Here is a 92,866-nt window from a genome sequence, read left to right as displayed (position 1 = left end):
TATGGTCAATTTGTAGTGGATCCACTCAGTTGCATATCAGTTAGAGGCTAAACTTTGATTTAGTTTATTAACTAAATTGTGCATACTTAAACAATCAAAAATGTACATTCTATCGTTGACATTTACATATAGAAAGGATAGTGACGGACAGGACGACTATACAAGCGGTTTAAGGGCAATGTTTGAGGAACATTTAAAAGATGAATAAAGGGTATTTGTGCGTACGAGAAAAACCGACTGTTTTAGCAATTTTGCACAGGGAAAACCGACCCTTTTAAACTAAGTAAAATTACCTGTAAGACTTAGAGCCACAAAGGGTTCTAGGTTTTCCCTTTTTACATAGACTCTTTATTCTTAGATAATAAAGGTATAGGTAAAATTTTGTGTATATCCCCTCCGCTTTGCTACGTGGATACACACCTATAATTAACAGGGTCGCTCCGCTCCCCCGATTTTTTCTCCTAAAATTCTCAGAAATAAAAAAGGGCACGAGAGTAGCGAGTGCGTGCACCTTGACCGTAGCGGAGCGGAGGGCAAGTGCACCTATTATAAATTATGCTTGAATATTTTCATGTTTAGGTTTTCTAATTATACCCATCAATCCTGCTGGAACTAGTAATATTGAAGGTAATACACCAAAAAGGCTGATAGAGAATAAAATTCCAATTCCGCTAACTAACAACAACCATCCGCCTAATTTCGCCTTAAACTTTACAACTATAGCACCTACGATAGCTAAAATAGAAAATAAAAATGCCACACTACCTAAAGTTGAAATTTCTTCTGACCAAACACCAACAAACAGGGCAAATAATGACCCACCAAATCCAAAAATACCTCCTAGCAACCCTAATACAAACTCTGTCGTTCTGTTCATTTTATCCACCTCGTATAAAAAGGCACTCCTTTAAAAGAAGTGCCTTAATGATTATTTAAGGTTAATAACCTCGTATTTTCCACCGCTCCAACCAAATCCACTTGATACTTGTAATTGTAAGTCCGTAGCGTCAGCAGGTACTTCAAATGCTACTTTACCTGTCATATCCATTTTAGGGTTAATTTCTTGCATGAAGAAACCTAAATCGCCATTGTTAATATACATATCCGCTTCTGTATTTGAACTGAACTCCGTTCCGTCAGCGTCTACTAATCTAAACATCTCACTATCAATAAATCTCGCTTCTTTGTCATTGTTCTTAATAGTGAGGTCAATAATTAAGAATTTACCACTTGTAGTGATATTATCCATATATTCTCTTTTAATCTCTGTTTGTTCTTCAACACCATTTACAATATAAGTTAGGTTTTCAACCGCAACTTCTTGACCAAGACCAAATGCTTTCTTTTCTTCTTCCTTAGGTTCTTCCTTTGGCTCTTCCTTGTTATCCTCTTTTGCGGTGTCATTGGAACTAGTCTCAGTGTTTGCAGGTTCTGTACTAGCTGGTTCTGCGGTATCTTCACCGCCACCACCTGCTATTGCTGCTACTATAATGATTGCTAGTACCCAAACCCACCATTTTTTATAAAATGGCTTTTTTACTTTCACCTTTTCTCCCATACTCTTTTTCCCCCTTTAATTTATCCAATACAAAAATACTAAAATTTCTTATAAACTATATCATACTATTAGGAAGTTTGCACCATTTCAAACCCCAACTTTTGGTAATTTTTTTATTAACTCTATTATCCTTTCAACTTTAACTTTTCAAGAAGAAGATTGCAACTATTCCCCCACATAGAGCGATTGCTAAGGTTGAAAGGGGAGATAACAATGAATATACAAAGGGTATTTACAGGAACACAGGACTTTAGGTCGTTAATCATACATCAATTAGAAAAAGAAATTGAAAAGATTGTATCTGCCGCTTACAATAATAGACAAGTAGATATAGTCGCTACCCATAACGGAGGGCGACAAAAATGAAAGTAGCAGGATATGTACGAGTTTCAACCAATAACGCAGGGCAAAAAGAGTCACCTGAAAATCAAAAGCATATGATTTTAGATTACATCAATGAAAATGACTGTGACCTTTATGACTTCTATACGGATGTTCAAACAGGTACTACAGACAATCGTGAGGGGTTAAAGAAACTTATTCATGACGCTGAAAACAAAGAGTTTGATGTAATTGTAGCTAAGGAATTAAGCAGATTGGGGCGGAATGTTGAATTGCTTTATCAGCTTAAGCGAGTAGCTGAAACAAAAGGTGTTCGCTTAATTACTTTAGATGGTAAAGTTGATACACAAGACTTTTCAAAACAAGCTATGTTTGGTTTATATGCTTGGATTTATGAAAGTGAAAGCCAACGCATTAGTGACCGTATTAAATCTGTTTATCACATGAAGTACAAAAGCGGTAAATTTATGGGTAGTATTCCCCCCTATGGTTATAGCCTTCAAAATGGGAAATTATTTGTTAGGAATGACTATACTATTGAAATTGTACGTGACATCTTTGACAAGTATTTAGAAGGTTGGGGGCATGACAAAATAGCAAGGTATCTCACTAACAAAGATATTCCCACCCCCTCACAGGTTGTGGGGAAATCAAATGCAGGCTTATATTGGCAAGGTTCTACTGTTAAGAAGATTTTACAGAACCCCCATTATGCAGGAGACCTTGTACAGGGTAGGGAGACTACTACAAACGTTACAAACAAAACACGGAAGGTAAACAATCAAAAGGACTGGATTACCATTTCTGACGCTCACGAGCCTATCATTTCAAGAGATGTGTTTGAACAAGTACAGAAATTACTTGAACAAAAGGCTAAAAGAGGTAGGGGCGGAACTAGAAAGAAAAAGCACCTTTTTACTAATATCGCTTATTGTTCAGAATGTGGAAATGGCATGTGGTATCGTGCTAACCGTAACGGTTATATCTGTGGTACTTATGCTAAACATGGAAATAAAGCCTGTACTAACCATGCAGTAAAAGAACAACAACTAGTTGAGATTATTCTTGATGACCTCAAAGTAATGTCAGATAGACTAGACCACCCTGACTTAGAAAGCAGGATTGAAAAGAGGGTCAAAGCAACCACAAAAAAGAATGAGTCTCGTCTACAAACCATTGAAAAACAAGTCGAGAAACAAAAAGAATTAAAGCGAAACGCTTTACAAAAGTTTATTTCCGAAGATATTTCAAAGCAGGATTATGATGACTTTGTTGAAATGATACAAGAAAAATCACAACAACTGGAGGTTGAAAAAGCGGAGATAAAAAAGGTAATGGCGGAAAATAAAGCAACTAGTAAAATTTCCGCCATTATAGAACAACTGAAAGAGTTTTTAAACTTTAATAACTTGTCAACAGAAATGATACTACGTTTCATAGAAAAGATTGAAGTAACCGAAAACAAAGATGTTAAGATTTACTATAAGTTTGCACAGGTTGAGGGGTTATAATCCCCCTCAATCATTTTTTAAAACTAACTGTGAAATGCACTCCACATGCCCTGTCTGTGGGAACATATCCACTGGCTGTACTTGCTTTGTCTCATATCCACCATCTTCTAAGAATCTTAAATCTCTCGCTAAAGTTGATGGATTGCAGGAAACGTAGACAATTCGTTTTGGATTCATCTTGATCATTGCTTCTAGCAATGTTTCGTCACAGCCTTTTCTTGGCGGATCGACAACGATTACGTCCGGTTTAAGTCCTTGCGCGGTCCACCACGGCATCACTTTTTCTGCCTCACCAACAAAAAATTCAGTATTATCAATTTTGTTTAGCTCAGCATTTTTCTTAGCATCAGCAATTGCTTCTGGTACAATTTCGACACCGTACACCTTCTTTGCTTTCTTCGCCAAAAATAACGAAATTGTACCAATACCACAATACGCATCAATGACTGTTTCTCCACCCGCCAAGTTAGCATATTCTAATGCTTTATCATACAATTTCTTAGTCTGAGGAGGGTTCACTTGGTAAAACGACTTTGCCGAAATGGCAAATGTAATGTCACCGATATTATCGTAAATATATTCTTCGCCCCAAAGCACTTTCGTTTTTTTACCTAAAATAACATTTGTCTTCTCTTTGTTAACATTTTGGACGATTGATTTGATTTGTGGGTACGTCTCATGAAGCTCTTTAACAAGCTCGTCCTTGCCAGGAATCTCTTCAGTCCTTGTAATTAAGACAATCATTGTTTCCCCGGTTTCTTGCCCCGTTCGAACCATGATATGACGCAAAACACCACGGTGACTCCGCTCATCATAAGCCCTGATTCCTAGCCGGTTTGCCATACGCCGAACTGCCTCAACCATACGATCATTAATTTCGGCGGTAATGACACAACGGTCCATGCCTTCAATAATTTCATGGCTTCGTTTTCGATAAAATCCAGTAATAAGCTCGCCATGTCGGTAAGCCACAGGAATTTGCACTTTATTCCGATAACGCCATGGGTCATCCATTCCAATCGTTGGATGAACGGGAATGCCTTCGATATGACCAAACTTCTTTAAAGCATTGACAACTTGCTTCTGTTTTAAATCTAATTGCAGTTGGTAACTCATATGTTGAAGCTGGCAACCTCCACATTGGACGTAGACATCACATGGAGGCTCAACACGTTCTTGACTTACCTCTTCTACTTCAATAAGTTTTCCAATTCCAAAATTCTTTTTCACTTTTATCACTTTAACTTTTGCTTTTTCACCTGGTAACGCATAAGGAACAAATAACGGGTATCCATTCACTTTGCCAACACCATCACCATCATGTGTAATATCCTCAAAAGTTAACTCGATGACATCGTTTTTTTCTACAGGTGGTTCTTGTTTAACCATTTACCATCGTCCTTTTTTGTCATTCTAAGCCGAAATTTGTTTATTTCCCGGGAAATTAGGGCGCCTTTCCGCAATTTATCCGCCTTACTTCGACAAACTTCGGGACAGAGATTAGCTTTCTTGTTGTGGGACAAAATATTCGATGTGTTGATATAGATTGACGAACTCGCCTGGTAATAGTCCTCCATATTCCCCATCGATGTTTAGCTGCATTTTTTCATTTGAATGAACCTTAACCCGATTAGCCTTTGTGTAAAAGATAAGGTCGTCCTCTAAGTGTGCACCACGCAACGCTAATGAGGCAACTCTTACAAATTCAGCAAGGTTAGCCTTACGTAAAATTAACAAGTCAAATAAGCCGTCGTCAAGCGCTGCTGTTGGTGCCAACTTTTCAAATCCACCTACAGAATTCGTATTGGATACGAGAAATAACATAATTTCGTCTTCAAACCATTTGCCATCATACTCGATCTGCACTTTAATTGGTCGTAGAGATGGGAGCATTTCCATTCCTTTTAAATAATAGGCAAGTTGTCCGAGTACTGTTTTCAGCCTACTCGGCACCTCGTAAGAAAGTTCAGTCAGTTTTCCACCACCAGCAATATTCATAAAGTATTCATTATTAACTTTCCCTACATCAATCGCTTTTGTATTTCCACCTATAATGATGTCGACAGCTTTATGTATATTTCTAGGGATACTAAGCGCTCGGGCAAAATCATTCGTCGTACCAACTGGAATTACCCCAACTTTTGGTCGACTTGGCTGTTCGGCAATTCCATTAATGACTTCATTAATTGTTCCGTCTCCACCAGCCGCTATTACAATATCAAAGTTTCGTTCAACTGCCGCTCTTGCTGCTTCAATCGCATCGCCGGCACTCTTAGTTGCATGTGCAGACGTTTCATACCCTGCTTGTTCTAAACGTTGCAGGACTTCTGGCAGCTCTTTTTTAAATAGCTCCCGGCCAGAGGTTGGATTATAGATGATCCGGGCACGTTTCATAGGCATCCCCCAATCCTATCATGATTTCTACATTATATCTTAGTCTTTTTTTATCTTTTTGAAAAGAACTACTGTCGGCCTTTTAGTATTATACCAATAATGGATGGCTACTAAACCGTATTTAGAAAAACTAGACAGCTCTTGAATCCATTTACACTTTCTTACTATCATAGAAAAAGGACTGTTTACATGTAACAGCCCTTTTCAAAGTTTACAAACATAATGCATACTTATCTTTTTTCAATTTCAGCTAACAAGATTTTGTTAACCATTGGTGGATTAGCTTGGCCTTTAGTGGCCTTCATCACTTGACCAACCAAGAACCCAATTGCACGGTCTTTACCATTTTTATAATCGATAATGGATTGTTCATTTTCATCCAAAATCCCAGAGATGATTTCTGTCAATTGACCTTCGTCAGAAATTTGAACTAAGCCCTTTTCTTTAACAATCTTCGCAGGGTCGCCACCGTTCTCCACTAATTCAGAGAACACCTTTTTCGCGATTTTAGAAGAGATTGTGCCATCTTCAATTAATTTGATCATTTTTGCTAAAGCCTCTGGAGTTAGCTTCAGGTCATGTAACTCCACTTGTTGCTTGTTCATGTAAGCAGAAACCTCACCCATAAGCCAGTTGGAAGCTTGCTTCACATCTGCCCCTTCAGCAATCGTTGATTCAAAGAAATCAGACATCTCGATAGTACTAGTTAGTACCATTGCGTCGTACTCAGGTAGGTTTAATTCTTGAATGTAACGCACTTTACGCTGGTCCGGAAGTTCAGGAATCTCTGCACGAATTCTTTCCTTCCATGCCTCGTCAATGTAAAGTGGCACAAGGTCAGGCTCTGGGAAATAACGATAGTCATCAGAACCTTCTTTCACCCTCATTAAAATCGTCTCTTTCGTTGCCTCATCATAACGTCGTGTTTCTTGAAGAATTTCTCCTCCACTTAACAATACTTGTTGTTGGCGTTTTTCTTCAAACTCCAAACCCTTTTGTACAAAAGAGAAAGAGTTTAAGTTTTTAAGTTCTGTCTTTGTCCCGAACTCTTCTTGACCGATTGGACGAAGTGAAATGTTTGCATCACAGCGAAGAGAGCCTTCCTCCATCTTACAATCAGAAACACCTGTATATTGAATAATGTTCTTTAATTTTTCTAAATAAGCATATGCTTCAGCAGGAGAGCGTAAATCAGGTTCAGATACGATTTCGACTAATGGTGTACCTTGACGATTGTAGTCGACTAGAGAATAACCACCATCACCATGTGTTAGTTTACCCGCATCTTCTTCCATATGGATACGTGTAATCCCAATACGCTTTTTCTTTCCTTCAACCTCAATCTCAATCCAACCATTTTCCCCGATAGGTTGGTCAAATTGCGAGATTTGATATGCTTTTGGGTTATCCGGATAAAAATAGTTTTTACGATCAAACTTCGTGTCTGTAGCAACTTCACAATTTAACGCCATGGCAGCCTTCATTGCAAAATTAACCGCTTCTTCGTTTAACACTGGTAAAACGCCTGGGTAGCCGAGGTCGATAGGGTTCACGTTAGCATTGGGCTCTGAACCAAACGCATTAGGGCTCGGACTGAAAATTTTTGAGTTTGTCTTTAATTCGACATGGACTTCTAAACCAATAATTGTTTCAAAGTTCATTATTTCCCACCCCCTACTTCTACCAATTTCTTATGAAATTCGGTTGCTTGCTCAAACGCGTAAGCGAACTGGTACAATGTTTTTTCATCAAAATGATCTCCGATTAGCTGTAGACCGATTGGCAGCCCTTTGCTAGAAAATCCACACGGAATAGACATTCCAGGAACACCAGCTAAGTTAATTGGACTAGTTACAATATCATCTGCATACATTGTTAATGGGTCATCAATTTTCTCACCAATTTTATATGCTGGTGTTGGTGTAGTTGGCCCAACAATAATATCAAATTTTTCAAATATTTTTTCAAAATCATTTTTAATTAATGTTCGAACCTTTTGTGCTTTTTTATAGTAAGCATCATAGTAACCAGAGCTAAGCGCAAACGTACCAAGCATTATACGGCGCTTCACCTCGTCACCAAAGCCTTCACTACGAGACATTTTGAACATATCTATCATGTTCTCTGCCTTTTCCGACCGAACACCGTAACGAACACCGTCAAAACGTGCTAGGTTTGCTGATGCCTCAGAAGAAGATAATAAGTAATAGGCTGCAACCGCATATTTAGAGTGTGGCAATGACACCTCTTCCCATGTTGCACCTAGACTTTCATATACTTTAAGAGCACTCATAACAGCTGCTTTTACTTCTGGGTCAACCCCTTCACCTAAATATTCTTTAGGAACAGCAATTCTGAGACCATTAACACCTTGTTCTAAGGACTCGCTGTAGGTTGGTACGTCGACGTTAGCAGAAGTTGAATCCATTGGGTCATGTCCAACGATTGCTTGAAGCAAATGGGCATTATCTTCCACTGTCCGTGTTATTGGACCAATTTGATCTAAGGAAGATGCGAAGGCAACTAAGCCAAAACGAGATACAAGACCATATGTAGGTTTTAAACCAACGACACCACAAAAGGCTGCCGGTTGACGAATCGAACCACCCGTGTCAGACCCTAAAGAGAAAAACACTTCACCAGCAGCAACAGCAGCAGCTGAACCACCACTAGAACCGCCAGGAACATGGTCTGTATTCCATGGGTTTCTTGTTTTTACATAGCTTGAGTTTTCGGTAGACGAACCCATCGCAAACTCGTCCATGTTCAACTTACCGATTGTCACCGTATTTTCCGCATTTAATTTGTCCATAACGGTTGCATCATAAAGAGGATCGCGGAAGTTGGATAAAAATTGACTTGCACAGGTTGTGCGTAGTCCTTTTGTGACAATGTTATCTTTAATTCCAATTGGCATCCCAAACAGAATCGAAGAATTAGGACCAACTTGGTCATCTAATGCTTTTGCTTTATTACGAGCTTCCTCTTCGTTTAATGTTAAGAAAGCATTAATTTGATGATCAACCGCATTAATTCGATTAAATGACTCCGATACTAAATCACTTACCGAAATTTCTTTATTATGTAGCTTTTCTTGGATTTCTTTCAGACTGTATTCAAAAAGTGACATGGCTTACCCTCCTATTCTATTCTATTCTAATATCGACGGAACTCGGAACTGACCGTCTTGTTGGTCTGGAGCATTCTTCATTGCGTCTTCCTTTTCAATCCACTTTCTCGGTTCATCTTTACGCATAACGTTTTTCAAGTCTAGTACATGCGTTGTAGGTTGTACATTATCCGTATCTAATTCGTTTAATAACTCAGCATACTTGATAATATCCCCTAGCTGTTTGGTCATCTTTTCAACTTCTTCATCAGTAATTGCTAAACGCGCCAAATGGGCAACGTGTTTTACTTGGTCTTTTGAAATGTCTGCCATTTTCTTCACCTCCAAAAAATTTAACGAACTCTCCTACTGCACAGGAAAGATGTCACCCGAATCTATATAGTAACAATACTTATGATAATAGCAAAAAACAGGCAAAATTAGCAACTTTCCAACCAGAACGATTATTATGAAGCATTCCATGAAACGACGTCTTAAAGCTGGATCATTTTTTCATATGCTGTATTAACCAACTTGTAATAACGCGTTGCATATTTATACTTTTTCAGATCTTCAAAGTACTGGCCAATCATTTTCCCGTAAGTGACAATACCTACGTAATCCTTCTCTTGTTCGAGAAAAGGAATAAATTCGTTCATGACAATCGATTCAAATTTATCAAATTGTTCCTCAATTGCATAGTGATACGTATAAAGTTTTAATTCAAAGAAACGATACTCTTCTTTATTACTTTCTTGATTTAAAATGGCCAAACCGTACTGGATCATTTCTTTTTTCTTATCAATTTCATGGGCGAAGAAGTACTGTTCCGATAATGCACAAATCGAGATTAATTTTTGCCGTGTCGTTGCTTTTTGATCATCTAATACCTTTTGAAAATAATATTCCACTTGCTTTGGTTCTTGTTTAGCTGTGTACAAATGTCCAAGATTTATATAGATGAGTCTAGTTACCTCTTCATCATTATTAATCTCTGCTAATTCCATGGCTAGATTGAAATTTTCAATTGCCTTGTCAAACACATATATTCTCCGGTACGCAATACCTAGTAGCAAATGGCCTCGTGAGCATCTCGCTAAGTTGTAATATTTCCGGTAATATTTTAGTGCTTCGTTAATGTATTCTATTACTTCCATCGAATTGCGCACATTATTATTCGCAACCCCGATTTGATAGTTCAAGTCAGCAACTTCAAATTCAGGTAAATCGAGGTCTGTTAGCTTTTCTTCTGCAAGCTTGTAGTAGTGTATTCCTTGTTGGTAATCCTTTAGATCACATAAACCGTCGCCAATGAATTTATACCAATAATACAGCTCTTTCTCACTAAATGTTGCTTTTAACTCTTTCAATTTTGCCACTTGTTCGGTCGCTTTACTAATATCGTCGGTTAATAAATAATACCTTATTTTATGAATTTCAAATAATGTGTTATAAGGGGTGACATTTTTACTAATCAACACTTTTAATTTTTGATATTGCCTTTTCATTTCTTCGATGTCGTTAAATTCAAAGAGGAGATTGAACCACTTCTTACATTGCTCGATAATCTGTGACTGACTAACCTCATCATCTAATTTAATTCCAAGACGATTGCATAACATATCAATCACTTTTGGATTAGCATTTGTTTTATTGTTTTCAATTTTGGACAAATAAGATTCTGATACAATCCCTTTGGCTAAATCCTCTTGTTTCATATTTTGCTTTATCCTGTGTAGCTTTATTAATGGGCCAATTTCCATTAACTTCATCCCCTTTACCATGAGGACTGTTCTCCCCGGCCCTATCTACCAAAAGAACTGCCCCTAATTGTACACGTGGACATTGAGGTCATCTTCACCAGCTTCTCTCGTTATTAATGCTTCTTGTTTATCATTTGATGTGATGTTTATTTCTAGGTCGTAGTGGTTTTGAAAGCCTTCCTTGACTAGTCCATACACGTATTGGGTAAACCCAATCACCTCTGCTTTACCGTAAAAGATAATCGGAATCTCCAATGTTAGCTTTTGCAATTGTTCATTCACATAAAACCCTTCTCCAATTACACTTACATAATTCGGAAAGAAATTTGCGATATCTTGTTCAAAGTCATTTAAGTTAGCAGAAATATCGGGATACTTCTCTTTTGCTGCGGAAGAAGGGAACAATATATATTCTTCATTCACTGTTTCCCATCCATCAATATTAGAACTTTTCGCATCCACTAATGCCTTTGCAACAAAGCTTCCTGGTGTCAATGAATCCTGAGATGCTTCACGATACAACGCAATTAAAATTGGCACCTCTGATAACCCTTCAATAGATCGTGTTCGTTCTAGAACCTCTTCGGCTATTTCATTTCCTTTTTCCAACATTGTATCATTAGGAATTTCTTCATAGAAGTAAGGACCACCAATTTCTGTTTGGAAACGATAGGTTGATTTTAAAGCTATCCCAATCGAGACCCCGCCCAACTCAACAAAATTATCATTCGTCTTAACCAAGTAGTTTTGCTCTAAAACATGGGAAAGATACTTCGGGTTTTCTCTTTGTTGTTCGACGTCAGATGGGTCTTCAATTTCTGGATTTAACCCGAGCTCTTCCTTATCTACCTCATAGCGTTCTAACCAGTCATAAGCAATGTCTTCTGTAATGTATTGCCCCTCTTGAAAATAATACTGGTCTGGGTCAAACGCTTCCTTAGAATGCCTTCTTAGCCCTTCTTCTAGTTCGTCAATATCTAGACGATTGGCCACCTGATTGACAATAACTCCTCTTGCCTTGCCAATTTTGTATGGGACCATCACACGATATTCTTGATCAGATATGTTGTAGCTAGGAATAATCGCTGTTTCTTGTTCACCTGTTTCATCTTGATTTTCTTCAATTACCTCATCAGGTTGTTTGTTAAAGGAAGGGGCACAACTAGTCAATACTAACAAAAGCCCCATGCAGCATATTCCTATTCGTTTCATCCACTCATCCCCTATTTTCTAAAGCGTCCGCGAGTTGTTGTTCGTTCCAAATTTCTATATTTAACTCTGTAGCCTTAGCTAACTTCGATCCAGCATCTTCGCCTGCAATTAACAAATCCGTTTTCTTACTGACGCTGCCGGTAACTTTTCCACCTAGCGCCTCAATCATTTCCTTTGCTTCAGGCCTCGACAGTATTTCTAACTTTCCGGTTAATACAATGGTTTTACCCATGAACGGGGAATTATCCGGTTGATCAGCTTTCCTTATCCCCTTGTATTGGATGTTTAGTCCAAGTGACTTCAACTCATCAATCAATTCAATCACTTGCTCCTCTTGGAAATAACGTACAATTGAGTCTGCCATCTTCTCCCCAATTTCATTTACAGCAATTAACTCCTCATGGGTAACTGTCAGTAATCGGTCAATGGTCAAGAACTCTTCTGCTAACGTCCGTGCTGCCTTTGAGCCAACATAACGAATACCAAGGCCAAACAACAGCCGCTCAAGCGAATTAGCTTTGGAAGCCTCAATTGCAGCTAATAAATTTCCGACTGACTTTTCACCCATTCTTTCAAGCTGTAAAAGCTCATCTCTATTTAACTTGTAGATATCTGCAATCGTATGAATTAATTTTTCATCAAACAGTTGTTCAATTACTTTTTCACCTAAGCCATCAATGTTCATGGCATTTCTTGAAACAAAATGGATTAATCCCTCTTTTAATTGCGCGGGGCAACTAGGGTTAATACAACGAAGCGCTACTTCCTCTTCCAAACGGACAAGCTCGTTACCACATGCTGGGCAATGTTCTGGCATGTAAAAAGGTTCTTCTTTACCAGTTCGATGTTCCGTTAGGACGCGAACAACTTCTGGAATAATGTCACCTGCTTTTTTAATGACAACGGTGTCCCCGATCCGAATATCCTTCTCCCGAATCAAGTCCTCATTATGAAGCGATGCTCGTTGAACTGTCGTACCGGCTACCTTCACTGGCTCAAGGATTGCAGTCGGTGTCACTACACCCGTTCGCCCAACACTTAGCTCAATATCATAAAGCCTCGTAACAACCTCTTCAGCACGGAATTTGTACGCAATCGCCCAGCGTGGACTTTTAGCTGTAAAGCCAAGTTGTTGTTGATAATCAAGGATGTCTACCTTTATTACAATACCGTCAATGTCATAATTTAGGGAAGAACGCTTGTCTACCCAAAAGTTAACATAATCGATTACTTCATCCATCGATTGGCACCTACGCCATTCCGGGTTTGTTTTAAACCCTAATTCTCTTAAGTAATCCAAGCGGTCACTATGAGAGGCGAGTGTCCCTGCTTCCCACTGGCCGATAGCATATAAAAAGATATCCAAGTTCCGCTTTGCGGCAATCTTCGGGTCCAGCTGTCTTAAAGATCCCGCTGCGGCGTTACGCGGGTTAGCAAATGGTTCTTCGCCATTTCGTTCCTTCTCTTCATTAAGGGCAAGGAACGATTGCTGTGGCATGTATGCTTCCCCACGAACCTCAATCGTTTCCTTTAGGTCAATCCGAAGTGGAATACTACGGATTGTTCGGAGGTTGTTAGTAATGTCTTCACCAGTCGTCCCATCTCCCCGGGTTGCACCTTGGACAAAAAGACCATCTTCATAGCGTAAAGAAACAGCAAGTCCATCGATTTTTAACTCACACACATAACTAACCTGTTCAACCTTTAACCCTTCTTTAACACGACGGTCAAAATCACGTAAGTCTTCCTCGCCAAATGCATTGGCAAGGCTAAGCATCGGTACTTGATGCTCGACCTTACGAAATGCCTCTAAAGGTTTACCACCTACTCGTTGCGACGGAGATTCTTTTGACTGTAGTTCAGGAAAGGCTTCCTCCAGTTTAAGTAGCTCCTGCATCTTTTGGTCATATTCATAATCCGAAACACTGGGATTATCTAATACATAATATTCATAATTGTAACGATCTAAATCATCTCTTAATGCATCTATCTGTTTTTTCGCTTGTGCTTGGTCCATTGCTTACACCTCTAGTCTTTGGTAATTGGTGCGAATTGTGCTAGAAGCCTCTTGATTCCAATTGGTGCCGGAAATGCAACATCTAACTCCATTGAGTCTCCTTGACCAGTAACCTTAACAACCGTACCTTGTCCCCATTTTTTATGATTTGCTTTATCGCCAACTTGCCAGCCATGTTTTTCTCCACCAGTTGTTTCTTTGACTATTCTTTGCACAGTACGTTTTGGGTTATTAGACGAACCTTGATTTGATTGATTGCTAGGAATCGACTGCTTGGATAGAAAGCCACCACCAAAGATCGATTGTTCTTCTTCAAACCCTTGTAAAAGCTCTGACGGAATTTCATTAATAAATCGACTTATTGGATTCATATTCGTCTTACCATACAAACTCCTCATCTTCGCATGCGATAAATGAAGTAGCTTTTCCGCTCTTGTTATCCCTACATAAGCAAGCCGGCGTTCTTCTTGCATTTCTTCCTCATCCATTAATGACCGACTATGCGGGAAAACATTCTCCTCCATTCCAGCTAAAAAGACAACAGGGAATTCTAACCCCTTTGAAGCATGAAGGGTCATCATCGTTACTTTATCCGTATTAGCCTCATCTTCATCCATTTGATCAATGTCGGCAATTAATGCTAAATCAGTTAGAAAGGCTACTAGTGTTTTATCGTCGCTTTCCTTTTCAAAGTGCTGGGTAACTGTTTTGAATTCATTCAAGTTCTCTAGTCTGCTTTGCGATTCCAAACTTCGTTCATTATTAAGCATTTCCTCATAGCCTGTCCGTTTCAACACGTCTTCAACCATATCTGTCGCAGTGATAAACTCCTGCTTTTGTGTCCACTCCTGGATCAAAGCGCCGAATTCGGCTAATGATTTCGCTGCCTTACCACTTACCCCAGCAAAATCAACCTCTTGTACAGCTGTATACAGTGAAATTCCTTCCCTTTGTGCATAGGCCCTGAGCTTGTCTAACGATGTTTTACCAACACCGCGCTTTGGTTCATTAACTACGCGGGTAAAGCTTAAATCATCATCAGGGTTAACGATTAAGCGAAGGTATGCAAGCATGTCCTTAATTTCTTTGCGGTCATAGAACTTCGTGCCGCCAACCATTTGATATGGTATGTTTGCTTTGACGAACATTTCCTCTATCGAACGGGACTGCGCATTCGTACGGTAAAGGATAGCCATATCACTATACGTATAATCCGTTTCAATTAGTTCTTCGATTTTATTGACGATAAATAAGCTTTCTTCTTGTTCCGTTGCTGCTTGATAGTAATGAAGCTTTGCCCCATCACTATTATCTGTCCACAGTTTTTTGGGTTTTCTACCTGAGTTATTTTCGATGACCTTATTGGCTGCTTCAAGGATGAGTTTCGTGGAACGATAGTTTTGCTCAAGCATAACTACCTTCGCGCTTGGATAATCCTTTTCAAACGAAAGAATGTTTTTTATATCCGCACCACGCCAGCGGTAAATGGATTGGTCCGAGTCACCCACCACACATAGATTTTGGTAGCGGGCTGCTAGTTGTTTGACTAAATAATACTGGGCATGGTTCGTGTCTTGATACTCATCAACATGGATGTACTGGAACCTACGCTGATAATATTCGAGCACTTCTGGCACCCTGTTAAACAAGTGGATCGTTTGCATGATTAAATCATCAAAGTCTAGTGATTGATTTTTACGCAACGTTTTTTGATATTCCTCATAGACTTGTGCAATTTGCCGTTCATAGAAATTCCCAACCTGTTTGCTATATTCTTCCGGCGTAATTAGTTCATTTTTTGCTGAACTTATCGCACCTAACATTGCCCGCGGTTCAAATTTTTTCGCGTCAATATTTTTTTCCTTTAATACATTTTTAATGACAGAAAGCTGGTCACCACTATCTAAAATAGTGAAATTCCGACTCCAACCGATCCTGTCGATGTCTCTTCTCAAGATTCGTACGCACATCGAGTGGAACGTCGATACCCAAATAGCTGAACCCTCGGAGCCAACTAACCGATATACCCTATCCTTCATTTCTCTTGCTGCCTTGTTCGTAAAAGTAATCGCTAAAATACTACGGGGTGAAATTTCCTTTTCCCCAAGTAAATAAGCAATTCGATGGGTAAGCACTCTTGTTTTTCCACTACCAGCCCCTGCCATAATTAATAGTGGGCCTTCTGTATGCTGCACCGCTTTTTTTTGCTGTTCATTTAATCCACTCAGTAAGTCATCCATTGTCCGACTCACATTTAACCCCCCCTTTATTCGTTTCCCTTAACGGCCTGAACGGTTTTTAGTGCTTCCTTTAAATTATCATAAATAACATTTCCGACAACAATGACATCTGCATATGCGCTCATTTCTTTTGCTTTTTCTGTCGAGGTAATCCCCCCACCATAAAATAGTTGCGTATTGGATAGTTGGGCTTTTACCTGCTCCACTAAGCTCGGGTCACCGTATTTTCCACTATATTCGATATAAAAAATAGGAAGATGAAACATGTGCTCTGCCATTTGGGCAAAGGCAATCACATCTTCTTGCTCAGGCATGAAACAGTTGGTGTACTGATAAGCCTTTGCTTCGTCATTCAAAATACAGTATCCTTCGACAAAGAGCTCCTCCCAGTCAATGACATTCCCATATTGCTTGACCGCCTGATGTTGTACGTCCATCATCCACTTTTTTTCACTACTATTTAAAACCATTGGAACAAAGTAATAATCAAATCCAGGGGTAACAGATTCGATATTGGACACCTCTAAAATACAAGGAACCGTGTATCTCCGAATTCTACTTAAAAGTTGCACGACTCCATCTATTGTGACATTGTCTGTTCCTCCAACGATTAGTGCATCCGTTCCAGATTCGCAGATTAGCTCCAATGCTTTATCATCAATTTCCTTATCTGGGTCTAGCTTAAAAATGTGCTTCCATTCTGTCATGTTATACACGTGTAAACATTCCTCCACTGATTGAAACTTTTTACCCTATTGCATCTATTTCGGACTAATTCCCATCTATTCATTATAACAAAAAAAGACAAAGAAATAGAATCAAGAACAAAATCTATTAAGTGGAAAAAGTGAGAAAAGCGGAGGGTGCCTCGACAAAAAAAACCTTAACCGAATGCATGTGTTTTTCTTACCTACATTTTGCGGTTAAAGGTTTTTTATCGAAACAGCTATTATTTTGTTAGTTTTGTACTAGAGGTTGTTCATGATTTCCGCTAATTAACATAACAAGCAAAATCTGGCACGCCCACCTCTTCTAGCGTTCATCAATCTTATCCGCTGAATAGCTAAGTCCAATCTGCTTTCTGGCCTCTTCGATAATCCCTATCGTTATCAGTGAATTCTCAAAACTATTCACTGCTGATTCAAGCTTACCATCCTTGATTAGCTCGATAAAGTGCGCTACTTCATCATACATCGTGTTTTCGTTCGCTTGATTAACCTCTACTTTTTCTGTTGAACCGTCTCGATATTTTATTTCAACATTGCTAGGTTCACTGATCTTATCAATAAGGATACTTCCGTTTTCACCTTGAATTTCAGAAGGAAGATAGGAATCAGTAATTTTTGAATACATTACTACTCCATTCATACCTACATCACTATAATCAAATACAATATTCCCTTGTCCATCAACACCTGATTCTAGCATGTAACTAGTAGCCTTTATCTCACTTGGCTTACCGAATAAGGCTACCATTGGATAAATACAGTAAATACCAATATCCATTAACGCCCCGTTTGAAAACTCTGGCTTAAATGCATTTAACACGGTACCTTCCTTATAAGCATCATATCTAGAAGAATATTGACAGTAACTAGCAAAATAGCGACGTGCTTTTCCAATTTTAGGCAAGTGTTTTTGGATAGCTTTAAACCCATTAAGATGTGTTGATTTGACCGCTTCCATCAACAACACATTGTTCTGCTTTGCCACCTCAAACATTACCTTTACTTCTCTAACATTTGATGCGATTGCCTTCTCAACCAAAACATGTTTGCCTTGCTTCATACAGAGAATTGCTTGTTCTTTATGGAAGGAATTGGGACTAGCGATATAAACAGCGTCTATATCTGTGTTTTTTGCAAACGCTTCGAGATCGGTAAAAGTCTTTGCTACCCCATATTTGTTAGCAAAATCATGAGCTGTTTCCTCTCGTCTAGAATATACTGCTGTTAACCTGAAATCATCTATTTGATTGGCAGCATCTAAAAACCGTTCAGTTATCCAATTGGTACCGATTATTCCAAACCGAATCATTACAATGATCTCCTTTCTAAAAAAGCGCAAGTCGCCTTGCCCAGCCTAAGGCAGCTTTCTTATCTATTCAAAAAGGAGGATAAAAAAGGACCGGGAAGTTCGATATGTCGCTTTTACCGGACTTTTTTAGACAACCTCTTTTACATTAATCTTTTTTCTCTGCATTTATCTCCTGTGACAATCGAAGTCTATCTAACACCATTTGATAGCCTTCATTCCCATAATTCAAACATCGTTTCACACGCGAAATCGTTGTTGTTGAAGCGCTCGATTCTTGTACAATCGTATGATAGGTATACCCATCACGAAGCATTTTAGCAACTTGAAGCCGTTGAGCAAACGATTGAATCTCACTAATTGTTGCAATATCATCGAAAAAGCGATAACACTCTTCCCTGTCTTTCAACGTTAAAATAGCATCAAATAGCTGATCCAATTGTTCTCCACGCAATTTATCTATCTGCACGCTTGGGGTCACCTCACAATTTTCTATTGAATATTAACACCTTCAAGACCCGGATTCATCGGGATTACATTTATCCATGTTTTACCCGGTACAAAACCAACAGGCTCTCCATCTTTCATCGGTAAAATAAGTCCATCAACATTTTCCCATTGCACTTGTTGTACTTTACCTTTTTGGAACAAATACGCTTTCCCTCCGGAAGCTAGATCAACCTCTCTCCTACCTTCATCATCTATCACTTGGTGCTCTGTTTCCAATACGAATAGGTTGTCCAATAAAATAGGCTCTTCTGTTTCAAGTTCGACAGTTTGGTCGTTGTCGTTAAACCTTTCGTATTTCTCTGACTCGCTATTATATACATATCTTATCGAAGTATCGGTATAATTTAAACTAATTTCCACTGCAGCATCGCCCGTAAGTGAGGATATTTTGTCATCAGCCAAAAATGGCAAAGTCTTCTGCACTTGTGATTTTACTTGATAACCCTTATTTTCTGCAACTTCATAGACTGCATCAAACAACAAGTAAGAGTTATGAGGTGGTTTCCGGAAACTCTCCCGCTTAAACAAGTATTTATCATTATCGTAATAAGAACCATTGAGGAAGTCTGCTGCGCCACTATTTAGCATATCCTGGATGAAATAGGCTGCCCCGTGATAGACATACAGTGCACCATAGTCGTCGGCCAAGTTAAAAAAGTATGGTCTTGCGCTTCGAATTGGTCCGACTACATCTGGTTTCTCACTTTGGAATAGCGCCATAAATCTCGAAATTCTTCCTTCAGCCAAAATTTCGAATACAACGTCAGCTTTCGTCAAACCCGTTTGCGGTCGGGCTTGTGGAGCGTTATTCACCATCACAGCAACCATTCGGTCATCGACAGGGTCATTTGTCCCAGTGCCTGTCAATGGGTAGACGTTTTTATAGGTGGGCGTTTTTGGATCTGGTTCAGGTTCTTGCTTAGGTGCCGGTTCCTTCGTATCATCTACCTGTGGTGCTTCGTTTTGTTTTTTTTCTGCAACCTTGTCATCATTACCACATGCAACGGCAACGAATAGCATACTTAAAAGCATGACCATCACCACCAATGTTCGTTGCTTTATTTTCATCATTTCCACTCACCCTTTCACGAAAAGCACGAGGTGCCTTGATTAGCCTAGAAAGTAGGTATCTTGTCGCCCCTATCATACGTCAAATAGTTAATGGGATTACAGCATTTGCCATAATCCCATCATACGGATGCTTACTTGATTTTTCTATTATATCAAACTTACCTCATAATGGCAGGAAATAAGACATGTTTTCTTTTCACATCGACAATTCCTTGTGGGGTAATTCGAATGTAAGGCAAGTGTGTCGATGAAAGAAACAACAGATTGTATGGTGGGTCATCATATTTATAACCAAATTGTTTTAGTAATTCTTTTAGTCGCTTGTCTAGTTTAATCAACGACTCCATACTGCCATCATACATCATTCCCGATAACCGGAGAGGTAATTCAAAAATGACTTTTCCTTGATCCGCTAAAACAATCCCACCACCAATTTCTTTCATCCGGTTAAAAGCGAGCGTTAAATCACGCTTACTCTTTCCGATAAAGACAATATCACCTGTCGTAGAATAGGAACTTACTAACCCACCAAGCGTATTGGTGAAGCCCTTAATTAACGTGTTGACGCGCCATTTACCTTCTCGATCTACGAGCATAATAAATGACTCATCATTATTGTTGTCAATTTCTTCTGCGTTAGAATCAATCGAAATGGTATATGGTTTTACAATGACATCATTTGTCATTTTGACACCTACTGGAATCGAAAATTGCAAATCACTAAGATGAATATCCCAATCAAGGTCTAGCGGCTTTATCTCATATTTCGCCCAATCCAATGGATGTTTAAATGGTATATTTTTACCATCTTTTTTCATCCATTGACCTTTAGCAAGAACAGAAATTGGTGTTGGATTTTCAATCGAATCCAAGATATTCAAGTGTGCTACCCGTCCCGGTCCGATTGCACCTAAGCGCTCGTGCATGTTAAAGTGTTTTGCTGCATGAAAACTTGCCATTAAGTAAGCATCAATTGCTGGCACGCCCTTTTCAATCGCAATTCGAATACATTGATTGATCATCCCTGCTTCGTAAAAGGCAGGTGTTGATCCATCAGTGGTAAAGGTAAATGGACTATATTCATGGATTCCAAGCTCCTGCATTTCCGTTAATAATTTTGGTAGATCTGGTCGAATCGATGAATACCTCAAACCTACTTGGTATCCCATTTGAACTCGGTTTAGCACTTCCTCCCCAGTCATTGCTTCATGGTCTGCACTCACGCCAAGTAACTTCATCTTAATTAACGTTTTTTCTGACGCACCAGGGAAGTGCCCTTCAATCGGCATTCCAAGACGCCTCGCTTCCTGCATCCAATACAGAATCATGTCATCATCTGACATTACTTGTGGCCATGATGTTAATTCACCCGCTTGCACAACAGCAGGGTGCTCTAACCATTTGGAAATTATGGCACTATTAAATAATTCATGCTCCTCATTAATGGATGATTGCGAATCAAACCTCGCCCACCAGTACATTGAAACTGGTAAACTAGTAAAATCATCCAACATTGAAAACGCTTTCTTTTGGTCTGTTAAAAAAAGCCAAAGTAAATTATCATTCATTAGTGTCGTTGTTCCAGTAAACGATGCATACTCCGCTAATTGTTGGGGATTATATAATTGAAATGGATGAGCATGTGGCTCAATATAACCCGGGACGACATAGTTACCTAAACAATTGATGAATTCTACATTCGCCTTATTCGCTGGAAGCTTGTCACCGACATAAATAATTCTATCTTGATAAACCCAAATATGGGCTTTTATCCATTGCTTTAAAAAGACATTTAAATAGGTTGCATTTTCAAGAACGATATCTGGACTAATTATTCCATCCATCACTGCGACATGTTCTCTGAGCTCTCTGTTTCTCCATCGATATAGGTGCTCATTCATGGTATGTTCCCCTCATTTTCTTTTTATGTTTCACTATATCTTACCACAAAGAAAGCGTTTTCGCACCATTCCGGAAAGGATGTCACAAAATTGTTAAAATCAAATAGTAGCTTAAAATAAATAGTAAGTAAGTTAAAGAGACTTCAGGCTAGACTGTTGGATTTTTTTATACTTAAAAAGAAAGACGTGGACATTTTTCACAGGAAAAATCATGTCCACGTCTCATCTATTTAAAGCCAATATCTGTTCGGTAAAAAAAACTATCATTACCGTCGAACACGTTTAAATAGTGATAAACTGCTTGTTGTGCTTGCTTTTGGTCTGGCTTTACTGATCCTATTAAAAGGACTCGGCCACCAGTTGCTTGATAAGAGTCTTCGCCAACTTTTTTCGTACCTGCATGGATGACAAAGCAATCCTCTGATGGTGGAAGTGCAGGTAAGGCCACTCCCTTATTGTAAGTGCCAGGGTAACCGGCCGATGCTACAACTGTACCAATGCAATAGTTGGTTGACCATTTCAATTGCGGATTATTACCTGCTGTCACATCTTGGACAACCTGCAATAAATCATTGTCCAATAACGGTAGGACAACTTGTGTTTCCGGATCGCCTAGTCTTGCGTTAAATTCAATCACCTTAGGTCCGTCCGTTGTTTCAATTAAGCCGGCATAAAGGATACCTGTAAACGAGCGACCCTCTTCAACCATTCCTTTAGCAGTTGGCTTTAAAATGTGGTTAATCGCATAATCCACATTTTCTTGTGCAAGGTCAGGTACTGGGGCATAGGCACCCATCCCACCGGTGTTCGGACCTTGATCATTGTCAAATGCACGTTTGTGGTCTCTTGCCGGAATCATCGGATAAACGTTTTCGCCGTTAACAAAGGCCATTAATGAAAATTCTTTTCCGTCTAAAAACTCTTCAATAACAACTCTGCTACCCGCCTCACCAAATTGATTATCCACGAGCATCATTTCAACCGCCTCGAGAGCTTGCTCAATTGTTAATGCTACGACAACACCTTTTCCAGCTGCAAGCCCGTCAGCCTTAATCACAATTGGCGCACCTTTTTCATGAATATATGCTTTTGCTTCGTTAACATCGGTGAAAGTTTGGTACTCTGCCGTTGGTACATTATACTTTTTCATAAAGGCTTTGGCAAAGTCTTTACTACCTTCAATAATAGCAGCTTCTTTTGTAGGGCCAAAAATTGTTAAGCCCGCCGCTTTGAAAACATTCACAATCCCTGCAGTTAATGGCACCTCTGGCCCAACAATTGTCCAGTCGATTTCGGCTTCCTTAGCAAAAGCTACTAATTCTTCTAATGCATTATCTTTTATGTCAACACATGTTGCAACGTCTTCGATTCCACCATTACCAGGCGCGGCGTAAAGCTTGGTCACTTGCTTACTTTTAGCTAACTTTTGTATGATACTATGTTCACGTCCACCGCTTCCTACTACTAAAACATTCATGATATCCCCCCAACCTATCATTGGCTTTTCTCGCTAGTTGCACTAAACATCCACCACAACACTTGCTTAATTAAGGTCTTGGTTAATAAATTCAGACCTCGTTGACTGATTCTCGGCTTTTCTTGTCCGAATTACCGCCTAATTCGGACTCTGCTGAACGATTTTCGGCTTTTCTTGTCCGAATTACTGCCTAATTCGGACTCTGCTGAACGGATTTAGGCTTTTCCTGTCCGAATTACTGCCTAATTCGGACTCTGCTGAACGATTTTCGGCTTCTCCTGTCCGAATTACAGCCTAATTCGGACTCTGCTGAACGATTTTCGGCTTCTCCTGTCCGAATTACAGCCTAATTCGGACTCTGCTGAACGATTTTCGGCTTTTCCTGTCCGAATTACTGCTTAATTCGGACTCTGCTGAACGGATTTAGGCTTCTCCTGTCCGAATTACTGCCTAATTCGGACTCTGTTGAACGGATTTAGGCTTCTCCTGTCCGAATTACCGCCTTGCCTCTATCATAAAAGTCCTAGAGAGCCTAAAAGCAGTTTAGTGTTTGAAATGACGCATACCTGTAAACACCATGGCAATTCCATGTTTGTTACACGCGTCGATTGACTCTTGATCACGAATTGAACCACCTGGCTGGATGATTGCTTTTATACCTGCTTCAGCAGCAGCTTCAACTGTATCAGCCATTGGGAAAAATGCATCAGAGGCAAGTACAGCACCTCGGGCTTTCTCTCCAGCTTGTTCGAAGGCAATTTTTGCCGCTCCAACACGATTCATTTGGCCAGCACCTACTCCAAGCGTTTGATCTGTTTTCGCTACTACAATCGCATTAGACTTCACATGCTTGACTACCTTCCATGCAAAGAGCAATTCTGCTAATTCTTGTTCATCTGGCTTACGGTCTGTTGCAACAGCAATGTCTTCCTCTGTAACTGCGCCATAATCACGGTCCTGAACTAATAGGCCGCCAAGCACACTAACCACTTTTTTATCCTTATTTGTAGCATGATCGATTGGCGTCTCCAGTAAGCGAATATTTTTCCTCTGAGTTAAAACTGCTAATGCCTTTGCAGAGAAAGAAGGCGCAATAACAATTTCTAAGAAAATATCCTTTAATTGATTTGCAGTTGCTTCATCAACTTCACGGTTCAACGCAACAATCCCACCAAAAATCGAGACAGGGTCTGCATCATATGCTTTTGCATAGGCTTTGGAAATTGATTCGCCAATTCCAACACCACAAGGATTCATGTGTTTCACCGCAACAGCAGCAGGCTCTGAAAATTCTAGAACAATTTCAAGTGCCGCGTTCGCATCTTGAATGTTGTTATAGGATAGCTCTTTCCCATGAAGTTGTTTTGCATTTGCTAAGGAAGCACCTTTAACAATTGGCTCTTTATAAAAGGCAGCTTCTTGATGAGGGTTTTCCCCGTATCGAAGTGTTTGTACTTTTTCGAAAGTAATTGAGTAGTTTTCAGGATCTTTTTCACCGGTAATAGACACAAAGTAGTTAGCGATGATTGCATCGTAATTCGCTGTATGTCTAAATACTTTGGCCGCAAGTTTCTTACGGAAGTCACTAGTGGGATTTCCTTCTGTTAGTGCCTCGATAACCGGACCATAATCAGCTGGGTCAACGACAACCGTTACGTCTTGAAAGTTTTTCGCAGCGGAACGAAGCATCGTTGGTCCACCGATATCAATGTTTTCAATGGCATCTTCCTCTGTCACATCTTCTTTTTCGATGGTTTGCTTAAACGGATACAGGTTAACGACGACCACATCAATGGGATTAATTTCGCGTTCTTCCAATTGCTTTTGGTGTGACGCATCATCACGCTTAGCTAACAAGCCCGCATGGACAAATGGGTGTAACGTCTTCACACGGCCATCTAAGATTTCATCAAACTTTGTTACTTCTGTAATCGATATAGCAGATAATCCTGCTTCCTTGAGCGCCTTTAACGTACCACCCGTAGAGACTAGCTCATAGCCTAATTTTTCTAACCCGGTTGCAAACTCCACTAACCCACTCTTATCTGACACACTCAATAACGCACGTTTTTTCATTCAGGTCCCTCCAAAATTTATCGTACATACTGTTTGACACATAGGTTGCGAATAACCTCTGGAAAGAGGCGATGCTCGATTTCCTGTATCCGCCTCTGTAGTGATTCTCTATCTTCTCCATCATTGATTCTTATTTGTTCTTGGTCGATGATCTGGCCCGTATCCATCCCCTCATCGACAAAATGGACGGTTACCCCCGTAATTTTAACGCCATATGCTAACGCTTGTCCAATTGCATCCTTCCCTGGAAAAGCTGGCAATAAGGATGGATGAATGTTTACTATTCTTGATGGATATGCCGCTAATAACGTTTGACCAATTAGTCGCATGTAACCAGCAAGTATTAGCCAATCTATCTCAAATTCTTGTAGTTTAACAAGAATTTCTTGTTCAAATTCAGCCTTTCCTGTATAGTCTTTTGGGTTAAAGACAAATGTTGATACACCAAATGTTTTCGCTTTTTCTAACACTTTGGCGTCCTGCTTGTCACAAACAAGTAAGGAAATCTCGCAGTCTAAGTTACCCGCTGCTACTTCTTTTGCAATCGTTACAAAATTGCTCCCCGTACCAGAGGCAAATACAGCTAGCTTCACTTTTTTCATACGTCTATTTCCACCCCATCTGCAGCAGTCACTTCACCAATGACCCAAGCATCCTCACCGATATCTTCTAACAATTCAAGTGCCATTTCGGCCTCGTAGGATGAAACAACAACAGCCATGCCAACTCCCATATTAAAGACACCTAACATATCTTCTAATGACAAGTTAGTTTGCTCTTGCAAAAACTTATAAATACTCGGCAATTGCCATGATCCAGATTTAATCTTCATACCAAGTCCTTTAGGTAATGCTCTTGGTAAATTCTCGTAGAATCCTCCACCAGTAATATGGCTAATCGCTTTAATTGTTACATTTAGTTTCAATTGCTGGATTGCCTTTACGTAAATCTTCGTCGGCGTTAATAATTCTTCACCAAGTGGCTTATCAAGCGATTGATACGTTTTATTTAAATCGAGTTCCTTGTCATCAATAATTTTTCTTACTAAAGAAAAACCATTCGAGTGTACACCACTAGAAGCAATTCCGATCACCACGTCACCTGCTTCTACTTCTTCACCAGTAATTAATTGCTTTTTATCAGCAATACCAACGACAAAACCAGCTAAATCATATTCTCCGTCCTGATACATACCAGGCATTTCTGCTGTTTCCCCGCCAATTAGTGCACTACCAGCCTCGGCGCAACCATCAGAGATACCCTTTACGATTTGCTCTATTTTCTCTGGTTCATTTTTACCACACGCAATATAATCTAAAAAGAATAACGGGTCTGCTCCTTGTGCAACAATATCATTCACACACATCGCGACTAGATCAATACCAACCGTATCGTGTTTATCCATCTCAAATGCAAGCTTTAACTTTGTCCCGACACCGTCTGTCCCAGAAACAAGCACTGGCTCGTCATAGGAAAAAGAACTAAGGTCAAAAAGCCCAGCAAAAGCACCCACACCACCGATTACCTCCGGGCGATTGGTCCGTTTAATATGCTTTTTCATTAAATCAACGGCACGGTAACCTGCATTCACATCGACACCAGCCTGTTTATATATTTCGCTCATTGGTTTGCTCCTTTACCATCTTAATCAAGGTTATCTGCTACCTAAAATTAGCCTTTTAAAGCAGGCAGAACTGTATCTGGATAGATCTCAGTTGGATAATTTCCCGTAAAACACGCATTACAAATTCCGTGTTCGTGAGAATGTTTATCTTTCACAATGGCATTCTCTAAGCCGTCTGTTGTTAAATAAGCCAAGCTGTCCGCACCAATTAACTCTCGAATCTCTTCTACAGAATGATTCGCAGCGATAAGCTCCCCCTTTGTTGATGTATCGATACCGTAATAACAAGGGTTTTCAATGGGTGGTGAAGCAATTCGAACGTGTACTTCTAACGCACCTGCTTCCTTTAACAAGCGGACAATTCGTCTACTTGTTGTTCCACGTACAATCGAATCATCCACCATAACAACGCGTTTTCCTTCGACAATCCCACGAACGGCGGACAACTTCATTTTCACACCTTGTTCGCGCAGCTCTTGTGACGGTTGAATAAAGGTACGCCCAACATAACGGTTTTTGATTAATCCAAGCTCGTAAGGAATACCAGCTGCCTCCGAAAATCCAATTGCTGCCGAAATACTAGAATCAGGTACACCAGTCACAACATCTGCTTCAACAGGGGCTTCTTTTGCTAACTCTTTTCCCATCAATTTTCGACTAGCGTGCACATTGATACCATCGATATCACTATCTGGTCTGGAAAAATATACGTACTCCATCGAGCAAAGTGTTCGCTTTAACGGTGATGCAAATTGCTTAGAGGTAATTCCATTTTCATCAATCACAAGTAATTCACCTGGCTGTACTTCCCGGACATACGTTGCACCAATAATATCAAACGCACATGTCTCAGATGATACAACATATGCACCACCAAGCATACCAAGCGATAACGGTCGCAAACCACGTGGGTCTAAGGCAACAAATAACTGTTTTTCCGTCAGTAAAGCAAATGCATACGCACCCTTGATCATGCCAAGCGCAGATGCAATCGCATCATCCAATTCTAAATAGCCATTACGTTTAATCAGATGTGCTAGTACTTCCGTATCAGAGGTTGTTTGCAAAATACTCCCCTGTGCTTCTAACTGGTTTTTCAATGCATGTGCATTGACTAGGTTTCCGTTATGGGCTAGTGCCATCGAGCTTTTTTGCGAACGGAAGACGAGCGGTTGAACATTTTCATAACCACCGCCACCTTGCGTTGCATAACGAACGTGTCCTACAGCTGCATTTCCTTTTAACCTAGAAAACTCTTGTTGACCGAACACTTCATTAATTAATCCATTTCCTTTGTGTAAATGTAAATTGTCGCCGTCGCTTGTGACAATACCTGCTCCTTCTTGCCCACGGTGTTGAAGGGCGTGTAAGCCGTAATAAGTCATTTCTGCTGCTTTTTCGTGACCCCAAATCGCAAACACACCACATTCTTCATTTAAGCCTTTGATTTCAGCAAGCATGGTATAGCCCCTTTCCACAATGATTTTAATTGTGCGACAGACTCTTTTAAAACAACATCGCTATTAGAACTGACTTCTAACTCAGCTGTATCCGTCACATTTCCTAGGAAATAAGCATTTTCTACTAGATTTTCGAATTTCGCCTGGTTTTCTTGTTTCACAGATACTAGGAAACGAGATTGTGTTTCACTAAACAGTTCTGTAACGATATCACCAGAAACTTCGACCGAACAACCGAAACCAAGGTCAAATAAACTTTCCGCTAACGCTACAGCTAATCCACCCTCAGCAAGGTCATGTGCAGATGCAACAACACCCGCTTGGATTGCTCCTAATAATTGATTTTGACGAGTTGCTTCCACGTCTAAGTCAATCGCAGGCGCTTTACCGAAGTATTTGTTTTCCAAAATATTTTGTAGTTCACTACCACCAAACTCCGGCTTCGTCTCACCAATTACGTAAATCACATCACCCGCTGCTTGGAAGTGAGAAGGTGTGATATGGTCTAAAGATTCAATCAAACCTACCATACCAACAACCGGTGTAGGGAAAATCGATTGACCGCCTGACTCGTTATAGAGTGATACGTTACCACTAATAACTGGCGCATTTAGCTTCAGGCTCGCTGCACTCATCCCTTCAACACTTTTCTCCATTTGCCAGAAGTTTTCAGGCTTTTCTGGATTTCCGAAATTCAAACCGTCTGTAAGCGCTAATGGGCGACCACCGCTACAAACGATATTACGCGCTGCTTCTGCAACGGCAATTTTTCCACCTGTTTCCGGATCTAAATAAATATAGCGAGAGTTACAGTCTGTCGTCATTGCCAGCGCCTTGTTTGTACCACGAACCCGAAGCACTGCAGCATCAGAACCAGGTGCGACGACCGTGTTCGTTTGAACCATCGAATCGTATTGGTCATATACCCATTCTTTACTAGCAATGGTGGGCTGTTGTAATAAAGCCTTTAATGTAGCACCATAATTCTTCACTTCTGGATAGTAGTCTTCCATCTTTTGAAATTTTTCAAAATACGCAGGAACGCTAGACGGCTTATGGTACACTGGTGCATCCTCAGCTAATGCATCAACAGGTATATCTGCTGCCACTTCGCCTTTGTGTAGCAAACGGAATAGCTTATCATCCGTTACACGACCAACCGCTACTGCTTGCAGGCCATATTTTTCAAAAATATCGACGATTTCTTGCTCGCGTCCTTGTTCAACACAAAGTAACATACGCTCTTGCGATTCAGATAACATCATTTCATATGGAGTCATGTTTTGCTCACGTTGTGGGATTAAGTCTAAATTCATTTCCATCCCAGTACCTGCTTTACTTGCCATCTCACTCGCAGAAGACGTAAGACCAGCTGCACCCATGTCCTGCATTCCAACTAGTGCATCACAATGAATGACTTCAAGGCAAGCTTCAATTAATAGTTTTTCCATAAATGGGTCGCCAACCTGAACAGATGGGCGCTTGCTTTCGGACTCTTCCGATAAGTCTTCCGATGCGAACGTTGCACCGTGAATACCGTCACGACCAGTACGAGCACCAACATACATGACTGTGTTACCAATACCTGCTGCAATCCCTTTTTGGATGTCTTTTTGATCAATAATGCCAACACACATAGCATTTACTAGTGGGTTACCTTCGTACGAATTATCGAACTGAACTTCCCCACCAACTGTCGGAACACCAACACAGTTACCGTAGCCAGCGATACCGTGAACAACTTCTTCAAATAAATATTTGACACGACCAGATGTTAAATTACCGAAACGTAACGAGTTAAGCACCGCTATTGGTCTTGCCCCCATGGAGAATACGTCACGAATAATTCCACCAACACCAGTTGCAGCACCTTGATATGGTTCGACTGCAGACGGGTGATTGTGACTTTCAATTTTAAAAACGACTGCTTGACCGTCACCGATGTCAACAATTCCTGCACCTTCCCCAGGTCCTTGAATCACTTGCGGGCCTTCTGTCGGGAATTTACGAAGTAGTGGCTTGGAGTTCTTATAGCTACAATGCTCTGACCACATAACCGAGAAGATACCAATTTCTGTGAAATTAGGCTTTCTTCCTAAAATCTTAACGACTAACTGGTATTCTTCTTCCGTTAATCCCATCTCTGCGTAAAGACGTTCTTGTTCGATTAGTTCAGGAGTTACCTCAGGCGCCTGCAACATATGCTTCCCTCCAGTTCATTACGATCGACTTGAATAGTTTTAACCCATCGGCCCCACCAAGGATGTCTTCCACCGCACGCTCAGGGTGTGGCATCATGCCTAATACATTTCCTTCTTTGTTAACAATTCCAGCTATATCGTGGACCGAGCCATTCGGATTATTTTCATAGGTGAACACGATTTGGTGATTGTCTTTTAATTGTTGTAACGTTGCTTCGTCACAGTAGTAGTTTCCTTCTCCGTGTGCAATTGGAAGAGCAATGACTTCCTGCTCACTAAATGCAGATGAGAACATTGTTTTGTTATTTTGGACTACCAAGTTTTCAAAGTGACACATGAACTTAAGGTTTTTATTACGAAGCATCGCACCTGGAAGTAAACCCGACTCAAGTAAAATCTGGAATCCATTACACACACCTAGTACCGGTTTACCTTTTTCTGCATGCTTCTTAATTTCTGTAACAATATGAGAAGTAGATGCAATCGCACCACAACGTAGGTAATCTCCATAAGAGAAGCCACCTGGAAGTAAAACGGCGTCATAGTCTTCTAGATTAGCAGTTTGATACCAAACTAACTCCGCTTCCTCACCTAAAGCGTCCTTGGCTGCATGATACATGTCTCGGTCACAGTTGGAACCTGGAAATACGATGACTGCAAACTTCACTGTGTGACACCTTCCTCAACTGTGTACTTATAATCCTCAATTACTGGGTTTGCAAGTAATTTCGCACACATGTCTTCTACTTGCTTTTCCACATCGCCATTGTCATCCACGATTAGTTCCATATATTTACCAACACGAGCTTCCTGTACTGCTTCATAACCTAACGTGTGGAGAGACTCTTGCACAGCTTTTCCTTGTGGGTCTAAAACACCTGGCTTTAGCGTGATGTAGATTTTAACTTTTTTCATTATTGAACTGCCTCCAGTCGTTTAAGGATTTTGTCATACACATCTAATAGGTCACCTAAATCTTCACGAAACACATCTTTATCCATTTTCTCTCCTGTAGCTGTATCCCAAAGCCTGCACGTATCAGGTGATACCTCATCAGAAAGAATAATTGCCCCCTCCTGATTCCGTCCAAATTCTATTTTGAAATCGGCTAGCGTTAGGTCGACACCGAGGAAAAATTCCTTCAAGTGTTCATTAATTGTGAGGGCTGTTGCCTTTATATCGTCTAACTCTTCTTTTGTTATATCTGTTAAAATAAGGGCGTGATCATCATTAATAACCGGGTCGCCAAACGCGTCATTCTTATAGCAAAGCTCAACAAGCGGCGGATTAAACACTGTTTTTTCCGGGATACCAATCCGTCTTGTGATACTACCAGCGGCAATATTGCGAACAATCACTTCTAACGGCACAATCCTAGTTTTTTGCACGAACTGTTCCGTGTCGTTCAAGCTACGCTCAAAATGGCTTTCTACCCCTTTGCTTTTTAAAAACTCAAATACTTTGGCTGAAATAAGGTTGTTATATCTACCTTTACCAACAAACTGAGCTTTCTTTTGTCCGTTAAATGCCGTCGCATCATTTTTGTAAGAAAGGATTAAATGTGTATCATTTCCTTCGACTTCAAACACTTGCTTTGCTTTTCCCTCATATAAAAGCTTGCCCTTCATCGTTTTCACCTGCTCCTTTAATTCAAACCAATTTTCGCAAAAATCTTATCAACATTCTTTAAGTGGTACGTATAATCAAAGCAATCTTCAATTTCATCCGCAGATACTAAGGACGTGATTTTAGCCTCTGCCTTTACTAATTCTTTAAAGTGAATCCCTTCTTCCCAAGCCTTCATTGCATTTGGTTGAACCAAGTCATACGCTTCTTCACGGCTCATTCCTTTGTCAATAAGGGCAAGTAATACGCGTTGCGAGAAGATAACACCGTACGTCTTGTCAATGTTCTTTTTCATATTGTCTTCAAAAACAGTTAGATTCTTAATAATGTTAGAGAAACGATTAAGCATGTAGTTCAATGCAATTGTTGCGTCTGGTAAAATCACACGTTCTGCCGAAGAGTGGGAAATATCTCTTTCATGCCATAAGGCAACATTTTCATAGGCTGTTACCATATAACCACGTAACACTCTTGCCATCCCTGTCATATTTTCCGATCCGATTGGGTTACGTTTATGAGGCATTGCCGATGAACCCTTTTGACCTTTCGCGAAAAACTCTTCCACTTCTCTTGTTTCTGTCTTTTGTAAGCCTCGAACTTCTGTTGCAAACTTCTCAATGGATGCCCCGATTAAAGCAAGGGTAGACATGTACTGTGCATGACGGTCACGTTGCAATGTTTGTGTCGAGACTGGTGCTGGTGCTAAACCAAGCTTTTCACATACATACGTTTCAACGAACGGATCAATATTTGCATACGTTCCAACCGCACCAGATAACTTACCAGTTTCAATTACTTCGGCAGCTGCGTTAAAACGCTCTAGGTTACGCTTCATTTCTTCGTACCATAGCGCCATTTTCAATCCGAACGTTGTCGGTTCCGCGTGGACACCGTGCGTTCTCCCCATCATTACTGTGTGCTTATGCACTTTTGCTTTATTAGCTAAAATATCAACGAATGTTTCGATGTCGTTTCGAAGGATATCGTTTGCTTGTTTTAAAAGATAAGATAGCGCCGTGTCTACTACATCAGTCGAAGTTAATCCGTAGTGGACCCACTTTTTCTCTTCACCAAGTGTTTCTGATACAGCACGAGTAAACGCAACTACATCGTGTCGTGTATCTTGCTCTATTTCATAGATACGATTAATATCGAACGTTGCATTCTCTCTAAGCTTTGCGACATCCTCTTTCGGAATAACGCCTAGCTCACTCCATGCCTCACATGCCAAAATTTCTACTTCTAGCCAAGCTTTAAATTTATTTTCTTCTGTCCAGATTGATCCCATTTCTTCGCGAGTATAACGGTTTAACATCTGTTTCCTCCTATTATCTATCTCTCTATTGGTTAATTTTTTTACTTACTTCATTTATTAGTTGATTTAGTTCATCTATATCTTGCCCAACGAACGTCAAGTGACCCATTTTTCGTTTCGGTTTACTTTCCTTTTTTCCATATAAGTGGATGTGTGCGTGTTGCAAGGTGTCGATTTGTTCGAAATAGCGATCTATGTCATCGCCTAATAAATTAATCATTACCGCTGCACCATGGAATTCAATCGGAACAAGCGGAAATCCACAAATCGCTCGAATATGCTGTTCAAACTGGGACACGTTACACGCTTCGATGGTATAATGTCCTGAATTGTGCGGACGTGGCGCCATTTCATTAATGTATATTTCTTCGCCACAAACAAACATCTCAATGGCAAACGTCCCAACAACCCCAATAGTTTCAGCAATTTTAATGGCAGCATCATAAGCTTTTTCCAGAACAGCTTCAGATACATTCGCCGGTGCCGTGGATTTATGGAGAATATGATCTTTATGTTCGTTTTCTACTAACGGGAATACTGTTATTTCACCAGTTGTTGCTCTTGTGAAAACAACCGACACTTCTTTATCAAACGGCACCCATCCTTCTAAAATACAGCGGCCATTTTTTTCAATGAACTGACTAGCTGCATCGATATCATCTTCTGTACTAATCTTCCATTGCCCTTTGCCATCATAGCCTCCCGTACACGTCTTAACGACAGACGGAATGCCAACCTTTCGAGCAGCAGCTTTAAGTTGGCTTGGTTCGGTAATGATTGCAAATCGCGGGACAGGTAGTCCACTTTTTACCATCACGTTCTTTTCATTTTCACGATCTTTGGTAATACGCAACAGTTCAGAACCTTGAGGTAGTATTCCTTGTTCTTCTATTAAACGGGCTGCTTCTAGGTCAACGTTCTCAAACTCATACGTAATCACATCACTTTTTTCGATTAACTGTTGGATTGCGTTTATATTTGCGTAATCTGCAATAATGTGGTCATCACTTACTTGGGCTGCTGGACAGTCGGGTGTTGGGTCTAATACAACAATGCGGTATCCCATATGCTTTGCTACCGTCGCCATCATTCTTCCTAGCTGACCTCCACCAATAATCCCGATTGTTGAACCTGGAAAAATTTTATTTTGTCGCAAGCTGTTCCCTCATTTCTTCGACTTTTGTTTGCAAGCCTTGTTGATAGTTTACAAGTTTTGAACTAACTTCTATGTCAAATGCACCAATCATCTGTGCCGCTAACAGTCCAGCATTTTTTGCACCTGCTGAACCAATCGCAACCGTCGCAACAGGAACTCCACCCGGCATTTGCACAATCGATAGTAAAGAGTCTAATCCGTTCAGTGCCTTTGATTGTACTGGTACACCAATCACAGGTAAGGTTGTTTTCGCTGCAATCATACCAGGTAGGTGAGCAGCTCCACCAGCTCCTGCGATAATCACTTTTAATCCTCTTTCCTTGGCCTCTCCGGCATAGCGGAACATGTCATCAGGTGTACGATGTGCGGAGATAATGTCCTTCTCATATGGAATGCCTATTTCCACCAACATTTCACATGTATGCTGCATCGTCTCCCAATCCGAAATACTGCCCATTACCACTCCGACCATTGCCATGCTATCCCTCTTTCCTTATTATATAAAAATGCCTATTCATCCACTCAACAATTGAGAGAAGATGAATAGGCATAAATTAGATTTTATGCATATGAAACCATCGCTACTAATCCCTTTATAAAAGGAGTAAGATGCAATGATTCATCCTCCCTCATAGTCCATCATTTACGGTGACGGGTAGAAACTATCGGGCCATATCCCCGAAATTATATGAGGTGAAATTATTAATTTATAGTGGACGTTTTAGGTAAATTGAGTACGTTACTATGATAACAAGTTCTATCATTCAATGTCAACAAAATATCGAACAATTAATATTTATTATTTTTTAATGTTCGTGTTTTGCTCAGGTATAGCATCAAAAATGACTTTTCTTGCTACTGGTTCATAAGAAATTTGACCGTTATTGCTTATTTCTTGAAAGATCGGCTCTTCTACTCTTCTCACCGGTGTATAGCCAGCCTGTTTGATACGATCAAGGCATTGAGTAATTGTTTCATTCTCTTGTAATTCAAATCTTTTTTTCTTCTGCTTTACCATTTCTAAAAAGACGCCCTTTCCTCACTTGTTTGACCCAGAATCCACCGTGAATTTGCTTCGGCTCATAAGAAATAATAAACGCTTTTGCATCTATTTCCTTTATTGCTTCATAAAGACGAAGTTCATATTTACGCGGTGTTAGGATTTGCATCGCTAAACGGTCACCTTCCATCCCGTAAGCAGACCAACTCGTTACTCCATAGCCTTTTTCTCTCAGCTGTTTGGTGAATTTTAACTCTGGAGCGGATGAAATGACATTTACAGTAATATAGCCTAGTGCTAATTTCTCTTCAATCTTTGACCCAACAATAACACCAATTCCATAACCAAGCCCATAGGCAATTAAATTTTCAATCCGGTCGAGATTATCTAGGACAACCCCAAGGCCAACAGTGTAGATCATAATTTCAAATGTACCAATAACTGCAGCAATATACCTTCTACCTTTTAGCGTTAAAATAACCCTTAACGTTGAAAAGGAAACATAAAATACGTTAACAGATAAAACAATGACAATAACAACTAGAGCATTTTCAAGCAAAACAAACTTCCTCCTATTTCTTTCATATTACTATACCCCATTTTCACAAATATAGTGGTAACCTTTTACAATCTAGCTCGTCATTCACCTATAATCTCAGTTATGCATACTATATCGCATTCAACTATAGGAGACAAATGTCATGAGGTTAAGACACGACCCTTTCGGAAAGGAGTTTTCTTATGGACGTATCGATTCATTCAGATAAATTTAAGAATTTACATGATTTAGTCATGATTGATACTACTGTGACAGAGGATAAAGAGATTGCACGGCCACAAATTCCACAAATGAACCTGTACAAATTAGACCAACAGCTGATTTGCTTAATAAATCTTCCAGGTTTAAGAGAACCAAGCGACGTCGAGATCACGGTAGACAATACCATCTTGCATATACGAGGGATTTTAGATTTACAGCAGGATGATTGTTTAGTAATCAAGAATGAGATTATCGAGGGTGAATTTGCCCGAACTATCGAATTGCCATTTCCAATTAAAAAACAAACACCAACAAACATCACCTATCAAAACGGTTTACTAAAGCTTGTTTTTTAGAAAAATACGGGGTGCCTTGCTAGACCCCCGAAAAGTGTAAGACAAACCTCATAACGGCGACCCTTGCCATGTAGAAGATTGTCTTACGACTCGAAGGGGTAGGCGCCCTGCGTTAGATAGCTTTTGAATTTAGTCAGTTAGGCATCCATATCATTTCGCTGATCTACCGCCTTCAACCGTTTTCCTGGCCAAAATGCATAATCACCCAAAACAGTTGTTATCGCTGGCACTAATAATGGTCTAAGAATAGTTTTTGTTTGATCTTGACTTGATATTTTTTCTGTATCATATAACGTTGCTGTCTAGGGTGCTATTCGGACTCAGTTTACCCAATATCGGCTTCCTCTGTCCGAATTAGGGTGCTATTCGGACTCGGTTCACCCATTATCGGTTTCCTCTGTCCGAATTAGGGTGCTATTCGGACTCGGTTCACCCATTATCGGCTTTCTCTGTCCGAATTAGGGTGCTATTCGGACTCAGTTAACTCACTTTCTACTCTCTCTGTCCGAATTAGGGTGCTATTCGGACTCGGTTCACCCATTATCGGCTTCCTCTGTCCGAATTAGGGTGCTATTCGGACTCGGTTCACCCATTATCGGCTTCCTCTGTCCGAATTGAGGTGCTATTCGGACTGAGTTAACCCATTATCTGCTCTCTCTGTCCGAATTAGGGTGCTATTCGGACTCAGTTTACCCAATATCGGCTTCCTCTGTCCGAATTAGGGTGCTATTCGGACTCGCTTCACCCAATATCGGTTTCCTCTGTCCGAATTAGGGTGCTATTCGGACTCGGTTAACCCATTATCGGCTTTCTCTGTCCGAATTAGGGTGCTATTCGGACTCAGTTAACTCACTTTCTACTCTCTCTGTCCGAATTCAGCTGCTATTCAGACTCTGTTCACAAGACATTCCCAACAAAACATAGCAAAACCCTATTGAGTAACCAATAGGGTTTTGCGTCAACACTCAAACCGTTAATTTACAGAAGTCGATTCCGTCCCATGTTTTACACATCATGTTTTCCATTAACTCACTTGTTCGCTGTGCTTTTTTTCCGTTTCCGAAACAACGACAGCACAGGCTGCGTCTCCAGTTACATTTACCGCTGTTCGAAGCATATCTAACAATCGATCAATACCGATAATTAGAGCAATTCCTTCCACCGGTAATGCTACTTGATTTAACACCATCGCAAGCATGATTAGACCAACACCAGGGACACCTGCAGTACCAATACTTGCTAATACTGCGACAAGGATAACCATTATAATCTGTGAAAAACCTAAGTCAACATTGTACACCTGCGCAATAAATACAGTTGCTACCCCTTGCATAATTGCCGTCCCGTCCATATTAACCGTTGCACCAAGCGGTTGAACGAAACTACTTATTTGTTTAGGTACTTTCAAATTCTCTTGGGCAGTTTTCATAGAGATTGGTAACGTTGCACCACTACTCGATGTACTAAAGGCTACCGTCATCGCAGGGAAAAAACCTTTAAAGAACTGCCTCGGGTTTCTTTTCCCTAATATTTTGACAGCAGGGGCATACGTAACAAACACATGGATAATAAGTGCAACAATGACAACGAGCATATAAGAAATCATTGCCCAAGCACCTTCTAATCCCATTCTGCCAATCGCTGATGCAAGTAAGCCAAATGCCCCGTACGGCGCAAACTTCATGATTAAATTAACAAGATACATCATAATGTCATTACCTTGTTCAACAAGCTTATAAATACCTTCCGTTTTCTTACCAAGAATAGCCAAGGCAAAGCCAATAAGGATAGAGAAAAAGATAATTTGCAACATATTACCATCTGCCATTGCTTGTAGCGGGTTGGTTGGAATAATACTTGTAAAGGTATCTACCACGGATGGCGCTTCCTTACTTTCAAAATCAGCACCAGCGGTATTGATATTTATGTTTCCAGGTTGGATGATGTAGGCAAGAATAAGTGCGATAACAATGGCAATCGTTGTCGTTGCCAGAAAGAATGATATAGTCTTTACGCCAATTCGACCAAGCTTTTTCGGATCACCTAATGAAGCTGTTCCTAACGTTATTGAGAAAAACACAATCGGGACAACGAGCATATTGATTAAATTGAGAAAGATGGTACCTAGTGGACCGAAAAGATAATTGTTTAAAACATCAAAGGCACCCGGGGCTAAGAAATGTAATAATAAACCAATGAATGCACCCAAACTTAAACCAATCAAAATTTTCTTCGTGAGATTCATCCTTTTACCTCCTTTATTGAAAGCGCTTTCTGTATAAATATATGTTTAGCGCATGTTTTTATGTCTAAATTGTAGGAGGTAAGAAAAGCGCAGGCGCCTCGATCAGCTCCGACAAGCGTACGTCAAGCCTCGTAATGGCGCTCTTTGCCATGGAGAGGATTGACATACGACCTCGAGGAGCTAGGCACCGGAGCTAGACAATCGAAAAGCGTAGGCGCCTTGATTAGCTCTTGAATCTTTTTTCTAATCTTTAAAAAAAATGCCAGACGCAAATGTAACCCGCGCCTGACACACAATTTTTAAATCTTATTCACTTGGTTGATGCTTAAGATTATCACTGGCTTTTGTCTCTTCTTTTTTGTTCGATGTTCGAAGGGGAATTTCCTTCAAAAAGAAAGTAAGGAGAATCCCAATTAAAATTACTCCTGCTCCAACAAAGAACACACCCTCTAGCGCATAGTTCAAACTTTCACGCAGCATCAAGATTGCTTGGTCAAAATAATTAACAAAATCTTCAGGAACTTTATCTCTTAATGCGTCTAACTGATCAGGATTCATCAGTATTTGAGGATTCTTTAACGCAGCAAATTGTTCAGCCAATGGTGAATCCTTTTGTGGAAGTCCTTCACTCGCATTAGCCAAGTCTGCCATTTTATCTGACATTCGAGCTGACATCACTGTTCCCATGATTGATACACCAATCGTCCCACCAAGTTGCCTAAACAACTGGTTCGATGCAGTAGCTACTCCTAGTAACCGATGCTCCACGGCATTTTGTACAACAAGAGTAAAAATAGGGAAGCTTAACCCTAGACCTAGTCCAGTAATAATCATATTACGAACAGCAGTCCCGTTAGTAGATTCCATCCCCATCTGCGATAATAGAAATAGTCCGATAGTCATTACAGCTAATCCTAGAATTGCCTGCAGCTTATATTTACCTGTTTTCGTAATAATTTGTCCACCTACTGCACTAGTTAATACCATGCTTAGCGTCATCGGCATCATAACAAAGCCAGACTGTGTGGCTGAAGTACCAATTACTCCTTGAACAAAAAGTGGTACGTACATTATTGCACCAAACATACCCATCCCTAGAACTAGACCTGAGAAATTGGCTACGGAAAAGATAGAGTTTTTAAAAAGCTCCAACGGCAAAACCGGGCTTTTCACTTTCTTTTCGGTATAAATAAATAAAAGGAAAAAAATCACCGATGCGAAAAACAGACCAATAATTTGGAAGGAGACCCAATCATAGGTTGTTCCTGCCCATGAAAATGCCAGTAACAACGGGATCATCGCAAGGGTAATGAAAACAGAGCCAAAATAGTCGACAGATTCACGCTCTCTTTTTTCCGTATTTGGAAACATCTTTACAATTAAAATAAAAGCAACGACACCAACTGGAAGGAATATCCAAAATACCCACTGCCAATTCCAGTTATCAACAATATAGCCACCAAGCGTAGGTCCAAAGACACTAGAAAGGCCAAATATACCACCCATTAGCCCTTGCCATCTTCCGCGTTCTCGTGGAGAAAATAAATCGCCCACCGCAGTAAAGGAAGTAGACATGATTACACCACCAGCCATCCCTTGGATTCCACGGTAAATGATTAACTGGGTAATGTTAGTCGATGTCCCGTTTAGAAAGGAAGCCACAAGAAATAAACCTATTCCAATCAAAATAAAAATTTTACGTCCGTAGATGTCGGATAGCTTTCCAACCAGTATTGCAGTCACACTTGATCCTAACATGTAAACAGTAAAAACCCAATTATAATAATCCATACCACCAATATCTGAAATAATTCTTGGTAAAGCTGTTCCAACAATCGTTTGATTTAACGCCGCAAATAACATGGCTGCCATTATTGCTATCATAATAGTAACTTTCTGTTTTTGTTCTAGATGCTCCATGATGTTCACTTCACTCCTTCATATTAGCTTTAGAAAAATTTTATCAACTACAAAATTTTCTGAAAAATATGTTGTAGTTGACTCAATTCTTCATCAGATAGATTTTTAAATTTTTTTGCGATGAATTCATGCCTTCTTTGGTCCAAGTCTGCCACAAGCTCGATTCCTTTGTCCGTCAAAGACAGCTGCACAACTCTTCGATCCACTAAAGAACGCTCCCTGACTATAAATTTCTTCTTCACCATCCGTTCTGTAACAGACGTAATATGGCTAGATGTAACACCAAGCTCCGCAGCAAGAGAGGAAACCGTATGGATGCGTTTTTCATATAAAAGCTTAAGCAAGGATAACTCATGACTCGCTATCTCCTGTCCCAACATGTGGTTTAACTCTTTACGTGTTTGGCGAAAGAAATCCCGAAAATTCTTTTCTATTAAAGTTATTTTCTCAGACCTATCCACAGACAATCACCTCAAAAAATAGTTAACTTTGTTAATTATATATGTTGTTAACTATTAATTCAAGCAAATTGAAATTAGACACGCTTTTTTACTAATCTGAACTCATTTCTGCCGACGAGCGGGTCCGTCAAGGCTGTCGCGCATTATCAATTCTAAAAGAGAAACCAGGCAAAAAAAAAGCTTCAACCAATCGATTCGATTAGCCAAAGCTTTTCTGATAATTTTTTAGTGTAAGAAAATAAGATAGCCTAGGAAAACAACGAACAAGAACCACATAATCGGATGAACTTCTTTCGACTTTCCTTTTAACGCCATTAAGACTGGGTAGAACACGAATCCCATCGCAATACCTGTTGCAATACTGTATGCAAGTGGCATGATTACAACTGTCAAGAATGAAGGAACTGCAATTTCAAAACGGTCCCATTCAATATCTTTTAACGAAGTTGCCATTAACACCCCAACAATGATTAATGCAGGTGCCGTTACTTCAGACGTAATGATACCTAATAGTGGCGAGAAGACTAGAGCTAATAGGAAAAACCCTGCAGTTACAACTGATGTAAAACCAGAACGGCCGCCAGCACTAACTCCAGTCGTAGATTCAACATAAGAAGTAGTTGTTGAAGTACCTAACACAGCACCAACAACAGTTGCAGCCGAATCAGAGAATAAAGCTTTACCAGCACGTGGTAATTTGTTATCTTTCATTAAACCAGCTTTTGATGCAACAGCAACTAACGTACCCGCTGTGTCAAAGAAGTCGACGAACAAAAACGTTAAGATAACAACTAGCATTTTACCAGTAAATATGTCACCAAAGTGTGCAAACGCAGCACCAAAGGTTGGAGCTAAACTTGGCACAGGACCAACAATATCATTAAGTCCAGTTGGAGGTGAGATTAAACCAGTAATCATACCTGCAACGGAAGTAATTAACATGCCGTAGAATACGCCACCTTTAACATTCAAAGCAAGTAAAACAACGGTAACGATAATTCCAAACACTGCTAACAATGTACCACCATTTGTTAGATCGCCTAACCCAACCAATGTTGCAGGGTTATCGACAATAATACCTGAGTTTTGAAAACCAATAAATGCAATAAACAAGCCGATACCAGCACCAACAGCCATTTTTAAGTTAGCAGGAATGGAGTTGATTATTGTTTCGCGTAACCCTGTAAGAGTTAATACGATAAAGATAAGACCAGATGCTAATACACCAGCTAAAGCCGTTTCCCAAGGAATACCCCATCCCAACACAACTGTGTAAGAGAAAAAGGCGTTTAACCCCATTCCAGGAGCAAGCGCCACTGGATATTTCGCCAGAAGACCCATGATAAGCGTACCAACTGCAGCTGCAACAGCAGTAGCTGTAAAGACTGCACCTTGGTCCATTCCTGTTCCTTCCGTAGCAAGTGTCAAAGGATTTACAAATAAAATATATGCCATTGATAAAAACGTTGTTAAACCAGCAATAAACTCTGTACGGAAATTAGTACCTAGTTCTTCAAATCGAAAAAATTCCTTCACAGCTATTTCCTCCCAAAATTCCGTCATGATAATAATGTGCATGTACAATAGCGCCAGAGCTAAACTTAGCAATTTTTGGATGATACCAAAATTAAAAAGCACTCTTAGCCAAAGCCAAGAGTGCTACATAAACTAAACAGGAAAAATTGCAAATATAATACATTTGCAAAATCACCAGCGTAGTCAGACCATTTACGGTAGTCTAGTAGAAACTCTTGGGCCATATTCCCAAAATTATACGACGGTATCTTTATTAATAGTTTTTATGATTACATGGACTATAATACTAATAGGTTCGGCATAAGTCAAGGCAAAAAACGAATGTTTTTAAATTTATTTTTTGCATTGTTCGGTAATGACATTTTTCTGCATTTTTTTCCTATACTTACCCACTTCTTTCTTAAATCTAAAAAAGAAGGGCCAAATCAACATGTGATTTGGCCTGTACTCATGTACCATAATCGTTTATTATTCCCACTCAATTGTTGCAGGTGGCTTACTTGTAATATCATAGACAACACGGTTAATGTGTTCCACTTCATTAACAATCCGTGTTGAGATTTTCTCTAATACGTCCCACGGAATCCGAGCCCAATCGGATGTCATCCCATCAATCGATGTGACAGCACGAATACCAATCGTGTAATCATACGTACGCGCATCCCCCATTACCCCAACACTACGAATGTCTGGTAACACTGTGAAATACTGCCAAATGTCGCGATCTAATCCTGCATTTTTAATTTCCTCACGTAAAATCGCATCTGATTCCCGGACAATTTCAATTTTTTCTTCGGATATCTCACCTAATACACGAATACCAAGACCAGGTCCAGGGAACGGTTGTCTCCACACGATATCATCTGGAACACCTAATTCCGCACCTAACGCACGAACTTCATCTTTAAACAACGTGTTTAATGGTTCAATCAATTCAAATTGCATATCTTCAGGAAGCCCACCTACATTATGGTGCGACTTAATCGTCTGCGCTGTTTCCGTACCACTTTCAACAATATCCGTATACAATGTACCTTGAGCAAGGAACTCAATATCCTTAAGCTTGTCCGCTTCATCATCAAACACATAGATGAATTCATTCCCGATAATTTTACGTTTTTGTTCAGGGTCTGATACGCCTTTTAACTTACTTAAAAATCGATCCTGTGCATCAACCTTAATAATGTTCATATGGAATTTGCCTTTAAATGTTTCCATTACTAAGTCTGCTTCGTTTTTTCTTAATAAACCATGATCAACAAAAATACAGGTTAATTGGTCACCTATCGCTTTATGGATAAGGGCTGCCACGACAGAAGAGTCTACACCACCACTTAAGGCGCAAAGGACTTTCTTATTGCCAACCTTTGTTTGAATTTTCTCTACTTCCATGTCAATGAAGTTTTCCATCGTCCAATTTCCTTCACATTGACATACATTAAAAACAAACTTATTTAAAAGCTCATTACCATATTCCGTATTCCTTACTTCCGGATGGAATTGGACACCGTAAAAATTGCGGTCCACATTACTTACGGCAGCAACTGGCGTGGAAGAACTAGTCGCATCAATTGTAAAACCAGGTGCAGGCTCGATAATCTTATCTCCATGACTCATCCAAACAGTCTGGGTAGTCGGCGTGCCTTTAAATAAGACAGGCTCCCCTGTTAACGTAATATCCGCTTTACCATATTCACGCTCTTTCGCACGTTGTACATTTCCACCAAAATGCTGCATCATAAGCTGCATTCCGTAGCAAATACCAAGAACAGGAATACCTAAGTCAAAGATCGCTTCATCACAACGAAAGCTATTTTCATCATAAACACTGTGCGGTCCACCAGATAAAATAATACCACTCGGGTTCATTTCCTTGATATCTTCTGCTGTTAAACGGTGTGAATGCAACTCACTATACACACCAAATTCTCTGATTCTTCTAGTGATTAATTGGTTATATTGACTACCAAAATCAAGCACTAGGATAAATTCATTGTTCATTTCCATAAGATTCATCCCCTTATAAGATAATCCCCAAGGTTGTTTCGGACATTTATTCCTTTATTATGCCAAATACTTACGCAAATAACAGATAAATATCTTACTTAACCGACAAAATCTAGTAAAGAAAAGCGCAAGTCGCGCCTTGCTAGACTTATGACCTCAGGCGGGCTAGGCGCTGGAACTAGACAGCTCTTGGGTCTTTTTATACTTTCTTATCTTTCAATAAAAAATCTGCCCCCCAAAAAAACAATAGGAAGGCAGAAAGTGACAGTCTTAATTTTCCGCCTTCATAGTCAGAACATTTACGGTGTTCTGGTAGAGACTTTGGGACCATATTACCCAGTATATATGAAGGGATATTAGATTAATTTATTCTACCAATGAGTCAATAGAAAGGTCAAGACAAGGAACGTTTTATTAAATTTTCCCACAATTCGGTCATTTTATTCAACTGAGTAGAATCGACGTCATTACGATATAACTGCCGTTCATAATGGTAGGTTAGACGGCTCATATCAGTAGTCTGATACCTTTTATCAACTTCTTTTGCATATTCCCTAAGTGTTTGGTCTTGATCTCGTTTTACCCCTTTGTAGGCCAAAACTTTTAGCAAAAAGTGATAAGCTTCCTGATAAGCGGACGCATTTTTGCTATGCCGGAACCTTCTACCCATGATGATTGACATCCAGCGGTATCTAGTAAAGAACAAGATTAGAGAAATAATGATTGCAAGACTACTAGTAATGATCCATTTCCAGTAACCGGACGTTTCTTGTCCATCCAAAGGCCCACTAGCTGTAGCGGTCTCATCTTCAAAATCTTGATACTTACCCGGAATGTCCTGTTCTTCCTGCGCAGCATTTTCTGGACTTTGTTCTTGGTCTGCTGTCAGTTCATCCTGTCCACTCGGTTCTGCAGCTGTTTCCATAGTGAAATCAACTGGATTTGAAAATCCTTTTGTTGGTTCAAAAGGCACCCAACCTATATCAGGGAAATACACTTCTACCCAAGAGTGCGCATTAGAATTTCGTATTTCATAAACGGTTAAATTGTCTGGTACATCAGGCTGGCCATCGACAATTTCTCCACTAGTAAAACCTTTTACCCATCTAGTTGGAATGCCTTGTGTCCTTAGCATGATTGCCATGGAAGTTGAAAAGTTATCACAGTAACCGACTTTAGTATCAAACAAGAATTGATCAACGTAATCCTCATTTCGGCCGGGTACAGCAACACCCTTAGTCTGATAAAGGTAGCCATTCAAACTAAAGTAACTTTCCATTGCTTTTGCTTTGTCATATCGATTATCATCGCTTGCAATCACATCAGCCGCTAGCTCCCCGACTCGACTAGGAAGGTTTTCAGGTAGTTGCAAATATTTTCCCTTAATCTCTTCTGGGTCTTCCTCACTAGCACCCCTTAGCTCATCAATGGAGAACGATGGATAGTTATATTCTATTTGATAGCCGCTAAGTTTTGCATTTTCCTCTTTAATCGCACCTGTGTCAAAATCCAAATAATAGGTTTCCTGACCAGTTCCAAAAATTGTGTCTATTCCATATGGATAGACAACCTTGGGCAACTTAGCTTTTTCATCAAATCGAACAAGGGCTCGCAGCGGGATTGTGTCCACGTTATCAGAGAAGGTTTTAAATTGAATTCGTCCATCTTCTTGAGCTACGTATTCCTCTTTTGATGACCGCTCCCAACCTTTACCTGTATAATAATCCTTTGATTCAATGCGCCAGTAGTTGGGTTGTTCAACCGCAGCTTGAAAGACGGGTTCATAATCTTGTACGAACGAACCACCTAACCTTGTATCGTCCTCGCCATAACCAACCTTTTGCACAACCGTTCCCCCTGAGCCTATTCCTGCATTTTCGGCCGTACTTTTAATGAATGGGACTGGGTCGGGCCACTGCGGATCAAACTTCGGTGCAGCATAACCGATTACAGTTGAAAATAATATAATTGAAATAAGCGGGAGGAGCCATGCCGTTAACCGTTTAAATCCAATTTCCTTGATTGATTCTTTCTCTACCATATTTAGATGACTAGTAATCCCCATCGCAACTAAAGAAACAAGAAACATTCGAACAATGGCTATACTAGCATCATAGTTAGTAAACGTATCTAACACTGTAATATAAATAAAAGTTAACAACACGAATAAGAAAATACGCTTTGCGACTACGAACCAATAATAGAGTAAGTAGCTCATTAGCCATAATAATAACAAAAATAAGAAACTTCTAAACAACGCTGTCATTTCAGTAAAATCACGTTGGAAAATCACTTCCAAATTGTATCGTCCATGTGTATAAAGAAGATAAAACCACGCTTTACTAAATAACCTTTCAGAAATAAACAATCCATCAATGACAAATATAAGTCCTGCTAACTTTAGCGGAATTGATAGCCACCATTTCACTTGTAATATGGAAATTAGAAAACAAAAAGCTGTGTACATCACAAATAAACTTAAGTTTCCTGTATCCGTTACAATACTTAACGGTCTCAACCACTCCCAAAAAAGCAAGAATCCACATAAATAAACGATGAATTGATACAAATTAGTTACGTTTGGAGACGAACGTTCCATTACATGTTCACCTCAAATTCTTTAGCTAATAATTGTTGTTCTGACAATACATTGACAAGTACACCCTCTATTCTTAATTGATGAACAATATCATTATCAACATCGGTAATGGCAGGTTTTGGTTTAACTAAAAACACGATAATTCGTTTTGACTTTTGCTTTAACTGATCGATAGCACGTTTTTTTTCTACATCAATCGCAGTAAGCACAATCATTACCATTAACCCGCCTGGAATTTTTTTCATCTGTCCCGTAAGTTGCTTGGCAAAAGCAACATCCCCAGTTGGTTGAAGACGAGCGAGGAAGTTATTGATCAAGCTCTGTTGTCCTTTGTCTTGGTTCATCGGAAAATATAACACATCTTCCCCTAAGGCTAGGAAAGATAGCTGTGCCGTCCGTCTTCTGAACGCCTCAATCACGGATGCAGTAAGCTCAATACTTCCTTCAAAGGAGATTCTATTCAAACCTGGGTAATCAACGGCGTCTAACACTAGTAATACATTCGAACTTTTCTCTTGTTCAAATTCTTTTGTCATAACTGTGTTTTTCCTAGCTGTTGTTTTCCAATCAACCCATGAAAAACGATCACCTGGCATGTATTCCCTTACACCAGAAACAACATTTGTGTTTTTCATGTTGACACGATAAGACGGAGAACCACCCTCATCAAAACTATTTACTTTCTCTTTAATCGACAGTTTTCGAGTCGAAGGATAGGCGAGCAAATAGCTGTCCACTGGATACACATAGTCTTTTTTCACAAATCCAAAAAAATCACCTGTTTTGAGGCGAATGGCCTTTACGTGATGTTCACCGCGCGGAATATGTTTTAATAGGTAGTTAATCCGAATTCTACGTTTAAACCACGGAAAAACAACTCGTTTCATAGAACGGTTTTCTATCAATGCTTCTTGCTCATCCATATACTTGTATTTGTTTCTTAACGAATCTTTATGGTGCAACGAAGATGGGAAAAATTCCTCTATGACTAGAAAGTAAATCGGAAAGCCAACTTTTCGCTTAATCTCAATTTCTACTTGAATTTCATCACCAGCATAAATCATTTTCTTGCCCATCTTCCTTGTAACCTGCCAATTTGAAATGGGATAACACAATAAGACAGCCATATAAGTGATTAATGGTAGAAAACTATAAAACAAGAACCAGCTGACAAAGCCACCTTGAAACATCGCATAAGAGTAAAATACGCTAACTAAGACAACAACAGCTAACACTTTTACGATGAATTCCATACGCTTTATCATTAAGGATATTCCCTTCGAATGGGTACAGCAACATCAGCTAACACTTGATTAACAACACTTCCTGCAGAAATCCCTTCAAATTTAGCCTCAGAATTCAGAATAATCCGGTGCGCTAAAACGAACGGAGCTAAATATTTCACATCATCAGGTAGCACATAGTCACGGTCATGAATAAACGCATAGGCTTTAGCTGCTTTCATTAAGGCAATCGAGCCACGTGGACTTACGCCTAAATATACAGATGGATGGGTTCTTGTTTTCGTAACAATGTCCACAATATACTGTTGAATCGTCCGGTCAATGAAAACCTCTCGCACTTGTTTTTGGACATTATTTAGCTCTTCTTTTGTCATCACAGCCTGGACAGACTGAATCGGATGCTCTTTGGATGTCCGTTCAAGCATTTCAAGCTCTTGGTCCATGGTCGGATACCCCATATTTAACTTAAGCAAAAATCTATCTAATTGAGCTTCCGGGAGTGGGTATGTTCCTTCATATTCAATGGGGTTCTGGGTCGCCATCACAAAAAAAGGTTTAGACAAATCAATTGTCCGGCCATCCACAGTCACACTCATCTCTTCCATCGCTTCAAGCAGAGACGACTGGGTTTTCGGTGACGTTCGGTTTATTTCATCTGCGAGGACAATATCACCAAGAATCGGTCCCCCTCTAAATTCAAACTCCATCTCTTTTGGATTATATATCGAAACACCTGTAACGTCTGAAGGTAACAAGTCTGGTGTAAACTGAATTCTTTTAAACTCACAATCGACCGATTTAGCAAGGGTGCGGACAAGCATAGTTTTACCAACACCAGGGACATCTTCTAACAACACATGCCCTTCCGCTAGTAACGCAACTAGACTTAACGTAGCCACCTCTTCTTTTCCAATCATTACTTTATTAATGTTACGGAGGACTTTTTCTACTTTAGAATTATACAAAAATGTTTGTTGCTTCATAAAATCTTAAAACCCCTTCCATTTTCAAAACTAGATGACATACGTTCTCATAATACAACTATACTACATTAGAGCAGAGAATAGGCAAGCAGATTGGGTTGGAATGATAGGAAATTTATAGGAAATAACAAAGGATTCGCTCTTTTCTGTCCGAATTCAACCCCAATTCGGACTCAACCTACCAAGATTCGCTCTTTTCTGTCCGAATTCAACCTCTATTCGGACTCAGTCTACTCGGATTCGCTCTTTTATGTCCGAATTCAACCCCAATTCAGACTCAACCTACCAAGATTCGCTCTTTTCTGTCCGAATTCAACCTCTATTCGGACTTAATCTACTCGGATTCGCTCTTTGATGTCCGAATTCAACCCCAATTCGGACTCAACCTACCAAGATTCGCTCTTTTCTGTCCGAATTCAACCCCTATTCAGACTCAACCTACCAAGATTCGCTCTTTTCTGTCCGAATTCAACCTCTATTCGGACTCAGTCTACTCGGATTCGCTCTTTTCTGTCCGAATTCAACTCTATTCTGCGCCGGATCTAAACATATCTTGAATTTTTATATTTTCTTTTCTTAAAATAAGAAAAGCGCAAGTCGCGCCTTGCTAGACCCGAGGGGCTAGGTGCCCGGAGCTAGACAGCTCTTGAATCTTTTCAAAAGAAAATATAACCCAGGAAATATTGTCTGGGTTATCCAATGATTATCTTTTCAGTTGGGTACCTGTAAATATCTTTGGTTTCCTTTCCCCTCAGTAAGAATAAGAATGAAAATATCCCAATCCGGCCAACAAACATTAAAAACATGATGACAATCTTACCAGACGTCGACAAGTCACCGGTGATTCCCATCGAGAGTCCTGTTGTTCCAAATGCTGATGCTACCTCAAACACGATAGACAATATAGGAAAATCTTCCGTAACAGCTAAGATAACAGTCGCGGTGAAACAAAGCATCGTTGCCGTCGCAATGACAATAAATGACCTCGTAATGTCTTCTGTGTCAATTTCCCTGCCAAACACCTTGATTGACGAGTTTCCTTTAGCATAGTTCAAAATGGCGAGAAGCATAATTGCAAATGTAGTTGTTCTAATACCCCCACCCACACTACTTGGTGAAGCACCAATAAACATTAGAACAATAAGCACAAGTAATGTCGGTACGGAAAATTCACTGACATCCATTGTTGCAAGGCCGCCGTTACGTGTTGTGACTGATTGAAACATACTGTAAAAAAACTGTTGATGCCAGGATTTATCAACAAAGAAGTTTTTCTGTTCAAATAACAGTATTGCGCCAAACCCAACAAGTACTAAAGCAAAGAAAGTAACAGTAGTAATTTTAGTGAACAATGAGAAGTTAAACTTATGATTCACATGTTTGTATTTACCTCTAAGTAACTCCTGAACCTCAATTAAGACTGGAAAACCAATTGCCCCAAGGATTAATAAAACCATGTTAATAAATTGAACAAAGTAATCATCAGCAAACGGTATCAAGGACGCTCCCGTTATATCAAAACCTGCATTTGTTGTCGCACTTACCGCACCAAAGAAGCCTTGCAGCAACGCTTCTTGCCACGTATCAAAATACGTTAAAAAATAGGTAGATAAAATAATCGTGCCAATCACTTCAATAAGGATAATGATTTGCAAAATTCTCAACATTAACCGAACTAACCCGGATAATGTTGACCGATTTTGATCGACCTGAATTAACTGTCTTTCCCTTAGACCAATTTTACGTCCAAATAGAATATAGATAAACGTACCTAAAGTCATAATTCCGATACCGCCAAACTGCAAAATAACAGTTAAGACAAGTTTTCCTGCTGCATTTAATGTATCGGCCGTTGATACTACCGTTAGCCCAGTAACACTAATTGCACTAATTGCCGTAAAAACGGTATCTATAAAAGAAATTTCTATACCTGGCTGATGCAAAATTGGCAAGCTAAGTAAAACAGTCGAAACAACAACTGCTGTGACGTAATATAATACAATTAAATGAATGGTTGTTAATTGATTAGAAATTTTAAATTGTTTCGAAAGCAAGTTCATTTTTTCTGCTCCTTGTTTTAACAGTCAATATCAAGTTTAGCATAAATCAAGAAGCTCTAAACAAACAAGACGATACTTTAATGAATATCACGCTTTTTAAATCTTCCACCGCGAACTTCATTTATATCTGCAACAGCTAAAAATGCAGCTTCATCTATTTCTTCAACAATCGATTTTAATTTTGCTTCCTCTAATCTTGTTACGATACAAAAAATAACTTGTTTATCATCTCTTGAATAGCCACCTTCACCATTCAAGTATGTAACCCCGCGTCCAAGACGAGAAAGGATTGCTTCCCCTATCTCTTTGTTCTTCTCACTAATAATCCAGGCAGACTTAGATTCCTCAAACCCATCGATTACAATATCAATTGTCTTAAAGGCGATAACATAGGCTAATATCGAATACATCGCACGGTCCCATCCTAAAACAAATCCACCCCAACCAAAAATAAAAATATTGAAGAACATAACAAATTCACCGACTGAAAATGGCCATTTTTTGTTCAGTAAAATAGCTAGTATTTCACTACCATCCAATGCACCACCATTACGAATGACTAACCCGACACCTGCACCGACAACAATTCCACCAAACACCGTCGCAAGTAGCATGTCATCAGTAAAAGCAGGAATATAATGAAAATAATTAGTTGCAATTGACAAAATAGTAATACCAAATATTGTTGATATCGCAAATGTCTTACCAATTTGTTTATAGCCTAAAAAGAAAAAAGGAATATTTAGGAGAAAGATAAATACACCGATGCTAATACTTGTTAGATTATATAAGATGATAGAAATACCAAGAATACCACCATCCATGATATCATTAGGGACTAAAAAAACTTCAATTCCTAATGCCATTAACAGCGCTCCAATGAAAATAAAGAACGAACGTCTGAAAATCTTTTTAGCACTTAATTTGCGGTGTTGTTGCATTTGTTTTTTAACTTGTTTTTGTAAAGAATGATCAGTCATGTCAACACTCCTAGTTTCATGTCTATTGGATTATTATAGCATTTATCTTTTCCATTGTAGTGCATCGCAGACAGCTTATCTAATAAACAAAGCACAAAAAGCCAGAACCTGATTCGGCTCTGGCTTTTTGATTTAGTATTCAGCACTTCCTAGGAATCACAATGATTATTGAATCAAAAATAGGTTTACGGATATAAGACCCCTTTAAACCGTATATTAATAATGGATGATGTTTCTTCCATTATCTTATTTCGAATCTCTTTTATTTTATGGAATGCATCCATCATTCCAGTAGCTTCTACCTTAATTTCTGTTGAATCAACTAATTTGTCTACTACAAAGATATACTGTGTCATCGTTGTATTTCTCCCTTGATGTAATCGCTTTAAATTTATGTTATAACTATACCACATCAAGTAACCGTTTTCAATTAGTTTGGCATAAATTCTAAATACTTCCAAGTAACCACTGTTACGTTTATTGAAATAAATGAGCTCTAATTTAATTAATTTAGTAAAGAAGGCCCAGTTCTGACAACACCCCCCCGCGTAGCAAATAATAGTCAGAACTGAGGCCAAATTGGGACTCGGTTTATTGATTTTCCACTTCCACTGCCCCCATTAAGGCGTAATTCGGACTCAAAACCAGCTAATAGGTTCAGGTGTTAGGTTCTGGAAAATATGCTTTGTTTCTGTATATTCTTCGATACCTAGTTTTCCGAGTTCGCGTCCAATTCCAGACTGTTTAAATCCACCCCACGGGGCATGTGGAAAATAAAGGTTGAAATCATTGATCCAAACTGTACCCATTCGCATCTTTCTTACACACCGTTCAGCTTTTACAATATCGTTGGTCCAAACACCACCTGCAAGTCCGTAAATAGAGTCATTCGCAAGTTTGACTGCTTCTTCTTCTGATGTGAACTTTTCCACGGTAATAACTGGACCAAATGCTTCTTCTTGAACAACACTCATATCTGTTGTACAGTCTGTAAATATAGTAGGTAGATAGAAAAACCCTTTTTGTAATTCTGGGTCTTCCGGCCGACTTCCACCAACTGCTAATGTAGCACCTTCGTTTACACCTGCTGCTACATACTTTTCCACTTTCGCCAAGTGGTCAGCTGAAATGAGCGGGCCCATTTGAGTATCCTCGTCAAAACCGCTTCCTAGCTTGAATTTTTTCACTCGCTCAACAAGCGCATCAACGAACTTATCATGAATACTTTCTTCGACAATCAGTCTTGTACCAGCCGAACAAATTTGTCCTGCATGGAAGAATACACCATTTAATGCTTGGTCAACTGCTGTTTCAAAATCTGCATCAGCAAAAATGATATTGGGATTCTTCCCACCAAGCTCAAGTGCTAATTTCTTCACATTGATACTAGCCGCTTGCATGATCTTCTTCCCGGTTACAATTCCCCCCGTAAACGAAATTAAGTCAACGTCCATATTACGAGATAGCTCAGCACCAACAGTGGTACCAGAACCTAGAACAAGGTTAGCAACACCAGCAGGCACTAAAGCCTCTTCCATTAGTTCAAATACTTTAATAGTAGTAAGTGGTGTAATTTCACTTGGCTTCATAATTAGTGTATTTCCTGTCGCTAGCGCTGGTGCTAGTTTCCAGGACGCTTGAAGTAACGGATAATTCCACGGTGTAATTTGGCCACATACCCCAACTGGTTCACGTACAACTCTACTAATCGAATTCGGCACTGGCGAATCAATCAGTTCCCCGCCATCCTTGTCGGCAAGCTCTGCATAGTAACGAAATACTCCTGCGATATCATCCATGTCCCCACGACTTTCTTCTACTGTCTTACCCGTATCTAATGATTCTAATCTAGCAAGTTCTTCTCTATCTCTTTCAATTAACTCAGCTATTTTTCTTACAATAGCCCCTCGCTCCGTTGCAGGTGTTGACGACCACTCTCCCCCGTCAAACGCCGCTCTTGCTGCAGCAATTGCTGCTTTAGCATCAGATTCATCACCTTCTGGTACAGTCGCAATAATTTCCTGGTTAAATGGATTAATGATATCACGCGTATTACCCGAGTTAGCTTCGACCCATACGCCATTGATGTATTGTTTTAATTTTAGATTCAAATCAATCAACTCCAAATCACAATATTAACTTTATTAAAAATTTATTTAACGTTTTTAAAATAGTAACACGCCACTATGAGACTGTCAAAAATAACATCTAATCAAAAAAATTCAGAAAAATAAAAATTGACTTGAACCGTTGTAATTACTAACTTACAAGACGGTTTGGACTCGTTTAAATCGCGTATTCTATTTGACATTTAAACGGAACGCGGTATCATAAAGTTTGTGAAGAAGATTTAAAAAATATTTAACGCGCTTTACTTTATGTTGAAGGAGCGACAGGATGAGTGAATCTACTGCAAGATCAAGAATAAAAATAGAAGAAGCAAAGGATAAAGTGATTGGTGCAATTGCCGAGACAATGGATTTATACGGAGTAACACCAGCTGCTGCCAATTTATATGCAACGATGTATTTTAAAGAGCAGATGACGCTTGATGAAATGCGTGCAGAGCTTGGAATGAGTAAGCCGAGCATGAGTACTAGTGTCCGCAAGCTCCAAGAAATAGAAATGGTAAAAAAAACATTCACACGCGGTTCTAGAAAGCATACGTATGCAGCTGAGAAAAACTTCTTCCGGTCTTTTATGGCCTTTTATTGTCAAATGTGGGACCGAGAAGTGAAAATGAATATGGAAGCAATTGAAGAAGCACAAGAAGATTTTATCAATGTGATTAAAGATTCCACTAGTACACCAGAAATTGTTGCTGATGCAAAAAAATATTATGACCAGTTAGAAGAATCGAAAGTCTACTATCACTGGTTAGAGGAATTAGTCGCAAGTATTAGAAGCGGTAAGATATTTGAGTTTTTACCTAAAGAACAGCAGGATTAAGTCCGAAGTTGGACGTGGCTCTCGCTGAATGGTATCCACGCTTGGATTTTCTTACACTCTCTTATCATTTAAAGAAATCAGGTCGTCTATATTATAGCTACACATAGACATGTCTCATTTGTCTCTTCTTAGAAATCTAGCTTTCGCTCATCTCTGGCGAAGGTGTTGAATTTTCTCTGTCTGTCTTAAACCAAACCTATTGGTTAAAGACAGGGTAAAAGAAGAGATAAATTATTTGGTCATTAGATTAAAAATATTCTTAATACATTTAATGTTTAGAGTGTTTTTCAATCATATATTTTAAAAAACAAAGGGGAGTTTTTACAATGAAAAAATGGAAAATAGGTGTTGGTTTACTCTTAACTCTGCTGATGGTTGCTACTTTAACAGCATGCGGAAACACTAGCAAGGACACAAGCAGTAAAGAAGCAGATGCAGAAACAACAGAAGGTAACAACGAAATAACAATTGGCCAAATTAACTGGGCTGAAAACATTGCGGTTACAAATATGTGGAAAGCGATTTTAGAGGAAAAAGGCTATAACGTAAAGTTAAATGTACTAGACATGGGAACAACAATGAAAGCATTAGAAAGCAAAGAGCTAGATGCCAGTTTAGAAGTATGGTTACCTGTCCAAGATGCAAATTACTTGGAACAATACCAAGATACTGTCAATTTCTCAGAAGCTACTTGGTTTGATAACGCAAAAGTAGGACTTGTTGTTCCTACCTATCTAAAGGAAATCAATAGTGTTGAAGATTTAAACGATAATAAAGAGCTATTCGACGGTGAAATTATCGGTTTTGACCCTGGTGCAGGAACAATGGAAGTTACAGAACAATTGATTGAAGATTATAATCTGGAGTTTGATCTGCTGCCAAGCTCTGAACCTGCCATGTTAGCTGAGATTGGAAATGCTATTGAAAATGAAGAACCAATTGTTTCACCACTTTGGAGTCCACACTGGGTGTTCTCTAAATATGACTTGAAGTTTTTAGATGATCCACAAAAAACGTTTGGTGGAGTAGAAAAGATTCACCACGCTACAAGACAAGGATTTACAGAAGATTATCCAGAGGTAAGTGAGTGGTTTAAAAATTGGAAGATGGACGACCAACAAATTGGCGAGCTTATCGATTATGTAGAAAGTGCAGAAGAGCCACTTGACGGAGCTAAGAAATGGGTAAATGAAAACCAAGAAATAATAGGTGAATGGGTAAAATAATAGAGGAAAAGAAGCTAGTCTTTCACTTTGAAGAGACTAGCTTCTTTTAATTCGGACTCTATATGGCAATTATCACTCTTCCTTGTCCGAATTCAGCACCAATTCGGACTCTATAAAGCAATTGTCACCCTTTCCTGTCCGAATCCCACTCCAATTCGGACTCAATAAGGCGATTATCACTCTTCCTTGTCCAAATTCAGCTCTAATTCGGACTCTATAAGGGGATTATCACCCTTTCCTGTCCGAATCCCACTCTAATTCGGACTCAATAAAGCAATTATCACTCTTCCTTGTCCAAATTCAGCTCTAATTCGGACTCAATAAAGCAATTATCACTCTTCCTTGTCCAAATTCAGCTCTAATTCGGACTCAATAAAGCAATTGTCACCCTTTCCTGTCCGAATTCAGCTCTAATTCGGACTCAATAAGGCGATTATCACCCTTTCCTGTCCGAATCAATGAAATAGAAAGAGACCAAATCGTATAGTGATTTGGTCTCTTTCTATTTCATTAATTATAAATGGCTGCTCGATAGTAAGCCTCCATACTAAAAGCATTATGCTTTGACCGGGACTGTGCCTGCGTCTTTCGGATGAACACCATGACGGTAAAAATCTGCTTGAACAGGCTCTAGCGGTTTACGCCCAAGAATGATGTCAGATGCCTTTTCCGCCAACATTAACACTGGTGCATGAATATTACCGTTCGTAACATAAGGCATGGCAGATGCATCTACCACTCGGACATTGTCAAGCCCATGAACCTTCATAGTTAGTGGGTCTACTACAGCCATCGGATCTGAAGCAGGCCCCATCTTAGCTGTGCAACTTGGATGAAGTGCTGTCTCAGCATCTTTTGCCACCCAGTCCAAAATTTCCTCATCTGTACTAACAGACGGTCCAGGGGAAATTTCTCCAGAATTGTATGGTGCCATTGCTGGCTGAGACATAATTTCACGCGAAATTTTCACCGCTTCAATCCACTCACGTCTGTCCTGTTCCGTTGAAAGATAGTTGTAGACCATGCTAGGATGTTCTTTCGGATTTTTCGAACGTATTTTTAACGAGCCCCGCGCATCAGAATACATCGGTCCAACGTGTACCTGGAATCCGTGATCCGTATCCGCTTTTTGCCCATCATATCGTACTGCTACAGGAAGGAAGTGGAACATCAAATTCGGATAGTCAACCTCCTCATTTGAACGGACAAACCCTCCACCTTCAAAATGGTTCGTTGCTGCAGGGCCTTTGCGTCCAAGTATCCACTGCAAGCCAATCCAAGGCATTTTTGCTTTGTTTAAGTTTGGCTGCTCAGACACCGGTAACGGACAAGAATATTGAATATATGCTTCCAAGTGATCCTGAAGATTTTCACCTACACCAGGAAGATCAACGACTGGATCGATACCAAGTGAGCGTAAATGTTCGGCATCGCCAACACCTGATAGTTGAAGTAGCTGTGGCGTATTGATTGCACCCCCAGCAAGAATAACTTCCCCTGCAGTAACATGATTCGTCTTGCCATTTCGTTGATAAGTCACACCACTTGCCCTTGTACCATTGAAGTCAATACTTGTAACAAATGCACGCGTTTGAACAGTTAGGTTCGAACGTTTCATAGCCGGATGCAGATAGGCACGTGAAGGACCAAACCGTCTCCCTTTGTACACATGCTTATCAAACGGCCCAAATCCTTCTTGTCGAAAACCGTTAACATCTGCGGTGCGCGAATATCCAGCCTCTACAGCAGCATTAAAGAAGGCCTCAAACAGCGGATTAGTAGCTGGTCCACGTTCTAATTTTAGCGGGCCATCATGGCCACGTAGTTCATCGTCCGGATCTGATGCTAAAGCATTTTCCATACGCTTAAAATACGGGAGACAGTGTGCAAAGTCCCACGTGTCCATACCCTGGTCAGCTCCCCACCGTTCATAGTCCATTGGGTTGCCACGTTGGAAAATCATGCCGTTGATCGAGCCTGATCCACCAAGCACCTTCCCACGAGCATGCTTCACACGTCGTCCATTCATATATGGTTCAGGGTCTGATGCATACCTCCAATCATAGAGTGATTTACCCGCCGGAAACGGTAAAGCTGCTGGCATTTGGATCAATAAGTCCCATGAAAAATCCTTACGCCCAGCCTCTAAAACAAGTACACTGTGTTTCCCGTCTTCACTTAGACGCCCTCCGAGCACAGAACCTGCACTACCCCCGCCAACAATTACGTAATCATATGCTTTACTCATCTTTGAAGACCTCCTTGATGCCTAATATTTTCTGTCATTGTCCACTTTATAGAAAGATAACTCATTAAAATCCTCCTTAAATCATGAAACTAGTTAAGAGATTGATAGTTTAATAACTTAACAAATTCAGCGGATTAAGCTTAAAAATCAAATTCATTTTATGTACTTCTTCCATTGAATTTTTCTTCTAGCCTCTCCACTTATGTTAATTAAATTAAATTTTTATTTAACATTTTTAATATATTTAATATATCACAGTGTATTTTCTTTGTAAACCGAAGCTTATTTCTTTTATATGGCCCAAGGTATTTGTGGACTATTGGACATTTTGCTACACAAGCGATTATCAAAGAAGATGATACATTTTTATCTCATAAAAAATGTGAAACCTTTGTGAAATTACTCTCAAACTGATTAACTTTTGATAAAATACCGACTGAAAGATTTAATAAATACGATTGTAAATAAATAATCTTATCCACCGGGGAACAAGGAAGCTTTGGTTAACCAACTTAAAGTCCTAGTCATTAAGAAAAGCGCAAGTCCTGCCCGGAGCTAGACAGCTCTTAGTTTTTTTATACTTTCATATCAAAAGAAAGGTGGAGAATCGAATGCCTTCAAGAAAAACGGTAAAACGTTTTTTAATGCTAATTTTATCGACATTCGCAGTTTTCTTGTTATCTGCTTGTAGCAGTGAGCAATTTATCGTGTTAAATCCGAAAGGGCCAGTTGGGGAGGTTCAGGCCAATTTGATATTCGTATCATTTCTAGTATTAATGATTGTCATTATCCCCGTTCTGCTTTTATTCTTTTTCATCGTTTATCGGTACCGAGATAAACCAGGAAACAAATCACCATATAAGCCTGAATGGGACGATAATGTCAAACTAGAGGTCGTATGGTGGGGTATTCCTATAATACTGATTGCGATATTAAGTATCTTAACAGTTCGAGACACACTAGTACTTCAAGGGCCACCTTCAGAGGATGTAGAGCCAATTACTATTCAAGTGACATCACTTGATTGGAAGTGGTTGTTTCAATACCCAGAAGAAGATATTGCTACGGTTAACTATTTAAAGATCCCTGTTGATACACCTGTTCAATTTGAATTAACGTCAGACGCACCAATTAATTCATTTTGGATTCCACAGTTGGGTGGGCAAAGATATTCATTGCCTGGAAAATCATCTACCTTATGGTTAGAAGCTGAAGAGGCTGGTACTTATTATGGTACAGCTAACAATTTTTCCGGTGATGGATTTACAGAAATGAACTTTGATGTATCAACTGTACCGGATGCAGATTTTGATAAGTGGGTAGAGGAAGTAAAGGCTACTAACCAACCATTTACAATGGAAGATTATCAAGAATTGGTTAAACCAAGCATTGTTGGAGTTTCAGCGTATTCATCAATTCCACCTAACTTATTTGAGTTTATCGTTGATAAAAATGGTGGTAAATATTACAAGAGTAATAACCATACAGAACAATTTGACAATAGTAGACAACTAGAATTAGGGAATTAGAGAAGGGAGGACTTGTTATGATTGAATCAATAAAAAATTTTTCGTCCGATTTTTTCGTTACCGGAGATCCATTAATTTATGGTGCTGACGTTTCAATCGTGTTAGTCATGGTAGCTATCATTTTTGTGTTAACTTATTTTAAAAAATGGAAATGGTTGTGGAGTGAATGGCTAACAACTGTTGACCATAAGAAAATCGGAATCATGTACTTGATAGCGTCGCTTTTAATGCTGTTTCGCGGAGGCGTAGATGCCATCTTAATGCGTACACAGCTCGCTTTTCCAAATATGGACTTTCTACCATCAGATAAATACAATGAAATTTTCACCACACACGGTACAATTATGATTTTATTTATGGCAATGCCATTAATGTTTGCCTTATTTAACATGGTTGTTCCATTACAAATTGGCGCAAGGGATGTTGCGTATCCTTTTCTGAACGCAGTAAGTTTTTGGACATTTTTCTTTGGAGCAATGCTTTTTAACTTATCCTTTGTCATTGGGGGATCACCTGATGCCGGATGGTTAAGTTATGCACCATTATCAGAAACACAGTTCAGTGAGGGCCCAGGGCAGAACTACTATATTTGGGGGATACAAATCTCTGGTATAGGAAGCTTGGCATCAGGGATAAACTTTTTAGTTACGATTCTAAAAATGCGTGCACCTGGAATGAAATTAATGAAAATGCCGATGTTTTCATGGTCGGTGTTATCAAGCTGTATTATTATCATTTTTGCATTCCCAATTTTAACCGTTACATTAGGTTTATTGTTTATTGATAGATATTTCGGGGCAAACTTCTTCACTCTTGCTGGCGGCGGAAACCCGATGTATTATGTGAATTTGATTTGGATGTGGGGACATCCAGAGGTTTATCTTGTCGTTCTCCCTGCTTTTGGAGTCTTTTCTGAAGTAGTAGCCACATTTAGTAAAAAGAAAATATTTGGTTATAAATCTATGGTCTTTGCATTGTTAAGTATTAGTCTTCTGTCGTTCTTTACATGGGTACACCACTTCTTTACGATGGCAGACTATAAAGTTGATGCGTTTTTCGCTATAACAACAATGGCGATTGCTATTCCAACTGGCGTAAAGGTATTTAATTGGATGTTTACCATGTTCCGAGGCAGGATCCAAATGAAGCCTCCGATGCTTTGGACGATTGCGTTTATTCCAACCTTCTTAGTAGGAGGAGCTACAGGTGTTATGTTGGCTGTAGCACCAGCTGATTTTCAGTATCACAATAGTTATTTCTTAATCGCTCACTTCCACCAGGTGTTAATTGGAGGAGTAGTGTTTGGCTTTTTCTCAGGTATTTATTATTGGTGGCCAAAAATCTTCGGTTTCTCTTTAAATGAAAAATTAGGATTATGGGCATTTTGGCTTTGGAATATCGGCTTCTATGTAACGTTTATGCCACAGTACGCACTTGGCTTCATGGGCATGCCACGAAGAGTATCAACGTACGGATGGGATATGGGATGGGCGCCATTAAATTTCATTTCGACAATCGGTGCATTCTTAATGGGTGCCGGATTTATTTTTCAGGTATGGCAGATAGTTTATAGTATTAAACACCGAAATAAGGAAGGCGCAGCTGACCCATGGGATGGTCGTACACTTGAATGGTCCATTCCTTCACCACCACCTGAATACAATTTTGCGATAATACCAAAGGTTAGTGAACAAGACGACTGGTGGTATAAAAAGCAAAAAGGGCTAACTAAAGTTAAAGAGGATTATAAACCGATTCATATGCCAAAAAATTCTGGTATCCCGTTTATAATGGGTGGGTTTTGGTTTATTACTGGATTTGGATTAACCTTTGAATGGACCTGGATGGGTATCATCGGTTTAATAGGTGTTGCGACCTCTATTGTCGTCAGGCACCTAGATAATGATACTGATTATTATATTCCAGTTGATGAAATTGAACGAACGGAAGCAAGGATTGGAGGTACACGATAATGTCTCAATCAACCGCAGGAAAAATTGACCACCATAATGAAGAAGAACATCATGACACGAGTTCAATTAAAATCTTTGGTTTTTGGATTTTTCTTATCTCTGATTTAATTCTTTTCTCTGTATTATTTGCAACCTATGTAGTATTGCGTACTAGGTATAGCGGAGGTCCAACTGGTGCAGAACTGTTTGAGGTTCCAATTTTTGTTGCAGAAACGTTTATCCTTTTAACTAGTAGCTTTACAAGCGGACTCGCAACGTTAGGTCTTCAACAGGGTAAAGTAAAAACCGTTATTAACTGGTTAATCGTTACTGTCGTATTAGGAATTGCATTTGTCGGGCTAGAAGTTACAGAATTTATTACTTTAGTAGAAGAAGGCGCAACAATATCAACAAGCGCATTTTTATCCGCATTTTACGTACTCGTTGGAACACATGGTTTGCACGTATCAGCAGGTATTATCTGGATGATAAGTACCATTTTCCAATTATCAAGATACGGCATTACTGAAGAAACAAATCGAAAAACACAAGTAGTGAGCTTGTACTGGCACTTCTTGGATGTTGTATGGATTTTTATCTTTACAGTTGTTTACCTGTTGGGGGTGATGTAAGATGACGACGGAAAAGCATACGGAGCATCACTCATCTTTCCAATCTTATGTAACTGGCTTTTTGTTTTCTATTGTTTTAACTATTATTCCGTTAGTTCTTGTTTTAAATGACATGCTTGAAAATCCATTATTACTTGTGATAATTCTTTTGGCTGCATGCTTTCAATTTGTCATACAAATCTATTACTTCATGCACCTTCGTGAAAACAAGAATAGAGGATACATTGTTTTAGCGTTAATAGTCGGGATCATTATTGTCGTAACTGTTGTTGGCGGGTCTGCTTGGGTGATGAACTTTTAGACCACTTGACCCGATGAGCTAGGTGCCCGGAGCTAGAGATCTCTTGGACCTTTTTACACTTTTTTAAAAATCGGCATCCGCCTCTTTATTCTAGCAGGTGCCGATGTTTTTCTTATGGTAAAAAAATAAAATTCCATTTACGCTGGAAGGGATGGAAATATGAGACACCGTTTTTCTTTATTTACAACTATTGTTACCTTTTTCGCATTAATTCTTGGAAATTTAGTTGTTGCAACTAATTCCGGAGATGCATGTGGTACGGATTGGCCAAAGTGTAATGGAAACTTTTTTCCAGATATAGCTAATTACCAACAAGTGATTGAATATTCCCATCGCGCGTTTACTGGTCTACTTGGATTCATCATTTTAATTAACGCTATTATTGCAATCAAACGTCGCGTAAAGGGTGAAAAGTTAGTCACCATCTTTGCTTTTGCTAGTCTATTTATTTTGATTCTTCAATCGTTAGTTGGTGGTTTAAATGTTCTTTTGGGTACACCCCCTGGTTTTACGACGATTGACGTAACTGTTAGTTTAACCCTTTTAGTAAGCTTGATTTTCCTTACAATTGCATTAAAAAGAAAACCTGTTACAGAATTAAGTGAGGAAGCTGTAATGGAACAAAGAAATGCACGAAAGCTGTACTATCCAGCAGTAGTTAGTATTTCATTGCTATACTTTGAGATTGTTTTAGGGGCCTTTTTTAAACATAGTGCAGCTAGTAAAGTAATGTTGGACATTCCTGCAAAGGAACAATTAATTAGTTCAAAATTAATAGCAACCGCGTTATATGATTCTCACGGTATAATTAATACAGTTGTAGTCATTAGTAGTCTTTTAATTTTGTTCTATGCCTATCGATATAAAGTAAATCAGATAGTAAGTTTGTTATATTTACTATTCATTACACTTACAGGTTTAACAGGATTTTTAAGTGTATCTAATAATCTTGGAGTTATCTCAACTTCTAGTCATATGATTATCACAACAATTACGCTATCACTCGGAGCCATTTTGATTGGCAACACCGGCTTTGGTCTCTATGTGAGAACAAGAGTACTAGCGCCCTTGCCTACCTCCAACAAGCGTAAAGCTTCATAATGCTCTTTAGATTTACTTACGACTCGGGTAGAGCTGTTAGGCAGTGGACAGCTTCCGGACTTTGTATACCTACGAATCTTTTAAAAAAAGGGTGGTGTATGCTTTGAAGATCAATCAATATATTAGCGTCATTATATTGTCTTTTACCATTTTCTTAACGACCAGTATAACTGCTCAAGCGAAACACGCTAAAGCTATAGATATTTCCTTAACCACCTACCCAATCTTTATCTATATAGCAATAGCTCTTTGGTTAATTCTTCTTTATGTCATCTTTACCCTGCTAAAGATTAATCGTTTACTAAAGCAAAATCTATCAGCTTCAGATAAGGAACGATTTTTATATAAAAGAAGGTTTTATTTTATTTTTATCATAATGCTAGTTATTGGAATACTTTCTTTATTGATGATTTATGTCTTCTTATACATGATTGCACAGTCATCCCATTAGTTAACAACAACTAAAACAGACAACTACTTGATCCCATTGGCCCGGCGCCTTTGGGATTATTTTTGGTCATTTAACTACTTAGATTGGGTGATTTTATCGTTTTGAACATTTTTTGTACATTTTATGAATATTTTGTGAACATTTTGTGATAAAATATAGTAAAGATAATATATAGCCTTATTCTATAGCCGATTGAACAACAACAACTTTAACCAAAATGTTCAAGGAGGTGTTAGTATTTTTAAATCGGAGCAGTCTAATAACAGAAAGTCAAAAACGATTGTACTACTAAGTAAAATTGCACAAGGATATTTAATAAGTGGAATATTTATTTACGCTCTTTATGCAACCGCTTTCAAATATGAGTGGCTATTAATTGTCGCAGTTGGTTCTGTTCTTGCATGGGTACAGCTTTATCTTATCACCGCCATTGTTCAAGGCTTTTATGTTAAGCATGACACAATTAGTGATAATAACATAACGCATCAACCGAATTAAGTCTGGATTACCGAAAACTCTTGTTTAAACTTTTTTAATAAAGCTAATCTTACTATTTGAGGTTCGCTTTTAGATGTGAACTTTTCGTATTAAACGGTTATTCATTACTAATCCTATTTCACTCCCCCGACTTTGTATGACATGAAAGAGAGAATAGGAGTCATCCTATTCTCTCCATATCCTTTTCCAGAGAATTATTCAAATATGCTAGGAGCGTATAGATAAGTTGTTCCACATTTCCACCTCAGATACTCATTTTTCTTACAGAGGTATTACACGGCCTTTCATTCCCTGAGAATAGCACCCGAAAGAAATGACGGTTCTCGGAAAAAAACTTTTTTGTAAAAAATTAGGAATTTAAACTATTTTTCAACAGGGGATAATTCACTTTCTGTAACCCATTGATGGTTTGTAACCTCTTCACCAGTAACAGTATCTATGTAATCCACCATATATATGGTTGTTTGCTCCGCTTTATCAATTATAGCTGTAGCACCATCCATTCCATCGATATGGTCAGCATTTAAAACAACTTCATCTCCTACTTTAAATGGTTCATCGCTAGCTTTCTCAATTTCTCCATGAATGACCCATTTATGGTCCTCCACTCTTTCTCCACCATTAGTAGGTGTATAAGAAACACTATAGACCGTAGTATCATAGGCACCCGAAATGGTAGCCTCCGCTCCATTCATTCCTTCCATATGCTCTGCATTGATGATAGCTTTACTTCCAACCTGATAGGTAGGGTTATCAGCCTTTTGCAAACCTTCAGGAACTTCTCCTGAGCCACCGTGATTCATTCCATCCATATTGTTAGAGCTGTCATTATTGGCAGCAGAATTAGACATATCCATGTTGCCATCATCTGTTCCATCCATATTCTCGCTGTTTTCTTTAGCAGCGTTACCGCAAGCTCCTAATACTAATAAAAAGATGGTAACTATTGATACTACTACTGTCTTTTTCGTTTCAAATTTAAACATATTGATTTCTCTCCTTATCATTTAAACATACAAACAATCCAATTATATACCTTTTACAATGGTGATTTGAATTTTTATGTTCAAACTTAGTAACAGCTAATCTAAGAGATGCGTGTACCATTTCTAATAGGTTCATCAGGTTTTAAGAGAACAACATCTCCCTCTTCCGGGACCCCACCTATCACTAATACTTCAGATTTAAACCCAGCGATGCGCATTGGCGGGAGATTAACTACACCAACGACTTGCCGACCACGTAGTTGATCAGGCGAATATCTTCTGGTAATTTGCGCCGAAGAATGCTTGACACCAATCTCTTCTCCAAAATCAATTAGTAGTTTTATCGCAGGCTTTTTCGCTTCCGGAAAAGGGGTAGCCTCGATGACCGTACCAACGCGAATATCTAGTTCAAAAAAGTCTTCTATTTTTGCCATAATAGATGTCCCGCCTTTTTATTAGTTATAGTACTCATTGCTAAACTAGCCAAAAGTTGCTAATTATTTCCTATTACCTCGGACGATCCAATTTCTGATACTCTTCCATATACTTACCACTATTTGCTACAAATGAATGATACATCGCTTTAACAGCTGCATTTTTATCTAAGTCCATTTCGACTTTAATCCTCTTTAACTCATCATGCAATTCGCGGTGTTGGTTAATTAATTTCGTCATGAGTGTTTTATTGTATTTCATTTGGTCAACCTCCCTAGTTCATTACTTTAATAAAAACCACTTTTAAATAGTTAAATTCCGGAAATTTATCTGGTACTGTAAAATCTTCCGGCAATTGGTGCTCTTCTAAAATTTTGTAGCGTGTGTTAGCTTCAGTATATGCTTTATCAATAAATGTTTTAAACTTTTTCATGTTGAAGCTTGCATTATTTGTCGACGCAATAATTATTCCACCATCATTGGTGATTTTCATGGCATCTTTTAGTAGTTTCGGATAATCTTTTGCCGTACTAAAAGTCATTTTCTTTGTCCGCGCAAAGCTCGGTGGATCCAATACGACAACATCAAATTTCAAATCATGACGGGCCGCATATCGAAAGTAATCAAAGACATTCATCACCTTAATGTCTTGCGCCTCATAATCAATTCCGTTGACTGCAAATTGCTGAATTGTCTTTGGTAGGCTACGCTTCGCTAAATCCACACTAGTTGTCCCTATTGCCCCGCCAAGAACAGCTGTTACAGAAAACGCACCTGTATAAGAAAATGTATTTAGAACCGTTTTCCCTTTTGAGTAATGGTCACGTAATGCTTTTCGTACCTTACGTTGATCTAAGAATATCCCTGTCATTGCCCCATCGTTTAAATCTACGGCAAATTTCATCCCATTTTCCAAAACAATTAAAGGAAATTCTCCCTTTTCACCGGACACATAATCATCTTGCTCCAGATATTGGCCATTATGATTAAAACGTAATTTTTCATACAGGCCACGAACATTTACGACTTCACTCAAGGCTTGATATATCTCTTCACGGAAAGAATAAATACCTTCACTATACCAACTAACCATATAAAAACCGTTAAAGAAATCAATGGTTAATCCTCCGATACCGTCTCCTTCCCCATTAAACACACGGAAAGCAGTTGTATCCTCCGCTTCATAAAAACTATCACGCTTCGCAACTGCTTCGCTTATTTTCCTTACAAAAAACTTCGTATCAATTCTTTCCTGTTCTTTACGAGTTAAAACCCAACCTATTCCTTTATTTTGCAAACCGTAATATGCTGTTGCAATATACCTACCATTGGAGTTCACTAAGTGCATGATGCTTCCCTCTGCCATCGTCACTCCTGAAGTTTCCATTGCTTCTTTTGAGAGTAACGGATAGCCATTCATTATATCTTTCGCAGACTCAGAATTCACCTTTACTTCTATTAACTGTCTCATATAGTCATCCTTGTTTTTATGATTTATTTTTATTATGCCATTACTTTAAGTGCGTGTTCAAAAAGGAGGATAAAAAGGACCGAGAAGTTCAAGGCAGCGAAGCTTTGAGTAGCGGAACGTATGTAGTTAATACGTGAGCAACGGAAAAGCAAGCTAACGCAGAAATTCGAAGTGTCATTTTTACCGGACTTTTTGAACATCCTCTTTAAGTAGTAATTAAGATTAAACGTGCATAACCCTTTACATCAGTAAAAGAAAAAATGCTTCTCAAAAGTTTTATCAACTAATGAGAAGCCTCTCTATCGTTTAATTCCAACACTAGCTAAAGATAAATGGTTTTCAAAGTGTCTACTCTATAGGGTCAACAGGCGATTACCTTGAGTGTTCGTTAAACTTCCATTATAATTGGTAAAATCATCGGCTTACGTTTTGTTTTTTCATATAAGAAAGGTGCAATTGTATCTGTAATTTCGTTTTTAATTTCAGACCACTGTGATGTACGTCTTTCCATTACTTTTTCTAGATGCTCAGAAACGATTTTCTGCGCTTCATTTATTAGGTCACCAGATTCTCTCATATATACAAAACCCCTTGAAATAATATCGGGGCCAGAGGCAATCTTATATTCCCTCATGTTAATACTTACCACGACCATTACTAACCCTTCTTGAGACAGGATTCTTCTATCTCTTAACACAATATTTCCTATATCTCCTATACCGCTTCCATCTACATAGATCGATCCCGATGGTATTTTGCCTGCAATAGATGCGTTATCTGTTCCAAGAGCAAGTACATCACCGTTATCCATGATAAAACAATTACCTGGATCAATATCACACAACTCGGCTAGTTTAGTATGCTCCTTTAACATTCGATATTCCCCGTGTATTGGCATGAAGAATTTAGGATTCATTAATCGTAACATCAGCTTTTGTTCTTGTTGTCCACCGTGACCGGATGCATGAATATCATTTAAAGGACCGTGTATTACCTCTGCTCCCGCTCGGTAAAGTTTATCGATTATCCTGCTCACACTAACCTTGTTCCCAGGAATCGGTGAGGAAGAGAAGACAACCGTATCGCCAGGAATAGTTTGAATCTGTCGGTGTGTACCGTTAGCTATTCTAGAAAGTGCAGCCATTGGCTCACCTTGGGACCCTGTACATAGAATGGTTACCTCATGTGCAGGGAGACGATTTATTTGATGGTGATCAATAAACGTATCTTTCGGTGCACTAATATAACCTAATTCTTGTCCGATAGTAATAGCTTTTTCCATGCTCCTACCAAACACAGCTACTTTTCGGTTATGCTTTACCGCAGCCTCTACAACTTGTTGAAGTCGGTAAATATTAGATGCAAACGTTGCAAAAATTAATCTTCCTGTATCATCACGGTTAAAAATATCATGAATGGTCTCTCCTACTACTCGTTCAGACAAGGTAAATCCAGGAACCTCACTATTTGTGCTGTCTGACAATAAACACAGTACTCCCTCTTTACCAACCTCAGCCATTTTGGCTATGTTGGCTGGTTCACCAACAGGAGTAAAATCAAATTTAAAATCTCCAGTATGGACTATATTACCTGGTGGGGTTTTTACAATTATCCCATATGAGTCAGGGATACTATGCGTTGTTCTAAAAAATGTGACTGAAGTTTTGTTGAATTTTATAACGTCATCCTCATTATAAGTATAAAGTTTCGCATTTCGTAAAAGACCATGTTCTTCTAATCTACTTTTAATTAGCCCAATCGCAAGTTTTCCAGCATAAATTGGGATGTCGATTTCCCTTAAGAGATATGGGATACCACCAATATGATCTTCATGACCATGAGTAATAAATAAACCTTTTATTTTATCTTGATTTTGCACTAGGTAAGTGTAATCTGGAATCACGTAATCAATCCCAAGCAACTCATCTTCAGGAAATTTAATTCCAGCATCTATAAGGACAATTTCATCTTGGAACTGGACAGCATACATATTTTTACCAATTTCGCCCATTCCACCTAAGGCAAAAACTGCAGTTTGATCATTTTTCACAAATTTCATTGTTTAAGCATCTCCATAGCTAAGTATTCTGGTTCATTTCCATATCCGAGATACGCCTCATTTAATTGCTGGATGAGCTCCATATTTAGTACATGATTTGCGCGTTTTCTTAGGACATGCCTTTCTAAATTAGCTTGATCATACAAGGTTGTCGTGCGATTTTGGACAGGTACTTCGTATCGGAGTCCCTGACGTATTATCTTATATAACATAAAAAATTCTCCTAACTTGTTGGATAAATTGCATTAAAAGTTATCAATAAATTTTACCGATCAAATCCTCATTATTTATAGTATAGTATTAATTGGTCAATTTTAAAATAAAAAGGCGCTAACCTTTTTATTTTAAATATAATTCATTATTACATTTTATAATGTTTTATAATTTCGTTTCAGATATTATATAGTGGTTGAAAGTGGTAATCACATACAGTTGGACGTGGACAAAGACTATCACCGTTATACTCATGACAATTAGAATTTTTGATTTTTCAAACGACAAAAAGGCAGTAACATTGCTTGAATGTTGCTGCCTCCATTCAACATTTATCACAGAAACCGTATTCATTTTACAATAAGAACCGGACAGTTAGCTCTTTTTGCTACTTTGTGACTGACACTGCCCAAAACAAACTCCTGTAATCCGTTTAGACCTCTACTGCCGATAATAACTACGTCCGCTTTATTTCTGTTGGCGTAATCAACAATTGTCGGACCAGGCTCACCATGTAAAATCTTCACTTCATAATTCACTCGAGCTTGCTTGGCCATTTCTTCTACTTCTCTTACTCGAGCCTTCCTAGTATCATTGACATCAACAGAATTCCAATTACTAAGCACATCAGACTTTGCATGCGTTGCGTCCACTACATAAACAATTTCTATTTTAGAACCTTCCGTACATGATGCAATGTGAACGGCATTTTCCGTTGCGCGTCTTGAGTGTTCGGAACCATCTGTTGCTAGTACAATTTTATTATACATAGCTATACCCCCGCATCCTTAATGTGATCCAAGTTTATTTGCTAACTTTCCCACTAATTCGTTACTATCTTCATTAAGCCCAGTTACTTCAACTGTTTTTCCTTGGTCTTTAAATTTTGCAACGATCTTGTCTACGGCTACTACCGCTGAGTCATCCCAAATATGAGAGCGAGTTAAATTAATTTCGACAAAACTTATGTCTTCCTCGTAATCAAACTTTGGTAGTAGCTCTGTTACGGAAGCAAAAAACAACTCACCTCGGATTTTGTAAATTCTTTTATTGCCATCCAACTTAGTCTCTAACCGAACATTAGAAATTTTCGATACAAAGAAGATAGAACTTAGCAAAATTCCTGCAAAAACACCTATAGCTAGATTATGGGTTAATACGACTGTCAATACAGTGACAATCATCACAACCGCATCTGTTCTAGGAACGATAGCCAGCGTTCGCAATGAGTTCCAATCAAAAGTACTAATTGAAACCATGATCATCACACCTGCTAAGGCAGCCATCGGGATTTGCACTACTATATCCCCTAACACAACAATTAGGAACATCAAGAATACACCGGCAATAAAGGTAGAAAGTCTACCACTTCCGCCTGACTTTACATTAATGACGGATTGCCCAATCATTGCACACCCTGCCATGCCTCCAAAAAAACCAGAAACAATATTTGCAATCCCTTGCCCACGGCTTTCGGTATTTTTGTTACTCTCGGTTGCAGTTGAATCATCGACAATTGTTGCTGTCAGTAGTGACTCAAGTAAACCAACGACTGCAAGAGCTAAGGAATAGGGTAATATTATTGCTAGTGTTTCAAAGTTTAGTGGAATATCTGGAAGTAAGAAAACTGGTAATGTTTGCGAAATGGTTCCCATGTCACCAACGGTACGAACTTGAATATCCATCATAATAGCAATAGCAGTAATTACAATGATGGCTACTAATGTTGAAGGCACTGCTTTTGTGAGATATGGAAAAAGGTAAATAATACCCAAAGTCGCTCCTACGAGTACATAAACAATTGATGCCTCACCCTCAAAATGCTGTAATTGAGAGGTGAAAATTAAGATGGCTAGAGCATTTACAAATCCAACCATCACTGACCGCGGAATGAATTTCATATATCTCGACAACTTAAATATCCCAAAAATAATTTGAATAATTCCAGTTAAAATAGTAGCTGCTAGTAAATACTCAAGTCCATATCCTTCGACGAGATCGATAAACAATAGAGCCATAGCACCTGTTGCTGCGGATATCATTCCTGGCCTGCCACCAACAAAAGAAATCGTAACAGCAATGACAAAAGATGCGTATAGACCAACCATTGGGTCTACTCCGGCAATAATTGAAAAAGCAATAGCTTCTGGAATTAAGGCGAGTGCCACGACTATTCCTGATAAAATATCACCTTTAATATTTCCAAACCACGATTGAACATAAGATGACTGACTCATTGTACTCCTCCTTCCACTCACACGATAGTATGTGTTATAGAAATTGAAGGAATACACAACCATTTTATTTTTTGTAATTTTCTGTGCTTGCTTGTACCTTGCCTACCCCATCACATGTCGTACATTTCCATGTGATAGGAATACGCAAAAATTTCTTTCTAATACGACCTTCTCCTCTACATTGAGTACAAATAGTGAGTAACTTCAACCGTTTTAATCCCTCCCGTCTATTATTTTTTTGCAACAACAATTCCGAGGGGGTAATACTCTTTTGTCCCTAGAAAGGCAGGTTCAATTAATGCACCTCGCTGGAAATAAAAGGTCTTCTCCTCATACTCCGGAAAGAGGTTAGTAAACTCATTGACGGTTAATTGATGAACATGAAATGGAGACCCACACGGTTGCCCGCGCCCCTGACCGAATGGAGTTGATAGCACTAATGTGCCTCCTGGTTTCAACAAATGATATATATTTGTTAAAAATTGTTCCTCATTTTTGATGTGTTCAATTGTTTCAAAACTAATAATCGTATCAAACGCTCCTAGTTCTTCAGGCAATGACGGGTCAGTGACATCACCCTGAATAAACGAGGTAAGAGGGTGATAATATGTTCCCTTCGCATACTGAATTGCTTCTTCATCTATATCTATCCCAACTATTTCCTCTACTTGCTTTTTACATTGTTTCGCAATAATATGAGACCCATACCCTGCACCACTTGCAAAGTCTAACACTCGGCCTTGTACATAATTTGTTGCAAAGTGATACCTTGCAATGTGTTCCACTAACAATGCATTGGTTATTTTCATATTTTCTGGAATAACTCGCTCCCCCGTGTCCTTTAACATATAAATCACCGCTTTATTCATTTAGTCTGAAATCTTATTGAAGTGTCAACACTATTGTTACTTAGGAAGGTTAATACAAAGATTATTCCAATAATCTAATTATACTTAATCATAGTAATTATGTGAAATAATATGTTATTTATAGTAAAATATAGTTAGTTATAATTAATTATAGACTAACTTAAGCATTTGGAGGTGTATTAACTTTTGAATGACAACAAAAAGCATCCATATTATCAAACGGAACAAGAGAGACTTAACTATACAAAAGAATATATTAGAAGTTGCTGAATCTAGCCAAGAGCTTTATCAAGATAACAGGTTCTCTGTCAAATGTGGTGGTGATTTTCACTCCACCATCTCTTATTTAAAAGGCTCTTCTAAATTAGAGGCAATTATCTTGCGTACGCCGCAGCGGGTAATATACTCGCTTTCCGCGGACGAACGCCCAAGCCTCATCGCAAAAACCGCTGCGGGGTCTCGGTCGCTCGTTTTTCCGCAGGAGTTTCGCATATTTCCCTCTGCTACGTGAAACAGCCCATATTTTTTAGACTAGAGCCTTTTTAACCTCTTGTTGCCACAATATCTTGTTTTTTAATCGTGTGAAACTTTTAATACCGAAAGAATCACGTTTTAAAACCTTTATTGTACTATTCACACCTTCTATATAGCCGTTGTTGATACCTCAATAAGTACTTTCCCAAACTAAAAGAAGAGAGCAGACGCAATGTCTACTCCCTTCTTTTTACAAGCTATACAAATCCCCATTTATACAACCTTTCATCCCAAACCTTGATATAGTAAGGAATCCCCCAATCCCTTACTATAGTAGTCCTGCTACTTATATGTAATCTCAGTGGCCATGTAATTTACACGCCACCAAGTAAGCACACTTATTTAACAATAAGCACCGGGCAACTAACACGCTTAGCAACTTTGTGACTAACGCTACCTAGTATCATTGTTTGCAAATTATTCAAACCTCGACTTCCGACAACTACAAGGTCAAATGCATTCTCATTCGCAAACTTAACAATAGTCGGACCAGGTTCACCATGAAGCAAATGGCTATTATACTGAAGACCAGCATTTTCTAATTGCTCCTGAATTGGCCTGAGTTTCTCTTCTCTTTCTCGCTTCACTTCATATTTGTCCACACTGTGCAGGACATCTTCTTTAGACTTTTCCCCACCTACTACATACACAAGTTCTATTACACTATCAAAACTATCTGCTAAATATATTGCATGTTCTGCAGAACGAATGGAGTGCTTTGATCCATCTGTTGCTAATAATATTTTTTTATACACAATGTCACCTCAACTAATTCTGTTTAAGCCTGCTTTAATGTCCAGACGCTTTAGATAACCCACCGATTCGTTTCTTCAAATGTTTACTTTCTTCATTCAGACCGGAGTATGTCACCTTGATGCCATTTTGTTCAAATTTCATTTCTATTTTGTCTAGTGCACCAATCGCTGAATCATCCCATAAATGTGAGTTCGATAAATCAATTTCGACTTCTTTAACTTTATCATTGAAATTAAATTTGTCTAAAAGATCATTAACAGAAGCGAAGAAAATTTGACCATGAACTTTGTACACTTTCTTCTTTCCTTCTAAGGCAACAATCTCATTTACTTTTACTTTAGAGATCTTAGCTGCAAAGAAAATTGCACTGATTAATACGCCAGCTAATACACCTTTTGACAAATCATGTGTAGCAACTACTGTAATCACTGTTATTAACATAACCGCTGCATCTGTTTTAGGTAACTTGTGTAGGTTTCTTAATGAAGACCAATCAAACGTACTGATAGAAACCATAATCATCACACCAGCTAAGGCTGCCATCGGAATTTGAGCTACAACTCCACCTAAAACCATGATTAAAAACATTAGGAATGTTCCAGCAACAAGTGCAGATAATCTTCCTCTACCACCAGATTTAACATTAATTACAGATTGACCAATCATTGCACAACCAGCCATTCCACCAAAGAACCCAGTTACAACATTAGCAATCCCCTGACCGCGACTCTCTTTATTTTTATTACTCTCTGTGTCTGTCATATCATCAACGATATTAGCTGTTAATAATGACTCTAGTAGACCAACAATCGCTAATGCTAGAGAGTATGGGAAAATAATCATCAAGGTTTCAAGATTAAACGGAATAGATGGTATTAAGAAAACTGGTAACTGCTGCGATAGTTCTCCAAGGTCCCCTACCGTTCTAACGCCAATATTACCGAAGATTGCAATTGCAGTTACAACAATGATTGCAACTAGGGTAGAAGGAACAGCTTTTGTAAATTTAGGTAGAATATATATAATTGCTAGAGTTAGTGCAACTAATCCATACATTATCCAGCCTTCCCCTTCAAAGTGTTGCAACTGAGAAGTGAAGATTAATATAGCTAGTGCGTTAACAAAACCAACCATCACTGACCTTGGAACAAATTTCATCACACTTGCTAGTTTAAAAACACCAAACAAAATTTGAATTACTCCAGTTAATATCGTAGCAGCAAATAGATATTGCAATCCATAATCAGCAACGAGTGTAACCATTAATAATGCCATTGCACCTGTTGCACCTGAAATCATTCCTGGTCGTCCACCGACAAATGCAATGATAACTGCAATAGAGAAGGATGCATAAAGACCAACCATTGGATCTACTCCTGCTATAATGGAGAAAGCAATTGCTTCAGGGATAAGTGCAAGTGCTACAACTATTCCTGATAAAATATCACCTTTAATGTTACCAAACCAATCTTGCTTTAAATTTTGTAATTTCAAGTTAGCACCTCTTCTACAAGTATTTATAATTTACTTTTGACTCTCAAAAGTTAATTTCCGTCTGCAACAAGATGAATATTATCACAATATAGAACGTGAACAAAATGTTAAGAAAACGCAATCATTATTCAATTACTCAAAAATTCTCCCTAATTCTCCAGAAAGATAGGCGAAATAACAAAAGTATAATTAGTTATATCCTTTTATAATTGAGTATAAATTGGCTATATTTTATACTCATCTTTTAAATTTCAGCCTTAATTATGGTATGATAAGGGTATGCAGTAATTTGGGGGCGTATTTTATGGATAAGGAAATTATGACTGTTTCACAAGTCGCAGAATACCTGCAACTTAGTGAAATGACAACATATAAATTGGTTCAAGAAGGTAAGATTCCCGGATTTAAAATCGGGAGGCACTGGAGGATAAAGCAAGAGGACTTAAATGATTTAATTGAAAGATTAAAAAAAGGGGAGAGAATATAATAAATCTAAATAACACCCTACAGTATTTGTAGGGTGTTATTACATTTAAGCATGCTGTCTTATCTGAGCCTTATTCGGCTTCTTAGCAATTAATGAGCAAATAATACCTATTATAGGGAAAATAAGGACAAACATAAGCACTGGTGCATAGCTCTGGAACATGTCAAAGCCTATTCCAAAAGGAAGCGGACCAAACGCTGATCCTAGAACACCAACTGTTACACCAACACCATTAATACTACCGATATATTTCCTACCGAAATAATTCGGCCAAATCACATTTAATGCAATTCTTTCAAAACCATTTGCAACTCCCCATATCGTACCAAACAAAATGGCAACTAAGATATTTGTTGTCATCAATAGTAAAAAAAGCAAAATTACTTCAATAATGAAAATAAATAATAATAAATAATTAGTCCTTACTTTTTCAGTAATGACACCTGATATCAGTGACATTGGTATCCCAACTATAGCCATTAAACTCAGGACCATTGCAGCTATTTCTGGTTTTAATTCGTTGCTTCCGAATATAGAAATGATATGGAAGGTAATTCCCGTATTGACCATTGCAGGTATTCCAACACAAATTAAAATTGCCCAAAATGACTTAGTTCTCATGGCCTCTTTAAGCGTCCAATCCTCCTCACTCGTTTCTACAACAGTCGTCCCAAGAACCGGCTTCATTCTTTCGAGTTGATTTTTATTTCCATCTGGTTGAAGTCCCATATCTTCTGGCTTGTTTCGAACACCAAAAAAAGCGATTGGGACAAATACTACTAATAATAGAATCCCCCATAACCTCCATGCAAACTGCCAACTCCAGGTTTGAATTAACCAAGTATTAATCAACGGAAAGGACATTGCACTTGCAAAGCTACCTAATGTCTTCAAGCTAAAGGCGAAACCTCGGCGTTTTACAAACCATTGCGCGACAAGGGTGTTTGGTATTAACGACATACTACCTTGCCCTAACAACCTGATGAGAAAGAATCCAATTGCTAGCATCCACATGCTTGAAACAATACTATTAAAGAAACACGCAATGGCAAAAGCCGTCCCAATAACTACCATCATCAACCTTTGCCCAAACCTATCTATGAATCTACCAACAAGGATCATAAGTAATCCAGCAGCTAAGGTAGCAAACGAATACAGACCAGAAACCTCTGATCTTGACCAACCAAAATCTCTTATGTACTCATCGATAAATACTGAATTCGAATATGTTTGTCCTGGCCCCGAAAAAAAAACGCCTAAACCAGCAATAAAGAGGATAACCCAGCCGTAGTAAATGTTTTTAAAATATGTAAGTATTTTCAAGTAAAGCACCTCTTATCTAAGTAGAGTCGGTATGCATTAACAAAAATTAACTCTACTATATCATATTTCATGGCTGAGTAGGATGAACGGCAGTTAAAAATTTAATTCAGCTTCTTTTTTGGGTCGATATTGTTACATAAACGGAAAAAAGCACTGGTTAACACACCAATGCTTTTCTAGCCCTATAATCGTCACTGGCGAAGCACTATAAGCTCATTTATAAGCTTCACACTTGAAACTGACATTGACCACTTTGATCAAGTTTCCTTTAGCTTTCATCCTCACTAAAAATATATTTATCTAAAAACTCATTACGAAATTTACCTTTTGGATCGTACTTTACTAGTAGTTGTTTGAAATCTTTGATTTTTTCAAAGCCCGACTGTACTTGCTTTGGTGACATAGTAAACAGCTTCCCCCAATGTGGCTTCGCATTAAAAGGTGTCAACTGTTCTTCAACCTTTGGTAGTACCTTTTGAACAGCACCCCAATCTTGTTTCCAAGTGAAGTGGATACCAACCGAATCCTCCTTATAACATGGGCTCATCCAAAGGTTATCACTAGCAATAGTACGAACCTCTGAAACTAGTAGCAAAGGTGCGATTTGTTCACGAATCTCGCTAATCGCACGTAACGCTTTATACCCATGACGACGAGGCATTATATACTCGCTTTGCAGCTCTTCCCCACTACTTGGTACAAAGTCCATCCGAAAGTGTGGCAAACGGTCAAACCATGGTCCTGGCACACCTAACTGGTCGGTGCAATTTTCCGTACCAAGTCCTTGAATTGGGTGCTGTTTTTCCTTTGCTAGTGATGCACCAAACAAGGTCTGTTCCAAACTATCCGAATCTGAGTCCGTTACATAGTGTTTAAGCCAGACTTGATTGATTTTTTCATCCTGCCAGTTGGTGAATGAACTGACACTGTAAGCGCTTGAATAAATGTCGTCAAAGTGGTGCTCAAATTCTGTTAAGAGTAGATTTTCATATACTGTTTGTTTAATCTCGTATGCAGGCACAATGTCTAACGTGAGCTGTGTTACTACTCCTAGACCACCAAGGCCAACAACTACACCCTCCATCTCCCCTTTGTTTTGTTCGCGGGAGAAAGAAACTAAAGTACCGTCTGCAGTAACTACGTCCATTGCCTTTACAGCTGTTGATAAGCAGCTATTCTTATTTCCAGAACCATGTGTTGCAGTAGCGCAAGCCCCGGCCACAGAGATATGTGGTAAAGAAGCTAGATTTCTAATTGCATAACCTTCCTTGGCTAGGTATTTTGCAAGATCACTATATTTAATCCCGGCTTCAACTGTAACCGTTTTATTATCCGAATCCAAAGAAATAACCTTGTTTAGTTTTTCAAGGGATATGATGTTCTCTTTACTGTCAGCAATACCGTTGAAAGAATGGCGAGTTCCTACAACTCTTATTTTATTGCAGCGAGTAACCAATTGTTGTATTTCTTCAATTCTTTTTGGATAATGCCATTCTTTAGAACTATATTTGTAATTTCCTGCCCAATTATATTCCTCACTCATTAGTTATTCTACTCCTTTATAGTAAAGTTCAATGAGTTTCTGATTAATTTTGTCGGTCAATTTTTCTCTCAAAAGTTGATAAATCGAATTAGATTTCTTTTTTGGATATGATTTTTCGTAATCTAATCTCTGTATTGATTAAATTTATACTCTGTGTCAAATATACACTGATTAACTAGAAGTAGCAATAAGAAGAGAGTAGATTGTAAAATCATTACGTGATTGTGATTCTTATTAATATGCATCACCTTAAACGTCAGCAAAAAAGGCTTCTCAAAAGTTTTAATCACTAATGAGAAACCTAGATAATATTTATTAACTTTTGTTAGAATTTTTTAGCATATTGGATATATGAAGAGTTTGAGCGACAGTCTAGCTACAGGGCTAGTCGCTCGCGTCAAAAGCAGTTCACTTCGGTAACCAAAGAGCCAGTCATTTACGGCGCTCCGCTTATGCGTTTCTCGCCTGGGCGAGCCCTTTCCGCTTCCTAGCGTAATCCAGCTACAACTCCTAGGTCCTCGCAGAGATAAGCAACTCACACCTAAATCACTTGGACCCAGAACGGTAAGCCTTAGCATAGATTAAATATTTATAATTTAGCACTTATACTAAATACTGATTTAATTCACCATTCTCGTCAATAAAATCAATAACAGTTTTATTTGTCTTAAGATCAATGAATAGCGTACATGTCTTTTCTTCTTTTTCCCAAGAAAGTTTAACTCCATTTTCATTCGAATCTAAAACAGTAAACTGACCGTTGAATGCATCATATTCATTCCTAAATCTAATAAGTTTTAATAACCTTTTAACAACTTCCTTACTCAGTGACTCTTCAATTTCTTCCACACTATAGTTATGGCGGTTAATTTCACGTCCATCACCAGTTTCTTTAATCTTCTTCTCATCATTTTTTCCAGCTAGTAATCCAACATAATATACTTGTGGGACACCCGGTGCAAAAAACTGAATAGCTCGAGCTGCTAAGTAAGCATCATCCTCGCAGCCAAGCATCGAATAATAAGTACCCCTTATTTGGTGTACATCAAACCCGTCTTCAGATTTATGTTCATCTGACAAAATCAGGCTTAAGTTAGAACCTCTATCTACAAGTGTATCCACTAGCTTTCTTGCTTCCTTAGTATCAATTAAATCATCTAAATCTGGCTTAACCGGGACACCATCATGACAATCTAACATGGTAAACTGTTTTTCGGGTCGATCCTTTAAATAGTCTAGTAATGCTTTACTACTTTTATTTGTTAATGTATCTAGTATTCTATAAGGTAAAATAAAATCATAAATCCAACAACCATATTCTGCTAGCTTATATTGAATAGAATGATGGGAATGTACTTCAGGAAGTAATTCAATGTCTAATGAACTCGCAAGCTCCATAACCCAATCTAAAAACTTATAAATATCTGGTTCTACAAAAAAGCAACTAGTACCTAATTTTTTAATCACATATCCCACAGCATCAAGTCTTACGATTTTGATGTTTTGCTTTTTAAAATTCATGAAGAACTCAGTGAACAGCGCCTTCACTTTCTCCGAATGGACATCAAAATCGACTTGTTCAGAAGGATCCGTTTTTCCAAATGTCGTCCAAACCTTTTCTTCTTCACCATTGTTTTCAATTTTAAAGGTTGAATAAGGGACCTCTCTACGCAGAAACATCTTATCGATATCTTTTTGAACTGGATTTCCGTCTTCCCACACCTTATCAAGAGTGATAAATAAATCAGCATATTCGGAATTTCGTCCCTTTTTAAGAAAGTCTTGAAAATACGGTGACTGCTTTGAGATATGATTCACCATCAAGTCTACTAAAATATCAAAGTTTTCTCCGATTCGTCTAATATCTTTCCAAGTCCCAAAGCTTGGTTCAATTTCTAAATACGTTAATGGCGCAAAGCCTCTGTCGCCTGATGACGGGAAAGGCGGTAAGATATGCACACCACCTGGAAAGATGTTAGAAAAGTGCTTTACTAGCATCTCATTAAGCGTATTTAAATCTCCCCCCATCGAATCCGGATAGGTAATTAACTGTACTTGGTTTTTAACAGCCATCCAATCGTCCTTCCTACAAATGATATTGTCCTTGTAAGTCTTCAAGCTTTGGTAAATCAACGACAGCCCCTGTGTGCTGTAATTTAAACGCACTAACGGCAAAGCCTAGTTCCAACGCATCTCTAATCATTTTCCCTTTTATCAATGCCGTATAGAAACCAGACCAAAATGCATCCCCTGCTCCAGTTGTATCAACTATTTCTGTTGCTAGACTGTCAAATTGCAATGTTTCTTGTCCATTTGAAACAAGTGCACCATCTTTACCAAGTGTCATAATCACTAACTTGGCGCCAAGATCTAAAAACTTTTGCATTTGATTTTGGTGTGAATCTTTTCCAAAAATTCGTTCTGCATCATCCTCAGACGGTTTAACGATATCTACCTTGCTAATGATTTTCTTGACATATTCAACACCGTTTTCACCCTTCTGCCAAATCATCGGATGATAATTCGGATCAAATCCTACTAATAAATTATTTTTCCTTGCAACAGCCATTACCTTCTCTACCGTCTCACGCACCGGTGTTCTAGAAATCGGCCAACAGGAAAAATGAACAACCTTTGATTTAGCAATTGCGTTTTCGATTTCTGGTGTATATGCTAAATGATAATCCGCTTCTCGATAAAAAGTAGGAATTGGTGTACCTTTACTTTTATTTACTAATACCATACTTGTTGAATAATCTACTCTTTGAACACATTGCGTATCAATGTTAGCACTTTTTAAGTGATTAATTAAAAACGTACCTAATCCATCTTCTCCAACAGCTGATGCTACAAGCGAATTGACACCTAATTTTTTTACATTCATCGCAATATTAGAAGGTGATCCACCAAAAAACTTTCTATATGAATCACTTTCATGATCATCGTTATAATCATCTGATATCATATCAACTAGCAATTCACCTACTGTTAAGATATCGTTATCTTTATTCTGAAATTCTATCCTTCTATCAAAATGAAACATGATGTAATCCCCCAAAAAAAAAAAAAAAAAATAGACATTAACAATCTATTTCCTATATTAGTTAATACTACTGAATACGATAGACTCGTGTCTCATATGGTTTTAATTCAAATCTTTTCATTGCATCATGATGAGTCATATCATAATTGGCTAACAATAAATTCTCACCTTTTACAGAGAAATTAAGATTACCTTTCCATGTAGCAGGTTCACCTGTAAGGTTTGAAAATACTACCACTCTGTCATCATCTAACTGACGAGTATAGGCGTAAATTTGAGGATGATCTGCAAGTATAAGATTGTATATTCCATAAGTAAATACATCATTTTCTTTTTTTACTGCAATCATTTTTTTATAAAAATGAAGAATGGAATTTTCATCATTTAGCTGCCGTTCTACATTAATTTTTTGGTAATTTTCATTCACACCTAACCACGGAGTACCCGTTGTAAAACCAGCATTCCTTTCTGTAGACCATTGCATTGGTGTTCTAGAATTATCACGACTTGATGCCCAGATAACCTTCATTATATCTTCATGAGATATACCTTCTTCTCGTTTATATCGATACATATTTTTATCAGCAACATCATTGTATTCTTCAATGGAATTAAACTTAACATTTGTCATTCCTATTTCTTGTCCTTGATAAATAAAAGGAGTGCCTTGCATTAGAAAATACATGGATGCTAGAGCTGTTGCACTTTCATACCAAAAATCCTTATCATCACCCCACGTCGAAATTCTCCGCGGTTGATCGTGATTTTCAATGAATAGCGCATTCCAGCCTTTACTTTCTAACGCCTTCTGCCATTTTGTTAAAGCAGATTTCAATCCTAGTATATCAAGTGGCTCATTATCTTTAGCACTCCATAAATCTAAATGTTCAAATTGGAATACCATGTTGAATTTTCCTTTCTCTTCTCCAATCCATGCTTCAAGATCCTCTTCATCTTCAACTTTGACACCGTTTGCTTCACCAACAGTCATAATATCGTATTTAGAAAATGTTGTTTCTTTTAATTCTTGAAGATATTCATGAATACCGTCCACGTTCATATGTTTATCAAAGGAAGATACATACTTTAAACCTTTTGGATTAGGCATATCCTCTAACCCTTCCTCTTTATTAATATGACTTATTGCATCAACACGGAAACCATCGATTCCTTTATCTAGCCACCAGTTAATCATTTGATATAAGGCGTTCCTTACGTCAGGATTCCTCCAGTTCAGATCAGGTTGCTTGGTTGAGAAGATATGCATATAGTACTGATCTGTATTTTGTTCGTATTGCCAAACAGATCCACTAAAAATACTTTCCCAATTATTTGGTTCCTTTCCGTCTTTACCATCTCGCCAAATATACCAATCACGCTTAGGGTTATCTTTAGAAGAGCGTGATTCAATGAACCATGGATGTTCATCACTTGTATGGTTGATTACAAGATCTATAATTAACTTCATACCTCGGTCATGCACTTCTCTTAATAGCTGATCGAAATCAGCCATTGTTCCAAACTCATCCATAATGTCTTGATAGTCGCTAATATCATAACCATTATCATCATTAGGAGATTTATAGACAGGACAAATCCAAATTACGTCAATCCCTAAATTCTTTATATAGTCCAATTTAGAAATAATCCCTTGAATATCACCAATTCCATCGCCATTCGAATCTTTAAAACTTCGAGGATAGATTTGATATGCAACTGCTTCTTTCCACCAATCTCTATTCATAATCATTCTCCTTACCTCTTGTATGCTCCAAACTATCGTTAGAATTCTCGACGTATTAGCGCCACTGTCATTGTATAACCTCGACTCATACCTAAATCTTTAAATTACTTCACTGCACCTTCTGAAACTCCCTCAATAATTTGTTTTTGAGCAAAGAAATAACCAACTATTACTGGAATTATAGCAAGAGTTAATCCCGCTAAAGCTAAATGCCATTGTTTTGTGTATTGTCCAAAGAAAAAGAACATTTTTAAAGGAATGGTAGCCGTTTCTTGACTTAAAATTAGTGATGGTAATAGGTAATCATTCCAAATCCAAATAGTATTTAAAATAGCTACTGTTACAGAAATTGGTTTTAATAATGGAAAGATAATACGAGTGAAAATTTGTAATTTATTAGCACCATCAATAGTTGCTGCCTCATCTAGCGAAACCGATATACCTGTCATCGCACCATGGTACAAAAATATGGATAAGCTACACCCAAATCCTAAATACATAAACATCAAACCAACCGGATTCAACATATCAACTTTCCCGAACATAGAAACAAGTGGTATCATTACCGATTGAAATGGAATTAACATGGCAGCTACAAAGATTAACAATATTGCACCGCTTAACTTACTCTTATTTCTGGCTAACGCATAGCCAGCCATAGACGAGAAGAAAATAATGATTGTAATACTAACGAAAGTAATAAGAATGGAATAAAAAAGCGAGTTTAAGAAATCCAATTCATTAAAGGCTTCGACAAAGTTCGAAAAATTGAACGAACTCGGCAGCCCAAGAACCCCCATAAATATTTCTTTCTTTGTTTTAAATGCATTTACTAACATTAAATAAAAAGGAGCTAGCCATATCAACCCAAGCAAAATTCCCATTAACTCTATGAAAAGTTTTTTACGTTTGCTCTGCATTACATGTCCACCTCTCTCTTCTTATTATAATAAACTTGTGTGAGTGCAATGATTGCAATAATGACAAAGAAAATAACAGCTTTTGCCTGCCCATATGCCAATTGGTTCTCGGTATATGCGGTTCTAACAATTTCCATTGCTACCATTTGTGTTGAGTCAAATGGACCACCATTCGTTAGAGATAAGTTTTGATCATAAATTTTAAATGACATGGACAATGTTAAAAACATACTAACTGTAAATGCTGGTGCTACAAGTGGAAATGTAATATGACGAAAGCGTTGGAAACTATTTGCACCATCAATATCAGCTGCTTCATTAAGTTCATTAGGTATATTTTGTAAGTATGCAATATAAATAATCATGATATACCCAGCCATTTGCCAACAAGTTAAAATAACAAGACCCCAGAACCCCGTTGTTGTTGTGGATAACCAACCTTGCAATGATGGAATACCTAAAACTTGACCAATATTTCCAAAGACATTAACAAAAATAAACTGCCAGATAAACCCTAAAATCAGTCCACCAATTAAGTTCGGCATAAAGAAAATCGTTCTTAAAAAATTGCTTGACTTGAGTTTTTGTGTAACTAATATCGCTAAACCTAGTCCAAAAAAGTTCAATAATAAAACAGTTACAAAAGAAAATTTTGTTGTAAACCAAATAGAATTTAAAAAATCAGTATCTTTTAAAAGAGTCCTATAATTTTCGAAACCAATAAATTTCGTGATTGTTAAGCCATTCCAGTCTGTAAAAGAATAGAACGTACCCAAAACTAAAGGGATAATAACGACAATACCCAAGGCCAAAATCACGGGTGTTAAAAATAGCCAAAATGCAAGGTCTCGATTTTTCACAATTAACGCCTCCAGTACATATCCAACTGCCCTAAAAAGGGTGTAGTTTTAAAAAGAATAAAGCTAACAAAGCCAGAAGCTTTGTTAGCTTTATTTATGCAATTAATTACGTGGCTCTTCCCATTTTTGGATAGAATCATTAATTACATCTTCCCACGTCATTTCACCAGCAATGTATTTTTGCATGTTTGCACCTAAAATATCTCCCCATGCATTACTTGGATAACCTGCAAATACCCAACCAATTGTATTTCCATTTGTTGAATACTCATAAATATCTTTTGAAAGCGGGTCAGCAATCTTACTTGCATCGTATCCTTCATATGCAGGAATGAAATTGAATTTTGTTACTACTGTATCTTTTCCTACTTCAGATGTGTTCATCCAGTCAAGGAAATCTTTAGCAGCCTGTACAACTTCTTCGTCTTTATTTTTGTTTACGGCCCAATAATTTGGAACCCCAACTGGGATGCTTCCTTCATTACCTTCTACAGGAATTGGTAAAACACCAATATTTTGTGCTAGTTCTGGATCCATTTGTTCGATTGAAGGAAACACCCAATTACCTTGTTGAATCATGGCCACTTGACCTAATGAAAAATATTGTTCAACTTGCTGAGAATAATCAACATTTAATGTAGGTTGAATAGAGTATTTCACTTGAAGGTCAAGCATCTGTTGTAGCTCATCACCTTTTTCAAACGTCACTGTTTTGGCATCATAAGCTTCCAAAACATTGTTGTTGAATTCTGGTGCTAAGTACACATTGGCTAAGTGATTCCCTATAACCCACTTTTCTTTAGCTGCTAATGCAAAAACAGCTTCAATACCCAATTCTTCTTTTTTGCTATCCAAGGTTTCTACAACACTTTTCAGATCATCATATGTTTTAATTGTTGATGGATCTATACCTGCATCTTTAAAGATTGCTTTATTATAGATGTATCCGTAACCTTCTTGATTATATGGCAATCCTAAAACTTGATCACCTTCAGTTACAGCAGCAAGTGTACCATCAAGTGCTAGTTTTGCAGACTCTGTATCTGACAAATCTGCTAAATAATCTGTAAACTGCTCGGCTTCAGAAGGTCCTGCAACACTAAAAATCTCCGGCTCATCACCTGATGAAAATTTTGTTTTAAGTGATCCTAGATAATCTGTTCCGCCTCCTACAGCTGTAAACTTGATTTCTACATTTGGATTTTCTTGTTCATATGATTTAATCATTTCTTCAAATTGATCTTTTATTTCTACTTTTCCTTGATACACTTCAAGCGTTATTTTATCCCCTTCTGCTGAACTTGATCCTGAATCATCTGTTGAGTCACTGCCACAAGCAGACAACAGAAGACTTGAAGCTATTAAACCTGTAGTTAATAGTGAATACATTTTTTTCATTTTATAGTTCCTCCCATTAAGTGAAAAATTATTGCAAATGGTTACAAATAGAATAATACAATGGCAGCTTTAATATGTCAAACGTTTTCACATTCCATTGAATCATTCACTATATAACAGTTTGTCATTATTGCTAAAACCTTTAGAATAAGGCTATAACATGAAATGAAACCCAAAAACTTCTATTAAATCATCTCTATCACCTTATAAAATAATGTGGTAACCTTACCACATGTGACAAGTATTATTTTGTGAAATTTATAACTTTGTTCAGGTATAATAGTAACTATACATTATTAGATTGGGGTTTCTTCACAAGAACACACCTGAAGGAGACGGTAAACTTGGTGAATATTAAAGATGTAGCTATTCGAGCAGGCGTATCAGTTACTACTGTGTCGCGTGTCTTAAATAATCGCGGATATATTGGCAAAGAAACTAGAAAAAAAGTGGAAAAGGCTATGGAAGAGATAAATTATTCTCCTAATCAAATTGCTAGAGCTCTTCAAAAAAGTCAGTCCTATATCTTAGGTATAATAGTTCCAGATTCAAACCATCCATTTTTTTCAGAGTTAATTAAGCATGTAGAGATAACTGCTAATGAACATAACTACAAGGTTCTAATTTGCAATTCTCTTGATCAGCTTGAAAAAGAAACAAAATATATTAGCATGTTAAAAGAGAATAGAGTTGACGGTCTTATAATGTGTAGTCATACATTAGATGTGGAAGAATATAAAAAATTAAGTTTTCCAGTAGTAACGTTTGACCGAATAATTGCCAATCATTTCCCTTATGTTGCGGCTGATAATTATAGAGGCGGTGAAATTGCTACGGAGCACTTGATTGAATCTGGATGCAAAAAATTGTTGCACATATCTGGTCCGTTAAAATTAGATTTATTACCAAATAGACGGACGGATGCTTTTAGATTAACGTGTATGAAACATAATATTGACCATGAAGTCATTGAAGGAACACAAGATAATTTAACTTTCGATTATTTTAGCGATTTTATTGAAAGTGAAGTTTCGGTAAAGCTTACTGATTTTGATGGGGTGTTTTGTAGTAATGACCTTGTGGCTTATGCTTTATACCTATATGCTGCAAAAAACAATATTAAGGTTCCTGAACAATTAAAAATAGTAGGTTATGACTTTCATAGTTTTACGAGAATGCTGCAAACTCCGAAACTAACTACCATTGCGCAGCCTGTTAGTCGCATAGGAAAAATACTAAGTACCACTGTTATAAACATGGTTGAAACCAAAGAGTTAGATTCTATCAACAACTCAGTAGTGGATGTGGAGCTAATAAAAGGGGAGACAACATAGGGTAACGACGTTTAAAGTCATGTGCTAACCTAATATATAAAGAGGCTTCTCATTGGTTTATTAAACCTTTGAGTGGCCTCTTTACATATTCTGCTACTGCCCAATGTTCCTATGGTTCAAGGGTTGTGGCAGATTGGGATGCTGTTATTAAGCTGACAACTCTTCTTTCATATCCCTAAGCATTTTTATCAATTGTAGTCAAATAAAATCATCATATTCTTTCAGAGTTAAGTTACCAACTATATTGATTTGGAGCCTTACCGTATTCATCTTTAATTCTCGGGTTAGGTACTTCTTCGCCTTCGATTATTTTTTCCACTTGAATATCAAATTCCCACTCATCCCCAAAATCAAATAAATAAAGGAAACTCTGTTCCTCGTATAAATTCATATCACCAATTTTCACTTCATCGACATAAGGACCTTCACTACCCATTGGGGCAATATAGTGGTGTTTACTGAATTTTTTCCCATCCATGTAGAAAGCATATAAATGATCATCATCAAAGTTAAACGCCATCTGAATTAAATTATGTACATCAAGTAAAGTATGGGAACTTGATAATTCCAGCACTCGCCAACAAGATTGGTGAAGTTTTACTTTTAATAAATACGTTCCCCTGATAAAGGATACTTGTTTCTTTAATGTCGTGTTTAATTGTCCTGATGGAAATAACGGCTTTAATAATGAAATTAGCGATATCTTACTTTGAGGTTTCTCTAAATTAATTTCTTCCATAATTTCATTTGGAAGATTAAATAAATTCGTTAATAAATGGAAAGATTGATCCAGTTTTTTCTCTTGGTATGGATACCACGTTTCAAGTAATATGTGTGATACTTGCTTGAAAAAGGGAGTTAACATTATCGATTGAGCAACTGTGCGTTTCGGTCTATCTGGCTTATTTGATTCAATTTCATCAATTTCAAATGTCCAAAATCCAAAATAACTAAAATAATAGAAAAATTGCCCATATCTATAAACAGTATTTTCAATGTCTTTATATTGCTTTAACTGAATAACTTTATTGGCAGGATAGTTCTCTAATTCTTCAAATAATAAGTCAACATTATTCGGTTCTATATTCCACGTTTCCCCCTGAAGGTCTTCCCAATCAGTCTCCATCCAAAAGACTTCTAATAGAGTTACATATTGTTCCGTGGATGTCAGCTCCATAAATTCATCTATTTGCTTACTTTGAACCAAGGCAAGCGCTGACGTTTGAGTACGTTTAATCCTAATGAAATCAAGATTGATAGAGAGATGATAAAACAAATGGATTTTTGGATAGCCGATTTGCGTCGAGTGTTTCGGGACCTCAATATTATCATGTGTAATTAGCGAATAAATTGCTAGTAAATCTTTTTTCGTAAAATACGCATTCGCCTTCGTTAATTTTATTTTATTTTTTTGCAGATACGTTAAATATATTCTAAAATCTTTGATAATGCTGGACGGATACACTGTAGTAATAATTACTTTATTTTTCATATCAACTATTTGCTTGTTCACTATTTAACACTCCCTTAATAAGATACATGACTCCCGTTGCACTAACGCTTTACTTATAGGAATAGGAGCTAAGATTTGAAATATATGACCTATCCCTTAATAAGAGATTTACTTTTGCATATTCTAAATCAAGATCCATATTCTTCACATAAATTAGTATCCAAAATAGTTGCAAGGACATCCCGTATCAAACAGCAAGTTATGAAATGTCTTTTTCTTTCCATTGTATTTAATCTCAATACTAGCTAGAGGTAAATGGTTATCGATGAAAATCTTCATACTCTTCTTCTACTCCTATATACGGCTGTTCAACCACTTTAATTTCCTCATTGTTGGTATGAAAGATATACAATTCACGGTTTTGATTTTCTGCGTGTAATTCTTTATAAACCTTCCATGCTGCATTGCTATTTTCAAAGTTGAATCAATCTAACAAAAAGCTTATTATACAGCAGGCGTTAGTAGCCATTGTATGATTTTCTATGAATAATCAGGATTAATTATATCTATTTTACATAGTTCCGAAGCTTTCCAATTTTGTCCACTTCCACTACTACAGTATCTCCTGATTTCATTGGACAACTCCCTGAAGGTGAACCCGTAGCAAGAACATCCCCTGGCTCAAGTGTCATAACCTGTGAAATCCAACTAATAAGAAAAGGAATTGAATGTGACATCTCATTAGTATTACCATCTTGGACTACTTCTCCGTTTAAAGTTGTCACAATTCTTAGGTTAGTCGGATCTATACCAGTCACAATGTATGGACCCAACGGACCAAAAGTATCAAAGCCTTTACCTCTTGTAAACTGAGGATCTGATTTAGTAAGGTCTCTTGCCGTTACATCATTAAAAATTGTACAGCCAAAAACATAATCTAGTGCATCTTTTTCTTTTATATTTCTACCATGCTTTCCGATAACAAGTGCTACTTCCCCCTCCATCTCTACCTGTTTAGTTAAATTTGCAGGAGGAAGAATGATTTCATCCTGATCTGCAATAATTGAAGAAGATGGCTTTAAAAACAGGAATGGCTCTGCAAGATTAGCCTTGCCCCCAGTCTCTTTTGCGTGTCCAGCATAAGTCCAACCAAAATTAACAATCTTTGAAGGGGATACTGGCTTCAAAATTTTCACTTCACTGTATTCAACTCTTACACCATCATACTTTATTTCATTTTCCACTATTTCTGTAAAATTACTAGACAGTTGTATAATTTCATTTTCCTCAACAATTCCATAATACACTTTATCATTATTTTGATAGCGAACTATAGTCTTTGCTTCTTGCAATGTGTTCATTTCCACATAAACTCCTTTAATAACCTGACAAATCCTAACTCATTATATTCAAATTGGTTCTTTCTTTTTCAACCTATTTAAGATCTCAGTATTTATAGAATCGGAGGTTACGTTACTTTACCTGCAACCAATAACTAATTGCTGTGATGTAGATTATAACCGTAATCGATATACTGGCGCATAAAGTTGTAAATAAAACGGATTGTGCAGCAAATTTTGGATAGTTTCCATAATCTAAGGCAATTAAAGCACTGTTTCTTGAGGTTGGTAAAACTGTTTACAGGAATTCCAAAGTTTCCTGTATTGGTTAAAACAACACTATTCAGAAATAATCCTTGATCTGTAACGTCTTTATTTTTATAGCCACAGCTAGAGCACAACTGGGAGCTAGGGAAGGTTTTACTCACTTCCACTACCGTGTCCGCAGTCTGATTCGTTGTCAGTTTAAATGCCGGTGGCAATGACGTGGCTCCCCATTTACAGTCACACACAATGCAACTGGCCATTCATTTAGACAATGAGTTGTCAGGATCCTAGAACCATTATCTTCTCACAATGCTATGTTTAGTTATCCCTTTCATTTCATTATTTATATTTTAAACTCTATTCATTAACACTAGCGACCAAATTTTCTGGTACTGTTCCGACTAACAACTACCGTACTTACGCTTGGTGGCCTTGTCCTGAAGGGACGAAAAAAAGCATTTCCAT

At 38.4% G+C, this 92,866-nt stretch carries 78 protein-coding genes, 2 pseudogenes and 3 riboswitches; of the genes and pseudogenes, 14 read left to right on the top strand and 66 right to left on the bottom strand.

The window, feature by feature from the left end; all coding sequences use genetic code 11:
- Positions 1-553 precede the first annotated feature (553 nt).
- Positions 554-877, bottom strand: a complete 324-nt coding sequence (locus NC799_RS11455) for a DUF4064 domain-containing protein (RefSeq protein ID WP_272446576.1) — start codon at positions 875-877, stop codon at positions 554-556.
- A 51-nt stretch (positions 878-928) separates the two neighbouring features.
- Positions 929-1,558 (bottom strand): DUF4352 domain-containing protein, encoded by a 630-nt coding sequence (locus NC799_RS11450; RefSeq protein WP_272446575.1) that lies wholly within the window; start codon positions 1,556-1,558, stop codon positions 929-931.
- Positions 1,559-1,771: 213 nt separating this feature from the next.
- On the opposite strand from NC799_RS11450, the gene NC799_RS11445 reads away from it, so the two are divergent.
- The gene (locus tag NC799_RS11445) at positions 1,772-1,924 is read left to right on the top strand and encodes a hypothetical protein (protein WP_272446574.1); all 153 of its coding nucleotides are present in this window, start codon (positions 1,772-1,774) and stop codon (positions 1,922-1,924) included.
- Entirely contained in the window at positions 1,921-3,411 is a 1,491-nt protein-coding gene (locus tag NC799_RS11440; protein WP_272446573.1) for a recombinase family protein, read from the top strand. The genes NC799_RS11445 and NC799_RS11440 overlap by 4 nt, the downstream gene beginning before the upstream one ends.
- Before the next feature lie 6 nt (positions 3,412-3,417).
- Here NC799_RS11440 and rlmD read toward each other — a convergent pair whose 3' ends face one another.
- From rlmD to NC799_RS11300, 28 genes are all read right to left on the bottom strand, one after another.
- Positions 3,418-4,800 carry a 23S rRNA (uracil(1939)-C(5))-methyltransferase RlmD gene (rlmD, locus tag NC799_RS11435; protein ID WP_272446572.1) on the bottom strand — a complete coding sequence of 461 codons (1,383 nt, stop codon included), beginning with the start codon at positions 4,798-4,800 and terminating at the stop codon, positions 3,418-3,420.
- A gap of 111 nt (positions 4,801-4,911) precedes the next feature.
- Positions 4,912-5,805 carry a diacylglycerol kinase gene (locus tag NC799_RS11430; protein ID WP_272446571.1) on the bottom strand — a complete coding sequence of 298 codons (894 nt, stop codon included), beginning with the start codon at positions 5,803-5,805 and terminating at the stop codon, positions 4,912-4,914.
- 230 nt (positions 5,806-6,035) lie between these two features.
- Positions 6,036-7,466, bottom strand: coding sequence for an Asp-tRNA(Asn)/Glu-tRNA(Gln) amidotransferase subunit GatB (gatB, locus tag NC799_RS11425; protein WP_272446570.1), 1,431 nt, complete (start codon positions 7,464-7,466; stop codon positions 6,036-6,038).
- Positions 7,466-8,935, bottom strand: a complete 1,470-nt coding sequence (gene gatA, locus NC799_RS11420) for an Asp-tRNA(Asn)/Glu-tRNA(Gln) amidotransferase subunit GatA (RefSeq protein ID WP_272446569.1) — start codon at positions 8,933-8,935, stop codon at positions 7,466-7,468. The genes gatB and gatA overlap by 1 nt, the downstream gene beginning before the upstream one ends.
- 21 nt (positions 8,936-8,956) lie before the next feature.
- Positions 8,957-9,247, bottom strand: a complete 291-nt coding sequence (gatC, locus tag NC799_RS11415) for an Asp-tRNA(Asn)/Glu-tRNA(Gln) amidotransferase subunit GatC (RefSeq protein WP_272446568.1) — start codon at positions 9,245-9,247, stop codon at positions 8,957-8,959.
- A 161-nt stretch (positions 9,248-9,408) separates the two neighbouring features.
- A complete protein-coding gene (locus tag NC799_RS11410; RefSeq protein ID WP_272446567.1) occupies positions 9,409-10,698 on the bottom strand; it encodes a helix-turn-helix domain-containing protein in 1,290 nt (429 codons plus the stop codon).
- A gap of 42 nt (positions 10,699-10,740) precedes the next feature.
- A complete protein-coding gene (locus tag NC799_RS11405; protein WP_272446566.1) occupies positions 10,741-11,889 on the bottom strand; it encodes a CamS family sex pheromone protein in 1,149 nt (382 codons plus the stop codon).
- A gap of 4 nt (positions 11,890-11,893) precedes the next feature.
- A complete protein-coding gene (gene ligA, locus NC799_RS11400; protein ID WP_272446565.1) occupies positions 11,894-13,906 on the bottom strand; it encodes an NAD-dependent DNA ligase LigA in 2,013 nt (670 codons plus the stop codon).
- An 11-nt stretch (positions 13,907-13,917) separates the two neighbouring features.
- Positions 13,918-16,146, bottom strand: a complete 2,229-nt coding sequence (gene pcrA / locus NC799_RS11395) for a DNA helicase PcrA (protein ID WP_417006679.1) — start codon at positions 16,144-16,146, stop codon at positions 13,918-13,920.
- A gap of 26 nt (positions 16,147-16,172) precedes the next feature.
- A complete protein-coding gene (gene pcrB / locus NC799_RS11390; protein WP_272446563.1) occupies positions 16,173-16,862 on the bottom strand; it encodes a heptaprenylglyceryl phosphate synthase in 690 nt (229 codons plus the stop codon).
- Between the two features lie 316 nt (positions 16,863-17,178).
- On the bottom strand, positions 17,179-18,183 hold the full coding sequence (locus tag NC799_RS11385) for a Gfo/Idh/MocA family protein (RefSeq protein WP_272446562.1): 1,005 nt from the start codon (positions 18,181-18,183) through the stop codon (positions 17,179-17,181).
- A 145-nt stretch (positions 18,184-18,328) separates the two neighbouring features.
- A complete protein-coding gene (locus NC799_RS11380; protein WP_272446561.1) occupies positions 18,329-18,649 on the bottom strand; it encodes a YerC/YecD family TrpR-related protein in 321 nt (106 codons plus the stop codon).
- 23 nt (positions 18,650-18,672) lie between these two features.
- On the bottom strand, positions 18,673-19,761 hold the full coding sequence (locus tag NC799_RS11375; protein ID WP_272446560.1) for a DUF3048 domain-containing protein: 1,089 nt from the start codon (positions 19,759-19,761) through the stop codon (positions 18,673-18,675).
- Positions 19,762-19,919: 158 nt separating this feature from the next.
- On the bottom strand, positions 19,920-21,662 hold the full coding sequence (locus NC799_RS11370) for an adenine deaminase C-terminal domain-containing protein (RefSeq protein ID WP_272446559.1): 1,743 nt from the start codon (positions 21,660-21,662) through the stop codon (positions 19,920-19,922).
- Positions 21,663-21,888: 226 nt separating this feature from the next.
- On the bottom strand, positions 21,889-23,139 hold the full coding sequence (purD, locus tag NC799_RS11365; RefSeq protein WP_272446558.1) for a phosphoribosylamine--glycine ligase: 1,251 nt from the start codon (positions 23,137-23,139) through the stop codon (positions 21,889-21,891).
- Positions 23,140-23,682: 543 nt separating this feature from the next.
- Positions 23,683-25,215 carry a bifunctional phosphoribosylaminoimidazolecarboxamide formyltransferase/IMP cyclohydrolase gene (gene purH, locus NC799_RS11360; RefSeq protein ID WP_272446557.1) on the bottom strand — a complete coding sequence of 511 codons (1,533 nt, stop codon included), beginning with the start codon at positions 25,213-25,215 and terminating at the stop codon, positions 23,683-23,685.
- A gap of 17 nt (positions 25,216-25,232) precedes the next feature.
- Positions 25,233-25,817 carry a phosphoribosylglycinamide formyltransferase gene (gene purN, locus NC799_RS11355; RefSeq protein WP_272446556.1) on the bottom strand — a complete coding sequence of 195 codons (585 nt, stop codon included), beginning with the start codon at positions 25,815-25,817 and terminating at the stop codon, positions 25,233-25,235.
- The gene (gene purM, locus NC799_RS11350; protein ID WP_272446555.1) at positions 25,814-26,839 is read right to left on the bottom strand and encodes a phosphoribosylformylglycinamidine cyclo-ligase; all 1,026 of its coding nucleotides are present in this window, start codon (positions 26,837-26,839) and stop codon (positions 25,814-25,816) included. The genes purN and purM overlap by 4 nt, the downstream gene beginning before the upstream one ends.
- A gap of 47 nt (positions 26,840-26,886) precedes the next feature.
- Complete coding sequence (gene purF, locus NC799_RS11345; protein ID WP_272446554.1) at positions 26,887-28,299, bottom strand: amidophosphoribosyltransferase; 1,413 nt, start codon at positions 28,297-28,299, stop codon at positions 26,887-26,889.
- Positions 28,275-30,500 carry a phosphoribosylformylglycinamidine synthase subunit PurL gene (gene purL, locus NC799_RS11340; RefSeq protein ID WP_272446553.1) on the bottom strand — a complete coding sequence of 742 codons (2,226 nt, stop codon included), beginning with the start codon at positions 30,498-30,500 and terminating at the stop codon, positions 28,275-28,277. The genes purF and purL overlap by 25 nt, the downstream gene beginning before the upstream one ends.
- Positions 30,484-31,167, bottom strand: a complete 684-nt coding sequence (gene purQ / locus NC799_RS11335) for a phosphoribosylformylglycinamidine synthase subunit PurQ (RefSeq protein WP_272446552.1) — start codon at positions 31,165-31,167, stop codon at positions 30,484-30,486. The genes purL and purQ overlap by 17 nt, the downstream gene beginning before the upstream one ends.
- Positions 31,164-31,415: a phosphoribosylformylglycinamidine synthase subunit PurS gene (gene purS, locus NC799_RS11330; protein ID WP_272446551.1), complete on the bottom strand. Its 252-nt coding sequence runs from the start codon at positions 31,413-31,415 to the stop codon at positions 31,164-31,166. Before purS ends, purQ begins: the two co-directional genes overlap by 4 nt.
- The gene (gene purC, locus NC799_RS11325) at positions 31,415-32,128 is read right to left on the bottom strand and encodes a phosphoribosylaminoimidazolesuccinocarboxamide synthase (RefSeq protein ID WP_272446550.1); all 714 of its coding nucleotides are present in this window, start codon (positions 32,126-32,128) and stop codon (positions 31,415-31,417) included. The genes purS and purC overlap by 1 nt, the downstream gene beginning before the upstream one ends.
- Before the next feature lie 17 nt (positions 32,129-32,145).
- Positions 32,146-33,441: an adenylosuccinate lyase gene (gene purB / locus NC799_RS11320; protein ID WP_272446549.1), complete on the bottom strand. Its 1,296-nt coding sequence runs from the start codon at positions 33,439-33,441 to the stop codon at positions 32,146-32,148.
- Positions 33,442-33,466: 25 nt separating this feature from the next.
- A complete protein-coding gene (purK, locus tag NC799_RS11315) occupies positions 33,467-34,597 on the bottom strand; it encodes a 5-(carboxyamino)imidazole ribonucleotide synthase (RefSeq protein ID WP_272446548.1) in 1,131 nt (376 codons plus the stop codon).
- Positions 34,584-35,075 (bottom strand): 5-(carboxyamino)imidazole ribonucleotide mutase, encoded by a 492-nt coding sequence (gene purE / locus NC799_RS11310; protein ID WP_272446547.1) that lies wholly within the window; start codon positions 35,073-35,075, stop codon positions 34,584-34,586. The genes purK and purE overlap by 14 nt, the downstream gene beginning before the upstream one ends.
- Positions 35,076-35,209: 134 nt before the next feature.
- Positions 35,210-35,309: riboswitch (purine riboswitch) on the bottom strand.
- Between the two features lie 87 nt (positions 35,310-35,396).
- The gene (locus NC799_RS11305) at positions 35,397-35,615 is read right to left on the bottom strand and encodes an NETI motif-containing protein (protein WP_272446546.1); all 219 of its coding nucleotides are present in this window, start codon (positions 35,613-35,615) and stop codon (positions 35,397-35,399) included.
- Positions 35,587-36,156, bottom strand: a complete 570-nt coding sequence (locus NC799_RS11300) for a DUF2179 domain-containing protein (RefSeq protein WP_272446545.1) — start codon at positions 36,154-36,156, stop codon at positions 35,587-35,589. The genes NC799_RS11305 and NC799_RS11300 overlap by 29 nt, the downstream gene beginning before the upstream one ends.
- Before the next feature lie 182 nt (positions 36,157-36,338).
- On the opposite strand from NC799_RS11300, the gene NC799_RS11295 reads away from it, so the two are divergent.
- Entirely contained in the window at positions 36,339-36,713 is a 375-nt protein-coding gene (locus NC799_RS11295; RefSeq protein WP_272446544.1) for an Hsp20/alpha crystallin family protein, read from the top strand.
- A gap of 1,024 nt (positions 36,714-37,737) precedes the next feature.
- On the opposite strand, the gene NC799_RS11290 is transcribed toward NC799_RS11295, so the two are convergent.
- The 12 genes from NC799_RS11290 to betB form a co-directional block, all read right to left on the bottom strand.
- The gene (locus tag NC799_RS11290; protein ID WP_272446543.1) at positions 37,738-38,958 is read right to left on the bottom strand and encodes a dicarboxylate/amino acid:cation symporter; all 1,221 of its coding nucleotides are present in this window, start codon (positions 38,956-38,958) and stop codon (positions 37,738-37,740) included.
- A 306-nt stretch (positions 38,959-39,264) separates the two neighbouring features.
- Entirely contained in the window at positions 39,265-40,878 is a 1,614-nt protein-coding gene (locus tag NC799_RS11285) for an MDR family MFS transporter (RefSeq protein ID WP_272446542.1), read from the bottom strand.
- Positions 40,879-40,925: 47 nt separating this feature from the next.
- Positions 40,926-41,258 (bottom strand): MarR family winged helix-turn-helix transcriptional regulator, encoded by a 333-nt coding sequence (locus NC799_RS11280; RefSeq protein WP_272446541.1) that lies wholly within the window; start codon positions 41,256-41,258, stop codon positions 40,926-40,928.
- 306 nt (positions 41,259-41,564) lie between these two features.
- On the bottom strand, positions 41,565-42,875 hold the full coding sequence (locus tag NC799_RS11275; protein WP_272446540.1) for an NCS2 family permease: 1,311 nt from the start codon (positions 42,873-42,875) through the stop codon (positions 41,565-41,567).
- A gap of 160 nt (positions 42,876-43,035) precedes the next feature.
- Positions 43,036-43,137: riboswitch (purine riboswitch) on the bottom strand.
- Between the two features lie 206 nt (positions 43,138-43,343).
- A complete protein-coding gene (gene guaA, locus NC799_RS11270; RefSeq protein ID WP_417006678.1) occupies positions 43,344-44,882 on the bottom strand; it encodes a glutamine-hydrolyzing GMP synthase in 1,539 nt (512 codons plus the stop codon).
- 267 nt (positions 44,883-45,149) lie between these two features.
- A riboswitch (purine riboswitch) is annotated at positions 45,150-45,251 on the bottom strand.
- A gap of 25 nt (positions 45,252-45,276) precedes the next feature.
- Complete coding sequence (locus tag NC799_RS11265; RefSeq protein WP_272446538.1) at positions 45,277-47,481, bottom strand: DUF4129 domain-containing transglutaminase family protein; 2,205 nt, start codon at positions 47,479-47,481, stop codon at positions 45,277-45,279.
- Positions 47,481-48,746: a DUF58 domain-containing protein gene (locus tag NC799_RS11260; RefSeq protein WP_272446537.1), complete on the bottom strand. Its 1,266-nt coding sequence runs from the start codon at positions 48,744-48,746 to the stop codon at positions 47,481-47,483. The genes NC799_RS11265 and NC799_RS11260 overlap by 1 nt, the downstream gene beginning before the upstream one ends.
- A complete protein-coding gene (locus NC799_RS11255) occupies positions 48,746-49,708 on the bottom strand; it encodes an AAA family ATPase (protein WP_272446536.1) in 963 nt (320 codons plus the stop codon). Before NC799_RS11255 ends, NC799_RS11260 begins: the two co-directional genes overlap by 1 nt.
- 692 nt (positions 49,709-50,400) lie before the next feature.
- Complete coding sequence (locus NC799_RS11250) at positions 50,401-51,768, bottom strand: TrkH family potassium uptake protein (protein ID WP_272446535.1); 1,368 nt, start codon at positions 51,766-51,768, stop codon at positions 50,401-50,403.
- 77 nt (positions 51,769-51,845) lie between these two features.
- Positions 51,846-52,748, bottom strand: coding sequence for a YitT family protein (locus tag NC799_RS11245; RefSeq protein WP_272446534.1), 903 nt, complete (start codon positions 52,746-52,748; stop codon positions 51,846-51,848).
- A gap of 185 nt (positions 52,749-52,933) precedes the next feature.
- The gene (locus tag NC799_RS11240; protein WP_272446533.1) at positions 52,934-53,104 is read right to left on the bottom strand and encodes a hypothetical protein; all 171 of its coding nucleotides are present in this window, start codon (positions 53,102-53,104) and stop codon (positions 52,934-52,936) included.
- A gap of 282 nt (positions 53,105-53,386) precedes the next feature.
- Complete coding sequence (betB, locus tag NC799_RS11235) at positions 53,387-54,859, bottom strand: betaine-aldehyde dehydrogenase (RefSeq protein WP_272446532.1); 1,473 nt, start codon at positions 54,857-54,859, stop codon at positions 53,387-53,389.
- Between the two features lie 286 nt (positions 54,860-55,145).
- Here betB and cudC point away from each other — a divergent pair, with 286 nt between their 5' ends.
- Both cudC and NC799_RS11225 read left to right on the top strand, forming a co-directional pair.
- A complete protein-coding gene (gene cudC, locus NC799_RS11230; protein WP_272446531.1) occupies positions 55,146-55,697 on the top strand; it encodes a choline uptake/conversion transcriptional regulator CudC in 552 nt (183 codons plus the stop codon).
- 326 nt (positions 55,698-56,023) lie between these two features.
- Positions 56,024-56,923, top strand: coding sequence for a glycine betaine ABC transporter substrate-binding protein (locus tag NC799_RS11225; RefSeq protein WP_272446530.1), 900 nt, complete (start codon positions 56,024-56,026; stop codon positions 56,921-56,923).
- A 556-nt stretch (positions 56,924-57,479) separates the two neighbouring features.
- Here the strand turns inward: NC799_RS11225 and betA are convergent.
- Positions 57,480-59,171 carry a choline dehydrogenase gene (betA, locus tag NC799_RS11220; RefSeq protein WP_272446529.1) on the bottom strand — a complete coding sequence of 564 codons (1,692 nt, stop codon included), beginning with the start codon at positions 59,169-59,171 and terminating at the stop codon, positions 57,480-57,482.
- Between the two features lie 611 nt (positions 59,172-59,782).
- On the opposite strand from betA, the gene NC799_RS11215 reads away from it, so the two are divergent.
- The 7 genes from NC799_RS11215 to NC799_RS11185 all read left to right on the top strand — a co-directional run bounded on the left by NC799_RS11215 (position 59,783) and on the right by NC799_RS11185 (position 65,635).
- Entirely contained in the window at positions 59,783-60,700 is a 918-nt protein-coding gene (locus tag NC799_RS11215) for a ubiquinol oxidase subunit II (RefSeq protein WP_272446528.1), read from the top strand.
- Between the two features lie 17 nt (positions 60,701-60,717).
- A complete protein-coding gene (locus tag NC799_RS11210; protein ID WP_272446527.1) occupies positions 60,718-62,673 on the top strand; it encodes a cbb3-type cytochrome c oxidase subunit I in 1,956 nt (651 codons plus the stop codon).
- Positions 62,673-63,284 (top strand): cytochrome o ubiquinol oxidase subunit III, encoded by a 612-nt coding sequence (gene cyoC / locus NC799_RS11205; protein ID WP_272446526.1) that lies wholly within the window; start codon positions 62,673-62,675, stop codon positions 63,282-63,284. Before NC799_RS11210 ends, cyoC begins: the two co-directional genes overlap by 1 nt.
- Position 63,285: 1 nt before the next feature.
- Positions 63,286-63,585, top strand: a complete 300-nt coding sequence (locus tag NC799_RS11200) for a cytochrome C oxidase subunit IV family protein (RefSeq protein ID WP_272446525.1) — start codon at positions 63,286-63,288, stop codon at positions 63,583-63,585.
- A 159-nt stretch (positions 63,586-63,744) separates the two neighbouring features.
- Positions 63,745-64,686 (top strand): COX15/CtaA family protein, encoded by a 942-nt coding sequence (locus NC799_RS11195; protein WP_272446524.1) that lies wholly within the window; start codon positions 63,745-63,747, stop codon positions 64,684-64,686.
- A 103-nt stretch (positions 64,687-64,789) separates the two neighbouring features.
- Complete coding sequence (locus NC799_RS11190; RefSeq protein ID WP_272446523.1) at positions 64,790-65,137, top strand: hypothetical protein; 348 nt, start codon at positions 64,790-64,792, stop codon at positions 65,135-65,137.
- Positions 65,138-65,329: 192 nt separating this feature from the next.
- Positions 65,330-65,635, top strand: a complete 306-nt coding sequence (locus NC799_RS11185; protein ID WP_272446522.1) for a hypothetical protein — start codon at positions 65,330-65,332, stop codon at positions 65,633-65,635.
- Positions 65,636-65,997: 362 nt separating this feature from the next.
- Here the strand turns inward: NC799_RS11185 and NC799_RS11180 are convergent, their stop codons facing one another.
- The 12 genes and pseudogenes from NC799_RS11180 to NC799_RS11125 form a co-directional block, all read right to left on the bottom strand.
- Positions 65,998-66,621 (bottom strand): YdhK family protein, encoded by a 624-nt coding sequence (locus tag NC799_RS11180; RefSeq protein WP_272446521.1) that lies wholly within the window; start codon positions 66,619-66,621, stop codon positions 65,998-66,000.
- 101 nt (positions 66,622-66,722) lie between these two features.
- On the bottom strand, positions 66,723-67,055 hold the full coding sequence (gene csaA, locus NC799_RS11175; RefSeq protein ID WP_272446520.1) for a chaperone CsaA: 333 nt from the start codon (positions 67,053-67,055) through the stop codon (positions 66,723-66,725).
- A 73-nt stretch (positions 67,056-67,128) separates the two neighbouring features.
- Positions 67,129-67,317, bottom strand: coding sequence for a hypothetical protein (locus NC799_RS11170; protein WP_272446519.1), 189 nt, complete (start codon positions 67,315-67,317; stop codon positions 67,129-67,131).
- A gap of 13 nt (positions 67,318-67,330) precedes the next feature.
- Positions 67,331-68,527: a class I SAM-dependent rRNA methyltransferase gene (locus tag NC799_RS11165; RefSeq protein WP_272446518.1), complete on the bottom strand. Its 1,197-nt coding sequence runs from the start codon at positions 68,525-68,527 to the stop codon at positions 67,331-67,333.
- 388 nt (positions 68,528-68,915) lie between these two features.
- Positions 68,916-70,586 carry a ribonuclease J1 gene (gene rnjA, locus NC799_RS11160; RefSeq protein WP_272446517.1) on the bottom strand — a complete coding sequence of 557 codons (1,671 nt, stop codon included), beginning with the start codon at positions 70,584-70,586 and terminating at the stop codon, positions 68,916-68,918.
- A complete protein-coding gene (locus NC799_RS11155) occupies positions 70,583-70,798 on the bottom strand; it encodes an RNA polymerase epsilon subunit (RefSeq protein ID WP_272446516.1) in 216 nt (71 codons plus the stop codon). Before NC799_RS11155 ends, rnjA begins: the two co-directional genes overlap by 4 nt.
- A 351-nt stretch (positions 70,799-71,149) precedes the next feature.
- A complete protein-coding gene (locus NC799_RS11150; RefSeq protein WP_272446515.1) occupies positions 71,150-71,569 on the bottom strand; it encodes a universal stress protein in 420 nt (139 codons plus the stop codon).
- 18 nt (positions 71,570-71,587) lie between these two features.
- Positions 71,588-73,036: a SulP family inorganic anion transporter gene (locus NC799_RS11145; protein ID WP_272446514.1), complete on the bottom strand. Its 1,449-nt coding sequence runs from the start codon at positions 73,034-73,036 to the stop codon at positions 71,588-71,590.
- 230 nt (positions 73,037-73,266) lie between these two features.
- Entirely contained in the window at positions 73,267-73,884 is a 618-nt protein-coding gene (locus NC799_RS11140; protein ID WP_272446580.1) for a class I SAM-dependent methyltransferase, read from the bottom strand.
- Between the two features lie 547 nt (positions 73,885-74,431).
- A pseudogene (locus NC799_RS11135) lies at positions 74,432-74,563 on the bottom strand (transposase); the annotation flags it as partial.
- A 214-nt stretch (positions 74,564-74,777) separates the two neighbouring features.
- Positions 74,778-75,194 carry a universal stress protein gene (locus NC799_RS11130; RefSeq protein WP_272446513.1) on the bottom strand — a complete coding sequence of 139 codons (417 nt, stop codon included), beginning with the start codon at positions 75,192-75,194 and terminating at the stop codon, positions 74,778-74,780.
- Positions 75,195-75,228: 34 nt separating this feature from the next.
- A complete protein-coding gene (locus tag NC799_RS11125) occupies positions 75,229-76,689 on the bottom strand; it encodes a SulP family inorganic anion transporter (protein WP_272446512.1) in 1,461 nt (486 codons plus the stop codon).
- 304 nt (positions 76,690-76,993) lie between these two features.
- Here NC799_RS11125 and NC799_RS11120 point away from each other — a divergent pair, with 304 nt between their 5' ends.
- Positions 76,994-77,176: a helix-turn-helix domain-containing protein gene (locus NC799_RS11120; RefSeq protein WP_272446511.1), complete on the top strand. Its 183-nt coding sequence runs from the start codon at positions 76,994-76,996 to the stop codon at positions 77,174-77,176.
- Between the two features lie 45 nt (positions 77,177-77,221).
- Here NC799_RS11120 and NC799_RS11115 read toward each other — a convergent pair whose 3' ends face one another.
- The 8 genes from NC799_RS11115 to NC799_RS11080 all read right to left on the bottom strand — a co-directional run bounded on the left by NC799_RS11115 (position 77,222) and on the right by NC799_RS11080 (position 88,007).
- Entirely contained in the window at positions 77,222-78,499 is a 1,278-nt protein-coding gene (locus NC799_RS11115) for an MFS transporter (RefSeq protein WP_272446510.1), read from the bottom strand.
- 268 nt (positions 78,500-78,767) lie between these two features.
- Positions 78,768-80,042 carry an FAD-binding protein gene (locus NC799_RS11110; protein WP_272446509.1) on the bottom strand — a complete coding sequence of 425 codons (1,275 nt, stop codon included), beginning with the start codon at positions 80,040-80,042 and terminating at the stop codon, positions 78,768-78,770.
- Positions 80,043-80,645: 603 nt separating this feature from the next.
- A complete protein-coding gene (gene gtfA / locus NC799_RS11105) occupies positions 80,646-82,115 on the bottom strand; it encodes a sucrose phosphorylase (protein WP_272446508.1) in 1,470 nt (489 codons plus the stop codon).
- Positions 82,116-82,128: 13 nt separating this feature from the next.
- Positions 82,129-83,085, bottom strand: a complete 957-nt coding sequence (locus NC799_RS11100) for a carbohydrate kinase family protein (protein ID WP_272446507.1) — start codon at positions 83,083-83,085, stop codon at positions 82,129-82,131.
- Positions 83,086-83,152: 67 nt separating this feature from the next.
- On the bottom strand, positions 83,153-84,829 hold the full coding sequence (locus tag NC799_RS11095; protein WP_272446578.1) for a glycoside hydrolase family 13 protein: 1,677 nt from the start codon (positions 84,827-84,829) through the stop codon (positions 83,153-83,155).
- Between the two features lie 104 nt (positions 84,830-84,933).
- The gene (locus NC799_RS11090) at positions 84,934-85,749 is read right to left on the bottom strand and encodes a carbohydrate ABC transporter permease (protein WP_272446506.1); all 816 of its coding nucleotides are present in this window, start codon (positions 85,747-85,749) and stop codon (positions 84,934-84,936) included.
- Positions 85,749-86,609, bottom strand: coding sequence for a carbohydrate ABC transporter permease (locus tag NC799_RS11085; RefSeq protein WP_272446505.1), 861 nt, complete (start codon positions 86,607-86,609; stop codon positions 85,749-85,751). Before NC799_RS11085 ends, NC799_RS11090 begins: the two co-directional genes overlap by 1 nt.
- Before the next feature lie 102 nt (positions 86,610-86,711).
- Entirely contained in the window at positions 86,712-88,007 is a 1,296-nt protein-coding gene (locus tag NC799_RS11080; RefSeq protein WP_272446504.1) for an ABC transporter substrate-binding protein, read from the bottom strand.
- Between the two features lie 347 nt (positions 88,008-88,354).
- On the opposite strand from NC799_RS11080, the gene NC799_RS11075 reads away from it, so the two are divergent.
- The gene (locus NC799_RS11075; protein ID WP_272446577.1) at positions 88,355-89,341 is read left to right on the top strand and encodes a LacI family DNA-binding transcriptional regulator; all 987 of its coding nucleotides are present in this window, start codon (positions 88,355-88,357) and stop codon (positions 89,339-89,341) included.
- A 232-nt stretch (positions 89,342-89,573) separates the two neighbouring features.
- On the opposite strand, the gene NC799_RS11070 is transcribed toward NC799_RS11075, so the two are convergent.
- The 3 genes and pseudogenes from NC799_RS11070 to NC799_RS18430 form a co-directional block, all read right to left on the bottom strand.
- Positions 89,574-90,854 (bottom strand): plasmid pRiA4b ORF-3 family protein, encoded by a 1,281-nt coding sequence (locus tag NC799_RS11070; protein ID WP_272446503.1) that lies wholly within the window; start codon positions 90,852-90,854, stop codon positions 89,574-89,576.
- A 506-nt stretch (positions 90,855-91,360) separates the two neighbouring features.
- The gene (locus NC799_RS11065; RefSeq protein ID WP_272446502.1) at positions 91,361-92,155 is read right to left on the bottom strand and encodes a fumarylacetoacetate hydrolase family protein; all 795 of its coding nucleotides are present in this window, start codon (positions 92,153-92,155) and stop codon (positions 91,361-91,363) included.
- A 329-nt stretch (positions 92,156-92,484) separates the two neighbouring features.
- A pseudogene (locus tag NC799_RS18430) lies at positions 92,485-92,571 on the bottom strand (RNA-guided endonuclease TnpB family protein); the annotation flags it as partial.
- Positions 92,572-92,866: the final 295 nt, after the last annotated feature.

Origin of the sequence: Aquibacillus salsiterrae, from assembly GCF_028416595.1 — a bacterium.
Classification (GTDB): Bacteria; Bacillota; Bacilli; order Bacillales; family Amphibacillaceae; genus Aquibacillus_A; species Aquibacillus_A salsiterrae.
Note: the sequence above shows the minus strand (reverse complement) of the source record. Positions and strands in the feature narration are given on the sequence as shown.

What these genes read in the sequence shown, in the direction of transcription:
- NC799_RS11065 (WP_272446502.1), bottom strand. Translation starts at nt 92,155, where the DNA reads ATGAACACATTGCAAGAAGCAAAGACTATAGTTCGCTATCAAAATAAT.
- NC799_RS11180 (WP_272446521.1), bottom strand. Translation starts at nt 66,621, where the DNA reads ATGTTTAAATTTGAAACGAAAAAGACAGTAGTAGTATCAATAGTTACC.
- purS (WP_272446551.1), bottom strand. Translation starts at nt 31,415, where the DNA reads ATGAAAAAAGTTAAAATCTACATCACGCTAAAGCCAGGTGTTTTAGAC.
- NC799_RS11165 (WP_272446518.1), bottom strand. Translation starts at nt 68,527, where the DNA reads ATGAGACAGTTAATAGAAGTAAAGGTGAATTCTGAGTCTGCGAAAGAT.
- NC799_RS11080 (WP_272446504.1), bottom strand. Translation starts at nt 88,007, where the DNA reads ATGAAAAAAATGTATTCACTATTAACTACAGGTTTAATAGCTTCAAGT.
- NC799_RS11090 (WP_272446506.1), bottom strand. Translation starts at nt 85,749, where the DNA reads ATGCAGAGCAAACGTAAAAAACTTTTCATAGAGTTAATGGGAATTTTG.
- NC799_RS11280 (WP_272446541.1), bottom strand. Translation starts at nt 41,258, where the DNA reads ATGTTGGGACAGGAGATAGCGAGTCATGAGTTATCCTTGCTTAAGCTT.
- NC799_RS11260 (WP_272446537.1), bottom strand. Translation starts at nt 48,746, where the DNA reads ATGATAAAGCGTATGGAATTCATCGTAAAAGTGTTAGCTGTTGTTGTC.
- purN (WP_272446556.1), bottom strand. Translation starts at nt 25,817, where the DNA reads ATGAAAAAAGTGAAGCTAGCTGTATTTGCCTCTGGTACGGGGAGCAAT.
- NC799_RS11440 (WP_272446573.1), top strand. Translation starts at nt 1,921, where the DNA reads ATGAAAGTAGCAGGATATGTACGAGTTTCAACCAATAACGCAGGGCAA.
- NC799_RS11305 (WP_272446546.1), bottom strand. Translation starts at nt 35,615, where the DNA reads ATGGTAAAGCAGAAGAAAAAAAGATTTGAATTACAAGAGAATGAAACA.
- guaA (WP_417006678.1), bottom strand. Translation starts at nt 44,882, where the DNA reads ATGGAAATGAACAATGAATTTATCCTAGTGCTTGATTTTGGTAGTCAA.
- NC799_RS11375 (WP_272446560.1), bottom strand. Translation starts at nt 19,761, where the DNA reads ATGATGAAAATAAAGCAACGAACATTGGTGGTGATGGTCATGCTTTTA.
- gatC (WP_272446568.1), bottom strand. Translation starts at nt 9,247, where the DNA reads ATGGCAGACATTTCAAAAGACCAAGTAAAACACGTTGCCCATTTGGCG.
- NC799_RS11245 (WP_272446534.1), bottom strand. Translation starts at nt 52,748, where the DNA reads ATGACTGATCATTCTTTACAAAAACAAGTTAAAAAACAAATGCAACAA.
- NC799_RS11195 (WP_272446524.1), top strand. Translation starts at nt 63,745, where the DNA reads ATGAGACACCGTTTTTCTTTATTTACAACTATTGTTACCTTTTTCGCA.
- purD (WP_272446558.1), bottom strand. Translation starts at nt 23,139, where the DNA reads ATGAATGTTTTAGTAGTAGGAAGCGGTGGACGTGAACATAGTATCATA.
- NC799_RS11445 (WP_272446574.1), top strand. Translation starts at nt 1,772, where the DNA reads ATGAATATACAAAGGGTATTTACAGGAACACAGGACTTTAGGTCGTTA.
- betA (WP_272446529.1), bottom strand. Translation starts at nt 59,171, where the DNA reads ATGAGTAAAGCATATGATTACGTAATTGTTGGCGGGGGTAGTGCAGGT.
- purF (WP_272446554.1), bottom strand. Translation starts at nt 28,299, where the DNA reads ATGCTTGCTGAAATCAAAGGCTTAAATGAAGAATGTGGTGTGTTTGCG.
- gtfA (WP_272446508.1), bottom strand. Translation starts at nt 82,115, where the DNA reads ATGGCTGTTAAAAACCAAGTACAGTTAATTACCTATCCGGATTCGATG.
- NC799_RS11370 (WP_272446559.1), bottom strand. Translation starts at nt 21,662, where the DNA reads ATGAATGAGCACCTATATCGATGGAGAAACAGAGAGCTCAGAGAACAT.
- cudC (WP_272446531.1), top strand. Translation starts at nt 55,146, where the DNA reads ATGAGTGAATCTACTGCAAGATCAAGAATAAAAATAGAAGAAGCAAAG.
- NC799_RS11430 (WP_272446571.1), bottom strand. Translation starts at nt 5,805, where the DNA reads ATGAAACGTGCCCGGATCATCTATAATCCAACCTCTGGCCGGGAGCTA.
- NC799_RS11215 (WP_272446528.1), top strand. Translation starts at nt 59,783, where the DNA reads ATGCCTTCAAGAAAAACGGTAAAACGTTTTTTAATGCTAATTTTATCG.
- NC799_RS11455 (WP_272446576.1), bottom strand. Translation starts at nt 877, where the DNA reads ATGAACAGAACGACAGAGTTTGTATTAGGGTTGCTAGGAGGTATTTTT.
- purC (WP_272446550.1), bottom strand. Translation starts at nt 32,128, where the DNA reads ATGAAGGGCAAGCTTTTATATGAGGGAAAAGCAAAGCAAGTGTTTGAA.
- NC799_RS11145 (WP_272446514.1), bottom strand. Translation starts at nt 73,036, where the DNA reads ATGAGTCAGTCATCTTATGTTCAATCGTGGTTTGGAAATATTAAAGGT.
- purM (WP_272446555.1), bottom strand. Translation starts at nt 26,839, where the DNA reads ATGAGCGAAATATATAAACAGGCTGGTGTCGATGTGAATGCAGGTTAC.
- NC799_RS11285 (WP_272446542.1), bottom strand. Translation starts at nt 40,878, where the DNA reads ATGGAGCATCTAGAACAAAAACAGAAAGTTACTATTATGATAGCAATA.
- NC799_RS11095 (WP_272446578.1), bottom strand. Translation starts at nt 84,829, where the DNA reads ATGAATAGAGATTGGTGGAAAGAAGCAGTTGCATATCAAATCTATCCT.
- NC799_RS11170 (WP_272446519.1), bottom strand. Translation starts at nt 67,317, where the DNA reads ATGAAATACAATAAAACACTCATGACGAAATTAATTAACCAACACCGC.
- NC799_RS11295 (WP_272446544.1), top strand. Translation starts at nt 36,339, where the DNA reads ATGGACGTATCGATTCATTCAGATAAATTTAAGAATTTACATGATTTA.
- purL (WP_272446553.1), bottom strand. Translation starts at nt 30,500, where the DNA reads ATGTTGCAGGCGCCTGAGGTAACTCCTGAACTAATCGAACAAGAACGT.
- gatB (WP_272446570.1), bottom strand. Translation starts at nt 7,466, where the DNA reads ATGAACTTTGAAACAATTATTGGTTTAGAAGTCCATGTCGAATTAAAG.
- csaA (WP_272446520.1), bottom strand. Translation starts at nt 67,055, where the DNA reads ATGGCAAAAATAGAAGACTTTTTTGAACTAGATATTCGCGTTGGTACG.
- NC799_RS11255 (WP_272446536.1), bottom strand. Translation starts at nt 49,708, where the DNA reads ATGAAGCAACAAACATTTTTGTATAATTCTAAAGTAGAAAAAGTCCTC.
- NC799_RS11450 (WP_272446575.1), bottom strand. Translation starts at nt 1,558, where the DNA reads ATGGGAGAAAAGGTGAAAGTAAAAAAGCCATTTTATAAAAAATGGTGG.
- rlmD (WP_272446572.1), bottom strand. Translation starts at nt 4,800, where the DNA reads ATGGTTAAACAAGAACCACCTGTAGAAAAAAACGATGTCATCGAGTTA.
- NC799_RS11150 (WP_272446515.1), bottom strand. Translation starts at nt 71,569, where the DNA reads ATGTATAATAAAATTGTACTAGCAACAGATGGTTCCGAACACTCAAGA.
- NC799_RS11120 (WP_272446511.1), top strand. Translation starts at nt 76,994, where the DNA reads ATGGATAAGGAAATTATGACTGTTTCACAAGTCGCAGAATACCTGCAA.
- pcrA (WP_417006679.1), bottom strand. Translation starts at nt 16,146, where the DNA reads ATGGATGACTTACTGAGTGGATTAAATGAACAGCAAAAAAAAGCGGTG.
- purH (WP_272446557.1), bottom strand. Translation starts at nt 25,215, where the DNA reads ATGAAAAAACGTGCGTTATTGAGTGTGTCAGATAAGAGTGGGTTAGTG.
- NC799_RS11410 (WP_272446567.1), bottom strand. Translation starts at nt 10,698, where the DNA reads ATGGTAAAGGGGATGAAGTTAATGGAAATTGGCCCATTAATAAAGCTA.
- NC799_RS11250 (WP_272446535.1), bottom strand. Translation starts at nt 51,768, where the DNA reads ATGAACTTGCTTTCGAAACAATTTAAAATTTCTAATCAATTAACAACC.
- NC799_RS11290 (WP_272446543.1), bottom strand. Translation starts at nt 38,958, where the DNA reads ATGAATCTCACGAAGAAAATTTTGATTGGTTTAAGTTTGGGTGCATTC.
- ligA (WP_272446565.1), bottom strand. Translation starts at nt 13,906, where the DNA reads ATGGACCAAGCACAAGCGAAAAAACAGATAGATGCATTAAGAGATGAT.
- NC799_RS11240 (WP_272446533.1), bottom strand. Translation starts at nt 53,104, where the DNA reads ATGACACAGTATATCTTTGTAGTAGACAAATTAGTTGATTCAACAGAA.
- purE (WP_272446547.1), bottom strand. Translation starts at nt 35,075, where the DNA reads ATGGCAATGGTCGGAGTGGTAATGGGCAGTATTTCGGATTGGGAGACG.
- NC799_RS11405 (WP_272446566.1), bottom strand. Translation starts at nt 11,889, where the DNA reads ATGAAACGAATAGGAATATGCTGCATGGGGCTTTTGTTAGTATTGACT.
- rnjA (WP_272446517.1), bottom strand. Translation starts at nt 70,586, where the DNA reads ATGAAATTTGTGAAAAATGATCAAACTGCAGTTTTTGCCTTAGGTGGA.
- cyoC (WP_272446526.1), top strand. Translation starts at nt 62,673, where the DNA reads ATGTCTCAATCAACCGCAGGAAAAATTGACCACCATAATGAAGAAGAA.
- NC799_RS11100 (WP_272446507.1), bottom strand. Translation starts at nt 83,085, where the DNA reads ATGTTTCATTTTGATAGAAGGATAGAATTTCAGAATAAAGATAACGAT.
- NC799_RS11385 (WP_272446562.1), bottom strand. Translation starts at nt 18,183, where the DNA reads ATGATTCGGTTTGGAATAATCGGTACCAATTGGATAACTGAACGGTTT.
- NC799_RS11155 (WP_272446516.1), bottom strand. Translation starts at nt 70,798, where the DNA reads ATGTTATATAAGATAATACGTCAGGGACTCCGATACGAAGTACCTGTC.
- gatA (WP_272446569.1), bottom strand. Translation starts at nt 8,935, where the DNA reads ATGTCACTTTTTGAATACAGTCTGAAAGAAATCCAAGAAAAGCTACAT.
- NC799_RS11225 (WP_272446530.1), top strand. Translation starts at nt 56,024, where the DNA reads ATGAAAAAATGGAAAATAGGTGTTGGTTTACTCTTAACTCTGCTGATG.
- NC799_RS11265 (WP_272446538.1), bottom strand. Translation starts at nt 47,481, where the DNA reads ATGGAACGTTCGTCTCCAAACGTAACTAATTTGTATCAATTCATCGTT.
- purB (WP_272446549.1), bottom strand. Translation starts at nt 33,441, where the DNA reads ATGTTAAACCGTTATACTCGCGAAGAAATGGGATCAATCTGGACAGAA.
- NC799_RS11200 (WP_272446525.1), top strand. Translation starts at nt 63,286, where the DNA reads ATGACGACGGAAAAGCATACGGAGCATCACTCATCTTTCCAATCTTAT.
- NC799_RS11210 (WP_272446527.1), top strand. Translation starts at nt 60,718, where the DNA reads ATGATTGAATCAATAAAAAATTTTTCGTCCGATTTTTTCGTTACCGGA.
- NC799_RS11140 (WP_272446580.1), bottom strand. Translation starts at nt 73,884, where the DNA reads ATGTTAAAGGACACGGGGGAGCGAGTTATTCCAGAAAATATGAAAATA.
- NC799_RS11110 (WP_272446509.1), bottom strand. Translation starts at nt 80,042, where the DNA reads ATGAGTGAGGAATATAATTGGGCAGGAAATTACAAATATAGTTCTAAA.